Annotated in this window: 98 protein-coding genes (1 of these 98 running past the window's edge); 77 read left to right on the top strand and 21 right to left on the bottom strand. The window is 57.1% G+C overall.

The genetic code is table 11. The features are described from left to right. The 3 genes from B0G52_RS28040 to B0G52_RS28030 form a co-directional block, all read left to right on the top strand. A protein-coding gene (locus B0G52_RS28040; RefSeq protein ID WP_094049518.1) for a GTP-binding protein crosses the window boundary here: on the top strand, nucleotides 1–22 show its final stretch. Its footprint begins 1,190 nt before the window's first position; 22 of the gene's 1,212 nt are visible here — the last part of the coding sequence; the start codon falls outside the window, past its left edge; the stop codon is at nucleotides 20–22. A gap of 74 nt (nucleotides 23–96) precedes the next feature. Beyond that, the gene (locus B0G52_RS28035) at nucleotides 97–573 is read left to right on the top strand and encodes a hypothetical protein (RefSeq protein WP_233163137.1); all 477 of its coding nucleotides are present in this window, start codon (nucleotides 97–99) and stop codon (nucleotides 571–573) included. A 2-nt stretch (nucleotides 574–575) separates the two neighbouring features. Further along, a complete protein-coding gene (locus tag B0G52_RS28030; RefSeq protein ID WP_094049516.1) occupies nucleotides 576–1,769 on the top strand; it encodes a GTP-binding protein in 1,194 nt (397 codons plus the stop codon). 28 nt (nucleotides 1,770–1,797) lie between these two features. Here B0G52_RS28030 and B0G52_RS28025 read toward each other — a convergent pair whose 3' ends face one another. The 5 genes from B0G52_RS28025 to B0G52_RS28005 form a co-directional block, all read right to left on the bottom strand. Beyond that, a complete protein-coding gene (locus B0G52_RS28025; protein WP_094049514.1) occupies nucleotides 1,798–3,453 on the bottom strand; it encodes a response regulator in 1,656 nt (551 codons plus the stop codon). 13 nt (nucleotides 3,454–3,466) lie between these two features. Continuing rightward, entirely contained in the window at nucleotides 3,467–4,348 is an 882-nt protein-coding gene (locus B0G52_RS28020; RefSeq protein ID WP_094049512.1) for a carbohydrate ABC transporter permease, read from the bottom strand. An 18-nt stretch (nucleotides 4,349–4,366) separates the two neighbouring features. Further along, nucleotides 4,367–5,266, bottom strand: coding sequence for an ABC transporter permease (locus B0G52_RS28015; protein ID WP_094049510.1), 900 nt, complete (start codon nucleotides 5,264–5,266; stop codon nucleotides 4,367–4,369). Between the two features lie 100 nt (nucleotides 5,267–5,366). After that, nucleotides 5,367–7,073 carry an extracellular solute-binding protein gene (locus B0G52_RS28010; RefSeq protein WP_094049508.1) on the bottom strand — a complete coding sequence of 569 codons (1,707 nt, stop codon included), beginning with the start codon at nucleotides 7,071–7,073 and terminating at the stop codon, nucleotides 5,367–5,369. An 85-nt stretch (nucleotides 7,074–7,158) separates the two neighbouring features. Then, nucleotides 7,159–8,967, bottom strand: a complete 1,809-nt coding sequence (locus tag B0G52_RS28005; protein WP_094049506.1) for a sensor histidine kinase — start codon at nucleotides 8,965–8,967, stop codon at nucleotides 7,159–7,161. 107 nt (nucleotides 8,968–9,074) lie between these two features. On the opposite strand from B0G52_RS28005, the gene B0G52_RS28000 reads away from it, so the two are divergent. The 9 genes from B0G52_RS28000 to B0G52_RS27960 all read left to right on the top strand — a co-directional run bounded on the left by B0G52_RS28000 (nucleotide 9,075) and on the right by B0G52_RS27960 (nucleotide 21,805). Next, nucleotides 9,075–10,961, top strand: a complete 1,887-nt coding sequence (locus B0G52_RS28000) for a D-apionate lactonase family protein (protein ID WP_094049504.1) — start codon at nucleotides 9,075–9,077, stop codon at nucleotides 10,959–10,961. Between the two features lie 4 nt (nucleotides 10,962–10,965). Beyond that, the gene (locus B0G52_RS27995) at nucleotides 10,966–12,243 is read left to right on the top strand and encodes a ribulose-bisphosphate carboxylase large subunit family protein (RefSeq protein WP_094049502.1); all 1,278 of its coding nucleotides are present in this window, start codon (nucleotides 10,966–10,968) and stop codon (nucleotides 12,241–12,243) included. A gap of 1 nt (nucleotide 12,244) precedes the next feature. Next, on the top strand, nucleotides 12,245–13,633 hold the full coding sequence (locus B0G52_RS27990) for a four-carbon acid sugar kinase family protein (protein WP_094049500.1): 1,389 nt from the start codon (nucleotides 12,245–12,247) through the stop codon (nucleotides 13,631–13,633). A gap of 56 nt (nucleotides 13,634–13,689) precedes the next feature. After that, complete coding sequence (locus tag B0G52_RS27985; RefSeq protein WP_094049498.1) at nucleotides 13,690–14,544, top strand: phosphogluconate dehydrogenase C-terminal domain-containing protein; 855 nt, start codon at nucleotides 13,690–13,692, stop codon at nucleotides 14,542–14,544. Between the two features lie 12 nt (nucleotides 14,545–14,556). Then, the gene (locus B0G52_RS27980; protein ID WP_094049496.1) at nucleotides 14,557–15,627 is read left to right on the top strand and encodes a Gfo/Idh/MocA family protein; all 1,071 of its coding nucleotides are present in this window, start codon (nucleotides 14,557–14,559) and stop codon (nucleotides 15,625–15,627) included. Between the two features lie 60 nt (nucleotides 15,628–15,687). Next, complete coding sequence (locus B0G52_RS27975) at nucleotides 15,688–16,338, top strand: GntR family transcriptional regulator (protein WP_094049494.1); 651 nt, start codon at nucleotides 15,688–15,690, stop codon at nucleotides 16,336–16,338. Nucleotides 16,339–16,350: 12 nt separating this feature from the next. Then, nucleotides 16,351–17,679 carry a glycoside hydrolase family 140 protein gene (locus B0G52_RS27970; protein ID WP_094049492.1) on the top strand — a complete coding sequence of 443 codons (1,329 nt, stop codon included), beginning with the start codon at nucleotides 16,351–16,353 and terminating at the stop codon, nucleotides 17,677–17,679. A 151-nt stretch (nucleotides 17,680–17,830) separates the two neighbouring features. Beyond that, entirely contained in the window at nucleotides 17,831–19,822 is a 1,992-nt protein-coding gene (locus tag B0G52_RS27965) for an AraC family transcriptional regulator (RefSeq protein WP_143762666.1), read from the top strand. A 261-nt stretch (nucleotides 19,823–20,083) separates the two neighbouring features. Beyond that, nucleotides 20,084–21,805: an ABC transporter ATP-binding protein gene (locus B0G52_RS27960; RefSeq protein WP_094049488.1), complete on the top strand. Its 1,722-nt coding sequence runs from the start codon at nucleotides 20,084–20,086 to the stop codon at nucleotides 21,803–21,805. A 489-nt stretch (nucleotides 21,806–22,294) separates the two neighbouring features. Here the strand turns inward: B0G52_RS27960 and B0G52_RS27955 are convergent, their stop codons facing one another. Further along, nucleotides 22,295–22,999: a response regulator transcription factor gene (locus B0G52_RS27955; RefSeq protein WP_094049486.1), complete on the bottom strand. Its 705-nt coding sequence runs from the start codon at nucleotides 22,997–22,999 to the stop codon at nucleotides 22,295–22,297. Nucleotides 23,000–23,187: 188 nt separating this feature from the next. Between B0G52_RS27955 and B0G52_RS27950 the strand changes: the two genes are divergently transcribed. The 9 genes from B0G52_RS27950 to B0G52_RS27910 all read left to right on the top strand — a co-directional run bounded on the left by B0G52_RS27950 (nucleotide 23,188) and on the right by B0G52_RS27910 (nucleotide 35,416). Then, nucleotides 23,188–24,195, top strand: a complete 1,008-nt coding sequence (locus B0G52_RS27950) for a helix-turn-helix transcriptional regulator (RefSeq protein ID WP_094049484.1) — start codon at nucleotides 23,188–23,190, stop codon at nucleotides 24,193–24,195. Between the two features lie 123 nt (nucleotides 24,196–24,318). Further along, complete coding sequence (locus B0G52_RS27945) at nucleotides 24,319–25,362, top strand: ABC transporter substrate-binding protein (protein ID WP_094049482.1); 1,044 nt, start codon at nucleotides 24,319–24,321, stop codon at nucleotides 25,360–25,362. A 58-nt stretch (nucleotides 25,363–25,420) separates the two neighbouring features. Then, the gene (locus tag B0G52_RS27940) at nucleotides 25,421–27,256 is read left to right on the top strand and encodes an ABC transporter ATP-binding protein (protein WP_094049480.1); all 1,836 of its coding nucleotides are present in this window, start codon (nucleotides 25,421–25,423) and stop codon (nucleotides 27,254–27,256) included. Continuing rightward, on the top strand, nucleotides 27,225–28,961 hold the full coding sequence (locus B0G52_RS27935; RefSeq protein ID WP_094049478.1) for an ABC transporter ATP-binding protein: 1,737 nt from the start codon (nucleotides 27,225–27,227) through the stop codon (nucleotides 28,959–28,961). The genes B0G52_RS27940 and B0G52_RS27935 overlap by 32 nt, the downstream gene beginning before the upstream one ends. A gap of 152 nt (nucleotides 28,962–29,113) precedes the next feature. Further along, complete coding sequence (locus B0G52_RS27930; RefSeq protein ID WP_158223906.1) at nucleotides 29,114–29,464, top strand: helix-turn-helix domain-containing protein; 351 nt, start codon at nucleotides 29,114–29,116, stop codon at nucleotides 29,462–29,464. Nucleotides 29,465–29,725: 261 nt separating this feature from the next. After that, nucleotides 29,726–32,065: an AraC family transcriptional regulator gene (locus B0G52_RS27925; RefSeq protein ID WP_094049474.1), complete on the top strand. Its 2,340-nt coding sequence runs from the start codon at nucleotides 29,726–29,728 to the stop codon at nucleotides 32,063–32,065. Between the two features lie 21 nt (nucleotides 32,066–32,086). Then, a complete protein-coding gene (locus B0G52_RS27920) occupies nucleotides 32,087–32,989 on the top strand; it encodes an ABC transporter permease (RefSeq protein ID WP_094049471.1) in 903 nt (300 codons plus the stop codon). Beyond that, a complete protein-coding gene (locus B0G52_RS27915; RefSeq protein WP_094049469.1) occupies nucleotides 32,980–33,861 on the top strand; it encodes a carbohydrate ABC transporter permease in 882 nt (293 codons plus the stop codon). Before B0G52_RS27920 ends, B0G52_RS27915 begins: the two co-directional genes overlap by 10 nt. A gap of 31 nt (nucleotides 33,862–33,892) precedes the next feature. After that, nucleotides 33,893–35,416: an extracellular solute-binding protein gene (locus B0G52_RS27910; protein WP_233163135.1), complete on the top strand. Its 1,524-nt coding sequence runs from the start codon at nucleotides 33,893–33,895 to the stop codon at nucleotides 35,414–35,416. 218 nt (nucleotides 35,417–35,634) lie between these two features. On the opposite strand, the gene B0G52_RS27905 is transcribed toward B0G52_RS27910, so the two are convergent. Further along, nucleotides 35,635–36,906: a TolB family protein gene (locus B0G52_RS27905; protein ID WP_094049467.1), complete on the bottom strand. Its 1,272-nt coding sequence runs from the start codon at nucleotides 36,904–36,906 to the stop codon at nucleotides 35,635–35,637. 130 nt (nucleotides 36,907–37,036) lie between these two features. On the opposite strand from B0G52_RS27905, the gene B0G52_RS27900 reads away from it, so the two are divergent. Further along, nucleotides 37,037–37,891, top strand: coding sequence for a helix-turn-helix transcriptional regulator (locus B0G52_RS27900; RefSeq protein ID WP_158223905.1), 855 nt, complete (start codon nucleotides 37,037–37,039; stop codon nucleotides 37,889–37,891). A gap of 131 nt (nucleotides 37,892–38,022) precedes the next feature. Then, nucleotides 38,023–38,826, top strand: coding sequence for a nicotianamine synthase family protein (locus B0G52_RS27895; RefSeq protein ID WP_094049463.1), 804 nt, complete (start codon nucleotides 38,023–38,025; stop codon nucleotides 38,824–38,826). On the opposite strand, the gene B0G52_RS27890 is transcribed toward B0G52_RS27895, so the two are convergent. Genes B0G52_RS27890 through B0G52_RS27875 form a run of 4 tightly spaced genes read right to left on the bottom strand, consistent with a single transcriptional unit; the run spans nucleotide 38,784 to nucleotide 42,689 of the window. After that, complete coding sequence (locus B0G52_RS27890) at nucleotides 38,784–39,533, bottom strand: alpha/beta hydrolase (protein ID WP_094049461.1); 750 nt, start codon at nucleotides 39,531–39,533, stop codon at nucleotides 38,784–38,786. The two genes, B0G52_RS27895 and B0G52_RS27890, sit on opposite strands and share 43 nt — an antisense overlap. Before the next feature lie 14 nt (nucleotides 39,534–39,547). Next, a complete protein-coding gene (locus B0G52_RS27885) occupies nucleotides 39,548–41,554 on the bottom strand; it encodes a helix-turn-helix domain-containing protein (protein WP_094049459.1) in 2,007 nt (668 codons plus the stop codon). Nucleotides 41,555–41,567: 13 nt separating this feature from the next. Then, entirely contained in the window at nucleotides 41,568–42,086 is a 519-nt protein-coding gene (locus B0G52_RS27880) for a nitroreductase family protein (protein ID WP_094049457.1), read from the bottom strand. Between the two features lie 27 nt (nucleotides 42,087–42,113). Continuing rightward, nucleotides 42,114–42,689 (bottom strand): nitroreductase family protein, encoded by a 576-nt coding sequence (locus tag B0G52_RS27875; RefSeq protein WP_158223904.1) that lies wholly within the window; start codon nucleotides 42,687–42,689, stop codon nucleotides 42,114–42,116. A 202-nt stretch (nucleotides 42,690–42,891) separates the two neighbouring features. Between B0G52_RS27875 and B0G52_RS27870 the strand changes: the two genes are divergently transcribed. The 3 genes from B0G52_RS27870 to B0G52_RS27860 all read left to right on the top strand — a co-directional run bounded on the left by B0G52_RS27870 (nucleotide 42,892) and on the right by B0G52_RS27860 (nucleotide 45,195). After that, the gene (locus B0G52_RS27870; RefSeq protein ID WP_233163133.1) at nucleotides 42,892–43,779 is read left to right on the top strand and encodes an SMP-30/gluconolactonase/LRE family protein; all 888 of its coding nucleotides are present in this window, start codon (nucleotides 42,892–42,894) and stop codon (nucleotides 43,777–43,779) included. 115 nt (nucleotides 43,780–43,894) lie between these two features. Continuing rightward, the gene (locus B0G52_RS27865) at nucleotides 43,895–44,506 is read left to right on the top strand and encodes a Uma2 family endonuclease (RefSeq protein WP_158223903.1); all 612 of its coding nucleotides are present in this window, start codon (nucleotides 43,895–43,897) and stop codon (nucleotides 44,504–44,506) included. A 59-nt stretch (nucleotides 44,507–44,565) separates the two neighbouring features. Continuing rightward, a complete protein-coding gene (locus tag B0G52_RS27860) occupies nucleotides 44,566–45,195 on the top strand; it encodes a carbohydrate-binding family 9-like protein (protein ID WP_094049451.1) in 630 nt (209 codons plus the stop codon). Nucleotides 45,196–45,243: 48 nt separating this feature from the next. On the opposite strand, the gene B0G52_RS27855 is transcribed toward B0G52_RS27860, so the two are convergent. Continuing rightward, entirely contained in the window at nucleotides 45,244–46,188 is a 945-nt protein-coding gene (locus B0G52_RS27855; RefSeq protein WP_094049449.1) for a helix-turn-helix transcriptional regulator, read from the bottom strand. 138 nt (nucleotides 46,189–46,326) lie between these two features. Here B0G52_RS27855 and B0G52_RS27850 point away from each other — a divergent pair, with 138 nt between their 5' ends. Next, entirely contained in the window at nucleotides 46,327–48,804 is a 2,478-nt protein-coding gene (locus B0G52_RS27850) for a glycoside hydrolase family 38 N-terminal domain-containing protein (protein WP_094049447.1), read from the top strand. Between the two features lie 122 nt (nucleotides 48,805–48,926). Here the strand turns inward: B0G52_RS27850 and B0G52_RS27845 are convergent, their stop codons facing one another. After that, complete coding sequence (locus B0G52_RS27845) at nucleotides 48,927–49,787, bottom strand: AraC family transcriptional regulator (protein WP_158223902.1); 861 nt, start codon at nucleotides 49,785–49,787, stop codon at nucleotides 48,927–48,929. A gap of 120 nt (nucleotides 49,788–49,907) precedes the next feature. Here B0G52_RS27845 and B0G52_RS27840 point away from each other — a divergent pair, with 120 nt between their 5' ends. After that, nucleotides 49,908–52,184, top strand: coding sequence for an alpha-L-rhamnosidase (locus tag B0G52_RS27840; protein ID WP_094049443.1), 2,277 nt, complete (start codon nucleotides 49,908–49,910; stop codon nucleotides 52,182–52,184). A gap of 138 nt (nucleotides 52,185–52,322) precedes the next feature. Here B0G52_RS27840 and B0G52_RS27835 read toward each other — a convergent pair whose 3' ends face one another. The 3 genes from B0G52_RS27835 to B0G52_RS27825 form a co-directional block, all read right to left on the bottom strand. After that, nucleotides 52,323–53,357, bottom strand: coding sequence for an ABC transporter substrate-binding protein (locus B0G52_RS27835; RefSeq protein ID WP_094049441.1), 1,035 nt, complete (start codon nucleotides 53,355–53,357; stop codon nucleotides 52,323–52,325). A gap of 141 nt (nucleotides 53,358–53,498) precedes the next feature. Beyond that, nucleotides 53,499–55,217: an AraC family transcriptional regulator gene (locus B0G52_RS27830; protein WP_094049439.1), complete on the bottom strand. Its 1,719-nt coding sequence runs from the start codon at nucleotides 55,215–55,217 to the stop codon at nucleotides 53,499–53,501. A gap of 92 nt (nucleotides 55,218–55,309) precedes the next feature. Next, nucleotides 55,310–55,906, bottom strand: a complete 597-nt coding sequence (locus tag B0G52_RS27825) for a GbsR/MarR family transcriptional regulator (RefSeq protein WP_094049437.1) — start codon at nucleotides 55,904–55,906, stop codon at nucleotides 55,310–55,312. 207 nt (nucleotides 55,907–56,113) lie between these two features. On the opposite strand from B0G52_RS27825, the gene B0G52_RS27820 reads away from it, so the two are divergent. From B0G52_RS27820 to B0G52_RS27780, 9 genes are all read left to right on the top strand, one after another. Then, the gene (locus tag B0G52_RS27820) at nucleotides 56,114–56,995 is read left to right on the top strand and encodes a carbohydrate ABC transporter permease (RefSeq protein WP_094049435.1); all 882 of its coding nucleotides are present in this window, start codon (nucleotides 56,114–56,116) and stop codon (nucleotides 56,993–56,995) included. A 26-nt stretch (nucleotides 56,996–57,021) separates the two neighbouring features. Continuing rightward, nucleotides 57,022–57,864, top strand: coding sequence for a carbohydrate ABC transporter permease (locus tag B0G52_RS27815; protein WP_094049433.1), 843 nt, complete (start codon nucleotides 57,022–57,024; stop codon nucleotides 57,862–57,864). Between the two features lie 38 nt (nucleotides 57,865–57,902). Continuing rightward, nucleotides 57,903–59,279: an extracellular solute-binding protein gene (locus B0G52_RS27810; RefSeq protein WP_094049431.1), complete on the top strand. Its 1,377-nt coding sequence runs from the start codon at nucleotides 57,903–57,905 to the stop codon at nucleotides 59,277–59,279. A 10-nt stretch (nucleotides 59,280–59,289) separates the two neighbouring features. Continuing rightward, nucleotides 59,290–60,069, top strand: coding sequence for an HAD family hydrolase (locus tag B0G52_RS27805; protein WP_094049429.1), 780 nt, complete (start codon nucleotides 59,290–59,292; stop codon nucleotides 60,067–60,069). Between the two features lie 21 nt (nucleotides 60,070–60,090). Then, on the top strand, nucleotides 60,091–60,414 hold the full coding sequence (locus B0G52_RS27800) for a DMT family transporter (protein ID WP_094049427.1): 324 nt from the start codon (nucleotides 60,091–60,093) through the stop codon (nucleotides 60,412–60,414). 69 nt (nucleotides 60,415–60,483) lie between these two features. Then, the gene (locus B0G52_RS27795) at nucleotides 60,484–61,356 is read left to right on the top strand and encodes a metallophosphoesterase family protein (protein WP_094049425.1); all 873 of its coding nucleotides are present in this window, start codon (nucleotides 60,484–60,486) and stop codon (nucleotides 61,354–61,356) included. A 203-nt stretch (nucleotides 61,357–61,559) separates the two neighbouring features. Further along, nucleotides 61,560–62,705 carry a helix-turn-helix domain-containing protein gene (locus B0G52_RS27790; RefSeq protein ID WP_094049423.1) on the top strand — a complete coding sequence of 382 codons (1,146 nt, stop codon included), beginning with the start codon at nucleotides 61,560–61,562 and terminating at the stop codon, nucleotides 62,703–62,705. An 85-nt stretch (nucleotides 62,706–62,790) separates the two neighbouring features. Continuing rightward, nucleotides 62,791–63,837 carry an ABC transporter substrate-binding protein gene (locus B0G52_RS27785; RefSeq protein WP_094049421.1) on the top strand — a complete coding sequence of 349 codons (1,047 nt, stop codon included), beginning with the start codon at nucleotides 62,791–62,793 and terminating at the stop codon, nucleotides 63,835–63,837. After that, nucleotides 63,834–64,589 (top strand): nitroreductase family protein, encoded by a 756-nt coding sequence (locus B0G52_RS27780; RefSeq protein WP_233163131.1) that lies wholly within the window; start codon nucleotides 63,834–63,836, stop codon nucleotides 64,587–64,589. Before B0G52_RS27785 ends, B0G52_RS27780 begins: the two co-directional genes overlap by 4 nt. Nucleotides 64,590–65,695: 1,106 nt before the next feature. Here B0G52_RS27780 and B0G52_RS27775 read toward each other — a convergent pair. Together B0G52_RS27775 and B0G52_RS27770 are read right to left on the bottom strand one after the other, a co-directional pair. Then, nucleotides 65,696–65,890 (bottom strand): hypothetical protein, encoded by a 195-nt coding sequence (locus B0G52_RS27775; RefSeq protein WP_094049419.1) that lies wholly within the window; start codon nucleotides 65,888–65,890, stop codon nucleotides 65,696–65,698. Nucleotides 65,891–65,949: 59 nt separating this feature from the next. Next, the gene (locus tag B0G52_RS27770; RefSeq protein ID WP_094049417.1) at nucleotides 65,950–66,744 is read right to left on the bottom strand and encodes a hypothetical protein; all 795 of its coding nucleotides are present in this window, start codon (nucleotides 66,742–66,744) and stop codon (nucleotides 65,950–65,952) included. Nucleotides 66,745–68,373: 1,629 nt separating this feature from the next. Between B0G52_RS27770 and B0G52_RS27765 the strand changes: the two genes are divergently transcribed. The 7 genes from B0G52_RS27765 to B0G52_RS27735 all read left to right on the top strand — a co-directional run bounded on the left by B0G52_RS27765 (nucleotide 68,374) and on the right by B0G52_RS27735 (nucleotide 76,747). Continuing rightward, nucleotides 68,374–68,937 carry an MEKHLA domain-containing protein gene (locus B0G52_RS27765; protein WP_094049415.1) on the top strand — a complete coding sequence of 188 codons (564 nt, stop codon included), beginning with the start codon at nucleotides 68,374–68,376 and terminating at the stop codon, nucleotides 68,935–68,937. Nucleotides 68,938–68,961: 24 nt separating this feature from the next. After that, nucleotides 68,962–70,740, top strand: coding sequence for a sensor histidine kinase (locus B0G52_RS27760; protein ID WP_094049414.1), 1,779 nt, complete (start codon nucleotides 68,962–68,964; stop codon nucleotides 70,738–70,740). Next, the gene (locus B0G52_RS27755) at nucleotides 70,733–71,818 is read left to right on the top strand and encodes a response regulator transcription factor (protein ID WP_158223901.1); all 1,086 of its coding nucleotides are present in this window, start codon (nucleotides 70,733–70,735) and stop codon (nucleotides 71,816–71,818) included. The genes B0G52_RS27760 and B0G52_RS27755 overlap by 8 nt, the downstream gene beginning before the upstream one ends. A 91-nt stretch (nucleotides 71,819–71,909) precedes the next feature. Then, nucleotides 71,910–73,244, top strand: coding sequence for an ABC transporter substrate-binding protein (locus B0G52_RS27750; RefSeq protein ID WP_094049410.1), 1,335 nt, complete (start codon nucleotides 71,910–71,912; stop codon nucleotides 73,242–73,244). 17 nt (nucleotides 73,245–73,261) lie between these two features. Beyond that, on the top strand, nucleotides 73,262–74,149 hold the full coding sequence (locus B0G52_RS27745) for a carbohydrate ABC transporter permease (protein WP_094049408.1): 888 nt from the start codon (nucleotides 73,262–73,264) through the stop codon (nucleotides 74,147–74,149). Beyond that, nucleotides 74,146–74,988 carry a carbohydrate ABC transporter permease gene (locus B0G52_RS27740; protein WP_094049406.1) on the top strand — a complete coding sequence of 281 codons (843 nt, stop codon included), beginning with the start codon at nucleotides 74,146–74,148 and terminating at the stop codon, nucleotides 74,986–74,988. Before B0G52_RS27745 ends, B0G52_RS27740 begins: the two co-directional genes overlap by 4 nt. Nucleotides 74,989–75,028: 40 nt before the next feature. After that, nucleotides 75,029–76,747, top strand: a complete 1,719-nt coding sequence (locus B0G52_RS27735; protein WP_094049404.1) for a glycoside hydrolase family 5 protein — start codon at nucleotides 75,029–75,031, stop codon at nucleotides 76,745–76,747. A gap of 111 nt (nucleotides 76,748–76,858) precedes the next feature. Here the strand turns inward: B0G52_RS27735 and B0G52_RS27730 are convergent, their stop codons facing one another. After that, nucleotides 76,859–77,632 carry a C40 family peptidase gene (locus tag B0G52_RS27730; protein WP_094049402.1) on the bottom strand — a complete coding sequence of 258 codons (774 nt, stop codon included), beginning with the start codon at nucleotides 77,630–77,632 and terminating at the stop codon, nucleotides 76,859–76,861. Between the two features lie 422 nt (nucleotides 77,633–78,054). Here B0G52_RS27730 and B0G52_RS27725 point away from each other — a divergent pair, with 422 nt between their 5' ends. The 7 genes from B0G52_RS27725 to B0G52_RS27695 all read left to right on the top strand — a co-directional run bounded on the left by B0G52_RS27725 (nucleotide 78,055) and on the right by B0G52_RS27695 (nucleotide 82,905). Continuing rightward, on the top strand, nucleotides 78,055–78,354 hold the full coding sequence (locus B0G52_RS27725) for a LiaF transmembrane domain-containing protein (RefSeq protein WP_094049400.1): 300 nt from the start codon (nucleotides 78,055–78,057) through the stop codon (nucleotides 78,352–78,354). Between the two features lie 54 nt (nucleotides 78,355–78,408). Then, nucleotides 78,409–79,074: a PspA/IM30 family protein gene (locus B0G52_RS27720; RefSeq protein WP_094049398.1), complete on the top strand. Its 666-nt coding sequence runs from the start codon at nucleotides 78,409–78,411 to the stop codon at nucleotides 79,072–79,074. Between the two features lie 7 nt (nucleotides 79,075–79,081). Next, nucleotides 79,082–79,579 (top strand): PspC domain-containing protein, encoded by a 498-nt coding sequence (locus B0G52_RS27715; protein WP_094049396.1) that lies wholly within the window; start codon nucleotides 79,082–79,084, stop codon nucleotides 79,577–79,579. Nucleotides 79,580–79,583: 4 nt separating this feature from the next. After that, on the top strand, nucleotides 79,584–80,267 hold the full coding sequence (locus tag B0G52_RS27710) for a PspA/IM30 family protein (RefSeq protein WP_094049394.1): 684 nt from the start codon (nucleotides 79,584–79,586) through the stop codon (nucleotides 80,265–80,267). 143 nt (nucleotides 80,268–80,410) lie between these two features. Beyond that, nucleotides 80,411–81,049, top strand: a complete 639-nt coding sequence (gene liaF / locus B0G52_RS27705) for a cell wall-active antibiotics response protein LiaF (protein ID WP_094049392.1) — start codon at nucleotides 80,411–80,413, stop codon at nucleotides 81,047–81,049. Nucleotides 81,050–81,200: 151 nt separating this feature from the next. Then, nucleotides 81,201–82,244, top strand: coding sequence for a sensor histidine kinase (locus B0G52_RS27700; protein WP_094049390.1), 1,044 nt, complete (start codon nucleotides 81,201–81,203; stop codon nucleotides 82,242–82,244). Nucleotides 82,245–82,248: 4 nt separating this feature from the next. After that, complete coding sequence (locus B0G52_RS27695) at nucleotides 82,249–82,905, top strand: response regulator (RefSeq protein ID WP_094049388.1); 657 nt, start codon at nucleotides 82,249–82,251, stop codon at nucleotides 82,903–82,905. Here B0G52_RS27695 and B0G52_RS27690 read toward each other — a convergent pair. Next, nucleotides 82,902–83,237 (bottom strand): hypothetical protein, encoded by a 336-nt coding sequence (locus B0G52_RS27690; protein WP_094049386.1) that lies wholly within the window; start codon nucleotides 83,235–83,237, stop codon nucleotides 82,902–82,904. The two genes, B0G52_RS27695 and B0G52_RS27690, sit on opposite strands and share 4 nt — an antisense overlap. Before the next feature lie 193 nt (nucleotides 83,238–83,430). On the opposite strand from B0G52_RS27690, the gene zwf reads away from it, so the two are divergent. The 7 genes from zwf (at nucleotide 83,431) to B0G52_RS27655 (ending at nucleotide 94,051) form a co-directional block, all read left to right on the top strand. Continuing rightward, a complete protein-coding gene (gene zwf, locus B0G52_RS27685; RefSeq protein ID WP_094049384.1) occupies nucleotides 83,431–84,984 on the top strand; it encodes a glucose-6-phosphate dehydrogenase in 1,554 nt (517 codons plus the stop codon). Nucleotides 84,985–85,219: 235 nt separating this feature from the next. Then, nucleotides 85,220–88,882: an ABC transporter ATP-binding protein gene (locus tag B0G52_RS27680; RefSeq protein WP_094049382.1), complete on the top strand. Its 3,663-nt coding sequence runs from the start codon at nucleotides 85,220–85,222 to the stop codon at nucleotides 88,880–88,882. 89 nt (nucleotides 88,883–88,971) lie between these two features. Next, the gene (locus tag B0G52_RS27675; protein ID WP_094049380.1) at nucleotides 88,972–89,595 is read left to right on the top strand and encodes a YhbD family protein; all 624 of its coding nucleotides are present in this window, start codon (nucleotides 88,972–88,974) and stop codon (nucleotides 89,593–89,595) included. Between the two features lie 11 nt (nucleotides 89,596–89,606). After that, a complete protein-coding gene (locus B0G52_RS27670; RefSeq protein WP_094049378.1) occupies nucleotides 89,607–90,293 on the top strand; it encodes a hypothetical protein in 687 nt (228 codons plus the stop codon). Further along, the gene (locus B0G52_RS27665; RefSeq protein WP_094049376.1) at nucleotides 90,286–90,957 is read left to right on the top strand and encodes a hypothetical protein; all 672 of its coding nucleotides are present in this window, start codon (nucleotides 90,286–90,288) and stop codon (nucleotides 90,955–90,957) included. Before B0G52_RS27670 ends, B0G52_RS27665 begins: the two co-directional genes overlap by 8 nt. 269 nt (nucleotides 90,958–91,226) lie before the next feature. Beyond that, the gene (locus tag B0G52_RS27660) at nucleotides 91,227–92,813 is read left to right on the top strand and encodes a peptide chain release factor 3 (protein WP_094049374.1); all 1,587 of its coding nucleotides are present in this window, start codon (nucleotides 91,227–91,229) and stop codon (nucleotides 92,811–92,813) included. A gap of 80 nt (nucleotides 92,814–92,893) precedes the next feature. Continuing rightward, a complete protein-coding gene (locus B0G52_RS27655; protein ID WP_094049372.1) occupies nucleotides 92,894–94,051 on the top strand; it encodes an alpha-D-ribose 1-methylphosphonate 5-triphosphate diphosphatase in 1,158 nt (385 codons plus the stop codon). Here B0G52_RS27655 and sspI read toward each other — a convergent pair. Continuing rightward, nucleotides 94,048–94,263: a small acid-soluble spore protein SspI gene (gene sspI, locus B0G52_RS27650; protein WP_094049370.1), complete on the bottom strand. Its 216-nt coding sequence runs from the start codon at nucleotides 94,261–94,263 to the stop codon at nucleotides 94,048–94,050. The two genes, B0G52_RS27655 and sspI, sit on opposite strands and share 4 nt — an antisense overlap. Before the next feature lie 59 nt (nucleotides 94,264–94,322). On the opposite strand from sspI, the gene B0G52_RS27645 reads away from it, so the two are divergent. The 19 genes from B0G52_RS27645 (at nucleotide 94,323) to B0G52_RS27550 (ending at nucleotide 115,264) form a co-directional block, all read left to right on the top strand. Then, nucleotides 94,323–95,063, top strand: coding sequence for a potassium channel family protein (locus tag B0G52_RS27645; RefSeq protein WP_483296165.1), 741 nt, complete (start codon nucleotides 94,323–94,325; stop codon nucleotides 95,061–95,063). Next, nucleotides 95,050–95,919, top strand: coding sequence for a TrmH family RNA methyltransferase (locus B0G52_RS27640; RefSeq protein ID WP_094049368.1), 870 nt, complete (start codon nucleotides 95,050–95,052; stop codon nucleotides 95,917–95,919). The genes B0G52_RS27645 and B0G52_RS27640 overlap by 14 nt, the downstream gene beginning before the upstream one ends. An 896-nt stretch (nucleotides 95,920–96,815) precedes the next feature. Further along, a complete protein-coding gene (locus B0G52_RS27630; protein ID WP_094049364.1) occupies nucleotides 96,816–98,129 on the top strand; it encodes a hypothetical protein in 1,314 nt (437 codons plus the stop codon). Between the two features lie 194 nt (nucleotides 98,130–98,323). Beyond that, nucleotides 98,324–99,169, top strand: a complete 846-nt coding sequence (locus B0G52_RS27625) for a hypothetical protein (protein ID WP_094049362.1) — start codon at nucleotides 98,324–98,326, stop codon at nucleotides 99,167–99,169. 261 nt (nucleotides 99,170–99,430) lie between these two features. Beyond that, nucleotides 99,431–100,141, top strand: coding sequence for a restriction endonuclease (locus tag B0G52_RS27620; protein ID WP_233163127.1), 711 nt, complete (start codon nucleotides 99,431–99,433; stop codon nucleotides 100,139–100,141). A gap of 143 nt (nucleotides 100,142–100,284) precedes the next feature. Next, on the top strand, nucleotides 100,285–100,965 hold the full coding sequence (locus B0G52_RS27615; protein WP_094049585.1) for a response regulator transcription factor: 681 nt from the start codon (nucleotides 100,285–100,287) through the stop codon (nucleotides 100,963–100,965). Next, entirely contained in the window at nucleotides 100,962–102,404 is a 1,443-nt protein-coding gene (locus tag B0G52_RS27610; protein WP_233163125.1) for a HAMP domain-containing sensor histidine kinase, read from the top strand. Before B0G52_RS27615 ends, B0G52_RS27610 begins: the two co-directional genes overlap by 4 nt. Then, entirely contained in the window at nucleotides 102,401–103,462 is a 1,062-nt protein-coding gene (locus tag B0G52_RS27605) for an extracellular solute-binding protein (RefSeq protein WP_094049360.1), read from the top strand. Before B0G52_RS27610 ends, B0G52_RS27605 begins: the two co-directional genes overlap by 4 nt. Before the next feature lie 199 nt (nucleotides 103,463–103,661). Continuing rightward, a complete protein-coding gene (locus B0G52_RS27600) occupies nucleotides 103,662–104,798 on the top strand; it encodes a Fe(3+) ABC transporter substrate-binding protein (RefSeq protein WP_198960741.1) in 1,137 nt (378 codons plus the stop codon). Between the two features lie 3 nt (nucleotides 104,799–104,801). Continuing rightward, on the top strand, nucleotides 104,802–106,445 hold the full coding sequence (locus tag B0G52_RS27595; RefSeq protein WP_094049358.1) for an ABC transporter permease: 1,644 nt from the start codon (nucleotides 104,802–104,804) through the stop codon (nucleotides 106,443–106,445). 4 nt (nucleotides 106,446–106,449) lie between these two features. Then, nucleotides 106,450–107,130, top strand: a complete 681-nt coding sequence (locus B0G52_RS27590) for an ABC transporter ATP-binding protein (RefSeq protein ID WP_094049356.1) — start codon at nucleotides 106,450–106,452, stop codon at nucleotides 107,128–107,130. A gap of 257 nt (nucleotides 107,131–107,387) precedes the next feature. Beyond that, on the top strand, nucleotides 107,388–107,813 hold the full coding sequence (locus tag B0G52_RS27585; RefSeq protein ID WP_143762664.1) for a hypothetical protein: 426 nt from the start codon (nucleotides 107,388–107,390) through the stop codon (nucleotides 107,811–107,813). Between the two features lie 112 nt (nucleotides 107,814–107,925). Then, nucleotides 107,926–108,954, top strand: coding sequence for a LacI family DNA-binding transcriptional regulator (locus tag B0G52_RS27580; protein WP_094049352.1), 1,029 nt, complete (start codon nucleotides 107,926–107,928; stop codon nucleotides 108,952–108,954). A 46-nt stretch (nucleotides 108,955–109,000) separates the two neighbouring features. Then, nucleotides 109,001–109,546, top strand: a complete 546-nt coding sequence (locus B0G52_RS27575) for a GNAT family N-acetyltransferase (protein ID WP_094049350.1) — start codon at nucleotides 109,001–109,003, stop codon at nucleotides 109,544–109,546. A gap of 85 nt (nucleotides 109,547–109,631) precedes the next feature. Further along, nucleotides 109,632–110,207, top strand: coding sequence for a YdeI/OmpD-associated family protein (locus tag B0G52_RS27570; RefSeq protein ID WP_094049348.1), 576 nt, complete (start codon nucleotides 109,632–109,634; stop codon nucleotides 110,205–110,207). A 390-nt stretch (nucleotides 110,208–110,597) separates the two neighbouring features. Next, a complete protein-coding gene (locus B0G52_RS27565; RefSeq protein ID WP_094049346.1) occupies nucleotides 110,598–111,920 on the top strand; it encodes an ABC transporter substrate-binding protein in 1,323 nt (440 codons plus the stop codon). Nucleotides 111,921–111,998: 78 nt separating this feature from the next. Continuing rightward, nucleotides 111,999–112,868, top strand: a complete 870-nt coding sequence (locus tag B0G52_RS27560; RefSeq protein ID WP_198960740.1) for a carbohydrate ABC transporter permease — start codon at nucleotides 111,999–112,001, stop codon at nucleotides 112,866–112,868. A gap of 87 nt (nucleotides 112,869–112,955) precedes the next feature. Next, entirely contained in the window at nucleotides 112,956–113,717 is a 762-nt protein-coding gene (locus B0G52_RS27555; protein ID WP_369827148.1) for a carbohydrate ABC transporter permease, read from the top strand. Between the two features lie 32 nt (nucleotides 113,718–113,749). After that, complete coding sequence (locus B0G52_RS27550; RefSeq protein ID WP_094049342.1) at nucleotides 113,750–115,264, top strand: carbohydrate binding domain-containing protein; 1,515 nt, start codon at nucleotides 113,750–113,752, stop codon at nucleotides 115,262–115,264. The last annotated feature ends 79 nt before the right edge of the window (nucleotides 115,265–115,343 follow it).

The following is a 115,343-nucleotide window of genomic DNA, read 5'->3' as shown; positions in this document are numbered from 1 at the left end:
CCCGCTGCCGACATTTCAATAAAACGGAACAGGGACATGCGCCGCAGGCTGCCTTATCACCTGCGGCGCTCGTTTGCCCGGAGAGGGGGAGGCCTCGTGGCCTATGTCGCCGGCATCGACAACGATGCGGAAAAGGTGATCAGCGTTCATTCGGCGGAAAGCTGGAAGCGAAGGGAAGCGGAGTTGGAGAGCTGGCTGGAGCGAACCAAGCTCCGAAGAAGAGCCAAGCAAACGGCGCATTTGGGAAACATCGAAGTGGATGCCGAGCTTCTCGGCGCGTTAGCGCTGCTGAAGAGGATGAACGTCCAAACCGAGTTTTCCTGCGCCGGGGTCAGCGTTCTCGACGAGCCGGAGGATCATTCGCTGTATGCGTATATGACGCTGTTCGCATCGGAGCAGGCGGATCGATTCGTGCGCCTTGCGATGCGGGAAATGCGGCACCGCCTGCTGGTCACGTTCGAGGCCTCGCGCGGCCGATACGATTTGTCCTCCTTCTACATCGGTCATAACCGTTCGTTTTGCTTGCTGCTGCAGCGGGCCGCCGAACGGTTCTATCAAAGAAAAGGGTGGTAAAAATGACTCCAAACAAAATTCCGGTAACCGTATTGAGCGGGTATCTGGGCTCGGGCAAAACGACCGTGCTCAATCACGTGCTGAACCATCGGCACGGGCTGAAAATCGCCGTCATCGTCAACGATCTGAGCGAAGTCAACATCGACGCTTCGCTGATTAAAGAGGGGGGCGGATTGTCGCGAATCGACGAGAAGCTTGTGGAGATGTCCAACGGCTGCATCTGCTGCACGCTGCGCGAGGATTTGCTGGTCGAGGTGGAGAAGCTGGCCAAGGAAAATCGCTTCGATTATATTCTGATCGAATCGACGGGCGTAGGCGAGCCTGTGCCTGTAGCCCAGACGTTCGCCTACAGCGATGAAGCACAAGGGATCGATCTGTCGCAGCTGTGCCGACTCGATTGCATGGTTACCGTCGTCGACGCGTATCGTTTCTGGCATGACTTCTCTTCCGGGGAATCGCTGCTGGAACGCAATCAGGCCGTAGGGGAGGACGATACGCGGGACGTCGTCGATCTGCTTATCGATCAGATCGAATTTTGCGACGTGCTGCTGCTGAATAAATGCGACAAGCTTGCCGATGAAGAGCTGGACGAGCTGGAGGGCGTGCTTCGCAAGCTGCAGCCAAGGGCGAAGCTGGTTCGAACCGTCAACGGGAGCGTCGATCCTCGGGAAATCTTGAATACCGGCCTGTTCGATTACGAAGAGGCCAGCCGATCCGCGGGCTGGATCAAGGAAATGGAGAAGCCCGTCCACACGCCGGAAACCGAAGAATACGGCATCTCCTCTTTCGTGTACGAGCGGCAGAAGCCGTTTCATCCCGAACGGTTGGCGAGCTGGATGAAGGAATGGCCGCCCGAAGTCGTTCGCGCCAAAGGCATGATCTGGCTGGCCTCCCGCAACGACATCGGCCAAAGCCTCAGCCAGGCCGGCCCTTCCATCCAATTCGGGCCTTCGGGGTACTGGATCGCAGCGCTGCCGCAAGAGGAACGCGAAGCCCTTCTGAACGAGGAGCCGGAAGCGGCCGAGAACTGGGACGACCGGTACGGAGACCGCATCAATAAAGTGGTGTTTATCGGCATCGACCTGGAACGGGAACGGCTGATTGCGGAATTGGACGCTTGCCTGCTGACGGATGGGGAAATGCTTCAAGATTGGAGCCGGTTTCCCGACGGTTTGCCGGGAGTCGAGATAGTGTAGCCCTCACTTCATCCCGTTCGGGATTCATCTACTGATTGAATTCCCGATATTGCTGAGGGGTCATATGGGTCGCTCTCTTGAACATGCGAATGAAGTAGGCGGCCGATTCGAGACCGATCGCTTTCGTAATTTCCTGAACCTGCATATCGGTCTCCCGCAGCAGCCGCGTCGCTTCGTTCATGCGGACCTGCATAATGTATTCGGTCAGGTTCATGCCGGAATATTGCTTAAATATGCGCGACAAGTAACTGGCGTTGAAGAAGGCGATTTCTCCGAGACGGGTCAAGGAGAGATCATCCGAAATATGACTGTCGATGTAATCTTTCAGCTTGGCGACCAATTCGTCGTTATGCCGCTGCAGCCTTGTCCGATGATGCTCGAAGATCGCGTCGGCAAGCTTGGTCAAATAGTCGAGCCGGTCTTCCCAGGTATCGTGCGCGTCGTATTTGTAGAGTCGCGACAAGTCCATTCGTTCGCTTACGATTTGAAACAGATTGCCGCTGCTCAGATCGCTCATCAGAATGACGACCAATTGATAATAGGCGGCGATTCTGCCCGTCTCCGGTCCATTCACGAGGGCGGGATCGAGCATGTATTCGTGAAGCGTTCGTTCGAAGAGCTGCTGCTTCCCGCCTTCGAGCAGGGCGGCGAGCGCAGCCGATTTCAGGGACGAATCGCGGACGGAAAGTCCCTTCAAGATCTGCATATTCTGCTCGGGCTCCGCGCTTTCCCTCAGCAGCAAATCGTCTCCCATGCCGAAGCTGCGACGGAACGTTAGATTTAACGCTTCCATCTGCTCGGGAAGCTTCTCCCATGCCGTCTCTTTAGCCCCCATGACGAAGGAGACGGACAGACGAAGCAGCTCGCGGCAAGTCGCCTGAATCGATTCCAGGTTCCCGAAGGCGAAGCTCTGCAATCTCCGCCAGGCGGCTTCGTTGTCCCCGTTGTCGCCGGTCGCAGACGGCTTGATCTGCAGAAGCCACACCATACGCTCCTGCTCGATGCCCAGCGAGATCAATTCCGCGCCCGTCTCCCAATATTCGATAGCGATATTGCGAATCGCATACGTCATCAGCGTTCGGTCCGACGAATTCATCTGTTCGGGCCAATTCAGAATGCGGCCTTGCACCGCCAGCACCTCTGCGTCCGCGCTTAGAGGAATCTGCAGCCGCGTCAACTGGTCCGCAAGCGCCGTTCGCGACGTGGCAGGCGACCGCAGAAGTTCCTGCATATATTCCTTCTGCAGCAACGGCAAGGCGCTGCGCATCTGCGCTTGCGCGGATTCCAAGTAGGATTCGCGAACGGTTTCCTCCTTGACAGCCTCCATCGTTCTTTGAATCGTGTCGAGAATCGCATCGTCCCCGTCGGTCTTCAGGATGTAATCGGAAGCGCCGTATCGCAGCGCTTCCTTGGCGTATTCAAATTCGTTATGCCCGGTGAGGAAGACGACTTTGCAGCGAGGCCATTGCTGCAAGATCCGCTTCTGCAGCTCCAGACCGTTCATGCCCGGCATGTGAATGTCGGAAAGCACGATGTCCACCTTCGTCCGCGCCATCCATTCGAGCGCCTCTCCGGAGGAGATCGCCCCGCGAATTTCCGTCTCAGGCAGTTCCGCTTCCTCCAGCAAACCTACCATGCCTTCCACGATATAAGGCTCGTCATCGACGATCAGAATCCGAATCAAGCAAGTTCCCTCCTTATTCCTTCACGCTGCCTAGTACAATGCCCTTGACGAAGTAACGCTGCAGGAACGGATAGACGCATAGGATCGGCAAAGCTCCAAGGAAAATCTGGGCGGCTTTGGCCGTTCGGTCTGATACGGCCGCCAACTCCTTCGCTTGATCAGAGGTCAGCGAAGACATGTTGATTTTAGTCAGGATGGTCTGCAAATAAGTGGATAACGGATAATGATCCGGCGAATTCATCAGGATCAGACCGTCGAACCAGGCGTTCCAATGGCCGACGACGGTGAACAAAGCGACCGTTGCCAGCGAGGCTTTCGAGAGCGGAATATAAATCCGCCACAGCGCTCCCCAATAGCCGGATCCGTCGATAAAGGCGGATTCCTCCAATTCTTTCGGCAATCCGCGGAAGAAGTTCAGCATCAGAATAACATTGAATACCGGTACGGCGCCAGGAAGCACCAACGCCCATAGCGTATCCATAATTCCGGTTGCCTTGATCGTCATATACCACGGGATCAAGCCTCCGCTGAGCAAAATCGTAAACACGAAATACCAGGCGTAAACGGTGCGATAGCGGAAAACGCGGGCTTCTTTGGACAGCGGGTAGGCCACGAGCACGGTAAGCAGCATGTTAAGGACCGTCCCAAGCGCTACGCGCTGCAGCGCAACGCCGAATGAACGGATAAAGGCGGGTTCCTCCAAAATGTATTGATAAGATTTCGTCGTGAAGTCCACGGGCCAGAAGGTGACGAGGCCTGCGGTCGCCGCGCTGCTGGAACTGAATGAGATCGCAAGCACATGGATAAGCGGAAACAGACAAGTCAGCGACAGCAGGATCAGAAACGTGTAATTGGCGAACTGGAACGTTTTTCTGCCGACAGTATTGGCATACATCCACGCCGCCTCCTTTCTCTAGAAGATGCGATAATTGGCGAATCGGTAGGCTGCCCAATAAGAGAAGGAGATCAGGACCAGCGATATCGCGGATTTGAATACACCGACGATCGTTGCGACGCCGTATTGCATGTCGACGAGACCTGTCCGATAGACGAGCGTATCGATAATATCGCCGCTCTCGTAAACGGCCGGACTGTACAGATTGAATACTTGGTCGAAGCCGGCATTCAGCACGTTGCCCAGGCTGAGCGTGGCCAGCAGCACGATGATCGGCAGCATGCCGGGGAGCGTAACGTACCAGGTTTGTTTCCATCGACCTGCGCCGTCCATATAGGCCGCTTCGTAGAGAGCGGGATTGATGGACGTCAGCGCGGCCAAATACACGATGGTATTGAAGCCGAATTCTTTCCAAATATCGCTGGCGACGAGCGTAAACGGAAACCAGTCGTTGTTGCCGAGAAAATAGATCGGCTTGATGCCGAACAGGCCGAGGATCTGATTGACGATACCATGCCCCGGCGACAGGATGTCGACGAGAATGCCGCCCAGAATGATCCAGGACAGAAAGTGGGGGAGATAAATCAAAGTTTGAAACGTTTTTTTGATGCGATGAGCCGCGATTTCATTCAGCAGTAACGCTATGACAATCGGAACGAGCAGTCCGAACAGGATTTTCAAGCTGGAAATATAGAACGTGTTCCAGACGACCTGGCCGATTCCCGGCATGTTCAACATATAGTGGAGATTATCGAGTCCGGTCCACTTGGAGCCGAATAAGCCTTTCGAAGGCATAAATTTCTGAAATCCGATGGCGATCCCCGCAAGCGGAAGATAGCTGTAGATGAATACCAGGATAACTCCGGGCAGCAGCATCAGATGCAGCGGCATATCGCGAAATCGTCTTAATCTGAGCATGTTGTTCCTCCTGCGCTGCAGATGCAAACGCAAGAAGGGACAAGCAGGGTCGTTCACTTATCCCTTCGGTGCGTTCTCTGCCGTTATTCGCTACTCGGTACTACTGGAGAGCCTTCCATTCATTGACTTCTTTGGCGATATCGTCTCCGCCGAGTTTCTTGTAGTCGCTCACGTATTTGTCGAAAGCATCGAGGTTGGCGGCGCCCATAATGATTTTGGTGAACGTCTCCAGTTGCATTTTGCCGAGAGCTGCCGATTTCTCGCCCATCGCTTCGGTCGGCGCTCCGTAAAATTCGTTATCGTAAACTTGGCCGTTATTGACATAGTTGTTGATGACTTCGAACGAGCCGCGTTTGCCGAATACCCGGTCCCATCCCCATCCGCCGAGATCTCCGTTTTCCAAGTAATCCTTGATCATATTGTACTTGTCCGTCTCTTCCACGTTCAGCTTGGAGAGGTCGCCCGTCTCGAACGCTTCGACGACTTTCTGATGGATCGTCAGGTTGCGCCGGCTCGGCTCCGCCTCGGGATAGATCGAATATTTGCGGAATTCGATGGAGCCTTTGTCGGCGAAATATTTGTCCGGATCGTACATGGATCCCCAGTGACGCTCCAGATCCAGATTAAGCAGCTTGATCGCCGCTTCCGGATGCTCGTAGCCCTTCCTGACGGCAAAGTATTTGGTTACAGGGAACGCGGCGGATACTTTAGGCGCTTCGTTGCCCATGGCAGGGACGGGATAGGCTTGCCACTCCATATCCGGATTTTGGTTTTTGCCGTCTTGCAGAGGCCACAGCGGCGTCCACATAGCGCCGAAATACATGCCCAGCTTGCCGCTCGTAGCGGCTTCGGCGATTTTCCCTCCGTCCTTGGAGGCGAATTCCGGATCGATCTGTCCGTCCTTGTACAGTTCGGCAAGCTTGCCGAGCGCGTCCTTGACTTCAGGCTGAATGGAGCCGTAGGTCAGCGCTCCGTCGTCGCCTTTCACCCAGATGCTCGGAAAAGCGCCGTACATATTGAAGAAGCCTTCAAGTCCGGGCATACCGCCCCATAATTCCTTGCTTACGCCGAATCCGTAGGTGTCTTGTTTGCCGTTGTCGTCCGGATCCTGCTTGGAGAACGCTTCCGCCAGCTTGAGGAAATCGTCGAACGTTTTCGGCTCCGGCAGATTCAGCTTTTGGCGCCAATCTTCGCGGACCCACAAAATCGGTGTGGAATCGATGTTCGAACCCGTTTGCGGAATGGCCAGCAGCTTGCCTCCGAACGTCGCCGATTTCAGAGCGTTGCCGCCATCCTGAGTCATGACGTCTTTGGCGTAAGGGGAACCGTACTTTTCGAGCAAAGGTCCCAGATCCTGCACCAGATCGGCTTCCACCAATTGTTTCAACTGCTGCGCGTTCACGTACATCAGATCAGGCAGGTCGTTCGACGCGATGACCACGTTCATCTTCTGCTCGTACTGCTCTCCGGTGCCTTTTACGACCCAGGCGTTCTTGACATCGATATTCAGTATCTCTTTGTATTCACGGATAATGAGATTGTCGTCAACCGTGTCGTCGTTCAGAAATTTGACTTCCTGGCCTTGATAGCGGCTGAACGTCAGCTTGACCGTTTCCGGGTACGGAGCGAACGGATCGGTCGGGATGCCCGGGTCTTCGCTTGCGCTCGCGGAAGACGATGAACTGCTTCCAGGAGCCGGCGAAGCAGGTTGGCTCTCCCCGTTGTTGCCGCTGCTGCACGCGGCCAGCAGCATGGAGAGAGTGACGGCAATCGCGAGCGGTTTCATTGGTTTAGGTATAGCTCTCATGTGTGTTCCCCCTTATCAAGTGTTGAGGATCGTCCCTCAGCATTCATTATGGGACGGAGGGATACCGGCCTCAATAATCGAACGTTTACTTGGATTGACCGATTTTTACAACCTGTTCCTGAAGGGGAAGGGCGAGTTGGACGCGAAGACCCCCGAGCTTGCTCCGCGACAGAGTAATGCCGTAGGCGCTGCCGTAACGGAGCTGAACCCGCCGATGGACGTTAAGCAACCCGGTCGTTTCCTTGTCGTCGAACTTATCCGACAGCTTATCTTGCAAGGCGGCAAGCGCTTCATCGCTTAACTCGTCTCCGTTGTCCTCGACGGTGAACAGCAAAACCCCGTTTTCCGACAGATGGTTGTCTATACGGCTGCTGTGAGATTCGACCGCGCCAATGCGGATGAGTCCGCCCTCCAGCTTTTCCTTCAGTCCATGCTGGTAGGCATTCTCGACCATCGGCTGCAGCAGCAGCCGGGGTACGGGCACCGCCTTCAGAGATTCGGGAAGAGGCTCGACGGTTGGCGTGATCCGGTTGTGGAATCGGAGCGACTGCAGCTCGATATAGGCTGCGATGTGCCGGTATTCCATCTCCAGAGGAACGATCTCCTGAGCGTTGCGCGTAATATGCTGAAAGTAGACGCCTAAATATTCGGTTGCCCTGATGACTTGTTCTATCTTCATCGCCTTGGCCATGCGGTGTACAAGAAAATAAGTGTTATAGAGAAAATGCGGGTTGATTTGCGATTGCAGCTGCTTCAGTTCCGACCGCTGCAAGGCAATGCGATTTTCGTAAACTTCTTCGATCAGGTGTTTCAGTTGTTCCGCCGTCGTATTGAACTGTTTATACAGGTATTGGAATTCATCCTGTCTGCGCATGTCGATGCGCACGTTCATATCGCCGCGTTCCAGCTTGCGGAAAGCGGTCACCATGCTGCGAAGCGGCTTGTGAATGACGCGGTAGATGGAGGAAGAGAACAACAGCACGGTCAGCAAAGACAGGCCGGACAATACCCAGAACCATTCCCGGTAACGACTCAGCGGACCGATGACCTTATCCTCCCGCAAAGTCAACAGCAGGGAACACTGCAAGGCTTCGGAATAGGTGTGCGCGACGAGATAACGGTGTCCGTTGTACGTCATTCGAGTGTCCCCGGAATGCAGGCCGGCTTCGAGCCGCTCGTTCGCCAAAGCGACGGTCCGTGCGCTCAGCTCGGCGTCCGCCATGCTCGATATCGTCCAGCTCTGGGATCGGTTGATCAATACGGCGCCGCTCTCCGAATCGGCGGCCAATTGATCCAGCTCCTCCAGAATACGGGCGGCGGAAATATCCGTTTGCATAATGAAGGCGGTCTTCTCCGGCGCCACCTGAGGGTTGGGGGAAATATGCTGGATGACCATCCGTTCTCCCAGCTTGACGAGCGGCTTCGGCTGGCTCAGCGCGGCCCGTTTGGCCGCCTCGATCCGATCCGGGCTCATCTCTCCTTCGTCGGAGGCGGACAAAATCGTCTTGCCGATCATGGGCAAATAGATGCGGGATTCCAGCACGTAAGGACTTGAGATCGTCATCAGCATCATTTTGTCCTGGATGCGCCGCTCCGCCATCGCTCGCTCGAACAAGCTCATGGACGGCGCAATATTGGCGAGCTTCTGGATATCCTCGTCGATGACGTATTGACGCTGCAGACGGGTAATGCCGTCGACGGCGGTTTGCAAGGAATTCAAATAATAGGCGACGCGCGAGTTCATCGAATCCCGAACTTGCTGCATCACGCTGTCCGAGCCCATGCGATTCAGCTGCAGACTGACTAAGTACATAGGCGTCAGAGCCAGTAAGAAAGTGGCGATCATCTTGGCGGTGATGGATCTGAGCTTGTCTGGATCGAACAAGCGGAACATGTCCGTCTCTCCTCTGCGGGGATATATAGAGCTTGACGATATTATCGGCAGCAACTATTATCTAACTTAGATCTAAGATGTATTTCTTAAAAGGCGGGGGAAGAAAAATGAAATCGCCCGTAAAATTGAGCGCCGGACCGCTGCAAGCCTTTTTCGAGGAAGGCGGTTTGCGAACGATCGCATACGGGGGACAGGAGATCGTTCGCGGCATCTATGCGGCGGTGAGAGACCGCAATTGGGGAACGGTGGCGCCCAGGCTGGAAATCAAGCGCATTCAATCGCTTCACGACCAAGCGATCGTGGAATTCCATTGCCGTCACGCGCAGGATGAGATCGACTTCGAATGGAACGGTATGATCCGAATGACCCCCGACAGCATTCGATTCGATTTCGACGGCATTGCCCGCGCCTCGTTCCTGAAAAATCGGATCGGGTTCTGCGTGCTGCACCCGATGGGTTTTGCCGGGTTGCCGCTTGAGGTCGATACGGAAGAAGGGATAGCGCGAGGCGCATTTCCCGAACGAATCGCTCCTCATCAACCGTTCAAGGGCGTTCGCGCAATGACGTACGAGCCCGCGCCCGGCTGCCGCGTGCGAATGATTTTCTCGGGCGACTTGTTCGAAATGGAAGATCAGCGCAATTGGACCGACGCTTCCTACAAGACGTACTGTACCCCGTTGTCCGTGCCTTATCCGGCTTCGGTCCAAGCGGGGGAAAGAATTGCGCAGACGGTGTTGATCGAAATCGAAGGGGAGGCTGCGGAAGAGGCCGGCTTGGGACGGGGCGGCACCAACGACAGCGCCCAGCGAGAGGCGGTTCGAATCGCCGTACGGAGGGAATCCGGCTGCGCTTTGCCGGGCATCGGCATTGCGCTAGGACCGAACGGGATCGATTCCCGGGCGGCCGAGCGGCTGTCGCGCCTCAAGCCTTCGCATCTGCGCGGCACGCTTGACTTGTCTTGCGCCGAGTGGCCGATTCGTCTGGAGGAGGCCGTCGATGCGGCGGAGCGGATCGGCTGCGGGTTGGAACTCGAAGTGCTGCTGGATGAAGGAGGCCGCCGGGCGGCGGAGCTGGCCGAGAAACTGGCTGTGTCAGGGATCGGCCGCCGCGGCATATGGCTGATCCCCTATTCGGCGGGGGCGATCGTTACCGATGAAGCTGCGCTTCGCGGCATGCGCAGCGCCATCCGGGCCAGCGGCCTGGAGCTTCCGGTCGGAGGAGGAACCCGGGCCTATTATGCGGAGTTCAACCGTTCGGCGCTGCCGCTGGCGGAGATGGACTTCGCTGCGTATACGATCAATCCGCAGGTGCATGCCTTCGACGACCGGTCTCTGATGGAGACGTTGGCCGCCCAGAGGACGACGGCCGACGATGCCGCCTTCAAGTCCGGCAAGCCGCTTAGCATCGGGCCGATCACCTTTAAGCCGCGGCTGAATCCGAATGCGACTTCCGGAGACGGCAGCATTCCGATTGCCGATCAGACAGACGACCGGCAAGGAGAGAAATTCGGCACAGCTTGGACGTTGGGCAGCTTGGCTGCGCTATGTACGCCGGAAACCCGCCGGCTTACCTATTATGAAGCGTCCGGGCCGCTCGGAGTGGCGCCGGATGGCGCGCCGATTCCGTTGTACTTCCTGCTGCAAGATGTCATGGCCGAGCCCGATGCCCGCGTCCTTGCGGTGCAATGCTCTTCCGGCCGGGCAGCGGCATTGGCGCTTCGGCATCCCGAAGGCCGCTTGCGGCTGACGGTCGCCAACCTGGAGAACGAAGCGCAGGAGGTCGACATCGATCTCGGAGCGGATTCGATTTATTCTGTCGCAACGAATTTCTACGGGGAATCCGAGGAACGGGCGACGGAACAGCTGCCCGCTCAGGCCGGCCGCCGGGTCATGTTAACGCTTCAGCCTTATGGCTGCATTCGCTTGGATTGTCGCGACACCGATGCAGCGGACGCCGCCGAGTCAACCGAGAACGCGCATGAGAAAGGATTGTGAAACGATGGCGAAACCATCCGTAGTTCGCGCCGCTTATTGGATCGAAACCCCGTATGAGCCCGCCCGCGCCGCCGAGGCGATGGCCGGAGAGCAATCGACCGGAACGTTCATTGCCGTTCCCGGGGAGACGGACGAGGTCCGGGAGCGCAGCGCTGCCCGAATCGTCTCCGTCCGGCAGTCGGAAGTCGTCCGACAGCCGTCGCTGCCCGGCGCGGCGACGCCAATAGGCCATGACGGGAACTATCATCGCTGCGAAGTCGTGCTGGAATTTCCGTACGCGAATTTCGGGCCGTCCATTCCGAATCTGCTGGCGACGGTCGCCGGCAATTTATACGAGCTGCAGGAATTTTCCGGGATTCGTCTGATGGATCTGGATTTGCCTGATGAATTCGCCGCCGCGTACGCCGGACCGAAGTTCGGGGTGGCGGGCACGCGCAGGCTGGCCGGCGTCCAGGACCGCCCGATCATCGGCACGATCGTCAAGCCGAGCGTGGGTCTGACCATCGAAGAGCTGCGCGCGGTCGTAAGAGGATTGGCCGAGGCGGGACTGGACTTCATCAAGGATGACGAATTGAACGCGAGCCCCCTGTTTGCGCCGTTCGAGCATAAGGTCAAGGCCGTGATGGAAGAAATCGAGCGCGCCAGCGAACGGACCGGACGCAAGACGATGTACGCGTTTAACATTACGGGGGAGATCGATGAATTGAAGCGCCGCCACGATCTGGTCGCGGAGTCGGGCGGAACGTGCGTCATGGTCAGCGTGCAAAGCATCGGATTGGCGGGTCTGGCGCATCTGAACCGTTACAGCGAGCTTCCGATCCACGGTCATCGCAATCAGTGGGGAATGATGACGCGCTGTCCGATGCTCGGCATGTCGTTCACCGCGTATCAGAAGCTATGTCGGCTGGCCGGCGCCGATCATCTGCACGTCAATGCGCTCAACAGCAAGTTCTACGAGAGCAACGGATCGGTCATTCGCTCGGTGCAGGCCATTCGCGAGCCGTTGCTTGGCGGGTATGAGGCGATGCCGGTTCTGTCCAGCGGGCAATCGGCGGCTATGGTCGAGGATACGTACCGCGAGCTCGGCACCTGCGACTTGCTGCATGTGGCGGGCGGCGGCATTATGGCGCATCCGGACGGGCCGGGCGCCGGCGTTCTCAGCATGAAGCAGGCATGGGAAGCAGCGAAGCTCGGGGTGAGCGCGGCGGCGTATGCGGAGTCGCATCCGGAGCTGCGACGGGCGTTGGAGAAGTTCGGCGGCAGGCAGCAAGGAGGGAAATAGGATGGAACGCGATTCGAGGTTGCTGCTGTCGTTCTACGGCGACGATTTTACAGGGTCGACCGATGTGATGGAGGCGCTGGCGCTAAGCGGCGTGCCGACCGTGCTGTTTCTGCAGCCTCCGACCACTGAACTGCTCGCGGACAAGTTTGCGGACATTCGGGCCTTCGGAGTGGCGGGAGTGAGCAGATCCTTGGCAACTGACGAGCTGGAGCGGGAGCTGCGGCCGGTATTAGAGCGATTGCGGGACATCCCGACCCCAATCGTGCATTACAAGATCTGCTCCACCTTCGACTCTTCGCCCAAGATCGGAAGCATCGGCCAAGCCATCGATCTGGCGGCAAGCGTCTGGCCCGGGCAGCGGTACGTGCCGCTGCTTGTCGGCGTCCCGCAATTGCGGCGGTACACGGTGTTCGGCAACCATTATGCCTGCGCCGACGATGCGATACATCGACTCGATCGGCATCCGACGATGTCCCGCCACCCGGTTACCCCGATGGACGAAGCCGATTTGCGCGTCCATCTGTCCCGGCAGACGAACAAATCCGTCGGGTTGATGGATATTCTCGACCTGTCGGGCGATCTTCATCGCGTCAGGGAGCGGCTGGCCGCGAGAATGTCCGGCTCGCCGGACGTGCTGCTGTACGACGTGCTGGACGAGGAACGGCTGAAGCGGGCGGGCGAATTGATATGGGAAGCGGCCGATCGGGGAGAAGCCCGGTTTGTCGTCGGTTCTTCGGGTGTCGAGTACGCACTGGCCGCTCACTGGCGGGAGCTTGGGCTGACGGGGACGGCTCCGCAGAACGAGCTGGAGCCAAGAGGCCCCGTCGACCGGCTGCTCGCCGTGTCGGGCAGCTGTTCTCCGGTGACCGAATCGCAGATCAGGCATGCGATCGAGCATGGCTTCGTCGGCGTGCCTGTCCATGCGGAGAGACTGGTCGACCGAGCGGAAGCGGAACAAGAGCGCAGCAGGCTGGCGGAACGGGCGAACGAGATTTTGCGGCACAATCGCAGCCCGCTCTTGTATACGGCGCTGGGTTCGGAGGACATCGCGATTCGGGAGACCAGACAGCGGCTCGAATCGGGCGGAAGCGACGGTACTCCCGCGGCGAACGCGGGACAACTGATTGGCGAACAGCTTGGGCGGCTTGCGCGAGAGGTCGCGGCGGCGAACAAGCTGACTCGCGTGCTGGTGGCCGGAGGCGATACGTCGGGGTATGTGACGCGCGAGCTCGGCATCTATGCGCTGGAAACCGCGATGCCGCTGGCCCCGGGCGGCCCGCTGTGCCGAGGCTATTCCGAAGATCCGGCCTTCGACGGGATCGAGATTGCGCTTAAGGGCGGACAGGTCGGGCAGACGGATTATTTCACGCGCGTATTGGAAGGGCGATAACGAGCGAGGTCGGCGAACAGCTGCCCCGCACTCTACAAAATAAGGAGCGAATGACGATGGCAATCGTTGCACTAATCGGCGCCGGCGGCAAAATGGGCTGCAGAATTGCCGACAATTTGCAGAAAACGTCTTATGACATGAAATACGTGGAAGTCAGCGATCGGGGCTTGGAGCAGTTACGGCAGCGCGGCTTATCGGCAACTTCTCAGACGGAGGCGGTCCAATCCGCGGACGCGGTCATACTGGCCGTTCCGGACGTCGTGATCGGGCAAGTGTCGCATGAGATCGTTCCGATCATGAAGCCGGGAGCGATGCTGATCGTGCTCGATCCCGCCGCCGCGTATATGGGACACTTGCCGCCGCGCGGCGATGTCGTCTATTTCGTGGCGCATCCCTGCCACCCGCCGATCTTCAACGACGAGACGGAGCCGGCCGCGCGCCGGGACTACTTCGGCGGCATTCATGCGAAACAGGCCGTTGTATGCGCCTTGATGCAAGGACCGGAAGCGGACTATGAAGCGGGGGAAAGCATCGTTCGCGCCATGTACGCGCCGGTCATGCGCATCCATCGCATAACCGTGGAGCAGATGGCGATCCTGGAGCCAACGATGGCCGAGACGATCGGCGCGGCAGCCGCCATGTTCCTGAGGCAGGCGATGGAAGAAGCGGTTCGGCGCGGGGTTCCGTCCGAAGCGGCCAGAGATTTCATGCTGGGACATCTCCAGATCGAGCTGGCGATCGCTTTCGGCGAGGCGAGCAACCCGTTCTCGGACGCCTGCCTCGTCGCGATGGAATACGGCCGCCGTTATTGGCTGAAGGAAGGCTGGGAGCGATTGTTCGATCCGGACAGCGTCCGAGAGCAGATCGAGGTCATGCTGCATCCGGCAAAGCTGAATGCGGACAAGGGCTAACGAGAGGCGGCGATGACCATGTGGAAAGTCGGATTGATCGGCACCGGGTATTGGTCGGTTAACCATCTGAATGCTTGGAGAAGGATCCCGGGCGTAGAAATTGCCGCCTTATGCAACAGGAGCCGCGGCAAGCTGGAGCAGCGGGGGCTGGAATTCGGCATTCCCCCGGAACAGCTGTATACGGATGCGGAAGCCTTCTTCGCGAGAGACGACTTGCATATTATCGACATTGCCACCGGGCCGGAGACGCATCTGGAGCTTGTCACCCGGGCGGCGCGGGCGGGCAAGCATATTTTATGCCAGAAGCCGTTCGCCGTCTCGCCGGAAGAAGCCGAAGAAATGGTGAGAGTGGCCCGGGAATGCGGCGTCAGGCTGATGGTGACCGAAAACTGGCGATGGCTGCAGCCGAATCAGATGATCAAGCGAGTGCTGGACGAGGGGACGCTCGGCCGGATCAGGGTCGGCCGTTATATCCACACGGACTACTATACGCCGCGAATGGCGCCGGGGACATCGCTGCCGCAGCCGTTCTTCCGCGAGATGCCTCGCCTGCTTTTCTACGAGATGGGCGCGCACTGGTTCGATACGATGCGGTTTTTCTTCGGCGATCCGGAGCGTTTGTACGCGGAGACGCTGCGCGTCAGCCCGTACATTGCCGGCGAAGACTCCGGGATCGTCACGCTCGGATATGAGGACGCCTACGTCGTTATGGACATGAGTTGGGCGACTCGCCGCGAGCTGGACGGACCGCCCGACCGGCAAGTGCAGGCCGAGCATCGGGAGCAAATCGCGATCGAGGGAGATCGGGGCACGCTGAAATTATATGCCAGCGGCAGAATCTCGCTGATCGACGCCGGCGGCGTAGAGACGACGCTTGCCGAGCGAACCGAGCTCGATCATGCGGAGAGCCATTACCGGCTGCAGTCGCACTTCATCGACTGCTTGAACGCCGATAGGCCGTTTCAGACAAGCGGCGAAGACAATTTGAAGACGATGAATCTGATTTTCTCGGTGTACAGGAGCGCGGAGCGCCGGGAAGTCGTGCACGACCCTGTCGGCAGGCTTTCCGTAGATGCGCCTTGAAGTTGCTCCGACGATTCCCTAGAATGAAACATCATATCGCTGAAGAATGGATGATACCGAGTGCGTACTAAGACGTCGCAGCCGACCGAATTATTGAAAGAAAAAGCTTATCGTCTCATTCACGAGGCGATTCTGAACGAGACGTTCGAGCCGGGGCAATTTTTGTCGGAGAGCAAGCTGATCGATTTTCTGGGCATGAGCAAAACGCCGATCAAATCCGCGCTGGACCGGTTGGAGGCCGAGGGATTCGTTCAAGTGTCCCCCAAGCAAGGAATAATCGTCAAGGAGCTGTCGCACGACAAAGTAAGGGATATTTTCGAATTGCGCGTTGCGCTGGAATTGTACGTCTGCGATCAAGTTGCCGGCCGATTGAAGAAGAGCGATATTGACATGCTCGAACGCAATTTGGCAGAGCAGAAGCAAATGGCCGACGAAGGGAACGAGCCGGGGTTTACGAAAGCGGATTCCGATTTTCATCTGCTGCTGAGCCGATTTTCCGGAAATGCCGAGATTCATTCCGTCATGACGATGTACCAGGCGCACCTTTATCGATTCGCTCTCCGCGTCATACGCCGGGTGCCGAACCGGATGAGCGCCGCGTACGAGGATCATCGGGAGATCGCCCGCTCTCTGATCGAGGGAGACATCGAAACGTGCAAGAGGCTGATTCAGGAGCATTTGGCATTCGGCAAAGGCATTCTGACGACTTAAGGGGGAAACGGAATGAGCGATATCATGCCGCGGCTGCGGGTAAACGCCAATCGGCGGGGATTGGAGAAGGAGGATGGAACTCCGTTTTTCTGGCTCGGCGATACCGCATGGGAGTTGTTTCACAAGCTGAACCGCGAGGATGCCGAGCGGTACTTGCGGACGCGGGCGGAGCAGTCGTTCAATGTGGTGCAGGCCGTCGCCTTGGCTGAGTTCGAAGGCGCGACGACGGGCAACGCATACGGCCGCAAGCCGCTCGCGATTCATCCGGACGGTCGCATCGACCCGGCGTCGCCGGACACGGCCGGCGATTATTCCTATTGGGATCACGTCGATTACATCGTGCGGACGGCGGCGGAAGTCGGCATCTACATCGCGCTGCTGCCGACGTGGGGGGATAAGTTCAACCGGATGTGGGGCAAGGGACCGGAAATATTCACTCCGGACAACGCTTATGCCTACGGCAAGTGGCTCGGGTCGCGATACAGGAATGACGCCAACATCGTTTGGGTGCTGGGCGGGGACCGCCCCTTGCACAACCGGCTTCATTTTGAAATCACGAATGAACTGGCGCGCGGATTAAAAGAAGGGGATGAGGGAGGACATCTGATCACCTTCCATCCTAATGGCGGAGTGTCGTCTTCGCTGCACGTGCACCAGGAGCCGTGGCTGGACTTCAATATGATTCAATCCTCGCATAGCTTGGGGGAAAGGACGAACTACAAGCTGGTGCAGGAGGATTACGCCAGGCTGCCCGCCAAGCCGACGTTGGACGCCGAGCCTTGTTATGAGGATATTCCGCGGGGCTTCGACAGCAATAACGGCTACTTCGACGAAGCCGACGTGCGTAAAGCCGCCTATTATGCGGTGCTGGCCGGCGGGTTCGGCCACACGTACGGTCATCATTCGGTCTGGTCGATGTACGACGAGACGAACGGGACCGACGCATTCGCCGGATCGGGCGAATCCTTCATTATGAGCTGGAAAGATGCGCTGAGACGCCCCGGAGCCGAGCAAATGCGCCATCTGCGATCGCTGTTCGAATCCAGAGACATGAACGGGAGAGAGCCGGACCAGAGCTTAATCGCGAATAATTATTCCGGTTCCAATTATATGACGGCCGCAAGAGGTCCGGGCTACGGGATCATCTATTGCCCGAACGGACTACCGGTCCAAGCGGATGTATCGCGGATTGGCGAAGACCGCCTGCAAGCTGCCTGGTTCTGCCCGCGCACCGGCGCGTCGAGCCCGATCGGAGAGGTCGCCGGCAGCGGCATTCTGCGCTTCCGTCCGCCTTCGAGCGGCAGGGGGGGCGATTGGATTCTTTGTTTGGACCGGGCGTGAAGGCCGCGGATATGCAACACGCAGACGGAACCGTTTAATTTTTGACAATGAGAATCAATCTCAATTATAATCAGCTTACGTCGAAGCATGCCGATTCGTCTCCTCTCTTTATCGGAGGCAGCCATTCGGCCTTGCGAAGGAGCGAGCGGAATTGATTGAGAGAAACCCGGTTGACACAATGCAAGACAAGGAGGCACTGGCCAAGGCGGTTCAAGTGTGGCTGCAATCTTCCATTACGATAGCGGATATCCGCCACTGGGCGGTCGAGGCTGGAGAGCCGATTAACGAGTACCGGATGCCGAGCAGCATGTTCGTCTGTTCGTACGGCGGCCCGGCGGAAGTGAGGCTCAACGACTCGCTGTACAGCGTGGAGCGATTCGGCCTCTTCCACGGCGGCAAGGGGACGCGGCTGTCCATCCGGCCTACCGGCGAGAGCTGCGACTGCTACGCGCTCTATTACAAAGCGGAGGAGCCGCCGTTCTACAAGACGGAGCTGAGGCGCCTGCTCGGCATCGTGAATCCGTTTCGGGAGCTGTACGGCTTCGCGCCGCGGAATCCGATTTTTTTCGTGGAGCAGCTGCGGAAAATGCACGAGCGCTGGTCGGGTCCGGCCCCGTTGCAGCGCTTCTTCGGCAAGGCCGCTTTCTACCGGCTCGTCTACGAGATTTACGAGGAATTGGAGCAGGGAGACGTGCACGTGCTGCAGCCCGATATCGTGGCGCTCGTCAAGCATTATATCGACGGCCACTATCACGAGTCGGTATCGCTGCAGTCGATGGCCGAGATGTTCCACGTCAGCGCCGGCCATCTGAGTCGGCTGTTCAAGAAGCAGGAGCGGTTCAGCCCGCAGGAGTATTTGATCCGCAAGCGGGTGGAGGCCGCCCGAACGCATCTGCTGAGCACGGACGCTACGCTGCGGGAGATCGCCTGGAGCTGCGGCTTTTCCGACGAGTTCAATCTGATCAAAATGTTCAAAAGCCATTACAAGATGACACCGGGCGACTGCAGGAAAATAAGTTCAATCCGATTGCGCGATGCTGACATGGGCTATGGCGCGGAGTTCCCTTATTCTGATAGAGGACTAGCGAAGCTGGATCACTCGTCAAGAAAAGGGGAGTACTCGATGTACGGAACAAATAGAAGCAAGACCTTGGTGGCGGCCGCCGCGCTCAGCCTGATGCTGATGCTGTCGGCCTGTTCTTCCGCGCCGTCCGCGTCGCCGTCGCCGTCTTCGAGCGCCGCAGGCGCGAGCTCGGCTTCGAGTTCGCCGGAGAGCGCGCCGCCGAGCCAGGCCGCCGCAACGCAGCAGGCCGCTGCCAAAGAGTTCGAGCACGCCGCCGGCAAGACGGTCGTGCCGGCCGAGCCGCAGCGCATCGTGGCGGATTGGTATTACGGGGAGCTGCTGGCGCTTGGCGTAAGGCCCGTCGGTTATCCGGAGTATTTGCTCAGCGAGTATCCATACGTAGGAGCGGAGGGGACGGAAGGGTTCGCCGAATCGACGGAGCAGATTATCGAGATGGAGCCGGACCTGATTATCTCCACGTGGGACGACAGCTACAAGGAATATTCCAAGATCGCCCCTTCCGTGCTGCTGAAGCTGAACAACGGCTTGATCGACAAGATGCGCGTGCTCGGGGAACTGGTGAACAGGCAGGAGGAGGCGGAGAAGTGGATCTCCTCGTTCGAAGAGAAGCTGGCCAAGGCGCAGCAGCGTCTGGCGGACGAAGCCCCTGCGGACACGACCGTAACGATTTTGAGCATTTTCCAGAAGGACGTGAAAGTGTACGGTTACCGCAACATGGGCGGAGACGTTCTGTACAATCTGCTGCAGGTGAAGCCTCCCGAGAAAGTCAGGGAGATGTTCGAAGATAAGGATGCATGGAACTATGCGGTCTCTTTCGAAGAGCTGCCGGAAATTGCGGGCACTCATATTATTTTGACGGCGTACGATGCCGAGGGTACGGGGCGCGAGACGCTGGAGCAGCTGGAGCAGAGCCAGATCTGGCAAGGTCTCGACGCGGTCAAAAACAATCGGGTGCACAAGATCGCCTACTACGATCTGTTCTTCGACGATCCGATCGCCGTCGAGCATCAGATCGAGATGCTGACGAATAAGATTCTGGGAGAGCCGGCCGCCCAATAAGAGAGACGAAAAAGCCTTGGGATCTTCGCGGGTCCCGGGCTTTTTTTGAATGGAGCAGCATGTCCTTGGATTTCTCGATGCGACCTGTCTGTGCGTACTCCGTCATCGTTATGATTTGCGGCCCTTTTCGATTATTGTCCATGTTCTTTTGGGAAAAGCTCCATTTGCATTCTCTCTCTTTTCTGCTACAATCACTGTTATCGTTGAGAATGATTATCGATTGCAAGGCTGCCCGGTGCGGCTTGGAAGGAGAGAGGAAACTTGATTCGGCGTTTTTTTGCTTATTACCGTCCTTATAAAGGATTGTTCATGCTTGATTTCGGCTGCGCGATCATTGCCGGATTGCTGGAGCTGGCGTTTCCGATGGCCGTTAACGCGTTTATCGACGATCTGCTGCCGGGAGGCAAGTGGGATCTGATCATTTGGGCTTCTCTCGGGTTGGTGGCGTTGTACGCGGTGAACACGGTGCTGATGTACATCGTCAACTACTGGGGCCATATGCTCGGCATCAATATCGAGACGGATATGCGGCGCAAGCTGTTCTCGCATATTCAGAAGCTGTCGTTTCGCTTTTTCGACAATACGAAAACCGGCCATCTGGTCGGGCGTCTGAGCAACGATATGAACATGATCGGGGAGATGGCGCATCACGGGCCTGAGGATTTATTTATTGCGATCATGACGCTGGCCGGTTCCTTCGCGCTGATGCTGGCGATCAACTGGAAGCTGGCCGTGCTGACGTTTATCGTCGTGCCGGCGATTATCTGGGTCGTCGTGTACTTCAACGGCAAAATGACGAAGGCGATCCACCAGCTGTTCCGCGACATCGGCGATTTCAACGCCCGCATCGAGGACAACGTGGGCGGCATCCGCGTCGTCAAGGCGTTCTCCAACGAATCGTTCGAGGAGGAGAGATTCGGGGAAAACAACGGGCGCTTCCGGTTGACGAAGCTGATGTCCTACAAGCTGATCGCCAAAAACGGTTCGATCAGCTACATGATGATGCGGTTCGTCACGCTGTTCGTCATGGTATGCGGAACCTGGTTCGTCATCGACGGCCAGCTCACTTACGGCCAGTTCGTCGGGTTTCTGCTGCTGACCAACGTGTTTTTCCGCCCGATCGAGAAGATCAACGCCATTGTGGAAAATTATCCGCAGGGCTTCGCCGGGTTCAAGCGCTACACGGAATTAATGGATACCGCGCCGGACGTGGCCGACGCTCCGAACGCGGCCGAGCTCGCCGCTTTCGACAGCGACATCGAGTACGATCGGGTGAGCTTCGGTTACGAAGGCGAGAAGAAGGTGCTGCGGAACATAAGCCTGACGATCCGCAAGGGAGAGACGATCGCCTTCGTCGGTCCTTCGGGCGCGGGCAAAACGACGCTGTGCAGCCTGCTGCCTCGTTTCTATGAGGTAGAAGGCGGCGCGATCCGCATCGACGGCGTCGACATCCGCGACGTGACGCAGGAATCGCTGCGCCGGCAGATCGGCATCGTGCAGCAGGACGTCTTCCTGTTTAGCGGGTCGATTCGCGAGAACATTCTGTACGGCCAGCTGGACGCCAAGGAAGAGGAAATCTGGGAGGCGGCGCGTCGGGCTCGTCTGGACGAGTTCATCCAGGCTCAAGAGAACGGGCTGGACACCGTGATCGGCGAGCGGGGCGTGAAGCTGTCGGGCGGGCAGAAGCAGCGGCTGGCTATCGCGCGGATGTTCCTGAAAAATCCGCCGATTCTCATTTTGGACGAAGCGACCTCGGCGCTGGACACGGAGACGGAGCTGGCCATCCAGCAATCGCTCGCCGAGCTGTCCAAAGGGCGGACGACGCTTGTCATCGCCCACCGTCTGGCGACGATCAAGGACGCGGACCGCATCGTCGTCGTGACGGAGGAGGGCATCACCGAGCAGGGTCACCATCGCGAACTGGTCGCCGCGGGAGGCGTCTACAGCCGCCTGCACCAGGCGCAATTCGGGCAGCTGGCGTAACGGCGCTCGACGAAACCGCAAAAAAAGTGCAACTGACAAATTCTCATACACGAGCAAACGAAACGCCAGATGGAGAGGCTTTTGCAACGTGAACGGAGAGCGATGTTCTAAAGAATCGGTTATCGTCTCCCGAATCGCGTACAAATGCAGGACGATGTTCTAAAGAATCGGTTAACGACTCCCGAATGGCGCTCAAACGGAGGACGATGTTCTAAAGAATCGGTTAACGACTCCCGAATGGCGCTCAAACGGAGGACGATGTTCTAAAGAATCGGTTAACGACTCCCGAATGGCGCTCAAACGGAGGACGATGTTCCAAAGAATCGGTTAACGACTCCCGAATGGCGCTCAAATGAAGATTGTTGCTCGAAAGAATCGCACATTGGCACACGTGTGAGGGCGCGACGAAAGCCCGGCAAGCAGATGTGAGTCAGTTGGTCAGCGGTAGAAAAAAACGTCAGGACAAATCGCTGTCCTGACGTTTTTTTATTATCCGATCATACCGTAGCCGAAGCCTCGTACCGTCTGAATGAGATCGCCGGAACCGGACGAAGCGGCGTTCATTTTTTCCCGGAGGCGCTTGATGTGGGTGTCCACCGTTCGGGAGTCGTTCTGGAAGGCGTATTTCCACACCGCTCTGATCAGTTGATCGCGGGAGAAAGGTTTGCCGAAGTTGGCGGCCATGTAGTAGAGCAGCTCGAACTCCCTGACGGTCAGCTCCAGTCTGGCTCCATCCACAGCGACTCTTCGCGTGCTGGGGTCCATTCCGAGACGGGGGAGGGAGATCGGGCTGACAGGTCCCGCTTTGGGCGGGCGATGGCCCTGCGCCGACGTGCGGTACAAAATTCCGCTGATGCGATGGACGACCTCGCGCGGGCTGAACGGCTTGGCCACAAAATCGTCCGCTCCCGCCTGGAAACCGCCGATGACGTCCTGCTCGCTCTCCCTCCCGGATACGAAGACGACCGGCGTGTTGCTTCCGCTTTTGATAATATGGCACAGCTCCAGCCCGTTGATGCCGGGCAACCGGATGTCGAGCACGACCAGATCGAAGCTTCTGCTCGAGAGACGGCGCAGGGCGTTTAAGCCGTGCGACTCCTCCAGAACGCTGAAGCCTTCTTGTTTCAAGTAGCGGCCTAACGTACTTCTCGTATGTCTTTCCTCGTCGACGATCAATATTTGCGCGGTGGACATTCGACTTGCCTCCTTATCGTTCGCTTACGCGGACCGCCGGCCAGCAAGTCAAGTCGCACGATGAAGGCTTTTTTTGCCTGCGCGCTCGTTTGCGTCTTCTCGACAGCCCCAGTTCACTGTACAATAGATAATGATAATCATTATCAATTATAATCGAAAAAATCATTGAACTCAAGGAGGAGGCAAAGATGGTCCATATTGAACACCGCGATATGCATCAGCATTTTTACCAATATAAGCCCGCCTTGGAGATGATCGACGAACCCGATTGGACGATGGAGACGCTGCGGCTGCCGAAACATGCGGGCGAAGGCGAGGTCAGGCGGATGATTCTTCGCGGCGGACTGGAGCTGTGCATCGCCGAATACCGGATGTCGGCGGAGCGGACGACAACTTTTACGGGGACGGAGTCGCTGGTCGAATTGAACTATTGTCTGGAAGGGGGCGGCGTCTTCGAAGCGTCGGGCCGGCGGGTCGAGATCAAGCCGAACGAATGGCAGCTGCTGCTCATGAAAGACATTCATGCCGTCATGAAGCACGAACCGAACAAGGAGATGCGCTACTTGGGCATTCGGATGAAGGAGGCCGACTTCCGCGATTACGTCAGAGCCGGCATGGACGGAGAGGAGCTGCCCGTTCCGCGGCTGCGGCAAGATCAGACGTTCCATACGTCGAGCTGCCCGATTACACCCGAGATCGGCGAGGTGCTGCAGCAGTTGATGCGCCAGGCGAGGGACGAAGCGTTAAGAAGGCTTTACATGGAGAGCCGGACGATGGAGCTTCTGCTGCTCAGCCTTCGCCAGCTTTTCGCTTCCGGCGGCGGAGAGCAGGCGAAATCCGTGCTGCGCGGGGACGATCTCGATAAAATCCAATGCGCCCGCGCCGTGCTGTTCGAGAGGATGGACGATCCCCCGGCGCTGCTGGAGCTGGCCAGACTGGTCGGGCTGAACGACAACAAGCTTAAGCTCGGCTTCAAGGAGGTGTACGGCAATACCGTATTCGGCTTGCTGAGGGAGATGCGGCTGGAGAAGGCAAGGCATTGTTTGGAGACGGGCAGGATGAACGTCAGCGAAGCGGCATACGCGGTCGGTTATTCGAATCCGGGCCATTTCGCCGAAGCCTTCCGCGGCAAGTACGGCATCCAGCCGCATACGCTGCTCGCGCGCGGCAAAAGCTTCGAACAATCGCCGAAGTAATCTGCCCGAAGCCAAAAGCTCCGTATAACCGCCGAAATAATCCGCCCGCGGGAAGCGTGCTCCTCTTTGACAGTGATAATGTTTCTCAATGAGACATGAATATCCGTATAGGAGTGAGTGGAGATGGAGAAAAGGAGAGGCAAAAGCGTCGGCATCGCGGCGCTGATTCTGTTGACGGCGATCGGAGCGGCGGGGTGCGCGAACAAGGAGGACGGCGGAGAGGCGCGCACAGCGCCTTCGCAGTCGTCGGCGGCGGCCAGCGGGCAGGCGTCTCCGTCCGGGCCGCCAGCGTCGGCCGTGCAGTCGGACGGACAATCGTCCGGCCTGCGCAAAGTGAAGGATGCGAGGGGAGAGACGGAAATTCCGGCCGAGCCCCGAAGAATCGTCGATATTTCCGGCGCAACGGAGGAACTGCTGCTGCTCGGCTTTAAGCCGATCGGGACGGCCAACCAGGACAGCTTGAAGCCCGGCGAGACGCCGGCTTATTTGGAGGAATATCTGGCCGACGCGCAGATTGTTGGCAACTATGCGAGAGGAGAAGCGAATCTGGAGCAGATTGCGGCGCTTAAGCCGGACTTGATCGTCTCCAGCGCGATGTTCGATCAGACGTACGAGCAGCTGTCCAAAATCGCGCCCGTGTACGTGATCGAGGACGATCCGCTGTCTTTCGCCGGCTGGCGCAATCGGCTCATTCAGCTCGGCGGGGCGCTCGGCGAAGAAGCGAAAGCCGCGGAGTGGCAGAAGGGCTACGACGACAAGGCGAAGGCGGTCGGGGAGCGGATCAGGGCCGCGGCCGGCGAGGACGACTTCGCCGTCGTGGTGGCGTTCCCGAACAATCTGAGCGTCTTCAGCGGCACCGGATTGGGGGATATGCTGTACAGCGATCTGGGGCTGCCCCGTTCCCCGGGCATTCCTGCGGAAGGCTGGGGCGAGACGATCAGCTTGGATGGCTTGACGAAAATCGACGCGGACCGCATTTTCCTGCAATACGCGCAGGGGACGGAGGAAGAGCTGGCCGGCAGCGTCGTGTGGCAGAACTTGAAGGCTGTGAGCGGCGGTCATGTCTACAGGCTGCCGAACGAGGAGTATTACGGGATGTCCTTCAGTCCGATCGGCAAGGAGCGGCTGCTGGACGTCATCGCCGAGCTTGTCGCGCCCGTCCCGTAAGCTTGCATGCAGATGGGGGCCGGCGCTGTCAGTCGAAGAAGAAGAAGGAGGAGAACGCATGCGGAACAAAACGGGCGTTGCCCGATTGCTGGAGATCGCGGGAGAGAGGCGCGGCCTGCTGATCGTCTCCGGACTGCTCTCGGCGCTTAGCGCGATCGTGTCGCTGGTGCCTTACGCATCCGTCTATTTTATTTTGAGAGAGTTGCTGGAGCATGCGGCTGAGCCCGCCCAAGCGGACGGCGCTTGGATGACCCGCTGGGGGCTGATCGCCCTGCTCGGACTGCTCGGAAGCCTGGCGCTGACGTACGCGGGAGGCATGGCGTCGCACGTTGCGGCTTTTCGCATCCTGTACGGTTTGCGGATCAAGCTGTCCGCGCACATCGCCAGGCTCCCGCTCGGCTGGCTGAACGGAACGTCGACCGGCGCGGTCAAGAAGACGCTGGAGCAGAACGTCGAGAAGGTCGAGACGTTCGTGGCGCACCAACTGCCCGATCTCGTCCACGTCGCGGCGACGACGGTGCTGATGATCTCCGTCATGCTGACGCTGAACGTCTGGCTGGCGCTCGCCTGCATCTTGCCGATTCTGCTGGCGTTCGGCGTGCAGATGAGGCTGATGAGCGGTCCGGGAACGCAGGACAACGTGAAGAAATATTACGATTCGCTGGAGCGGCTAAGCGGCTCGGCGGTGCAATACGTGCGCGGGATGCCGGCGGTCAAAGTGTTCGGCCAGACGGTCCATTCCTTCCGCAAGTTCTATGCCGATATGATGCACTATCGGGATTATTGCGTGAAGTATACGGACCAGTTTCAGAACGGCTTCCTGATCTTCAAGGTCGTTCTCGTCTCGTTCGCCGCTTTTGTCCTGCCTGTCGGCGTATTTCTGCTGTCCAGCAATCCGGACAGCGTCGCTTTCGCTTCGGTGCTGCTGTTCTTCCTGATCATGGCGCCGGGCATTTCCGCTCCGATGTTCAAGATTATGTATTTGACTTCCACGCTGCGGGATATCCGCGAAGGCGTCGAGCGCATCGACCGCATCCTGGCGGAGAAGCCCGTTCCGGAGCCGGAGCATCCGCAGAAGCCCGCCTCCTTCGACATTGTGTTCGATCAGGTTGGCTTCTCCTATAGAGCGGATGCAACGTCGGGCGAAGCGCTTGCCGGCGTCTCGTTCGCCGCCCGGCAAGGCGAGGTTACCGCGCTGGTCGGACCGTCGGGCGCCGGCAAGTCGACGGTAGCCAATCTGGTGCCGCGCTTCTGGGACGTGTCGGCGGGAGCCATCCGCATCGGCGGCGTTGACGTGCGCGAGATGGCGGCCGCGGACTTGATGGACACGGTCGCGTTCGTCTTTCAGGAAACGTTCCTGTTCTACGACACGATCTACAACAATATAGCAGTCGGCCGTCCCGATGCCGCGCCGGAGGAAGTGTATGCGGCGGCCCGTTCCGCGCAGTGCCGCGACTTTATCGGCAAGCTGCCCAACGGGTACGATACGCGGATCGGAGACGGCGGCGTCTACTTGTCGGGCGGCGAAGAGCAGCGAATCGCGGTGGCGAGAGCGATTCTGAAGAATGCGCCGATTCTCGTGCTGGACGAGGCGACGGCGTTCGCCGATCCCGAGAACGAGTACGAGATGCAGCTGGCGCTGGGCGAACTGATGAAGCGCAAGACGGTCATCGTCATCGCCCATCGGCTGGCGACGATCCGCGATGCCAATCTCATTGTCGTGCTGGACGAGGGACGGATTGCCGAGCGGGGAACGCATGAGGAATTGATCGCTGCGCGCGGGCTGTACGAGCGGATGTGGCGAGCGTATACGGACGCCGGTCAATGGCGGCTCGGCGCGGACAGAGAGGAGGAGACGGCAAGTGGGCATGCTGCGCAACATTACGGCGGGTAATCCCCGTTCCCTGGTCAAGCCGGTCGCTTATACGACGCTGGCCAATCTGGCAGGCGTTCTTCCGTTCGCGCTGCTGATGGAGGCGGCAAGACTGATCTACGAGCCGTTCGCCCATCCCGGGACGGCGCTTGATACGGCGAGGCTGTGGTGGGTATGCGCCCTGATGGGCGTCTCGCTGCTGATTCTGTACGCGGCCGAGATTCCCGCGTACCGCTCGCAGTTCCGCAACGCGTACAGCGCGGCGGCGGAAGGGCGCTCCCGGCTGGCCGAGCATCTGCGCAAGCTTCCGCTCGGCTATCTGAACAAGCGCGATCCCGGCGATCTCGCCAACATGATGATGGGCGACTTTACGATGATCGAGCACGGCATCTCCCATCTCGTGCCGCAGATGATCGGTGCGCTCGTCATGCCCGTGCTGGCGCTGGCGGGATTGTCGCTGATCGATTGGCGGATGGCGCTGGCGTTGTTCGCCGCGCTGCCCGCAGCCGCCGCGCTCGTGCTGTTGACGACCGGTTTTCAGCGCAGGCTGGGGGCGGCCCATATGCGGGCGAAGATCGACGCGGGCAATCGGCTGCAGGAATATTTGAACGGCATTCGCGTTATCAAGGCGTACAATCTGACCGGAGAACGGTTTACGAAGCTGGAGCGGTCGTTCAAGGAATTGATGCGACACAGCATTCGCCTCGAAGGCAAGCTCGGACCGATCGTACTCAGCGCGATCGCGTTCGTCCGCGCCGGGCTTACGCTGATGATCATGGTCGGCGTGCACTTGCTGCTGGGCGGCAAGCTCGACGTCATCGTTTTCGTCTCGTTCCTGATCGTCGGCTCGCGCATTTTCGATCCGCTGACGGCGGCGCTTACCGGGTATGCGGAATTCCGCTACCATGAGCAAGCGGGAGAACGCATCGTCAAGCTGCTCGAAGAGCCCGTCATGACCGGGGAACGTCAGCCTCCGGACCGACATGAAATCCGGCTGAATCGCGTTACGTTCGGCTATCGCGAGAAGGCGGTGCTGAAGGACGTCAGCCTCGCGATCCCGGTTCGCTCCTTCACGGCGCTCGTCGGCCCGTCCGGCAGCGGGAAAAGCACCGTGCTGCGGCTGATCGCCCGCTTCTACGATCCCGACGCGGGCGAAGTGCTGCTGGGAGGCGAGAACGTGCGGAGCATGGAGCCGGAAGCGCTGCTGCGCAAAGTGTCGATGGTGTTCCAGGACGTCTACCTGTTCCAGGACACGATCGCCAACAATATCCGGTTCGGCCGGAGCGGCGCGACGATGGAGGAGATCGTGGAGGCCGCCCGCCAGGCCTGCTGTCATGAATTCATCATGAAGCTTCCGAACGGCTACGACACGCTGGTCGGAGAAGGCGGCAGCACGTTGTCGGGCGGCGAGAAGCAGCGGATTTCCATCGCGCGGGCGATGCTGAAGGACGCGCCGATCGTGCTGTTGGACGAAGCGACCGCATCGCTCGATCCGGAGAACGAGGCGTCGATTCAGATGGCGATCGACCGGCTCGTGCAGGGCAGAACGGTCATCGCCATCGCTCACAGGCTGAAGACGGTCCGGGGAGCGGACAACATCGCGGTGCTGTCCGAGGGCCGGATCGTCGAGCAAGGACGCCATGACGACCTGCTGGCCGCCGGAGGTCTGTACAAGCGGCTATGGGACTTGCAGCGGCAGGCGAGCGGCTGGAAAATTTCCTCGTAACGAGCCGCGCCTTGCGTCCGATCGATTGTCGTCGGGACGCAAGGCGCTAAGCTTTTGCAATAATCATTTGCAAATCTCTTCCGATTCCACTACAATGTTATTGAGAATGATTATCATTGATAATGGGTGGGATAAGGAGGCGATGCACCGCCATGAGAAAAGCCGTATCGCGTGACACGATCGAAGCCACTATCGTTTATATGAAAGGCCACCTGCAGGAGAAGATCACGAGGGACCAACTGGCCGCGCTTGCCGGTCTGACTCCGGAGCATTATTCGCGGGTATTCAAGAAGTATACGGGCCGTTCTCCGTTCGAATATATGATGGGATTGCGCGTCGAGCGCGCGCTGGAGCTGCTGCAGCGCTCTCCGATCAAGGTTAAGGAGGTTGCCCGGCGGGTAGGCATAGACGATCCTTATTATTTCAGCCGCATGTTCAAGCGGATGACGGGCGCGGCTCCGTCGGACCGCAAAGGCAAGCAGGCGATCGGACAGACTCCCTGACCTGACCGGATCGCGGGCCTGCAACGAATCATTCATAGAAGCGCTTAAGAAACGGAGCTTCCGTCCTTAAGCGCTTTTTGCCGTTTCCTTCACCGCTTATAATGAAGCAATAGCCGGACCGCCTGCCTCGGAGAAAGTCCAACGAACGCGAAGAAAAATGTGCAATCCGTAAACAGAACCTTAATAAAAATGTCCAATTGTCTGCAATAGCCCGCACTTCTATAGTGTGAGGTAAGCAGACGGAGGAAGGGATACGAAGCGATGAAGGTCGTCAAAACTCAAAGCAAGATCAGCTTCTTCCACAAAAGCTTAATCATTACGCTGCTCATCTCAAGCATTCCGTTAATTCTGCTGGCCATCCTTACTTATTACAATGGCACTCGCGAAATCGAACGAGAGGTTGGCAGAACGCAGAGGCTTCAGTATGAGCAAGTATCGGAAAGGGTGGATGCGGAGCTCACTCAATTGAAAATGACGGTGAACCAATGGGCGTACAATCCGCTCATGATGGAGCTGCAAAATCACTCCATCGGCCAGGACGTCCGGTATACGCTGGACTTGTTTAATCAACTGGTCGTCATGAAGCAATCCGATCCGTTAATCCAGCAAGTCTCGCTGCTGCTCAGAGAAGGCGGCGGGCTCCTGATCGACGGGGAGAACGGCAGCCGTTCGCTTGCCGCGGAGCTTTACAGGGAGCGCTATCTTCCGCTGCTGGAACAGCAGCAGATCATCTTCTGGACGGACCGTCTTGCGTTGTCGGAAGCGAGCGGGGACAGCTTGAGCGTATCGCTCGTGCAGAAGGTGCCCGTACTGAGCGATCCTTCGTACGGAGCCATTCTCGTGGAACTGAACAAGCGCGAGATCGCTTCGCTGCTCGAACAGCTCAGCCCGCCCGGTCAAGGAGTCGCGTTCCTTCACGAGGAGAGTCAAGGTTATCTGGTCGCCAACGCCGCGGAACGGACTGCCGGGAGAATGGAGCTGGAGGGTTCGATTCTCAAGGCGGTTCGCGATCGCAACGACGATACCGGTTCCTTCTCCTACGCTTCCGATCAAGAGGTTTACGTAGTGACGTACGGGCATCTGAAGAGCACGGGGTGGCTGTACGTATGCGCCACGCCGCTGTCCCATCTGATCAAGCCGGTGGAGCGGGTGTTCAAGCTGCCGCTTATCGCGGGACTGCTCGGGCTTGCGATCGCTTTCGTCCTGTCGTGGTTCGCTTCCAAGCAGCTGTACCGGCCGCTTCTCCACTTAACGAAGCTGTTCGGTCACGACCAGCCTGCGGCGGAGTCTTCCAGAAGGAACGAAGTGCATTTCATCGAGTCCAGGTGGAACTATCTGCTGCGGGAGAGGACGGATATGAAATTCAAGCTGGAGAAGGCGTTGCCCGCCCTGCGGGACGGGTTTGTGCTGCAACTGGTGCAGGGGCACCTCAATGCGCTGCCGGATTATCGAATCCGCGAGCAGTTCGAGCAATTCGGTCTGCTGTTCGGCAACGCTCGTTATTCGATGCTGCTGATCGAGCTGTATGGATTTGCCGATCGCTACAGCAATCCTGCGAGAGGCGACGATCGGCTGATCACGTTCGCGGCGGCCAATATCGTGGAGGAGATGCTGCGGCAGCGGCAGCCCGACGATGCGACGTCCGCATCGGTGATCAACTTTCAGGATTTGACCATCGGCGTGCTGTTCTCCTATGCGCACGACTGCGCGAACGAACGGATCAAAGCCGCGATGTCCGAATTCGGGCACGCTTTGATCGAACCTTTGCAAACCTATTTGAAGCTGCAAGGAATCGCGGGAATCAGCCGGGTGACCGCGTCGGTCAAGCATCTGTCCATTATTTTGGAGGATACTCGTCAGGCAATGAGACACCGGAATCTCGAAGCCGACGATTCCATTATCGACGCGGAGCAAACGATGCCGCTCGGAGAAGGCGAACCGGGTCAGGTCTATCCTTTCCTGGAAGGGAACATGCTCGTCCAGGCGCTGCAATCGGGAGCGGAGGAGCAAGCATTTCAACATGTGCATGCGTTCGTGGAAGCGCTGCGGGCGAAGTCGTCCAACGAATTCGCCATCCAGCAGGGCATGCTGCAGCTGCTTGGCAATGTCCAGTTTACGATGACCCAGATGGGCTGCAATCCGCAGCAACTGTATCAAGGCGTCAATCTGTACGAGCAATTGTTGCAAATTCGCGAGCCTTCGGCGATGCTGGCGTGGTTTAACGCGGCGGTGCTGACGCCGTTCATGGTCGAGATGCAGTCGCTCCGGGATTTGAAGATCAAACAGGTCGTGGAGAAAGTCGTCGCGTTGATGCAAGAGAGCTACATGCAGGACTTGTCGCTGGAGTACTGCGCGGACCGGTTCGGCACCTACCCGCAGAAGCTGAGCGCAAGCTTTCGGCAGATCGTCGGCATCAATTTCATCGATTATTTGACCCGCTTGCGGCTGAACAAATCCAAGGAGCTGCTGATCGGCACACAGTTGAAAATAAGCGACATTGCCGCCCAAGTCGGTTACCAGCCCGCTTATTACAACCGGACGTTCAAGAAGCATGAAGGAATGACGCCTGGCCAGTACCGAGAGCTTCATACACCGGAGTAACGGCTTAGGAGGAAAGAGGCAATGAAGGTTGTGACCGGCATACGCAAGGATTTATTTCTGTATGCGCTTATTTTACCGGGATTTCTGTACTTTCTGTTATTCAAATACGTGCCGATGTGGGGAATCGTCATTTCCTTCCAGGAGTATTCACCGTATTTGGGGTTTTGGCAGAGCCCATGGGTCGGGTTCGAGCATTTCGCCACCTTGTTCAACAACCCGGATTTCCTGATCATCTTCCGCAATACGATGGTGATCAGCATGATGAACATCGTGTTTTATTTTCCGATGCCGATCCTTGTCGCCCTTATGCTTAACGAATTGCGCCTGAAGAGGTTCCAGCGGGTGATCCAGTCGGTGATCTATTTGCCCCATTTTCTGTCGTGGGTCATTATTTCCGGCATCACCTTCCTGCTGCTGTCCCAGAGCGGGGGCATCGTCAACAAGCTGCTCGTCGAATTCGGACGGGAGCCGTACAATTTTCTGACCAATCCGGGCATCTTCTGGCAGCTGCTTACCGCGCAGAGCATCTGGAAGGAGACCGGCTGGGGAACGATTATCTTCCTGGCCGCGATGGCGGGCATCGATCCCCAGCTTCACGAGGCGGCGAGAATCGACGGAGCCGGACGAATCCGGCAGATCTGGCACGTCACGCTTCCCGGCATCCGTAACGTGATCGTCACGCTCCTGATCCTGCGCCTCGGCAACATTATGGACGTCGGCTTCGAGCAGGTGTTTCTGATGATGAACAGCGCGGTCACCGACGTCGCGGACGTATTCGAAACCTATGTGTACCGCAATGGGATTCAGCAAGGACAATTCAGCTACAGCACGGCGGTCGGCCTGTTCAAGTCCGTGATCGGCCTGCTGATGGTGATCGGGGCCAACAAGCTGGCCAAGCGGTACGGGGAGGAGGGATTGTACTAGTGAAAGAAAGCAAACTGTTTGACGTCGTCAACGTTACTCTGCTCGCTCTGATCGGGCTGGCGACGCTGTTTCCGCTGTATTACGTATTCGTCGTTTCTTTTACCGATCCCTCCGAATATATCGCGAAGCAAGGGTTCGTGCTGTTTCCGGAGAAGTGGTCCATCCTGTCTTATAAGTATATTCTGTCCACGGATTCCTACCTCCGCGCAACCGGGGTCAGCGCGTTCCTGGCGACCATAGGCACCGTTCTTAGCTTGATGGTAACGGCTTCGCTGGCTTACGGACTGTCGCGCAAAAGGTTGAAAATCCGCAAGCCGCTTATGCTGATGGTGCTGTTCACGATGCTGTTCAGTCCCGGCATCATTCCGCATTACATTCTTGTCCGGGATCTGCATTTGATCAACAACCTGTGGTCGCTGATCCTGCCCGCGCTCAGCAGCGGATGGTACGTTTTCCTGATGAAAAGCTTCTTCGACAGCATTCCGCCCGCGCTGGAGGAAGCCGCGATGGTGGACGGGTACAACGATGTCGGCATTTTCTTCCGCATTATACTGCCTCTGTCTTTGCCCGCCATGGCGGCGTTCGGACTTTTCTACGCCGTGGGCTACTGGAACACCTATTTTAACGCGGTTCTGTACATCAACGATCCGACGAAATGGCCGCTGCAAATTTTGCTGCAAAACATTCTGATCGAATCTTCCACCTCATCGCAGGGATCGGGGGCCGCGGAGCTGATGAACGAACGGCAATTGCCGGCGCAGACGCTGAAAATGGCGGCGGTCGTCGTCGCGACGACGCCCATTCTGCTGGTCTACCCGATGCTTCAGAAGCATTTTGCCAAAGGCGTTATGCTTGGCTCGATCAAAGGTTAGTACGGATAACAAACAGGGAGGGTTTATTTTCATGAACAAGCGCACGATTCGACGATTGAGAACGATGCTGGCAGGGGGGCTGGCCCTGACTTTGCTTGCCGGCTGCGGCTCCAACTCCGCTTCCCCGACCGGATCGGCCGGTCAGACTTCCGCGGGAGCGGACGAGAAGCCGGTGGAGATCAGCATCATTACGGAATTCAATACGCCGGAGGCTCCGGGACCGGACAATCCGGTGCTGCTGGAGTTCGAGAAGAAAACCGGCACGAAGCTGAGTATTTTGTGGACGTCCCCCAACAGCTATGGAGACAAGATCAATCTTGTGCTCGCTTCCGGGGACATGCCCGATCTGGTTAAAGTGCTGGACTTCAACAACTCGCTGATGCGTCAGATGATCAAGCAGGGCGCTTTCTGGGATCTGACTCCTTATCTGAAAGATTACCCCCATCTGATGGAATATCCCGAATCCACTTGGGAGAAAACGAAGATCGACGGCAAAAACTACGTGATCCCGTCCGTTCGTCCGTCTCATGGCGGGCCATGGCTTCCGATCGTGCGCCAGGACTGGCTGGAGAAGCTGAACTTGGAGGTGCCGCGCACGCTGGACGACCTGTTCGAGGTCATGAAGGCTTTCGCGGAGCAGGACCCCGACGGCAACGGCGCGGCCGATACGATTCCGCTGCTGCCCCGCAACGACCTGGGCTGGGCGGAAGGCGTGCTGAACCGCAGCAACGGGAAGTGGAAGGAAGCCGACGGCAAGCTGATCGATACGACGTTCGAACCCGGAACGCGCGAGGGGATCGAGTGGCTTCGCAAAGTATACGCAGCCGGTTACATGCCGGCCGATTACCCGATCATGAAGGAAACGCAGTCCGAGGATCTGGCGAAAACCGGCAAAGTCGGCATTTATCCGAATACGATCGAAGCGATCTGGCGGGTGCAGGCGGAATTGATCAAGACCGATCCGGAAGCCAACTTCCTGCCGCTCAGCTATCTGGAATCCGCGGCAGGCACCTATGCGCCTTCCTCTCCCGGCTTCAGCGGCGTGTTCCTCGTTCCGAAGTCCGTGCCGGAAGACAAGCTCAAGAAGATTCTGGAGCTGATGGATTACGGGGCGTCGGAGGAAGGCTTCGCGCTGGCTTGCTTCGGGATCGAGGGCGTCCATTACACGGTCGGCGAGGACGGCTTCAAGAACGCGACCGAGCAGGCGTTCAAGGACAGCGTCTCGCAGAGCTCCTTCGGCAAAATTTTCGAGCGCTCCGATCCTTATTTGTGGGCTTATCGCACGGGCATGCCGAAGGAAGTGTTCGAGCGCAACAAGACGATCGTGGACGAGAGAACGCAGCATTCGGTCGACGATCCGAGCGTGGGCCTGATCTCCGAAACGTGGCTTAAGATCGGACCGGACTATACGAAAAAAATGAACGATCTCAAAACGAAAATCATTATGGGCCAAGAGCCGATCGAGGCGTGGGACCGTTACGTGGACAGTCTGAAGGCCGATGCCGACTATCAGAAGGTGATTGAGGAGATAAACGCCGCTTACTCGGCTAAATAAGGTTAAATGGTGGCCGTCTCCTAAGTCAGATCAGCTGAGATTATCGATATATCTCCTGGAGAGCGAAGCGCCTGCCTCATACGATCCTGAAATCACCCCTTTACGGGTTTTCAATTCCTATTTCAGGATCGTATAAGCAGCGTAAGGAGATATATGCCCCGGTTTCTATATCAACGATAATCACAACGGTTTGAAAGACTTAAGAGACGGCCTTCCGCTTATTGCAGCAGAGGTCCGAAGTCGGCCAGGAAGACGCGGCGCGTGCCGTCGACGTAGCCGTTGAACACGACGTGGCGACCGTCGGGCGCCCACGCGGGATGCGGATCGACCCGCAGCGCCGGGGATACGAGCGTGCCCGGATTGGCGACCGGGATGCGCACCGCGATTTGCTCCGTTCGGCGTTCCAGGTCGATCCACCGGAGCGGCACGGTGCCGTCCTCGTAAGCGACCTTTTCTTTCTCGTAGGCATCGGTCAGAATATGCCTGCCGTTCGGATGAACGGTAGGGTGGCCTGAGCCGGGGAAGACGTCCGTAATTTTAGCCAGCCCGCTTCCGTCCTCGTTCACCTGCGTCAGGTACAACCGCTTGTCCCCGTCCAGGCACAGGTTCATGGAGAGTCTGCGTCCGTCGGGAAACCAGTTGATATGGTGCCCGCCCTTATCCCATTGTTCCGGTCCTACGGCGACGGAAATATCGCTGCCGTCCGACTTCATCGTGACGACCCAAAATTTCAGCGCATGCTTGTGCAGCATGTTCCACGGCTGATCTTCATCGGTACGGAACCAGCGCATCGTAAAAATAATCCGGTCCCCCTGCGGATTGAATTTGCAATGGAATCCGTAGCACTCCCCGTCCGCGTACCGTTCCCAATCAATAGCCGGTTTGGCCCGCTCGACGATCTGCCGCAGCGATACGAGCAAGGTGCGAGCTCCCGTCGCGACGTCCGTCGCGTAGAGGCCGTCATCATCCGGGAATCCGGAATTGCGCGGGACGAATTCGTCCGGCACGACGACGCCGTAGCCGAATTGCGTGCGGCGCATTCGTTTCATACAGGCGGAAATAACGGTTCGGCCGTCCGGCGATATTTTGTAAATGCCGCCTTCCAGCCGCCGGGTTCGCCCGGTCTGCGGGTCGAGCTCGATGCATACCGGCTCCCAGGTTTCCGTATCCACATCGTTATAATACAACGCCGAATCGGTCAGCCCCCAATTAAGGTTGGCGCCAAGCTGCGATTCCCAGCCGCGCGTATGCGCCGCGACGCGTTCTTCGCCCTCATGCAGGTCGATCAGGACGACCTCCGCGGTCTCCCCCGGCTCCGGAAGTTTATCCTCCCGCGGCATCCGCAGGACGGCGACATAGCGGCCGGAAGGACTGACAGCCGACGTGTCGAAGAAACGATGGAAGCTGCCCTTGCCGTCGGGGGTCAGGCACCATACGGGAACAAGCGGATCGAAAGCGGTATAGCGCGGAAAACGGCTGCTGATGATCAAGGGATATCTCCTCCTTAGTCGTTGTGCTGCCCTCTATTGTAGTTCGGCGCGCGAATGCCGGTTTATCGGAAAAAGTCTTGTATTTGTCGCGTCGATACTTAAAAATGCGATTAGGAGGAGGAGGCATGGCATGAGACGTCACGGGGTGCATATTCATTGGGCCGCCCGCTTCGATTACAAGCCGGGCGCTCGTCTGGAGCTTCATCGACACAACTTCTATCAGATCATCTATTTCGTCGACGGAGCGGGAAGCTTCTTGCTGGGCGATCGAAGCTATGCGATCGCTCCCGGACTGCTCTTCCTGATCGCGCCCGGCGTCATGCACGGCTTGACGCCAGGAGGCGTCCGGGCGATCAAGACGCTCGATCTGAAATTCCGGCTCTACGACAACGATCTGGAGCAGGCAGCGGGGGCATGCCCCTCGCCGTGCCGGGACGAGGAGGGGGAATCCAGGTCGCTGCTGGAGCGTATACGCGCGGAAGGGGCCCGCAAGGAAAAGCATTACGACTCGATAGCCGCGCTGATGCTCGGGCAGCTTCTGTACGGGTTGGCAAGGCAGCGAACGGCTGCCCAACAGCCGTCGGCAGGGCAGACGGAGCGTCCGATCAAGCAGCCGGCGGCACCGACATACGAACCCCTCGACGCGGCGCAGAGATTGGAGCAATACTTGCGAAGCCATTATGCGGAAGAAATCACTCTGGGCGATGCCGCCGCGGCGATCGGCTATAACAAGAGCTATGCGGGACGGGCGTTTCGGAGCGGTTACGGCGTTACGTTCACGCAATATTTGCGCAGGGTGCGCATAGAGAAAGCGCGGGAAATGATCGCCGGCACTTCGGCGAGCTTGAAGACGATCGCCTGGCAGGTAGGGTTCAAAACGATCTATCACTTCACCCGCGTATTCAAGGAACTGGAACGGATGACGCCCGCCGAGTGGAGAGAAAGGGAGCGCTCGGAAATCCGCAAGGACATTTATTTCGACTGAAGACGCGGGTAAACCGGAATTCCGCAAGATCAGACATGATCCGCTTGTCCCCGTTCATATACTTCCTGTGTTTGGCATTGCCGGAGACGGAGGGATAGGCGATTAAGAGCGATGGGAGCTTTGCCCGGATCTTGGGCGCCTTGGCGGACGAGCTGGACGGGTTGATGGAGGCCGTGCTCGAGCGGAATGAGCGTTGGCCGCGGCTTGGCGGGCAGCTGGATCGGCTGTGCGAGTTCATCCTGGACGAGGGCAACGGGAGATGCTGGAGGCGCTGTGCGAACGACGCGGTGACGAGAATGGCGGCGGAGAGGCTGAGGGAGGCTTCGGCCCGTTCTCTGGGCTTGGTGGAGAAGATGAGGGCCAGGCAAGTCTATGCGCGCGAACGGGACGCCGACCTGTATACCGCGCTGCTGTCCGCGTCGGCGCGGGAGGAGTGGGAGCGGGTTCGGGGACGGCGGGGCGCCAAGGTGATGTTTATCGGCGCAGGGGCTTTTCCGGTATCGGCGATTACGATCGCAAGAGAAACGTCGGCGGAAGTGCTGTGCGTCGATATCGACGAGGAGGCCGTTCGTCATGGAACGGAGCTTGCGCGGTACTTGGGCATGAAGCAAACGTTCCGTTATACGGACGGCCATCTGAGCGAGCCCGAATTCGCAAGCGCGGCTACGCATGTGTTCATCGCTTCCTTGGTGCCGGAGAAGCTGGACATTTTGCGGGAGCTGCGCCCCCGCGTTCGATCCGATTGCCGGATCGTCGTCCGGTACGGCAACGGTCTCAAGTCGCTGTTTAACTACCCGCTCGATCCCGGAGCGCTGACGGACTGGCGGACGGCGGTTCCGGGCAGAACGGGGGGGATCTACGACACGTTGGTGCTGGAGCCGAGGGCGACAGCCTACGAGTGGCAGAACAGCCACTTCATCGCATCGGGTACATAGAGAACGCCTTTGGAGAAAGAATGCGCATCGCTCTCGTAGACGGTCATCGAGGCGGTGCTCCTGGTGAAGCCGGTCTGCAGCAGACGCTCGTAGATCGTTCCGTGGTTCGGCACCATCCACTGCTGCCCGGTCGTCCGGCCGGCCCCTTCGGCGTGGCCGACATTCATGTAGAGCCGCTGACCGGCATTGCGGATCTCCAGCTCCCGCACCCATTCCGTAAAGCCGGGATACCAGAACGAGCCCGAGAAGCTGCCGATTCGTCCGAACACGCTCGGATAGAGCAGCGCCGTATAGACGGAGATCAAGCCTCCGAGCGAAAAGCCCATGATGCCCGTATGCGGGGCATCGGTCAGCGTGCGGTATCGGCCGTCCACGTAAGGCTTGAGCGTATGGGCGAGATACGACGCGTACTGCGCCGCCTTGGCGCCGAACAGCTTACCCGGTTCGAAGATGTTGGGAGTCGCGAAGGGCGTATATTCGTCGTTCCGGTCGAAGGGAACGATCCCGACGAAGATGATGCCGGGAAGCTCGCCCCGGGCGGTCAATTGCTTAATCGCCCGGAGCGTGCCGCTCTGCCCGGGATCGATCAAGTCCCCGCCGTCCTGCGCGTAGACGACCGGGTAACGCTTCTCGCCATCGTCGTAATCGTCCGGCAAATACACGATCAGCTCGCGGTCCAGCAGCTTGTCCGTGATGATTGATTGCATCCGCGATAAGCCCCCTATCGAATAAGAGCTTGCGAGATTCGATCGACTGCATATCTCACCGCAAGCGGTCCTCCCGCGTTCGCGGAAATGTCCATCGTGAACACTTGGCCCTTCTTCACGGCGCTCAGCGAATTCCACACCTTGCTCTTGCTCAGCTCCGCCAGCCGCTCTTCGACTCCGTCCAAATAATCGACGACAAAAATAATGTCCGGATCGAGCATCGTTACCCCTTCCATGGACACGGCGTCGTCCTCCAGCTTGAAGGCGCCGGGCGACTTCATGCCGAGCCCTTCCGGATCGTACACGTATTCGATCGAGCTGTCGTCCAGCACGTAGAACGTATCGCCGTTGCCGGTCGGCCACAGGAATGTGACGGACTGATCCTTGTAAGGAGCCAGCTTGGCCCGGGTTTCGTTCATGAGCCCGGTCAGCTCGGCGATATAGTCCTCCGCTTCCTGCTCCTTGCCGAGCAGCTTGGCGTATTCCCGCAGTCTTTCCTTCCAGTTCAAATCCTCGATGCTGAACATGACGACGGGCGCGATCTTGTTCAGATCCGCGTACACGTCGTTATGCGTGCCGGCAAAAGCCAGAATGAGGTCGGGCTCCAGCTCCGTCATCATCTCCAAGTTCGGCGTCACGACTTGTCCGATGTCCGCCACTTGGGCGGTTTGCGCATACGGCTTCAGCGTCTCGAACGCGTTCAAGATCCGGTCGGCCAGCGCGGAGGCGATCGGCGGCATGTCGAGCGCGAACAGGTATTCCATCATGCTGAAATGAGAGACGATAATCCGCTTCGGCTGCGCTTCGAGCTTCACGTTGTTGCCGGCGGCGTCGGTATACGTTCTAGGCCATGACGGCTGCTGCGTCTGCGAAGCCGTCTCGGAGGAAGCCGCCGTGCCGGTCGCCGCCTCAGTCTGCAAGGAGGCAGGCGAGGGGGCGGGTCCGCCGTGGTTGCCGGCCGTTCCGGAGCATGCGCTCAGCAGCAGGGCGATTCCCAGTACGAGCATAGCCAGCTTGTTTTTTTTCTCGAAATGAAACATGTTGTAGTCCTCTCCCTTGTTCGAACGATCAAAATGAAAATGATTTTCATTATCATCAGCATTGTATCGTCCGGAAACTTCCGGAACAAGGGAGGATATGATCCGTTTCGTATGACGATCTGAGCCCGCATGCCCGGCGGAGCGGCCGGCTCTGTATTGCCCTGGCGTCATGCCGGTATATTTCTTGAACGTTTTGTTGAAATAGGAGATGTCGTTGTACCCTACGCCTTCCGCAATGTCCTGCAGGGCGGCGTCGGTGCGCAGCAGCAGCTCCTTGGCCTTGTCCATGCGCACCTCGATGAGATAGCCGATCGGGCTGATGCCCATTCTCAGCTTGAACTGCTTGATCAAGTACGGCACGCTGTAATTGAGCGCCGCGGCCATACGCTCCAGCGTGATGGGCTCGGCGTAATGCAGGCGGATGTAGCGGACGGCCTGTCCGACCAGATCGGAAGGCAGCGGCGACGGGGAGCGGGGCTGCTCGTCCATCTGCTCGAGAAGATCGCATACCCAGCGGTAAAACAGCGTTTTGGCGCGCAGCGGTTTTAAGCCGTCGGCGCCCCTGCCTGTCCAGATCTCGTACAATCGATCCAACTGATCCAGCAAGGAGACGGGGCGGGAAGGAACGAAGGAATAAGGAGCCAGCAGCCACGGATTGCGATCCGTCAGCAGCGTCATCTCCGGACGGTGCTGACGGGGATATTGGATCGCGTAATGAACGGCGTAGTACTCGAATCCCTCTTCCCGAACCGCGATATGGAGAGTAAAGCCCTTGCTCCCGTGAAGCGCGGCGCATCCGTCGACGCTGAAGAACGCGTCGTTAAGCCGGATCTGCGCGCTTCCGCGAAAGCTGTACAGAAACAGATGGGAGGGCAGGGTGTAGGGAGGCGGGCTCTCTCCCGGCCGGAGTCTGTGAAGACGGACGTCGAGCACCTTGACGAAAGCTTGATTCCATAGGGCAAGCAGCTCATCCAGTATCATCGCTCGGCCTCGCTTACCAGATTTCGAGCCTGTCGTCCAGGCCGGCGACGGCCGGTTTCTCGGGAAGCGAATCGAAGAAGCCGAGCCCGAGGATGCCGGCAATCCGCTCGTCGCTCCGAACGCCGGAGAGCGCCAGCAGCTCCTCGCAGGCGGAATAATCGGCCAGCTCCCAAGCCATTCCGAGCCCTTGGGCCCAGCCGAGCAATTGAATGTTCTGAATCAGGCAGCAGACGGCTCCGAAGTCGTCGCTGTCGATGCGCTCGTCCGGATTGACCGGAGACGTGACGATCAAGACGACCGGCGCTTGCGTCAGTGTGTCGACGAGGCGGGGGTGCTTGCTGGCGTCGACGGAATCGGTCAGCTTGATTTTCGCCGCGCCTTCCGCATAAATAAACCGCCATGGTTCCCGCAGCTTGTGATTGGGCGCCCAGACGGCGTCTTCCAGAATGGACAGAATAACCTCCCGGGAGACGGGACGGTCGGAGAACCGACGCACCTCCCGCGCTTCCCGGAAGAGAGAAAGAATACTCATATCAGACAGCCTCCGTTCATCATGAAATTACAAATAAGTCAGCTTCTTCTCCGCGGGCGTGCGCGGCTTCGTCTTCGGGACTTTCTCGCAGTACCCCAAATACAGGATGGTGACTATGCGCTCGTCTTCCTGCACGCCGACGCCGAGCTTAAAGGAAGGTTTATGCATGAAAGATTCCGTATTCCACACCGCTCCGATGCCGCGTTCCCAAGCGAGCAGAGTCAGGCTCTGCAGCACGGCGCTGACCGTCGCGCGCTCCCGCTCCTTCTCCCCCCGGTCCTTCGCGATCGCGATCAGAAAGGCGGGGATTTGCGCGATGCGATCGGCCATCAACTGGTTGAGCTTGTTCGGCAGCCACTTGTACAGCCCTTGTTCGGAGTAGGCGTCCATGACGATGGAAGCCGCTTTGGCTTTGCCATCCGGACTGGCAAGCAGAAGAAAGCGATGGGAAGGCTCTTGATCCGTCGATAGAACCGAGGCCTCCGCCGCTTGCAGCAGCTCGACGATCAGTTCAGGGGACAAGTCCCGCTTGGCGAAACTGCGAATCGATCTTCTCTTCCGAATCAGCTGGGACAGGGCCGACTTCTGTTGGGTGGCAGACATGGATAGGATCCATCCTTTCGGTTTTCTGTTTTTATCATATCGCAAATGATAATCATTATCAATTAGTATCGAGATTGAACAAAAGATTGGATTCGAGGCTGTGAACGAGGCCGGCATCAAGGAACGGGCGTCAAGGGTTGCGCTTTCATCGGAGCGCGCTGTACGATGGTACGTAGATTGGAAGATTGGGAGGATGAGTCGAATGACGAAACGGGCGGAAGCGATCAACGCGGAAAAGTCGGTGCTCGGAGAAGGGCCGTTGTGGCTCCCGGAGAGCGGACGGCTCGTATGGGTGGACATCGAGGGCATGAAAATACGGATGTGGAATCCGAAGACGGGCGAGGAAGAGTCTGTATCGGTAGGACAGCGGATCGGCGCGGTCGTGCGGGCGACGGACGGACGAATGGTATGCGCTTTGCAGAACGGATTTCATTTCCTGGACGCGGAGACAGGCGAATTGGAGCCGATCGCCGACCCCGAGGCGCATTTGCCGGGCAACCGCTTTAACGACGGCAAGTGCGATCCGGCCGGCCGGTTCTGGGCGGGCACGATGCCGATAGCTGACGGGGCTCCGACCGGCGCGCTGTACCGGCTGGACGGCGACGGAAGCGCGCATAAGATGGCGGAGGAGATCGGCTGCTCCAACGGCCTCGGCTGGAGTCTCGACGGCAGCACGATGTACTACATCGATACGAGCACGAGACGGATCGACAAGTTCGACTTCGACGCCGGGAGCGGCGGCATCTCCAATCGCCGGACCGTTGCCGTTATCCCCGCCGATCAGGGATACCCCGACGGCATGACCGTTGATGCCGAAGGCAAGCTGTGGGTCGCGCATTGGGACGGACATGCCGTCAGCCGCTTCGATCCCGATACCGGCGAATGCCTGGAGCGCGTCGAGCTGCCCGTATCCCGGGTCACCTCCTGCTGCTTCGGCGGCGACGATCTGGACGAACTGTACATTACTTCCGCGAGCGTTGGGCTGAGCGAGGAACAGCTCCGCAGAGAGCCGCTGGCAGGAAGCCTGTTCGTGTATAAGCCGGGCGTGAAGGGGCTGCCCGCCGCCGAGTTCAAAGTGCAAGGGACATAGGCTCGCAGAGGATGACGTCGTTCGACAGAAGAGCGTGCGATCGGCTGCAATTTCGTTGCTTAAAAATTCCATTAATAGTAAAATGAGAATAAAAAGCAGAGGAGGCGTCGATAAAATGTCGGACAAGCGCAAGGATGACGAGTCCAAGAAACGGGAACCTGTTGTGAAAGAACAGACAGAGAATTACGCGTATGACGGGGACGACCTGGACTTTTTCGGAATGGAGGAGGAGCGCTACGAGATTATCGAAGGCGTCCGCTACGATATGCAGGCGGCGCCGACGATTCATCATCAGCAAATTTCCGGAGCGCTCCATATTATGCTCCATCAAACCTGTCACCCGAACGGGACCATTCTCTATTCCCCTGTTGACGTCTATTTGGACGAGGACAATCAGTTTCAGCCCGATCTGGTGTACATTTTGCATGAAAATGCTGCTATTATCAAGGAGAAACGGATCGAAGGCGTTCCGGATCTGGCCGTTGAAATTTTGTCGCCCTCGACGAGTCATAACGACAAGGTGAGGAAAAAACGCCAATTCGAACGCTTCGGACTGAAGGAATACTGGATCGTCGATCCGGTTCACCTGACTCTGGATCAGTTTATTCTAAACGGGGACGGCAAGCTGAATTTAGTAGAAACGTACGTTGCCCCGAACAGGGTAACTTCCCCTTTGTTTTCTTGCATCGATATCGATATGAAGCGCGTGTTCGCAGGCCTGCATTGAGGCAAAGCGCCGAGAGAATGGAGCGGGCGCAATAGAATAGGAAAACAACGGAGGCCATTATGTCGAAGCTTGGAGAAATTCCGACTTATCAATGCCAATATGTGAATGACGCGGACGGAGTATGGGACGGCATCCCCTCGGTCGGTCTGGTGGACGTCGTCACCGGCGGCGACGTTCGCGAGGAGACGCGGGTTAAAGCTTGCTGGGACGACCGTTTCCTGTACATGAGGTTCGAGTGCGTGGACACGTACGTCGTCTCGCAGTATACGAACCGCAAAGATCCGCTGTGGGAGCAGGACGTCGTGGAGATGTTCATCGACGAAGAAGGCAAGTGCAGGCGGTATATGGAACTGGTCGTCAGTCCGAACGGCGTGCTCTGCGATCTGATGATCGATCATGACAACGAGAACGAACCCGATCGCTTTAAGATCGGCTCGGAATGGGAAGTGCAAGGCTTCGAGCGGACGATCGAGGCCGACGGGGACCGGCGCACGTACACGTTTAAGCTGCCTTTCTCCAATTTCTCGCAAGCCCCCGAAGCCGGGACGCAGTGGAGAATCAACTTTTTCCGCATCGACGACGAGCCGGACGGCACCCGCCATTTTCAGGCATGGTCGCCTACGGGAGCGATCAACTACCATATCTCAGAGAGATTCGGCAAGCTGGTGTTCTCCGGGCGCTGCCGTTAACGAAGGTACGGCTTCAGTCGGCCGGGAAACCTGCCGGACAAGGTCCGGCTAGCCGTCCGCAGAGCCTGCCCCGGCCAGCCGGTTTGGCGAATCTCCAAGTCCGTGCTGCTTCCGGTAGGAGGCAGGGCTGACGCCGAACCTTTTTTTGAACGCTTTGCTAAAGTAATAGAGATCGGGGAAGCCGGCAATTTCGGCGACCTCCTTAATCAGCGGAGGAGAAGGCTCGCGCAGCAGCGCAGCTGCCTTCTCCAGACGGAGCCGGTTCATCCTCTCGATCAGGGTGATGCCGGTTCTTTGCCTGTATACCCTGCACAGATGGCCGTAGCTCATATGCAGCGAAGCGGCCAGATCGGCGACGTTAAATCGCTTGCCTCGAAAATCCTCCAAATACACCTCGATTTTTTTGATCAGCTGATCCTTCGGTCCTTCCGGCTCCTCCTGTCCGTGCCGTTCCGATTGAGCGATCGAGGCGATCGTCTCCAGCAGCCTCAGCAAAATGAGCTGAAGGGATAAAGGAGATCTGCCGGTTAACGCTTCTTCGATAAAATGCAGCAAAATTTCCCTAACCCCGTAACGGTCCGTGTATCCGCCCGGCTTCCAATGGCTTAAACGATTCAATTCGTCGTACCATGACTCCCCGGCTCCGCCTCCGTTTTCGGGACCATCCGCGCGTCGGATTCGCCAGCGAAGGCAGATGCCCTCGTGCGGATTGCCCTTCGTATAGGTGTGAGAATGGACGAGTCCCGGCGGAATGAGGAAGAAGTCCCCTTCGTTGATCGTGACGAGCCGATCGCGGAAGCGGGTCTGCATCCGTCCGCTCAGTACATAGTTGAATTCGAACCAGGTATGGGAGTGGGGCGGGCATTTGCTGGCGTTGCCGATTTGTTCGAAAATGATATCGATCCAGTCGATAACCGTATCATTAACCTGGATTTCCCGGCATAGCTTCGTGAAAATCGCAGGAAGATCCTGCTTCCAGCGCTGAATGTCCATGTCCGCCCCTCCCGGTTTCAACTGCTCTTCTGCTATCTTATCACAATAGAACAACTATTGATGCGAATAGTCAATTTACCGCACGGCGCCGCCGAGGGACAATGGGGAGGAAGGACGACAAGAACCGGAGGGATCATTTTGAAAAAACTTCACCTGATCAGCAACGCGCATTTGGACCCGGTATGGCAGTGGGAGTGGGAGGAAGGCGCGTCGGCAGCCGTATCGACCTTCCGCGCGGCGGCGGATTTCTGCGAGGAGTTCGACGGGTATGTGTTCAATCATAACGAAGTGATTCTCTACCAATGGGTGGAAGAGTACGAGCCGGCGCTGTTCGCGAGAATCCAGAGGCTGGTTCGGGAAGGAAAATGGCACATCATGGGCGGCTGGTATTTGCAGCCGGACTGCAACATGCCCTCGGGGGAGTCGTTCGTGCGCCAGATGCTGCTCGGCAAAACGTACTTCCGCGACAAGTTCGGCGTCGAGCCGACGACGGCGATCAACTTCGATTCGTTCGGCCATACGCGGGGACTTGTGCAGATTATGCGGCAGGCGGGGTACGACTCTTATATTTTCATGCGCCCCGACGGCTTCGACAAGGCTCCCGCCCAGGAGTTCGCCTGGAAGGGTTTTAACGGCAGCGAAATTATCGCGCACCGCATCTCGGGCGGCTACAATACGCTGCTTGGGGAGGCGCATCTCAAGATAGACAAGCTTCGCGGGGAAATTCCGGACGGCTCGATGACGATGGTGCTGTGGGGCGTCGGCAATCACGGAGGCGGCCCCTCCCGCGCCGATCTGAGGAAAATCCGCGAGATGATGGACGAAGCTTCCGGATCGGGCTGCGAGATCGTGCATTCCACTCCTGAAGCGTACTTCCGGGAAGTCCGGGGTACGAAGGAATTTCCGGCCTACGAAGGGGACCTGAATCCCCGGTTCGTCGGCTGCTATACGTCGATGATCCGTATCAAGCAGAAGCACCGGCAGTTGGAGAACGAGCTGTATATGACGGAGAAAATGCTGTCCGCCGCCGCGCAGCAGACCGGGCTGGCTTATCCGGCGGACGATCTGCGCGAGGCGGCGAAAGATCTGATGACGGCGCAGTTCCACGACATCCTGCCGGGCACTTCCATACAGCCCGCCGAGGAGGCCGCACTGCGTCTGCTCGACCATGGGCTGGAGATCGTCGCACGGTTGAAGGCGAGGGCGTTTTTCGCGCTGGCCGCCGGGCAGCCCAAGGCCGAATCGAAGGAATATCCGGTGCTCGTCTACAATCCGCATCCTTTCCCGGTTCGGGGCGTCTTCGAATGCGAGTTCATGCTGGAGGACCAGAACTGGAAGGACGAGTTCTCGATGCCGGTCGCTTACCAGGGCGGCGCGCGCATCCCGAGCCAGCCGGAGAAAGAGCTCAGCAACCTGACGCTTGACTGGCGCAAGCGGGTCGTCTTCGAAGCCGAGCTCGCGCCCTCCTCGATGAACCGCTTCGATTGCCGGATCGAGATGCTGGAGCGCAAGCCGGAACCGGAGCTTCAAGCGACGGACGGAGTCTATCGCTTCTCGAACGGAGAGCTGTCCGTTGTCGTCAACGCGGAGACGGGCCTGATCGACGAATATGCCGTCGGCGGCGAGTCGTTCCTGCTGCCCGGAGCTTTCCGGCCGGTCGTCGTGCAGGATAACGAGGATCCCTGGCGGATGGATACGAATGCGTTCTCCCCGGACATCGGCGCCTTCTCGCTTATGTCGCCGGGAGCGGGAACCGACTTTTCGGGCGTGAAGGGGCGGCTGGTTCCTTCCGTGAGGGTCGTCGAGGACGGAGAAGTCCGTACAGTCATCGAAGCGGTGCTCTCCTACGGAGCGTCCGCGATCGTTCTGACCTACAGGCTGCCCAAGCGGGGGACGGAGATCGAAGTGCGCGTGCGTGCGTTCTGGAATGAAAAGGACAAAATGCTGAAGCTGTCGATCCCGACCGCGCTGCGGGACGGCTCGTTCGTCGGGCAGACGGCGTTCGGGGCGCAGGAGCTGCCAAGCAACGGCGACGAGGCGGTCGCGCAGAAATGGGTGGCCGTACATTCGGAGAAGGACGGGTTAGCGGTGACGTGCATCAACGACGGCATCTACGGCTCGGATTGCCGCGAAGGCGAAATTCGCCTGTCGCTGCTCAGAAGCCCGGGTTACTGCGCCCATCCGATCGGCGATCGCCCGCTGATGCCGCAAGACCGCTTCTCCCCGCGCATCGATCAGGGAGAACGCCAATACGTTTTCTGGCTGAACGCGGGACCGCTCGCGGAGAGACGCGCCATAGTCGACCGCGAGGCGGACGTCCGCAACGAAAGGCCGTACGCGCTGTCCTTCTTCCCTTCCGGGGACGGGGAGAAGCCAGGCTCCTTCGTCCGGCTGGAGGAAGGGACGGTGCAGCTCAGCGCATTTAAGAAAGAGGAGCGGGGAGAAGGGTACATCCTGCGCCTGTTCGAGCCGACCGGTTCCCCGCAGTCGACGTACGTCTCGATTCCGTCGCTTGGCCTCCGCCATGAGGTCCGGCTGAACGGTTTCGAGATCCGCACGCTGCGGCTGGAAGCCGGGACGGGGACGCTGGAGGACGCGAAGCTGTGCGAGCTTTGAGCCGAAGCGGCCGAACGGCGGCCAACGCCGCACGGCGCTGCTGAACCGTCCGCCTCGTCTCGGAGCCCCTTGCTCGTCCGAACCGGGGGAGCCGCCGAGAACCGCCTGACCGGGCAGCCGCGTCAGCCGCCGTCCTCTTGGTTCCGATACTCGAGGGGCGTTCTTCCCGTCTTTTTGCGGAACAGCTCGTGGAAGAACTTCAGATCGCGATACCCCGACCGGGCGGCTATCTCCTTGACGGGGAGCGCCGTCCGGCGCAGCAGCTCGCAGCTTTTGCGGATTCGCAGGTTCTGCATGTACTCCGTGAACGACTGCCCCGTCGTCCGCTTCAGCATGCGCTGCATGTAGCTTGGACTTACCGGGAGCAGGGCGGCGGCCTCCGGCAGCGTAAGCGGACGCTCGCAGTTGCGTTCGAGATATTCGAGCGCGGCGGCCAGCCGCGAGCTTGCCGGAGCGGAGGGGCGCCCGGCCGGCTCCAGACGGTGCAGGCACACAAGAAGCTCGGTCAAGCGTGCATAGAGAACGGCCTCGTAGCCGGGCAATTGCGATTGATACTCCCGGTACAGAGCTTCCATGCACGCTTTCCCCTCGTTATAAGAATCCTTGAACCGGCGGTAAGGGCGGTCGTCTCCGGACAGCAGCTCCAGCGCCGGACCCGGCAGCGGGTATGCCAGCGCCAGCTTCCGCGGAACGGACGGATCGAACAGGCAGTTGTACACGATCAGCTCGTCCTTCGGCGCTTCCGATGCGGGGCGGTAGACGTGGCGCGTGCCGATCGGAATGATGAAGAAGTCCCCTTTTTCCACGTAAAGCCGCTCGTCCCCGATGTAATGAAATCCTTTTCCCTCCGCAACGTACTGAACTTCCACGAAATCGTGAATATGGATCGGCAGAGAAAATCGTTCCCGCTCCCTTGTGACGGCGATCGGAAAGTCCGGCGTCCAATACAGCTTGCCTTCCAGCGTGAACGGCGATGAGGCCATGTCCCCTGCTCCCTTGCGAATAGGATGTATTTGCCCTATTGATATCATATTAACCCCCCTATAGGCAACGAAAAAAAGCATGGTATGCTGGAAAAAAAGCCAGCGGGGAGGACGGTTGGGATGACGGGACACGAGAGGGAGAGGCGCAAGCATCGGCAGGAGCTTAAGACGGCATGGGAAGCGGATTGGATCTGGCGGTCGCGGCGCGTCCGCGTCAACGATTTCGCTTATTTCCGCAAGGAGTTCCGCGTGCGCGGCCCGCTGAAGCAGGCCATCCTGTTCTATTCGGCGCACAATGCGGCCAAGGTGTACGTGAACGGGGCGAGGCTCGGCGGGTACGTGTCCCCGGCACCGACGAATCCGGAGAAGCGCAAAGCGTACTTGGCCTACGACGTTGCGGAGCTGCTGAAGGACGGTCCGAACTGCTTGACGGCGGACGCTCACTACCTGGGCGGCGGAGGGCAAAATTATTACGACGGACTGCCGGGGTTCAGGCTTCAGCTCCATCTCGTCTACGCGGACGGCGCGGAGCAGATCGTGAGGACGAACTCGTCCTGGCAGGCGCTGGCGAGCATGCCCCACGAGGCGGGCACGCCCTATCAGCAAAACCGCAGGGTATCGGCGATCGAGGCCTACGACGCGCGGAAGCTGGACCCGCAGTGGCGCTATCCGGGGTGGCGGAAGGAAGGCGCGGTGAGGGCGAAGCCGGCGCGGATCGGGCGCGACGATTGGCCGATGGAGGCGCAGCGCATACCCGAGGGCGCGATCGCGGAAGAGATCGCGTGCGTCAAGCTGCCGCGGCCGGCGGGAGGCGAGGCCGAGTTCGCGCAGGTGTTCGACGCGGGCGCCGTCGTGTCGGGCTGGCCGAAGCTTGCGCTGAAGGGAATTGCAGGCGCGACCGTCCGGCTGCGCTATTCGGAGAAGCTGGACGAGAACGGACGGGTTAACCATAACGTCGCGAACGAGCATTCCGACAACTATTATGACGAATATACGATGCGCGGGGACGAACTGGAGACGTGGCAGCCGGATTTCTCGTACAAGGCGTTCCGCTACGTGGAAGTGACCGGGTATCCGCGCGAGATCGCCGAAGGGGAGATCGCCGTCTGCTGGGCGTATACGGAGATGGCGCAGATCGGCGAATTCTCATGCTCGGCCGCGCATCTGAACGAGCTGTACGCCGCCTGCATCCGCACGCAGAAGAACAATACGCTCGGCCAGACCGTCGACTGCCCGCACCGGGAGCAGGCGCAGTATACGGCGGACACCGACTTGCAGGCGGAGGCGCTGCTGTACAATTTCGTGGGCGTCGACGTGTTGGAGAAGACGTTGGCCGATTTCGCCGACGCGCAGCTTCCCGACGGCACGTTCCCGTTCGTGGCGCCGATCAATTACGGGCATCCGGACTTCCATCTGCAAATCCCGGAGTGGGATCTGCACTACGCCACGCTGATGTGGAAAGTGTACGAAGCGTCGGGAGACGTCGGCGTACTGGAGAGATTTTACGGGACGGCCCGACGCATGGTCGATTACTTCGTCGGCATCCGGGATGCCGACACCGGGCTCGTGCCGCTGGACAAAGGCTGGCATATCAGCGATTGGCCGTACCCTTCGGTCGAGCATAAAGGACAGTTCCTGACGGTGCAGCAGATCAAGCTTGTTCTTGCGCTCAGGGCGGTCAGCCGGGCGGCCGGTTTGATCGGACGCGGGGAGGAGAGCGAGGCGTATGCGGCTCATGCTGACTTGCTGCGCGAGCGGATCGTCTCGCAGCTGTACGACGCGGAGAAGAAGCGTTTCCGCGACAGCTCGGAATTGTCCGCGACCCACCAGGGCGTGACCGCACTCGCATTGGCCGCGGGACTCGTGCCGGAGGAAGACCGGGAACGGGCAATCGCCTCCGTGGCGGAGCAGCGGTGGGAATGCCGGACGGTGCTGACGCTGCCGTTGCTGCGCATGCTGTTCGACAACGGCCGGGAGGCCGATGCGTTCGCGCTGCTCGACCGCAGGGAATACCCGGGCTGGGGATATATGATCGCCCAAGGATGGAATACGATGTGGGAAGGCTGGGAAGATCTCGAAAGCCACTCCCACGCCTGGAACGGCTATCCGGCGAGACTGCTGCAGGAATACGTCGTCGGCATCCAGTCGGAGGCGCCGGGCTTCGCCCGGACGATTATCCGCCCCTACTTGCCGGACAGCCTGACGTTCGCCGAAGGGAAGGTCTGGACGCCGCTCGGCCCGGTCTATGCGCGCTGGGAGCGCGAGGACGGCGGGGTGCGCGTACGAGCCGTCATCCCTTCGGGCATGGAAGCGCGGCTGACGCTGCGGCTGGCGGATGGACGGATCGCCGAGCGGGTTCTGAGCGAAGGGGATAACGACGTGCTGCTGAGAGGCTAACCTGTTGGAGGAGCTATCCTGATATAATGGAGCCGGCTATAGCAAAATTCCTGTCATGATGCCTTGAATGTACAAAGAACCTCTAAGAAGAGCTGTCTCTCCGGTCGTTTCCGACCTTGCGAGACAGCTCTTTGCGAATTATTGGACCGCTGCGATCATGGCGTCGACGATATAGTCGATCTGCTTGTTCAGCGAGTAGAAGTCGCTGTAGTAGCAGAAGCCGAACGGAATTTCGACCAGCCGTCCTTCCTTGACGGCGGGAATGCCGGTCCACAGCGGATTGCCGCTCAGATCGGCCATTCCTTCGTAGGAGGAACGGAACACGTAATCGCCGACGTAGTCCCCAAGCACCTCGAAGGAAAGCGATAGCGAGCCGGCTTCGTCGGGATTGGCCGAGTTTTTGTCGATCTGCTGCTGCACGAGCTCAGGCGCTTTCAAGCCGAGGTGACGGTAGATCGCCTGTGAACCTCTTCCGTAATCCAGACTGGACACGGCGTACATCACGTTTTTGTCTCCGCCCTCGACGATGGTGACGGTTTTGTCCAGCAGACCGGCGTCGGCCAGCTTCTGACGGCCGCTCTCCATCTTGCCCTTGAAATCCGCGAGCATCTGCGCGGCCTGCTCCTGCTTGCCCAGCACTTCGCCGAGCTCTGCGATCGTCGCCTCGGGAGATTGCCCGAACGTATCGATGAGGACGGTAGGCGCGATTTTGCGCAGCGCCTCGTAGGTTTCTTCGCTGGGCACCAAAATCAGGTCGGGATTAAGCGAGAGGATGACCTCCTGATTCGGTTTGAACCATTCTCCGAGCGTCGTTATCCCGTCGACCTGGTCCCAGAAGGCCGCGCCTTCGTACACGTCCGAGATCCCGACGGGGGAGATGCCGAAGGACAGCACGTCCCCGATCATATACAGCGCGACGATGCGTTCGGGACGGTTCGGCACCTCGACGTCTCCTTTGATCGTAGAGACAATGCGAGTGGCCGGTTCCTCCTGCGCGGGCTCCTCGGAGGGCTGTTCCGAGCTTGGAGGTTGTTCGGCTTGCTGTGCCGAAGCTGTCGGCTGAGCCGCAGCGGCGGGGGAGCTGGCGCCTTCGTTGTTGGCCCCGCACGCGCTTGCCAGCAGCAGAACAAGCAGCATGAGCGCGAGAGAAGCAAAATGTTTCCGGTGTGTCATCAATCGTTCCTGACTCCTTTCGTCCTTGTGCGAGTAGAGGTGCCGGAATCGGCCGGCCCCCTTTTCTGATAGTGATAATCATTATCATCACGTAATGTAGCACGAGGCGAGGAGATGGAACAATGTCGGATTCGGACGCGGCTACTGTCCGATTCGGCCAAAGCCGCGTTTCGCGCAGTCCAGCAGCCGCTCGGTCATGCGGATGATCTGCCGCTCCATCGACAGCGCATCGGGATAATAGAGCAGACCGAAATCCAGCTCGATCAGACGGCCGCCGCTTACGGCGGGCAGGCTGCGCCAGACTTCATGGACGGACAGGTCGTCCATACCCGGATAAGAGGAGCGGATCAGGAAGTCTCCGGCTACCGCGGGCAGATTTTCAAGAGCAACGACCATGTTGCTGCCCTTTCCGGTATAGTCGATCCGGCTCTGAATGAAGGCCGGAGCCTTCAGGCCAAGAAAATGATAGAGAGCTTGCGAGCCGCGTCCGCTCCATTTGCTGCACACGACAGCCATTCCCTTGAGGCCGCCTTCGACGATCGTGACGGTGCAGTCCAGCAGTCCGGCCTGCCGCAGTTGCTCCTTGCAGCGCGCGGCCAGCTTCGACAGGCGATCCGTCTTGGACCAGACGTCGAGGCTGCGGCCCAGGCTCGCGTTCACCATCGCCAGCTGTTCGGCCGGATCGTGGAACGCGTCGATGCAGACGGTTGGCGCGATGTGCTTGACCAGCTTCCACGTTTGTTCGGAGGGAACGATGATCAGATCGGGTTCAAGCGCCTCTATCGCCTCCAGATCGGGGGCGTACCAAGGGCCGACTTGGGGGATGCCGGCCGCGTCCGCCTCGAAGCTGGCCCCCGAATACAGATCCGAGATGCCGACCGGCACGACTCCGCAAGCCAGCACGTCCCCGATCAGGTAGAGAACGACGACGCGCTCCGCGCGCAACGGCACCCGGACGCTGCCCGTCGACGTTTGCACGCTTCTTGCGGCCGCGGCGAGCGCGCGTCCGCCCTGTGAGAGAGCCTCGGGGGACGCATTCCGGAGGCGGTGCAGGTCGCGGTAGCCGATGGGCGGCGTTCCGGTCTGCTTCTTGAACATTTTGGCGAAGGCGTAGCTGTCGGTGTAGCCGACGCTTTCGGCGATTTCCTGCAGGCTTGCGTCGGTGGCGGCCAGCAGCCGTTTGGCCTTCTTCATGCGCAGATGAATGACGTAATCGATCGGGCTGACGCCCATCCGCTCCTTGAACTGGCGGCTCAGGTGCCGCGGGCTGCCGTCGACCAATCCGGCTAACTGCTCGAGCGTAATTTCTTCTTCATAGTGGAGATGGATATACTGAAGCGCCTCCGACACGCCGTCTCCGCCGGGCTCGGCGAGCGCGCTGCCGTCGAGCTGGCCGAGCACCAGTTCTACGAATTGATAAAAGTAACCTTTGACGATAGACTGCTGCATCAAAGTGTCTGTCTGCCGATCCGACTGGAGCAGCTTGTCCATCAGGTCCGACATGGCGAGCGGCCGCTCCGGAATGAAGCCGTACGAATCCAGGTAGGCGGCCGGAAGCTCATCGCCGGAAGCGTCGGGACCAAGCCCGTATTCGACGACGCAGCACTTGCATTCCCGGCGCTCGGGGTAGAGGGCCAGCCGGGCGCCCGCTCCCGCGTGCAGCGCGAAGAAGCGCTCCGCCGTGAGACGGTCGCTTCCCAGCTCGATGCCTGCCCGGCCTTGGCAGAGGAAGAGAAAGACGCTGGCAGGCAGCTTGTCGTAAAGCAGCGGCTGATGAGGCTGAACGTAATGCAGCCGGACGCTGCGGATGGTGATGAAGGTATTTTCCCAGAACAATCGATGGTCCCCGCTGCCGAGCACAAGGAAGCCTCCTCATCGTGAGAATTTACGCCTCGACTATAGTGGCTCGCGCGGGGTTTGTCAACTTGCAGCCGCGCGCCCCTCCCGGGATCTCAGTTGGAGGAATCGTCGCGCGAGGCCGACTCCGCGGCCGCTTCAGCGAGTCGCCCGTCGAACAATACTCCCTCCTGAAGCCCATGGACGAAGCGCTGCAGCCATTCGTAGTAACCGGCGGCGTGCTTCAGCTTGTGCAGGTCGTCCAGGCTCAGATTCCGTTCCTCCTCCGGCGTATCCCGCGCCAGAATGCTCTCCGTCAGCTCGGGAAGCGACTCGTCGATCGCCTTGCGCATGACGTCGATCTCCCGCTGCAGCTTCGCGGCGAAGAACGCCTGGAACGCTTTGAAGAAGTCCGTCTCGGCGGCGTACAGATCCTTCCGTTCGTCCTTCTCGTTCAGCTTCGTCACCATTTTCGATTCGATCAGCGAACGAACCGCGTAGCTCATATTGCTTTTGCTCATGTTCATGCGGGTGCGCATTTCCTCGAGCGTCATCGGACGATCCTCGAAAAACATAATGCCGTACAGCTGTCCGAACGAATAATTCACTCCGTACAAGTCCATCGTTTGCGCAATGGCGTCGATCATCTTCAACCGGACTTCTTCCCGCGTCGTCGTCGGTTCCTTCATTTTCCCCGAGGTGGCCTTCTTCATGCCGCAGCTCCCTTCGCCGTTTTCGCCTATCAATCTTCCGGACGGCCGCAAATTTTACATAAACTTTATTTTCGCTTCACGCGGCAATAACCCTTTTCTCTCTGGATGAACGTACAATAATTATTGAACACACGAAGGGATGTTTGTTTTACAGCTCAATTATACCAAATATTCAATCGTTATTGAACGGTAGAAAAGGAGGGAAAGATGAATCGATTTCGTCTTGGCGGAGAGCTCAAAGCGCTGCTGTTCACGCTTCCCGCGATGGTCCCGCTCACGCTGTTCTGGTTTGTTCCGCTCGGTTACGTCGTGTATTTGAGCTTTACGGAGTGGGACTTCATGAGCCCGGACAAGCTGTTCGTCGGCTTGGACAATTACCGCAATCTGCTCGTCGATCCGGCTTTCTATCAAGCTCTGCGCGTAACGGCGCTGTTCTGCCTCGGCAGCGTCGTTCCCGTCATCGTCATCGGGCTGTCGCTCGCCCTGCTGTTCAACGGCCGGATGAGAGCGGGCGCCTTTTACCGCCTGCTGATGTTCTCGCCTTGGGTTACGCCGACCGTCGCCGTATCGATCGTCTGGTCCTGGATCTACGAGCCGGAGGTCGGCCTCGCCAACAGCGTTCTGAGAGGAGTCGGCCTGGAGGGAATTCGCTGGCTGCAAGATCCGCAATGGGCGCTCGTCGGCGTACTGATCGTCACAGTCTGGAAGTCGGCGGGCTGGTGCATGATTTTCTACCTCGTCGCCCTTCGCAACATTCCGTCGGATCTGCTGGAGGCGGCTGAGCTTGACGGCGCCGGCGGCTGGAGGAAGCTTGTCAGCGTGACGCTTCCGCTGATCTCGCCGACGACGTTCTTCCTCGTCATCGTCCAGTTCATTCAGGCGATGCAGGCCTACGACCAGATCAACGTGCTGACGCAGGGAGGACCCGCCGGATCGACGCGAACGCTGCTGTATTTGTACTACCAATCGGCCTTCGACGCCTTCCGGATCGGGGAAGCTTCCTCGGTGGCGATCGCGCTTATCGTCGGCTGCGTTCTGTTGTCCCTCGTCTCGTTCTTCGTCGGACGCCGAACCGTTCATTATTCCTGATTCCGCCTCGAAAGGAGAGAAGCTTTATGCGAGCCGCCAACCGGTTTGCCGCGGTGTTGCGCAATTTGCTGCTCGCGGCGGCCGCGATCGCGATGGCGTTCCCGTTCTATTGGATGGCGACGAGCGCGCTGAAGACGAACGACGAAATCTGGCGGTTTCCGCCGACGCTGTGGCCGCAGGAGGCGTTGTGGAGCAATTTTGCCGATGCCTGGCAGGCCGCGCCGTTCGCGCGGTACATGTTCAACAGCGTATTCGTGGCCGGAACGATCGTCGTGCTGCAAATCCTCAATTCCGGCATGATGGCTTACGCCCTGACCCATATGAGGTTTCGGCTCAAAGGTTTTTTCACGGCGCTTGTGCTCGTCGGCTATATGGTGCCGGCCACGGCCGTCTATTTGCCCGGCTACGTCATTCTCGGCAAGCTGCATCTGCTGAACACGTACGCGGGCCTGATCGTGTCGAACAGCGTGAGCGTATTTTCGATTTTTCTGATCCGGCAAGCGTTCCTGCAGGTTTCCCACGAGCTGGTGGAGGCCGGCAAAGTCGACGGGGCTTCGCATTTGCGGATTTTGTGGACGATTATCGCGCCGCTGACGCGTTCCTCCTTCGCCGTGCTGGCGCTCATCGCTTTTATCGAGCAGTACAACAACTATTTCTGGCCGATGCTGATCACCAAAGATCCGGATCTGCAGCTCGTGTCGGCCGGGCTGAGGAGCTTTTTCGTGGAAGGGGGTGCTTACGGGCTGAAATGGCCGCTCATCATGGCCGCCAGCGCGTTCACGATCGCGCCGCTGCTGGCGCTCTTCCTGGTCGGGCAACGAACGATCATGCGGAGCGTCGATCTGGCCGCGGGCGCAAGCAAGGGGTAGGAGTTATCCATCTATATAAAAAAACGGAGGGAACACACATGTTGATTGGGAAAAAGGGATTTGCCGGTTTGCTGCTGGGCTCGCTGCTGCTGACGACGGCTTGCGGTTCGAACGGAGGAAACGGAGGAAGCGAAGGGGCCGCGACAGGTTCGGAAGGGCAATCTCCTTCGGCAAGCGAGTCGCCCGTCGCCTCTCCGTCGGAGACGCCGGCGCCGCAAGCGCCCGTGACGATCGAGTTCTGGTACGGCCTGGGCGGCAAGCTCGGCGAGAATATGCAAACGCTGATCGACAAGTTCAACGCTTCGCAGCAGGAAGTGATCGTCAAGCCGGTCGTTCAGGCCGATTATTCGGAGACCGGCAAGAAGCTGCAGGCGGCCATCGCATCCGGCGACGTGCCCGCTGCGGTGCTGTCGTCGAACGTGGACTGGGCGCGCAAAGGCTATTACGCTTCGATAGACGATCTGATTGCCGCAAATTCCGATTTTAACGCGGCCGACGTCATTCCGACCTTCCTCGAGCAGGGGAAAGTGGACGGCAAGCAATATTTCCTGCCGATGTACGGAACGACGCAGGTGATGTATTACAGCAAGGAAGCGCTGGAGAAAAACGGCATCAAAGCCGAGAACCTGACCACCTGGGAGGCGCTGGGCGAGGCCGCGGCCAAGATGACCGTCAAATCCGGCGGCAAAACGACGTTCTACGGCTGGGAGCCGATGTGGGGCGCCGACAATATGATCGACGCCACGCTGAGCAAGGGCGGGAGCATTCTAAGCGAGGACGGCAAGACGGTGACGATCGATTCGGCGGAATGGATCGACACGTGGGAGCAGTTCCGCAAGTGGATCCACGAGGACCAAATCATGCGCATCCATTACGGCGGTCAAGGCTGGGAGTATTGGTACAAGACGATTGACGATGTCATGAAGGGCAATGCGGCCGGCTACACCGGATCGAGCGGCGACCAGGGCGATCTTGATTTCACGAAGCTGGCCGCGATGGAGCAGCCCGGCTGGGAAGGCGTCGGCGAGGGCAAGCCGGTCGCCAGCGCGATCCAGGCCGGCATCCCGGCGAAAGCGAGCCCCGAGCAGCAGCAGGCCGCCTTCAAATGGTTCAGCTTCTTCATGAGCCCGGAGAACACCGCCTTCTGGTCGATGAACACCGGCTATATCGCGGTTCGGCAGTCCGCGCTCGACGATCCGGCGTTCGTCGAGTACAGCGCCGCCAATCCGCAAAGCACGATTCCGCTCAAGCAGGCGGCGCACGCTTCGGAGCCGTTCCAGGACCCGACCGGCGGCAAAATCAACGACGCGCTCAAGATCGCCGCGGACAAAGTGCAGATCAGCAACGTGCCGGCGGCCGAGGCGCTGAAGGAAGCGAAGGCGACGGCGCAGCGCGAGCTCGACAAGCTGAAGTAGGAGGACGGACATGGCGGATCTGATTGCGGGCGGCGTTCGCTACCCGATACGGGCGATCCTGTTCGACAAGGACGGAACGCTGCTCGATTTCATATACACTTGGGGGCGCTGGAGCGAGTGGATGCTCGCCCGGTTTTCCTTCGGGCTTCGGGAGCGGGGACTGCCTCCGCTTCCGGAGGAAGCCTGCTCCTGGTTGGGCGCGCTGGCCGGCGCGGACGGACGGATCGCCGATTACGACCGGAGCGGTCCGCTCGCCATGGGGACGGTCGGCGACCTGCAGACGATATTGACCTGGCACGGATACCGTCTGGGACTGAGCTGGGCGGAGGCGAAGGTGCTGGCCGACGAATGCCGCCGCGACGCCGACGCCGATCTGGAGCGGACCCGTCCGGTAACGGCGCTGCCGCACGCGCTCGATTTCGTGCGGCGCTGCCGCGAGGCGGGGCTGTCCTTGGCCGTCGTGACGGCGGACGAGACGGCTTCCGCCGTCCGGCAGCTGGAATGGCTCGGCATTCTCGACTGCTTCGCCGCCTGCGTCGGAACCGATCGGGTGGAACGGGGCAAGCCGTATGCCGATATGGTGGAGCTGGCTTGCCGCGAGCTCGGCGTGTCGTGTGCGGAAGTGGCCGTGATCGGAGACACGAACGGGGATATGCGAATGGCCAAGACGGCGGGCGCCGCCGTCGCGATCGGAATCGCCGAGCCGGGAAGCTCTGCCTCGGCGCGGCTTGCCGACGCGGATGCGGTCGTCTTCTCCTATCGGGAGCTGGCCGTAGAGGAAGAGGAGTAGGAGTAGGGAGGGAGAATAAAGATGGGATGGCTGTTTCTTGGATTGGCGATCGTCATGGAGCTGTTGGGCACCGTATCCATGAAGCTGTCGGAGAGCTTTACCCGAACCGTCCCTTCCGTGATGCTGTTCGTCTTCTACGGCGTCAGCTTCACGGCTCTCAACTTCGCGCTCGGCTACATGGAGGTCAGCGTCGTCTACGCGATTTGGTCGGGAGTCGGGATCGTGCTGATCGCGCTGGCGGGCTTCGTCGTTTTCGGAGAGCGGCTGTCTCCCGCCTCGATCGGATGGATCGCTGTCATCGTCATCGGGGTCGTCGGTTTGAGCACGAGTCACAGAGGGCATTAGGGAGCAGCGGGCATTACGGAGGAATAGAAGTGTTAATTGAAATATTTTCGACAGGAGGCTCGGAGGATAATGGAAGCAATCGGGCATGAAGGGAACGGCGAACGGCCGCTGCTGTCTTTCCAGGTGATCACGGATACGCACGTAACCGCCGATCCGCAGCATGTGCACAACCGGAATCTGGAACGCGCGCTTCGGGACATCGCCGAGAACGCGGCGGACAGCTGCGGGATTATGCACGTCGGCGACGTAACCGACCACGGTTTTCCGGAAGAGTACGAGGAGCTGAAGCGGATTTGGCGGCAGTACGGAGACCGGCTGCCGGACGCGAGGTTCGCGACGGGGAATCACGATATCGCGCTGGGGAAGTGGGATGCGCGACTGGGACGTTTTCTGGAAGCTACCCGCATGGCGGGGCCGTATCACGATCACCGGATAGAGGGGCATCTGTTTCTTTTTCTGGGCACGGAGAAGGGGCTTGAACTGTATTGCTCGCTGTCGGAGGAACAGCTTAAGTGGCTGGACGCCAAGCTGGGCGAGGAGACCGGCACGGGACGGCCGGCGTTTGTCTTCCTGCATCAGCCGCTGAAAGATACGGTCGCCGGCTCCCGGGAATCGCAAGGCTGGCACGGCGTGGAGCAGGACGAGGAGCTGCGGGGAGTGCTGGCGAGGCACCCTCATGCGATCTTATTCACGGGCCACACCCATTGGGAATTGGGAACTCCCTACGCTTTCTACAACGGCGAAAGTCGGCTCCCAGCGATGTTCAACGCTGCTTCGGTCGGTTACTTGTGGACGGACGACGACGAGCATAAGGACGGCAGCCAAGGCTATTACGTGGAAGTCTATCCGGATCGCGTGCAGGTGCGGGGCAGGGATTTCGAACAGGGGACGTGGATCGAAGGAGTCCTCTTCGAGGTCCGTCCGGGCAAAAGGAGAGGCTGAGCAGACGCAGGATGCAAGATGCAGGATGGAGGACGCAGGATGTGCAGGATGCAAGGTGCAGGTTCCAGGACGCAGGATGTGCAGGATGGAGCGTTGGAGCAATAGCCGGTTGAAAAGCGGGTCCTATTCCCCTACAATAGGTATTGAGAATTATTCTCAATTACTGGAGGGCGAGAAAGACCCCTCGGGGAGGACTCGGCGGAGTGGGAAAGGAAACGCCGCGGGACAGAATCGATACCGTTATTGCTTATATGAAACGTCATTTGGGAGAGAAGATGACGAGAGATCAGCTGGCCGAGATGGCCGGGCTGACTCCGGAGCATTTTTCTCGTATTTTCAAGAAGCACACCGGGCAATCTCCCGTCGATTATTTAATTAGAATCCGCGTGGAACGCGCAGAGGAACTGCTTCGAAGCACGCCGCTGGCGATCAAGGAAGTCGCCAAGCAGGTCGGCATAGAAGATCCCTATTATTTCAGCCGCGTGTTCAAGAGAGTGACCGGGGCAGCGCCGTCGGACAGTCCGAGAAGGAGCGTGCCGCGCGTGGTGGCCCTGGATTATTACGGCCATCTGCGCGCCTTGGGCGTAGAGCCGGTTGCGATCGACGCGCATGTAGTCGGCATGCAGGGAGAGCTGGCCGACTGGGGGGCCTATACGCAGGATATCGGTCCATCGGTGGAAAAGGGACCGGACCCGGAGCGGCTCAGATCCCATCGGCCCGAGCTGATCGTCTCCCACAGCCACGAGCATGAGTCGGCTTTGGCGGAGCACGGGCGCGTCTATGTCGTAAAGGAAAACGAAGATCCGATATACGGGCAGTTGACGTCGCTTGGGGACGTATTGGGCAGGGAGACGGAAGCCCGGCAGTGGCTGGAAGCTTACGAGCGAAAGCTGGAAGGGCTGCGCGCGGCCGCCAGAGCTTATTTCCGCGAGGAGACTGTCGCGCTGTTGAGGGTTCGCGCGGAGGTGCTCCAAGTGTATGGAAACATGATTATGGGCTATCCGCTGTACAAGTCGCTGCAACTGGCTCCCTCGCGCAAGCTGAGCAAGCAGTTCGTCATCAACGCCAGCTACCATTCCTCCGTGATCGAGCTGGAGGAGCTGCCCCATTACGGCGCGGACCATCTGTTCGTCGTCGTGCAGCCGGACGAAGCGACCCGCTCGCTATGGGAGCGGATTCGAAGCTCCCGCATCTGGGCGGATTATCCCGCCGTTCGGCGGGGGAATGTCTACGAGCTCGACGTTCGGCGCTGGCTGGCGTACGATCCGGTATCCATTCTCAGACAAGCGGAGGAAGTGGCGGAATTGGCGCTTGGCCGGATGGGCGCGACGCACAAAAATCCATCTTGAACGTCATATGACTGCATGGCAGAGGACGGGGAAAGAGGCTATACTTCTTGATGATAATAAGAATCACTATCATTTGGAGGTCAACATGCCCAGTCAACCCAACTTTGCTCGCATCCGCTCTGCAGGAGCGTTCGCGCTTGCCGTTCTGCTGCTCTTCGCGTCGGTGACCGGCTGCAGCCAGTCGCCGTCTGCATCATCTTCCTCGCCGTCCGAGACGGCAAGTCCGTCCGCGTCTTCGTCTCCATCTCCGTCTGCCGCCGAATCCGCTCCTTCAGCGGCAGAAACTCGTCTGTTCACGGACGGTCTTGGCCGCGAGGTGGAAATTCCGGTTCAACCCCAGCGGGTTGTCGTATCGGAGTTTTCCTCCGAGGCGCTCACCGTCGGCGTGAAGCCGATCGGTCTCGGTCCCAACGACCTGAAGAACGCCTTTACCCAAAATCAGTTGACGGGAATCGACGATGTGGGAGATCCGCCGAATGCGGAGAAAATATTGGATCTTAAGCCCGATTTGATCATTTTCTCACAGTATATGCCCGAGATTTACCCGGATGCGATGGCCCAAATCGAGAAGATTGCTCCGGTCGTCTATATTAACTTCGAAGATCCTATCTACGACGTGCTGCCGACCGTGGCGGACGTGTTGGGCAAGGCGGATGCGGCGCAGGAATGGATTCAAGCCTACGAGGCCGAGCGCGCGGCGGCACGGGAGCAGGTAAAGGAGGCGATCGGCGACAAGACGGTGTCGATCTTCCGTATTCAGAAAGGCCGATTGCGTATTTACCTGAGCACCAATTTCGGAGGTTACGCGCTGCGCTCCGCTCTGGAGGCGAAGGCACCTGCAGCGGTGCAGGAGGAGATCGCGAAGGCGAAGTGGGCCAATGCGGTGGAAATCTCGCTGGAGAAGCTGCCGGAATACGCGGGCGACATCATGCTGCTCATCGTGTCGGAGGATAGCGGGGATCAGGAGGAGTACAAGGCGATCCGCGATTCCGCGCTGTGGCAGTCGCTGCCGGCGGTGAAGAACGGCGACGTTCATTTGCTCGATACGCTCAAATATTACAATAGCGACATTGTTACCGTGCGTGAGACGATGAAGGAAATGGCTAACATGCTGGCGGGCAGCACGCCGTGACCGAGACGGGAGCGGCTGACACCGGGGACGATACCGTAACCGGGGGAGGATCGGCGGCAGTCGAGCGTGAAGCCTCGGGCGGCGCAGAAACGGCGGACGGAAGAGACGATGTCGCAACCGAGACGGGACCGGAGGAAGTCGAACGTGAAGCCTCGGGGGTCGAGCGTGATGCCGCGATCGGCGACGGCGCGGTGGGGATCGGCCCACTGGAAGCGACCGTCCGCGGCCGGCGCACCGTTCGCAAGTTCAACGGCAAACCGCTGGACAAGCGGCTGGTGATCGAGCTGTTGGAGGCGGCCTCGTGGGCCCCGTTCCATTCTCGCCAGGAGCCTTGGCGCTTCATTCTGTTCTGCGGGGATGGCCGGAAAAAGTTCGCCGAGGCGATGATGTCCACATTGAACAAGGAAACGAAGGCGGAATGGGGAGAATGGTTCGAGGACCAGTTCTGTCGGCTGATTCCCGCGCATCTGCTCGTCGTCATTCCTGCGGATCCCCGGCAGAAAGCATGGGAGGACGCCTTCTCCGCCGCCTCCGCGCTGATTCAAAATTTTCAACTGCTCGCCTGGGAGAGGCGGATAGGCGTCGTCTGGAAAACGAACGAATACAACTGGGACCCCCGGTTTCATCGCGCCGTAGGTGTGAAGCCGGGGGAGAGAATCGTCGGCACGCTGCATATCGGCTATTTCGATCGCGTTCCCCGAGCGGGGAAGCGTCTACCGATCGACCAGTTGCTGACGTGCTTTGAAGAGTAGGCGAATATTGAAACCATCTCCTCGCACAACGATCTGTTCAGAGATCGGAATCGGGCGTTCCTTACGCCCGGCCGTCATTTCGGCGCCCGTCTTCCCGACGGCGCCCGATAGCAGCGGACGAAGCATTCAGGACGGGAATCCTCCGACCTGGATGCTTTTTTTGAATATCAGTATACAATCACGCCCCTTTTCGGAGAATTCCAAGAGAACTGGCCAGAGCGATTTGGCATGCCCAATGTGAAATGCGGATAGAGATGATCCGGCGGCGGGGCGGGGTTTATCGTTCTCTGCCTCTTTTGTCGCTATCCCGTCCACTCAGCTTTTCTGTGTCGCATTTTGAATAGGAACGTCGTGCCTTTTCCGTTCTTTTGCCGCTAGCCCATCTACTCAGTTTTTTGTGCCAAATTTTGAATAGGTGTGTAGTGCCGTTTCCGTTCTTTTACCGGTATCCCGTCCAGTCAGGTTGGTTGTACGCCTCCTGTCGAATCGGCCGTGACATCTCCTCCATTTGTCTCTATCCCGACAGTTCAGAAATCTGGTTATAGCGTTTAGCGATAAGCTATCCCATTTAATCAGTTGATCATCCTCGCAGCGATGAATTAGCATTCAGCAGCTTGCTGGGTATTCCCATGATTCAGTTTGAGACTATTTTTTGAAAAAGAACGAGATTCTTGAGGATGAGGGGTTGGCTTGGGCCCGTTCGAAAAGAAGCAAATTAGTTTGTTTAAGGGATTGTTGCCGTGAGGCTCGAGTCAGTCTGCCAGACCGGGAACGGCTGCTAGGCTTCATCAAATCAGGATAGATGATGGTGGAAGAATAGATGCAATTCGCGAGCAACTGGACGTGACTCTCAACTGACTCAAAGGGATAGCGGCAAAAGGGGGAAACGGAAGAGGCGGCGGAATGGATCAAAGCTTACGAGGCCGAGCGAGCGGCGGCACGGGAGCAGGTAAAGGAGGCGATCGGCGACAAGACGGTGTCGATCTTCCGTATTCAGAAGACAAGTCGAGGGCGATGTCGTGATCGATACCGGATCGGAGGGGATAAGGCCACAATATAAAAACAAATAACCCTCAAAAAAGGGGCATCCCCTCATTCGACCTTTATTATCTTTTATTACCTCGAGCGAATAATACACCAGTAAGGAAGGAAAGTTGAAGGGAAATTACAATTGCAATCACCATTATGTTGTCTTCGTCAGTAGACGCACCAATTATGTTACCAATTAACACGAATAATAAAATTGTAGAAACTAAAGATCCAACAGTAATGCCCAGCATCTTTGTTAATACATCTTTCATAATTAACCTCCGTCAATTTTAGTTAAGAATAGGGGGAGGATCCCCCTATTCTCTATTATTTAATCCCAATCGAAGTCAATTACATAATCTAAAGTCTCAGTAGTTGTGCTTGGTGTAACAGCAAGACCCACAGGATAAATACTAACCGCAGGAGTTCCAGATATAATTTTATGTCCGTAACGGAATAAAACATTAGAACGCCCAGACGATTTCTCGCTGTATACGTATTGTTGCACCCATCCTTTCATGGCAGCAGCTGTACCGGAAAGATCAAATTTCGCAGCGACACCAACACCTAAATCATGATTGGCTGGAGTTGTTGATGCATCACAATCCCAATATACTTCGAAATTGCACATTTCGCTTGAATGACCTAAAATTGATCCCCCAGATGTCCTTAAGTACCATTCATTAGTAACTGGGTACCCGATAGACATTTTGTCTGTGAGGTTCCAAAAAGGTTCGACGTTCCAATAAAATGTTCCGACGAGTATAAACTTTTTACTTCCGGGGACATCACTAGTTGTTTCAAATGCTGCTCCATTCAGCGTTATATCGTCAGTTGTTAAGGCATAGGGAGAAATTCCTCCACTATTCGTCGGCCCTTCACTTACTAAATTATAACTCTGAGGCTTATTATTACTCAATTTCTTCGCATTCCCGGCTATCAATTCTCTCGAGAATTGGATTGGATACAACTCTACTTCTTCCTCTGTAAGGCCGACCTCGTTGATTACAATCGAGATTTCAGCAGTCGATAACGCTGAGGTCTCTGTGTTCTCTTGTGCTAAAGCCGACGTGCTTACAGCAAAGAGCAGACCAATAACTAAGAACAGTGAAAGTAGTTTTTTCATTAACTATTCCTCCTCGAGAACTTAGTTTTTATGATGAAGCTGGCCAGCTTATCAACATGAGAAAAACCATACTTTATATTCTTTTATTTTGCTTTAATACCATTAAAAGTATTTTATATTAGGAGTCTACCAAATGAAATTCTCTATGTACATAGTGAAATGTATCAAATAGGAAAATTAAACCATAAGTCCCATTCATCATTTGGTGAAACTGCTTTTTTTCACTTATATAACCTAAACAAATCTTAACTTAAAAAGTTGCCATGCATTTTTTCTATCACTTTTTATAATTTGATTAGTTTTATTTGTCGAAAAAAGATTGTTAAATCTTATCTTCCGAACGGACTTCTCGTACAAAACCGGAAATAATTAAGAGTGAATTGGCGAGAATGTTTGCAAGGTAACCAGTCGTTACAATTCTCATCCGTTTCTTCAATTGTTTAAACGTAGGAATAAGCGGACATGCTGACGCAGCTTCTTACGTGTTTGAAGCCAACTCTGTGCAGATGCTCGCATCCCAGTCAAAGAAGAAAAGTACCCGGCTCCGCTCAGGATACGTACGCGACGTGATGCCACGGTGCAATTGCCCACCGATTTCAAGCGCGGAAGTTAATACCGTTTCAAACATGTCCATGTCCGAACCGTCGACCCTCTTCCGGCTTTTTCGGTCTCCCGGTAACAGGAGGGATTCTTCTCGTGCTTCATCTCGGAATGTATCACATGTTCGAACGTACTGTAGAGCAGAAGGACCAACTGCATTACGTAAGCGAATGCTTCGACGCTATGCGGAGAACAAAGGACCAACGAAGTACGGACTTTTCAGAAAGCGGAACCGTCTCTCCGCCTCATGCTGCTCTTTGTATAGCCGCAGTACTTTTGGCATGGGGAAGTTTCTCCCTTATAGGTCGACGGCAGAAGGGAGATGAACAGTAGACGAAACTCGGCAAAGGTCTGCAAGTTGTCTTTGTCTACGACTGCTGCATCTGCGATGTAAATCGGCTTGTGTTGCGGTACTGCTTGAGAGAGCGCCTCCCGAAGCTTGGGAATCGTCTGGCCGTACGATCTAGGATCGGCTAGGATCCGTTTTCTACGGAGCCATAAAACTGTACCTCTTTGACCGTCGCGAGTCCGGACAGAAATTGCTTGAGATCCGGCCGTTGCTCTTTCGAGTAGCCGCGCTTCAGATGCAATACGTCGTCATCTTCAGTGTTGTGGTCATATTGACCCGTCACGGAAGTCGAGATTGTATCCGCACGAACACCCAGCCGCACACCTGTAGCCGGCCCAAGAGCCGGAATCAGTTCTTCTGGTGAAACAAACAATACAAGGCGGAATAAATAGGCGTGACAAATCGCACTTTGATTGAGTGATACTTGCTGGTCTACCGTAGAGAATATATTTCTTCTGTAGGGTAGCGAGTGCTTGTCACCTTCACTTACCAAACGAAGCGGTGTTTTTCTGTTTTCGTCAAGCCAATCATCTATTTTTTGCCTCGACTAGACGTAATTTTAGTTTATGCGGAACCGGACGTAAGGCTTCTTCCGATTTGATCCTAGCTTTCTACCGCGCAAAAGTTGCTATAATAGATAGAGACTAACGCAAAAGAAAGAACGGAGCTGACCGAACGCCATGACTGAACCGATAAATGAACCGACGAATAAAGCGGCGAACAAGCTCACGAATGAGCCGGCGAATAAAGCGGCGAACGGGCTCCTGAATGAGCTCAAGAACGGGCAGGCGAACGAAGTCCCCGCATCCGAAACCCATTCCCGTCTGCTGCTGGACAGCTACCGCCGAGCGACGGGGCGCGATTTGCTTGCGCCCGTGCCTGCCACGGGCGAGGCGGCCGCGGCGCTGTTTCGCGCGCCGTTCGTGCTGCTCTCTCATGGGACGGAGGTCGATCCGGTGCTGAACTATGGCAATGCTGCGGCGCTTAAGCTGTGGGAGATGACGTGGGAGCAGTTCACGCGGACGCCTTCGCGTCTGACCGCCGAGCCGATGGAGAGATCCCAGCGGGAGAAGCTGCTGGCGGACGCCAAGGAAAAAGGCTATTCCGACGGCTACTACGGCATCCGGATTTCCAGCGGCGGCAGCAGGTTCGAAATTCGCAACGTGCTGCTGTGGAGCGTGACGGACGAGCAGGGAAGCTATAGAGGACAAGCCGCCGTTTTCTCGGAGTGGGCCTACGTCTAACGGATACGCGGGAGGGGCGGGAAGATGAGACGAACGAGCTTGCGGCTGCGGCTGATGCTGCTCATGATCGCGCTGACGACGCTGCCGGTCGTGACGGTGACGTGGATCGCGACGAACAATACCCGGGCCTCGGTGGAAAAGGAAATTATCGCCGCCAACAGCTCGCGGATGCTGTGGGCGGACCAGTACTTAGACGAGCTGATCCAGCAGATCGACGTGCTGTTCTATACGCTGCAGATCAACAAAACGCTGATGGACGGCATGAACGAGGTTGACAGCGCCGACGTCGGCGTGCAGTACCGGACGCAGAACTTTATTCAGAACACGCTGACGTCCGCCTATTTCGCCAACTCCCGCAAAATCGACCTGCTGACGCTCTACGTTCACGCCAATAAGAAAGCGTTTTCGGCGAATTATGCCAGCAGCGGCATGGTGTCCGCGGTCGACATCGGCAGCGGCGAATGGAGCCGACTGCTGCGGGAGCCGGTCAATATGTATTTCAAGCAGACGGACAGCGGGATCTCCGCCTATCACGGCATTTATCGGTTCGAGGACCGCAAGCTGCTGGGCGGACTGTCCGTGCGGCTGAACCGGGACGTGTGGGAGGAGGTCGGGCGCATTCTGAAGTCGGAGCCGGAAAGCTCGGTCTTCCTGCTCAACGACGAGGGCGAGCTGCTGTCCGGTTCTACGCAATCCGACATTTCCGGGGAAATATCGGCGCATCTTCGACAGCTTGCGCTATCCGATTCCGAGCTGAGAACGGAGAGCGCCGGCAGCTACTATTACTTCATGAAAAAGGTGGACGACGGCGAGCTGACCGTCGTGAAAGCCGTGCCGCTGGCGACCGTCGCCCGCAGCGCCAACGCGACGATCCGCGCCGGTATCGTGACCGGCGCCTTGTTCGCCGCCGCTTCGATCGCGCTGTCGATTCTCGTCTCGCTGCGGATCAGCCGGCCGATCGTCAGCCTGGCGCGCACGATGAGAAGCGCGCACATCCACAGCTTCGAGCTCAAAGCGCCGCAAAGCCGCGACGAGATCGGTCTGCTGGAGCGCGGCTACAATTCGATGATGCAGCGCATCCGGCAGCTCATCGAAGACGAGTACGAGCGGGAGATCGACTTGAAGAACGCGCAGCTTCAGGCGCTGCAAGCGCAGATCAATCCCCATTTTCTGAACAATACCTTACACCTGATCGGAGGCATGGCGCTGACGAAGGGAGCGCCGGAAATCTACAAGGTAACTCAGGTGATCGGAGAGCTGCTGCGCTACGCGATCGGAACCGAGGGAGACCGCGTGCCGCTGGAAGACGAGCTCAAGCATATGCGCAACTATTTGTTTATTCAGGAGAACCGGTTCAAGGGCCGGTGCACCGTTGAGCTGACCGTCGACGAGGAGGCGCTCGGAACGCCGATACCGAAGTTCACGCTGCAGCCGCTGCTTGAAAACGCGTTCGAGCACGGCCTTCAACGCAAGGAGGGCGCTTGGCGCATCGAGGTGCGAATCGAGCGACGCGCGCGGAGCATCGCCGTGCTGATCCGGGACGAAGGCGTCGGCATGGAGCGCGAGCGGCTGCTGGAGCTGCGCGCCGGGCTGGCGAGCGGAACGAGGAGACGGGCGACGGAGGATCGAACGGCGGACCGCCCGAAGAAGCGCAAGGGAATCGGGCTGCAAAACGTCGACGCGCGGCTGAAGCTGCAGTTCGGAGCAGGCAGCGGGCTCCGGCTGTTCAGCGATGCGGCGAGAGGGACGCTGGTCGCCTTTAAGCTGCCGGTTCGGACGAAGGGGGAGGAGAACGTTGTTTAACGTAGCGATTATAGACGACGAGCCGTGGTCGAGAGAGGTCGTCAAGGCGCTGGCGGAATGGGACGAGCTGGGCTTGCGCGTAGACGGAGAAGCGGAGGACGGCACGGAAGGGCTGAGGCTCATCGAGGAGCGCCGGCCGCACATCGTCATCACGGATATGCGGATGCCCGGTCTGGACGGCGTCGGACTGCTGAAACGGATGAACGAGCAGTTCCCGAAGATGAAGATCATCGTTATGAGCGGATACGACGATTTCGTGTACTTAAAGCAGGCGATTCGCTCGCGGGCGGTGGAATATTTGCTGAAGCCGCTCGATCGCGACGAGCTGAACGCGGCGCTGGCGCTGTGCGCCGAGGAGTTGAGGCGGGCGGAGGGCGCGCCCCCGCGCGAGCCGTTCGCGCTGCCCGATCCGGCGGCGCAGGAGAAGTACGCGGCGATCAGGGAGCGGATGAAAGGCTGCCTGCTGGAGCTGGACAAGGCCGCCGCGCTGGAGACGCTGGAGAAGCTGGGCGAATGGATCGGGAGCTTGAGCGAGTCGCGGCAGGCTTACGTCAAGGCCAGCCATGATTTTCTGTCGCTGCTGGAGGAATTCGCCGCGGAGAACGAATTGGACGTCGCCGGCTTGCGGCCGCGCGCGTCGTCCGGAGAGTCGGCGAGTCCGGACCAGGCGATCGGGGAGCTGCAAGCGATGTACGGGGAGGCGATCGACGAGGTCGAGTCGATCCTGCGCAGGCGCCAGCGTCTGGACGTCACGATGATCCGGGAACATATCGACCGCCACTACAGCGAGCCGGTTTCGTTGGAGACGCTCGCGCAGCGTTTTCACGTCAGTAAGGAGCATTTGAGCAGGGCATTCAAGTCGCAGACGGGAGAAAATTTGTCGGACTACATCGTGCGCAAGCGGATGGAAAAGGCGGGAGAGCTGATCCTCGAAGGGAAGCTGGCGATCAAGCACGCGGCCAGGCTGGCGGGGTACGAGGACCTGGCGTATTTCTACCGGGTGTTCAAAAAGCATTACGGAGTAACGCCCGGCGACTACGCCAAGAAGGATGACGAAGCGAAGCCGCAACATCAATAAAGTGCAATGACGGATGCTAACAGGCTCGAATGATCGGCGTTGGCCGCTCCCCTATACTGAAGGTGATTTCAACTCAAGGGGGTACTCATCCATGAAGAAAGCGCTTTATTTCGGTCTCGTGCTCGTGTTGGTCGCATCGTTCCTGTCGGCGTGCGGCTCGGGCGGCAACAAGGAGACAAGCCCGTCCGCATCGGCGGCGAATTCGCCAAGTTCTTCTGCTTCTCCGTCCGAATCGGCGAAAGCGGATACGCCTCCGCAGAAGGTCGAGCTTAAGGTGTTCATGAGCTTTCCGCGGTTCAAGGATCAGTTCGAGGCGTATTTCGCGCAGTTCAAGGCCAAGGAGCTGGCGGAGAAAAACATCGACGTGACGATCAAGCTGGAGATGCCGAATCCCGATCAGGCGAAGCAGATTTTGCAGACGCGGCTGGCGTCCAACGACGCTCCGGACCTGTTTACGCTGCATGCGATCGCGGATATTCCGACCTACTACAAGGCGGGCTACCTGAGCGATCTGTCCGATCAGCCGTTCGTGCCGAAGGTGTACGAGAGCGTGCGCAACACGGTGACCTACGACGGCAAGGTCGTGGCGCTGCCGCTGGAGAGCTTGAGCTGGGGATATCTGTACAATAAAAAGATTTTCGCCGAGCAGGGCATCGCGCCTCCGCTGACGCTGGACGAGATGCAGGCGGCGATCGACAAGCTGAACGCGGCCAATGTCAAACCGTTCGTACTGGCGTTCCAGGAATCTTGGATTCCGCAGCTGATGATGGCGCTCTCGCTCGGCGGTACGGTGTCGTCGGCCCATCCGGACTGGATCGAGCGGATGAACAAGGGCGAGGCCTCTTACAAGGACGTTGCCAGCGTATTCGATATTATCGACCTGATTATGGCCAACGGAACGAGCAAGCCGTTCGAGGTCGGCGGCGAGGCCGGCTCCGCGGATTTCGCAAGCGGCAAGGGCGCGATGTGGGTGCAGGGGCCGTGGCAGGCGGAGACGATTCTCAAGGTCAACCCGGACATGGAGTTCGGCGTCGCGCCGCTGCCGGTCAGCAACGATCCGGCCGGGGCGATGATCAACCTGGCGACCTCGACGTCGCTGGCGGTATCCCCGACGAGCAAAAACAAGGAAGTCGCGCTCGACCTGCTCAACTACATTCTCGACGACCAGGCCTCCGCTCCGCTGTTCGAGGAACTCAAGTTCAACCCGGTCGCGACGATGCATACGTACGAGACGTTCCCGTGGATTTCCGAAGCGAGCTCCTACGTGGCGCAAGGCAAAGCGTATCTCGACCTGTCGCTGCCGGGCGGCGTGACGGACGAAACCGCGAAGCTGCTGCAAAGCTACTACGCGAAGGACGTCACCAAGGACGAAATAATCGCAACGCTGGATAAAGCATGGGCCAAAGGCGTCCAGGCGCAGCAGTAGCCGGGAGCGACGGGCATATGCGCTTGACGAAAAATGGCAAACAGACGGCCGCGCTGCTGGGCTTCGTTTTTCCCGCGCTGGCTTTCTATGCGGCGTTCATGCTGGCCCCCGCTTTCGGAGGCGCAGCTTACAGCCTGACGAATTGGAACGGGCTGAATCCCGCCTACGGCTGGGTAGGGTTCGCCAACTACGCGGAGGCGCTGACGGACGATCCGGCGTTCTTGCGGTCGCTGGCGTTTACGGCGAAGTTCGTGGCGTTCATGGTCGTGCTGCAAAACGCGATCGCGATCGTGCTCGCCGTCTTCGTGGAGGCGATGGGGCGGAGCAAAGCTTGGTTTCGCACGATCTTTTTTATGCCGAACATGCTGAGCATGATTATCGGCGGGTTTATGTGGCTGTTTATTTTCACGAAGGTGTCGTCCTATCTGGTGGAAAAGGCCGGGATGGCCTTCCTGGACCGGTCCTGGATCGGCGACCCGAGCTATTCGTTCTATGCGATCGTCATCGTGTCTCTGTGGGGCGGCGTCGGGTATTTGATGGTCATCTATATCGCGGCTCTGCAGGGCGTACCGCGATCGCTGAAGGAGGCGGCCGCAATCGACGGGGCGGGGGCTTGGCAGACGTTCCGCCGGATTACGCTGCCGATGATTTATCCCGCGCTGACGATCGGGGTATTCCTGACGCTGAACTCGTCGTTTAAGGCGTTCGACGCCGTGTACGCGTTGACGGGCGGCGGACCGGGACGGGCGACTCAGGTTGTCGCGCTGAATATTTTCGAGGAGGCGTTCGGTTTTACGAACCGGTACGGCTATGCCAGCGCCAAGGCGATGATTCTGTTTCTCATCATCTTCGTCATCACGATCGTGCAGCTTCGGTTTATGAAGACGAGGGAGGTGGAGGCATGAGCCGCCGTTACGGGCTGGCCGGCCGGGCGGGGGCGTCGCTGATCTTCGCGTCGCTGGTCGTCGCCGCCTTGTTCACTTTGTTTCCGATCTATATGGGCGTGCTGAATTCGCTTAAGACGGAAGGCGAGATGCTTACCGACATTTTGGCTTTTCCGTCTAAGCTGCAGTTCGGCAACTTCGCCGACGCGTTCGAGAAAACCGACTATTTGCGCAGTCTGGGCAATACGGTCGTCGTCGCGGCCGTCGGGCTGACGGGCATCATCCTGTTCGCCGCGATGGCCGGCTACAAAATGTCCCGGACGCCGGGCAAGCTGAGCGGATTTCTGTTCGGACTGTTCGTGCTGTCGATGCTCATTCCTTTTCACTCGATCATGATTACGCTCGTGCGGATTTCCAAGGATTTGGCCGTGCAGGGCTCGACGGTGGGGCTCGGCTTTATCTATATCGGCCTGGGCGTGTCGATGGCGATTTTCCTGTATCACGGGTTCGTGAAGTCGATTCCGCGCGAGCTGGACGAGGCGGCCGTCGTGGACGGGTGCGGGGAGCTTCGGCTGTTTTTCGTCGTCGTGTTTCCGCTGCTGCTGCCGGTGACGGCGACGATCGCGATTTTGAATCTGCTGTGGATGTGGAACGACTTCCTGCTTCCTCTGCTGATGCTGACGGACTCGAAGGATTACACGCTGCTGCTGTCAACCAATATGCTGTTCGGCGAGTACAATAACGATTGGGCCGCGATTCTCGCTTCCCTCGTGCTGGCGATGCTGCCGGTCATTGTGCTGTATTTGCTGCTTCAGAAGTATATTTTGAACGGCATTGCGGACGGGGCGATCAAGAGTTAGCTTGGGGTGGTTTCGGGCAGGAGAAGGGAGAGAGACATCGATGTCGGAAAATCAAGCGTCGGCTGCCGGAGAGGTCAGCGGGTTTCTGCGGGCCGACGGACAGCGGTTGGTGAACGGAAACGGACGGGAGGTGCTGCTGCGGGGCGTCGGCTTCGGCAGCTGGCTGCTGCCGGAAGGCTATATGTGGTCGTTCCCGGATCGGGGGGATCGTCCTCGGCGCATCGAGCGGATGATCTCCGAGCTGGTCGGCGAGAAGAAGGCGGCGGAGTTTTGGGCGCTGTATTACGACCGGTATATTGGAGAGGACGACATTCGCCGGATTGCGGAGGAAGGGTTCAACTCCGTTCGGGTGCCGATCAACGCCCGTTTCCTGATGGACGGGGACGGCATGAGCTGGAGAGAGGACCGGCTGGCGCTGCTCGACCGGGTAATCGGCTGGTGCCGCGAATATCGGCTGTACATCATCCTCGACCTGCACGGCGCGCCCGGCGGGCAGACGGGGACGAACATCGACGATTCGGAGTTCGACCGTCCCGACCTGTTTCTGGAGGAGCGGAACGCCGAGCTGACCGTGGAACTGTGGGCGTTGCTGGCGGCGCGTTACAAGGACGAATGGATCGTGGCGGGCTATGATCTGCTGAACGAGCCGCTGCCGGATTGGTTCGCGCAGTACAACGACCGGATCATGCCGCTGTACAAGCGGATCGTTCGCGCGATTCGCGAGGTGGACGAACGTCACATGATCATTCTCGAAGGCGCGCATTGGGCGACCGACTGGTCGATCTTCGACGAGAAGATCGACGACAACGTCATGCTCCAGTTTCATAAGTATTGGAACAACCCGGACACCGAGAGCATTCGCACGTATTTGGAGTACCGGGACAGGTGGAACGCTCCGATCTTCATGGGCGAGGGCGGCGAGAATAACAAGTTGTGGTACGCTGGTGCGTTCCGCTTGTTCGAGGACCATGGCATCTCGTGGAACTTCTGGACGTGGAAGAAGCTGGAGCGGGACAATTCCCCTTGCGAGGTAAAGCGGCCGGAAGGCTGGGACCGGCTCGTAGGATATTTGGAGGGCGGAGAGAAGCCGTCAGCGGAGGAAGCCGAGAAGACGTTGTGGACGTATTTGGACAGCTTGTCGCTCGATCGCTGCGTCTATCATCGCGATGTCGTGGACGCGCTGCTGCGCAGGCCGCCCGTCCGCATCCCGGCGATATTCTACGGCTACGGGGGCGAGGGCGTCGGATACGGCGTGGCGGAGAAGCGGAGCGGGGCGCTCGGCTTTCGCTCCGGCGACGGCACGGATATCCGGTTCGTCGAGAGCGGCGAACGCTCCGCGCCGAACTTCCAGCACGGACGGGGCGAGGACTGGCAGCCGGACGAGTGGCTGTGCGTGCAGCTGATGCCGGGCGACTGGCTGACTTACAACTTCCGAGCGGTTTCGGGGGCCGGGAGTTTGCAAGCGGATCACGGGGCGCTGACGGATAGCCAGGGGACGCCGACTGATGGAAGCAGCGCAGGGTATTCCTTGAAGCTGCGTATGTGCGCAGTCGGAGAGGAAGGGATGCGCGGCCGCGTCGAGGTAGAGGCGGAAGGAGCTGCTGTCGGCTGGATGGAGGCGGGGACGGAATGGGAGGCCGTCGGACTGACGGGGACGATCCAGGTTTCTCCCGGCGACCGTCGTCTCGTACTGAAGGCTGCGGGAGACCGTCCGGTCCGCGTCATGTGGCTGGAGATTAACGGCCTGCCGGACCGTTAACGGAGGAGGACGCACGAACGCAAATAGGGGGCATGTCCGTATCCTCAGTGGATGGGACAAGCCCCCTATTTTTCATAAGCTGATGTTATCATGCAGTTCGCGCGAAAAGGTCTACTGCTTCGCCGCTTTCTCGGTCAGGACGCTGCCGCCGAACAGGAAGCGATGTTCCCACTGGGAACCCGCGAATGATTGAACGTGCACGCCGCCGCTGGCGTTGGAGTAAGTATGCAGAATTTTGCCGTTGCCGAGGTAGAGGGCCACGTGCGTGATCCGCTCGGTCGTCTTGTTGATTCCTTTGTAGGCGGCGGCAGTCGAACCTTTGTAGGTCATGAAGAACATCAGGTCCCCGCGTTTCAGACTGCGCCAATCCGACTTGTCGGTTCCCAGCTTCTTCACGAACGCGCCTTGCTGGCGGGAATCTGGAGGAAGCACGAGATCCGTCTTCTCCTTATAGATCCAACGCACGAAGTCGGAGCAATCGAACGTCTCCGTCGTGCTCCGGTTGGAGCCGAACAAGTACGGGGTTCCGAGATACTTCATGCCTTCTGTGATCACTTTTTCGATCAACGCCGCATTCGAATCCTCGACTTCTCCTTTACCGCCGGTTGATCCGTTATTGTCGTTGCCTCCATTACTGCCGCTGCCGCCGTTTCCGGTTTGGCCGCCTCCATCGACAGCATTCCCCGAATTGCCGCCCGTCGAGCTTCCGCCGTTGCCGCCGCTTCCGCTGCCCGGGTTGGTTCCCGAATTCGTATCTTCATTAGATAGAGTCGGTTTCTTCGTTGGCGACGACGAGCTCGGGGCCGCCGAAGACGTTCCCGGAACGGCGCCGATGCCGCTCGCCAGCAGCGCCGCTGCACACAATGCTGCTACATGCTTCTTCATGAGTCTATCCCCTCCGTAACCAGATAGAAGTAGTTCAAAAAGCCCGCTTTTGATCACGGAGCATCCCGGGGGAGCATAATCGACGTCGAATCTTGAATTCAGCCGGAACTTCCGGTACTCATGTAGGTTCTCCTACACTCCGTTCCTCACATCCTAGCTTCATCCAACCTTCTCGGTGCTGAAAACCGGGCTTTTTGAACATGCTCTGATTTTTAAACGCTACCATAGGTAGAATGGGAGGGGAAACCCACAATTGTTGCCATCAGCGCGACCGCAAGTCCGATAAGGCAAGGTCGCGGGACCGTAACGACCCTCGACCACAGTCTAGGATCAAAAACATACGCGGGTCCGTTATGCATAAACGCGGAGAGGTTTACAATAAGGTCATGAGGTAAACGAGTTACAGAAAAGAGGTGAAGCAAATGAGAAGAGGGAATGGATTGGCTCTCCTGTTGATCGCTCTCGGAGGATTGATCATCCTCAGCAAACTGGGCTTCGGATTGGGATGGTTGTTCGGACTTCTGGTTCCGATTCTGCTGATTCTGCTCGGAGTCGCGGTGTGGAACAACGGAAGCAAGCTGTTGGGCGGAGGTATCGCCGTCGTCGGAGGATTCGTGCTGCTGGGCAAGATGAGCTTCCTGTTCGTCTGGATCGCGGCAATCGGATTGATCGTATTCGGAGTATCGATGCTGGGCCGCAACAATCGAGCAACGAGATTTTAATCTTCCATATAGACGCAGCAACTGCCGCGATCAAGAACGAGGAGGGAAAAGGGAATGACCGTCATGAAAAGGGTGCGCGACATTACGGTGGCCACGTTAAACGATCGACTGGAAAAAGCGGAAGATCCGGTACGCGTCATCGATCAATTTCTCTGGTCGACGCATCAAGAGATTACCCAAAGCGAAGGGCTGCAGCGTCAGTATGCCGCGCATACGGACAGCTTGTATCGGCAGTGGAAAGACGCCGAGCAATGGGCCGACAAGCGCGAGCAGCAAGCCGTTACCGCCTTGAAGGCGGGCGAAGAGAACGTCGCGAAGCTGGCGCTTCAAGATAAAGTCATTCACGAGGAGAGCGCCCAGCGCTACCGTCAGCTCTACGAGCAAAGCCGGAGCGAGCTCAACGATCTGGAGCTGCTGCTTCAGGAGCTGCGCAGCGAATACCGCGCGGTGTACGACCGCCGCCAATTCTACGTAGCGAGAATGGAATCCATTCGCCTTCAGCAAAGACTTAACGCGAGATTTACTCCCGGCGGCGCGGACACGTCCCAGATGTTCCGCAAGATCGACGACCGCCTGACCGATATCGAGCTCGAAACCCGCAGCCTGCGCGATCTGCGCCGGATGGGCCAGGAAACGCTGCTCCACGCGGGAGAGGTCGTGAAAACCACGATCGAGAGAGAACTCGAGGAACTGAAACGCAAACTGCAACAAGGAGGTTAAACCGAACATGCGCAAACTTTACCGTTCCACCCGGGACCGCAAGTTATTCGGGGTGTGCGGAGGATTGGCGGACTTCCTCGGCGTCGACGCGACGCTGCTGCGGATCCTGCTGATCGTCGTAGCCGTCTTCTCCGCGGGTTCCGTCGTCCTTGTCTACATCATCGCAGGATTCGTCATTCCGAGAGAGCCTTACTACGGCGGATTCGGACCGGGTCCTTACGATCCGGGCTATCGGGGGCAGGACCAGCACTACGGTTATAACCACGCCCAAGGCGGCCCGAGCCACAATCCGAACTGGAACCCGAACGCTTCCGGTTACGCCGGTTACTCCGCTTCCGGTACCGCCCGTCCGGGACCGGCCCCGTCGGCTCAGCCGACGTCAAGCCGCCCGTCGCAAGGGCTGGACGCGATGATGGAAGATATCGAGAAGAAGTCTTTGCAAAGAGAGATCGAAGAACTGAAAGCCAGAATATCAAAATTCGAGAAACAATCGAAAGGAGAATAACACAATGGGTGTATTCCAAAGAATTAAAGACTTGACGAAGGCGTCGGTGCATGATCTGCTTGATAAACTTGAGGATCCTATCGTAATGCTGAATCAATATTTGCGCGACATGGAAATCGAAATCCATGACGCCGAGGTAACTGTGGCCAAACAAATGGCCTCCGAGCGCCGCATGAAGCAGCGCCTGGAAGAACTGGTCAGACTCGGCGTCGACCGCGAAGGTCAAGCGGAGCATGCTCTGCGCTCCGGCAACGAGACGCTTGCTCGCAAGCTCCTCGAAGAGAAGGTGCAGTACAGCCAGCAAGCGAACAGCCTGGCCGAGCTTCACGCTCAAGCCAGCGGGCAAGTGTCCGAATTGACGGCGCAGCTTCACGAAATGAAGGAAGAATACTACAAGCTCCGCAACAAGCGCAACGAGCTCGTAGCTCGCTCCCAGATGGCGAAAGCCCGCAAGCAAATGGCTCAAGTCAGCTCGCTGCACACGATCGAGAGCGGAGCGGCTTCCCGCGGCTTCCACCGGATGGAGGAGAAAATCCTGCAGATGGAAGCGGAGGCCGAAGTGGCCAGATTGCCGGGAGTTTCCTTCGGCACTACGCCGAGCCGCATCGATCCGGAGAAGGAATTCCGCGTAGAGCAAGAGCTGGAGGCGCTCAGAAGCCGCGTTCAGCCGAATTTGAACAAAGAGTAAGCGACAAGCATTCTCCCCCGGCGCAAGATGTGCTATGATGTCGGATAGTGATGTCGCGGATACGGCAAGCCATAACGGACAAAGAGCCGTTATGGCTTTCCCTGCGACAAGGAGACGAATACAGGCAGGAGGTGTGACCCGACATGAGAAGATCCAGCAACGCGATTGTGTTCATAGCAGCCGGAATTTACCTCGCGCTTGGCGCCGTGGCGGGTTACACGACGGTTAACGCGGTCCTGCTATTGCTGCTCGGCATTCATCGATACCGGTCCGATCGCTCCAGAGTATCGGTCGTCGTTATCGCGGTCAGCACGCTTGTGCTGATCGTGACCCAGTTCGCGCTTTTCGCCGTCGTGGTTCTAGTCTCGCTCGGCATTTATTATTTCCGGGCCAGACCTCCGGAATTCGGCACGCACGTCGGCAAGCATCGCTTGTTCGTGAACATGCGGCTCGACGAACAATCCTGGGTGCTGAACTCGATGAGCTATTGGCACGCGCTCGGGGAAATCCACATGGACATGTCGCTGGCCGTTCCCGAAGAGAAGGAGACGACGATCGTCCTGCAGGGCGTCGTAGGCAACGTGGACTTGATCGTTCCGGAGGACTACGGCTTGCAGGTGGACGCGTCCGTGCTGATCGGGCAAGCGACGTTCCGGCAAATTCAGGAGGGCGGCATGATGCAGCGTCTCTCGTGGAAATCGCCGAACTACGAGGAGTGCGAGCAGAAGCTGAAACTTCAGTTGTTTTATCTCGTAGGAGATATCAAAATACGTACAGTATAATGAACGTGCAGATGAAGGTTTAAGTAAAGCTTTAATTAAAGGTTCAAAAAGTCCGGTTTTCAGCACCGAGGCTGGTCGTTCGCCTTACGGCGAACTGCTCGCCCATGCATCCGGGAAGGTTGGATGAAGCTAGGAAGTGAGGAGGAGTCGCATGGAGTCTCGTAAAGTCACCAATATGGTTTGGCGCCACATGGGCGAGGCCGTGTTGTACTCCTTGGGCGTGGGCGCTCTTGTCGTTTATTTGCTGATCCGCTACGGTGTGGACGGCTCGTTCCATTCGCTGAACAAGGCGATTTCGTTCTCGCTGACGGCGATCGGAGTGTTGTCCGTTGCCGGGGCGGCTTTCGGTTTCTGGAGAAGCTTTCCGATACGCAATCGTCTGGAGATGCTCAGGGAGTCCATGGTGACGCTTGAGAAAGGGACCCCGTCCTTGCCGTTGCCGGATCTCGGCAAAGACGAGATCGGACGGCTCGGGGAGCAGCTCGGCAAGCTGGGCCGCAAGTGGGAGGACCAGGTCTCGTCGCTTCAACGCTTGTCCACCAACAACGCGGAGCTTGCCGCGCAAGCCCGGATGAGCGCGGTCGTCGAGGAGCGCCAGCGCTTGGCGCGGGAGCTGCACGACGCGGTCAGCCAGCAGCTGTTCGCGATCTCGATGACGGCGACGGCGGTCGGACGGACGATGGATCACGACTTCGAGCGGGCGCGCCGGCAGGTGGAGCTGATCGAAGAGATGGCTTCCGCGGCGCAATCCGAGATGAGGGCGCTGCTGCTGCATTTGCGTCCCGTGCATCTGGAAGGCAAGCGTCTGGCGCAAGCGATTCCCGAGCTCGTGGAAGAGATGAAGGCGAAGGTGCCGGTCGATATCGCCATCGATATCGAACAGGATTTGCCGCTGAACAAAGGCGTGGAAAACCATCTGTTCCGCATCGTGCAGGAGGCGCTGTCGAATACGCTCCGGCATTCGAAAGCGACGAAGATGGACATCGTGCTCCAGCGTCGCGGAGAAGCGGTGCGCCTGGGCATTCGGGACAACGGAATCGGCTTCGATACGCAGGTGAAGAAGCAGGCTTCCTACGGCATGACCAATATGGAAGAACGTGTGAACGAGCTTGGCGGGTCGCTGAACGTCGCGAGCGCGCCGGGCAAAGGAACGAGAATCGAAATCAGAGTGCCGTTGATGGCGGAAGGCGGTTGAGCGGATGGCGGCGGAACAGTCGTTGGTGCGGGTATTATTGGTGGACGATCACGAGATGGTGAGAATCGGTCTGGCGGCCGTGCTCGGCACGGAGGAGGGCATCGAAGTCGTCGGGGAAGCCGGCAACGGAATGGACGGGCTTCGCCTTGCGCGGGAATATTCTCCCGACGTCGTGCTGATGGATCTTGTGATGGAAGGAATGGACGGCATCGAGACGACGCGGCGGATCATGGAAGAGATGCCGGAATGCCGGGTCATCGTGCTGACCAGCTTCCTCGACGACGAGAAGATGTATCCCGTCATCGAGGCGGGCGCGTTCAGCTATCTGCTCAAAACTTCGCGAGCCTCCGAGATCGCCGACGCGATTCGAGCGGCGGCGCGCGGCCAATCGGTGCTCGAATCCCAGGTGGCTTCCAAAATGATGAACCGCTTCCGCCGCCCTCAGCAGACGGCGGCTCAGCCTCACGAGGATTTGACCGAGCGGGAGATGGAAGTGCTCAAGCTGATCGCCCTGGGCAAGTCGAACCAGGAGATCGCGGACGATCTGTTCATCGGCATCAAGACGGTCAAATACCACCTGACGAACCTGTTCGGCAAGCTCGGCGTGGAGGATCGCACGCAGGCGGCCATCTACGCGCACCGGAACGGGCTGGCGGATTAGATCGGCCAGACCGCCTTCACGCGAGCCAGGGAGATGACCGACTTGGACGAATTGATCTCCATCGGCGGCTCCAGCCCCATTTTCCCCCAGTAGGCAGGTTCGGAATCGATCGGTTCCTCGTACTCCGAAGCGCTGATCTCGACATGCTGCTTGGATTTGCGTCCCCGCTTGACGGGCCGGGCCGTTCGCTCTCCGTTAAGTACGAGCGTCGAAGTCCCGCACGAGGTCAATACCCCCGTATGGCGGGCATCGTCGTAAGTGACGACGCACACCGCGCGGCCGTAGAGCGGCCGAAGCGAGTACTCGTCTACGGAATAATCATCGTCGAACATGGTAGGCCAACCTCCTGGGTGATCGATTTGATGCATTGTATTCCCGGCGTGACATACGTGTACGGGCGTTTACCCATCCAAGTGGAAAAGACAGTTAAAAACATAGCGTTGTCCCTCTAATTGTGCTACACTACAATTCATGAGATTTGACAAAATCGGCTCATCCAATCCTGCCTAAGAAAGATGAGGATTCATGACGGACAACAAAATCGATACAGTCTCCGCTCCTGCAGCGGTCTATTTCATTTTCGGAGCCACGGGCGACCTTGCCCGCCGCAAACTGTTCCCGGCCTTATACAGCTTATACCGCGAAGGCAAGCTCGGAGAGCGGTTCGCCGTCGTCGGACTGGCGCGCAGGCCGCGCACGAACGAGCAATTCCGCGACGACGTGTTCTCGTCCATCGGCGAATTTTGCCGCTACAAGCCCGAGGAGAACGAAGTGTGGAGCGCTTTTTCCGATCATTTTACATACTTATCGCTGGATACCGGCAACGTCGACGCGTTTAAGCAATTGAAGGAGCATACGGAGCAGGTGGAAGCCGCCTATGGCATTCCCGGCAACCGTCTGTTCTATTTGGCGCTTGCGCCGGAGCTGTTCGGCAGCGTGTCGCGCAATCTGCGCGACGGCGGCATGCTGGAGAGCGCGGGCTGGCACAGGCTCGTCATCGAGAAGCCGTTCGGCTACGATTATCCTTCCGCCGAGAAGCTCAATGAGGAGATCCGCCAAGTGTTCCGAGAGGACGAAGTGTTCCGCATCGACCATTACCTGGGTAAGGAAATGGTGCAGAACATCGAGGTCATTCGGTTCGCGAACGCCTTCTTCGAGCCGTTGTGGAACAAAAACCATATCGCCAACGTGCAGATCACGCTGTCGGAGACGGTCGGCGTAGAGGATCGCGGGGCGTACTACAATAAATCCGGAGCGCTCAGGGATATGGTGCAGAACCATATGCTCCAGATGCTGACGATGATCGCGATGGAGCCGCCGGGCCGTCTGGACCCGGAGAGCATTCGCGACGAGAAAGTGAAAGTGCTGCGCTCCGTCAGAAGATACGCTTCGGAGGAAGAAGTTCGCGAACACATCGTGCGCGGCCAGTATTCCAGCGGATCGCTTAAAGGCAAAGAGCTTAAGGGCTATCGCGAGGAGGATAACGTCGATCCGGCATCGGTGACGGAGACGTTCTTCGCGGCCAAGCTGTTCGTCGAGAACTTCCGCTGGGCGGGCGTTCCGTTCTATGTGCGCACGGGCAAGCGGCTTCCGGTCAAGTCGACGGAGATCGTCGTCGAATTCAAAAACGTGCCGGGCAACGTCCTGTTCGCCAGGAAGCAAGATCTGCAGCCGAACCTGCTCGTCATCCGCGTCAATCCGATGGAAGGCATCTACTTCCGGATCAACGCCAAGACGCCGGGCAACGATCTGAATATCCAGCCGGTCGCGATGGAGTTCTGCCAGAGCTGTCTGGTCGGCATCAATACGCCGGAAGCGTACGAGCGTCTTCTGTTCGACGCGGCCCGCGGCGAAGGCACGTACTTCACCCGCTGGGACGAATTGGCGGCCGCATGGAAGATCGTCGATCCGATCGCCGCGGCGTGGAGAGACTATGCGGTCTCGCCCGATTTGTATCCGGCGGGCTCTTGGGGGCCGGAGCGCGCGCAGCAGCTGCTCCACGACGAGGGGCATCACTGGTGGCCGGTGAACGGTCAGGACGAAGACAACGTCATATGGGTGTCCAACACGGACAAGTGAAGGGCAGCAACCGCGTCTAAAATATACGATATCAGTTAGAGAGACGATTCATTGGGAACGAGCCGGTCTTTGTAGGCCGGTGTCCCAACGGAATCGTCTCTTTTTTTGCGTGCAAGCGGAATTCGGCATTTTTATAATTGATAATGATTATCATTATTTGTATACTTCAATCATAAAAGAATGCGTTCCCATTGCTTCCGGCATTCTCATATCATTCATTGGTGGAGGAAGAGTCATGTCCAATAAGCCGAAAAAACCGGCCAAAAGCAAGCGCCCGTCCCCCGTTAAGAAGCTGATGCCTTATCTTCGGCGCAGAAAAGCCCCGTTAATCGGTTCGATGCTGCTGTCCGTGCTGGCTTCGGCGCTGGGCCTTGTGCCTTATGCGGTCGTTTATTTGCTGTGCGTTCATCTTCTGGACGGGACGGAAGATTCGGCCGTCTACGCGCAGCTCGCCGGCGCGGCGCTGATTGCGGTCGTCCTGAAGGGCGTCTTCATGATGCTGTCGGCCAACCTCGCGCACAAGGCCGCTTACGACATCATCTACGAGGTTCGGCTCGATCTGGCGGATAAGCTGACCAAGCTTCCGCTCGGCTATTTCGACCGCAATGACATCGGCAGCATCAAGCATACGATGAACGAGGACGCCGAGCAGTTGGAAGAGGGCGTAGCCCACCTCATTCCCGACTTGACGATCGCCATCGCCATTCCCGTGCTGACCTTTGCTCTGATGCTGACGCTCGATTGGAGGCTGGCGCTCGCTTCCTTCGCTTTCATTCCGATTTTGAGCGCCGCGTTCTCCTACGCGAACAGCAAGATCAAGCCGCTCGCCCCGCTGTTCGCGGAGTTCAACGCCTTGGTCAGCTCGGCTCTGCTGCGGTACGTGTACGGGATGAAGGTGATCCGCGCGTTCGCCCGGTCTGAATCGGCCTATGCGGAATACAGCCGCATCATCCGGCAGTCGGCCGAGCTGGGCGAGCGCACCGAAGCGCAGAGCGTCGCCGGCAAGTCACTGGCGGCCGGCCTGTCGCAGATGCCGCTGCTCGTCGTCGTACCGGTCGGCATCGGCCTCCATGCGGCCGGACAGATTACGCTGCCGCTGTTTATTTTGTTTATCCTGCTGACGATCGGGATCGGCAATACGCTGCTGAAGGCGTTCCGCACGAGCGGCCAGATTTCGTTCCGTCTGGCGGGCGTCACCCGCAAGGTGACGGGACTGCTGGAGCAGCCCGAACTGCCTCAGCCGGAGCGGGCGCTGGAACCCGAGGGAACGGCAATCGTCTTCGACCGCGTAAGCTTCGCCTACGACGACAAGCGGGAAGCGCTCAAGGACGTTTCTTTTACGGTGCGGGAAGGGACGTTTACCGCCTTGGTCGGCTCTTCCGGAGCGGGCAAGACGACGATCGCCCGGCTGCTGCCCCGTTTCTGGGACGTAACGGAAGGCTCGGTCTCGATCGGCGGCGTCGACGTTCGCCAGATGGACGGCGAGGCGCTGATGCGGATGATTTCGTACGTGTTCCAGGACGTGTATTTGTTCCAAGGGACGATTATGGACAACATTCGCATGGGAAGGCCGGACGCGACCGACGAGGAAGTGATCGAGGCGGCGCGGAGAGCCCGCTGCCACGACTTTATCGCCGCTCTTCCCGACGGTTACCGCACCGTAGTCGGAGAAGGCGGCGGCAAGCTGAGCGGCGGTCAGCGGCAGCGCATCAGCATCGTGAGGGCGTTCCTTAAGCAGGCTCCGATTCTGATCCTGGACGAAGCGACGGCGCTGATCGATCCGGAGAACGAGGCCCGCATCCAGGACGCGATCAACGAATTGATAAATCCGGCCGAAGGAAAGCCGAAAACGGTATTGATGATCGCCCACCGTCTGCATACCGTCGTGCATGCCGACCAGATCGTCGTCGTGGAAGATGGCCGGGCAGCCGCCTGCGGCACGCATGAGCAGCTTCTCGCTTCCAACGAAGGCTATCGCAAGCAGTGGGAAGCCTACACGCAGCTTCCGGAGGAAGGCTCCGTCTTCGCGGAAGATATTGCGGCCGCACGCGAAGCGTCGGCGGCACCTTCGTCCGCCGAAGGTCTGCCGCCGACGGCAGCGCAGGCGACGGGCCGGAAGGACGACGAACCGGGCGAGGATTTGTATCCGCAGCTTGGCAGCCTGCCGCTGATGCAGAAGTCGTTCGTCCTCGCCGAGGACGAACAGGATCGCAAACGGCTGAAGAAGGCCTACTGGCGCACGCTGGTGGAAAGCCCGTTCATCAGTCTTGCGCCGATCTTCGTCGCGCTGGCGGTCGCCGGCATGTCCGCAGGCGAAGCCGACAAGGCCTGGCTGTACGCGGCAGCGATGGGCGTCGGCTTTCTGATCCAGGGCTTGCTGTACTATCGGACGAATACGGTGCTGTTCCCGTTCTATTCGAAGCTGTCCTCCAACGTCCGGCTTTATTTGGGCAGACGGCTGAAAAGCCTGCCCCTCGGCTTCTTCGCCGGCCGCGAGACGGCGACCTTGGAGACGCGGATCAAGCAGGACGCCATGATGACGGGCTTCCTGCCGGCGCTCGTCACGATGGTCATCAAGGGGACGATCGCGCCGATCGTGACGTTGATCGCGCTGCTGTGGATCGATTGGCCGCTCGCGCTGATCGCGGCGGCGGGCATCCCGCTCAGCCTGCTCGTCACGATGCTGGCCGACCGCCGCTTCCAGCAGGTCATGACCCGTCTCCAGGAGGCGCGGGACAGAGCCAACGCCCGCATTGTCGATTTCATTCGGGGCATCTCGGTCGTTCGGGCTTTCGGTCTGGCCCGGAGCTCGCTGATCGGGTACAAGGACACGATGGACGAATACCGGCGCAGCAGCATCGCGATCAACAACGGCGTGTCGCCTTACTCTGCGCTTAACGGCATCGTGTTCGAACTCGGATTCGTCGCCGTTATCGTTGCAGGCGGCTTCCGCTACGCGAACGGCTCGCTGGACGGCCTGAGCTTCATCTGCTTCATGATGCTGGCTTCCGTGCTGTACGAACCGCTGCCGATGATCGACTATATGGCGGGCAGGCGCATGATGCATGCGACCGTTCACAATTTGAACGAAATTGTGCTGGAGGACGATCTGTCCCAGCCGAAGGCGGGAGAGGAGCGGCTGCCGCAGGGGCATGAAATCGAGCTGCGCGGCGTGAGCTTCGGTTACGACAGCGGCAAGCCGGTGCTTAAGGGCGTCGATCTGACAATACCGGCCAAAGGTGTGACGGCGCTGGTCGGACCGTCCGGAGGCGGCAAGACGACGACGCTGAATCTGATCGCGAGGTTCTGGGACGCGGCGGAAGGAAGCGTGTCCGTCGGTGGAGTCGACGTGCGCGAGATGAGGCACGATACGTTGATGACCCAAGTCTCGTTCGTATTCCAGGACGTGTATCTGTTCCCGGACAGCATTCTCGCCAACATCAAGTACGGCAATCCCGAAGCGACGACGGAGCAGGTCGTTGCGGCGGCCAAGGCGGCTCGCTGCCACGAGTTCATCATGGAGCTGCCGGACGGCTACGATACGCGGATCAGCGAAGGCGGAGGCACGCTGTCCGGGGGACAGAGGCAGCGGATCAGCATCGCGAGGGCGATTCTGAAGGACGCCCCGATCGTACTGCTGGACGAGGCGACGGCCAGCGTAGATCCGGAGAACGAGCGGCACATTCGCGAGGCGCTGCAAGCTCTGGCCGCCGACAAGACCGTCGTGATGGTCGCGCACCGCCTGCACACGATCCGACAAGCCGATCTGATCGCGGTCATGCAGGACGGGCAAGTGGTGCAGATCGGGAAGCACGAGGAACTGCTCGCCCAGGAAGGGGTGTACCGCACGTTCTGGGAGGAACGCAGCCGAGCGGAGCGTTGGCAGGTGCAGCATTAAGAAGGAATGAGCCCGATGTTGACGTCGGGTTCATTTTTTTGTTGTATAACGTAACAGTGTTATGTTACGATGTTGTCGGAGGGATGAAGATGGAGCGAGATTTAATATCCAAGAAGGAGCTGTTGGACGAGAAAGGCATCTCCTACGGGCAGTTGTACCGATGGAAACGCAAGCAGCTCATTCCCGAAGACTGGTTTATCCGCAAATCCACATTTACAGGGCAGGAAACGTTTTTTCCGCGCGATCTCGTCTTGGCCCGCATCGATAAAATCATGAATATGAAAGACGATTTGTCGCTGGATGAGCTGGCCGACAAGCTGTCTCCGGCGCTGCCGGATTACGAGATGCGCAAGTCGGACTTAGTGAAACGAAACATTGTTTCGTCCATTGTGCTGCAGCGTTTCGCGTCGGAAGACGACGACTCGCTGGTGTACGCGTTCGACAAACTGCTGTATTTCTACGTTGTCGACAAGCTGCTGCAGGCGGGGGAGATGAGCATGGAGGAAGGGGAGCGGTTGCTGGAGGCGCTTCGGGAGCATTTTCCGAAGTTCGCGGGCAAAGCCTGCGATCTGGTGTTCACGCGCAAGATGGGGGTCTCGTCGTTCGCGTTGCTGTCCGCCCCGTCCGAATTGTACTTCGAGAGCGGCGTTAAGGTCGTCGCGCGGATTTCCATGACGGAATGCATCGAGCAGTTAAAAGGAAAATGGGTGTAGGAGGAGATCGTATGAATCAACCGGCGCAAGGGGATTTGGTCATTAACGGAGTGAGCACGGCGAGCGGCGGACAATACGGCAGAGTGAAAATAGACGGGGTAGGCACGGTCGAGGGCGATATCGTCTGCGCCGATTTCGATTGCAACGGGATGACGAAGATTCGGGGCAGCTTGGCCGCGGATACGATGGATGCGGACGGCATGTTCACGATTGATGGGCACTTGTCTGCGGCGAGGTCGTTCGTTGACGGGCATATGAAGGTGAGAGGCTCGTTAAAGGGAGACAGCTTCTCGGTGAACGGCCTGATTCGCGTCGACGGAAACTGCGAGATCGAGAGCTTTCGCGCGGAAGGCGCGTTCGAGGTGGGCGGTCTGCTCAACGTCGGGACGATGGACGTTCTTCTCCAAGGCCGGGGCAAGGCGGGGGAAATCGGCGGCGAATCGATTCGGGTCGTACGGAAGTCGAGCGGTCCACTGAACAAGCTGCTCTCGTGGTTCGTGCCGCGCTTGGCGACTGAGCTGCATGTGGAGTCGATCGAAGGAGACGTGATTGACCTGGAGTATACCCAGGCGGAAGTCGTGCGCGGCAACCGGGTCCGTATCGGCAAAGGCTGCACGATCGGGTTGGTCGAATACAGAACGGAATTTAGCGCGCACCCGGGCGCGAAAATCGGCAAGGAGGCGAAGGTCGGTGACTGAACAAGCGAGACGCGATGTGAAAATGGTTGGAGAGACGAGTTCGGCGGGCGGGTATTTTCGGAAAGTCAGGTTGACGGGTGAAAGCACGTTTTCCGGAGATGTGGATTGCATCAAGCTGACGCAGATCGGCGAGCTTGAGATCGCCGGCGGCTTGACGGTCGGGGAGATGAAAATGACCGGGGAATGCCAGGTTCGCGGCAGGCTGAACGGAGGCAAGGTGAGCGGACGAGGGGAACTGGAGGTCAAGACGCACCTGCGAGGGGAAGCGGTCAAGTTCACAGGTAACATCGTAACCGGCGGGGACTGCGGAGCGGGCATGTTCAAGATGGACGGGGCTTTCTCCGTTGCGGGACTGCTCAGCGCGGATACGCTGGACGTCCGGATGTACGGTCCTTGCGTGGCGAAGGAGATCGGCGGGTCCAAAATCTTCGTGCGCAGAAGTCGGGCCAAGAAGCTGCTCAGCCTGGTTAACGGGGGAGGCGATTGCAAGCTGAACGCGGAGCAGATCGAAGGGGACGTCGTCGCGCTGGAGCATACGGAAGCCGACGTTGTTCGCGGCAATCGCGTCGAGATCGGTCCGGGATGCCGGATCGGGCGGGTCGAGTATCGCAGCGAGGTGGATATTCACAAGAGCGCGGACGTGCAAGAGGTTGTACAGGTATAGTCAAGGAAACAAACCGAATGTCCGGGCGGACCGCCGCGGCTTCGGATTGCTGACCGGGAAGGGATGGAATAGGCCCGTGTTCACCTTCGGGCGGAGGGACTGTCCCATAAGTCAGGGCAACCCAAATGATCAATAAAAGAATGGGGATATATCCCCATGTTCATGAGTCGATCATTTGAAGTTATTGTCTTCCAGTGACTTATGGGACAGTTCTTTTTGTTGTGCTATAATGGAAGCTGTTATTTTATCGTGAAGGGAACTATCCGAGGATGAGCCAAAAGACAAGCGAGGAATTGCGGCGGGAAGTGGAGAAGCGCCGTACTTTCGCGATTATTTCCCACCCCGATGCGGGGAAAACGACTTTGACGGAGAAGCTGCTCCTGTACGGGGGAGCGATTCACGTCGCCGGCTCGGTCAAAGCGCGCAAAGCGGCGCGCCACGCGACGAGCGACTGGATGGAGATCGAGAAGCAGCGGGGAATTTCCGTTACGTCCTCCGTCATGCAATTTCAATATGAAGGCAAGCAAGTGAACATTCTGGATACGCCGGGTCACCAAGACTTCAGCGAAGACACGTACCGGACGCTGACGGCCGCGGACAGCGCGGTTATGCTCATCGACGTTGCCAAAGGCGTGGAAGCCCAGACAATCAAGCTGTTCCAGGTGTGCAGCAAGCGGGGCATTCCGATTTTCACGTTCATCAATAAGCTGGACCGCGAAGGTCAAGATCCGTTCGAGCTGCTCGAAGAGATCGAGCGCGTGCTCGGCATCCGTTCGGTGCCGATGAACTGGCCGATCGGCATGGGCCGGGAGCTGTGCGGCGTGTACGACCGGATGAAAAATCAGGTAGAGCTGTTCCAGGGCAAGGACCACTCCGCGATCGAAGTCCGCAAAACGTCCGACTATCGCGATCCGCTCATTAAGGAGATGGCCGGCGACTATTTGGCGGAGAAGCTGGCGCAGGAGCTGGAACTGCTCGACGTCGCGGGCGACTCGTTCGACTACGAGAAGGTGAGCACGGGGCAGCTGACTCCGGTGTTTTTCGGCAGCGCCGTCAACAACTTCGGGGTACAGACGTTCCTGGAGAACTTCCTGGAGCTGGCTCCGCAGCCGACCGAGCGCAAGACGACCGACGGCACGGTCGCTCCGGAGGAAGAGAAGTTCTCCGGCTACATCTTCAAGATTCAGGCGAATATGAACCCGGCGCACCGCGACCGGATCGCGTTCCTGCGCATCTGCTCGGGGAAATTCCAGCGCGGAATGAGCGTCCGCCACGTCCGGGCCGGCAAGGAGATCAAGCTGTCTCAGCCGCAGCAATTTCTGGCGCAGGACCGCGATATCGTCGAGACGGCGTATCCGGGCGATATTATCGGCTTGTTCGATCCGGGCGTTTTCCGCATCGGGGACAGCTTGAGCGAAGGACGCGACGTCGTGTTCAACGAGCTGCCGACGTTTTCTCCGGAAATTTTCTCCAAAGTATCGATCAAAAACGCTCTGAAGCAGAAGCAATATCTGAAAGGGCTGGATCAACTGACTGAGGAAGGCATGGTGCAGGTATTCCGTTCGGTGGGCGCGTTCGAGGATACGTATCTCGGCGTCGTCGGGCAGCTTCAGTTCGAGGTGTTCGAATACCGGATGAAGAACGAATACGGCGTCGACATTCAACTGTTCCGCACGCCGTTCCAATTCGCTCGCTGGGTCGTAGGCGGCAAGGTCGATCCGACGAAATTCCGCATCAATTCGATTCTCGTCAAGGACAAGAACGACGTGGACGTCGCTCTGTTCGAGAACGAGTACGCGATGCGCACGGCGATGGAACGGATGCCTGAACTGCAATTCCTGGAAGTCGCTCCTTAACGGAACATTCGACGGGAGCCTGTCGCCTTGAGGGGCGGCGGGCTCTTTTATAACCAGTAGAGGAAGAAGGCGGAAGCGCGATGGGCAAACGGTTGGCGATCAGGGGCGGTCTCGTCGTCCGTCCGGACGGCGTAAGCCAAGGGGATTTGACGATTGAGGACGGAATCATCGCGGCGATAGACGGAGCCGGGAGCGCAGGCGATTCAGCGGACATCGATGCGGAAGGCTGCTGGGTGCTGCCCGGTCTCATCGATCTGCATTGCGATGCGATCGAGAAGGAGGTCGAGCCGCGGCCCAATACGCTGTTTCCGATGGAGATGGCGTTCCTGCAGTTCGAGCGCAAGCTGGCCGGACACGGCATCACGACGATGCTTCATTCGCTGTCGCTTGGCGTAGGCTTAAGTCTGCGGGGCGAGCATCTTGTCGGGGAGATGATCGAACTGATCGCCGCCATGCGCAAGGAGAGGGCGATGATTCGCCATGGCGTGCATTTGCGGTACGAGGTGTCCCATCTGACCGGCTTCGAGCTGGCGCGGCGGCTGTTGTCCGAAGGGCTGCTCGATTACTTGTCCTTGATGGACCATGCGCCGGGTCAAGGTCAATATCACCGGCCGGGCGCGTTCGAACGATACGTGATGAAAAATCAGGGAGTCGGAGTCGACGAAGTCGCGGCGATCGTGGAGGAATTGCAGGAGAGAAGAAGCCGGGTCGATTGGAGCAAGCTTAAGGCGCTCACGGCACAGGCGCGCACGGCCGGCATCGCTGTCGCCTCTCACGACGACGACACGGCGGAGGCGGTGGAACGTTCGCTCGGTTTCGGGGCGACGGTGTCGGAGTTTCCGCTGAACCTGGATACCGCCCGATTCGCTTCCGCCCGAGGGATGGGCGTATGCGTCGGAGCTCCCAACATCGTTCGCGGCGGCTCGCACGACGGGAACTTGAAGGCGAGCGAAGCCGTCCGCGAAGGCGTTGCGGATATTTTGTGCTCGGACTATCATCCGGCGTCGCTGCTTCATGCGATCTTCTGTCTGGAGTCCGAAGGCGTGCCGCTGCACCATGCGGTCAATATGGCGACCCTGAATCCGGCGGCGGCTTTGGGGCGCGACGATACGCTCGGTTCGCTGAAGATCGGCAAACGCGCGGACGTCATCGTCGTGGGGAAAATACGCGGCATCCCGGTCGTCCGCTGCACGATCGTCGATGGAACGGTCGTGCATGAGACGCGGGATATCGGTTAGGCGTGGCCGGCCGGCAGCTGCTTCTGCAGCACGGTCACCATTTTCTTCCGGGCGGCTTCGGTGCTGTTCTTCCAGATGATCTCGAACAGGACGCCGAGACCCGGCAGCGCCATCTCTTCGGAGTCGATCGAGCCTTCGATGATGTCGGTCAATTCGGTGTCTTCCTTGCCTTGCACTCGCTGAACAATCGCTTGTCTGAGGTCCAATTCCACGGACTAGCCCTCCTGTAGGAAAAGATTCCCGAATAGATTTCCCCGACGGCTCGATGCTTATGCCCGCGAACGATTATGATATAATGAGCGCATGGATGAGAAGGCGAGGAGGAACGGAGTTGGCCAAGAAACCGCACGGGAAAAAACAGTTCGCCATCATTGGCCTGGGCCGGTTTGGCTCGAGCGTGGCGAAGTACTTGGCGGAGATGGGGTACGAGGTGCTGGCCGTGGACGACAACGCGCAGCGCGTGCAGGACGTGGCGCACGCGGTCACGCATGCGGTGGCTGCCGATTCGACGGACGAGGAAGCGATGAGTTCGCTCGGAATCCGCAACTTCGACGTCGTCGTCGTGGCGATCGGGCAGGACATTCAATCAAGCATATTGACGACCTTGATCCTGAAGGATCTCGGCGTTCCCTATATTATCGTAAAGGCGCAGAACGAGCTGCACGGCAAGGTGCTCAACAAGATCGGCGCGGACAAAGTCGTGTTCCCCGAGCGGGATATGGGGCTGCGCGTCGCGCATCATCTGATCTCTCCGAACATTCTGGAGCATATCGAGCTGTCTCCGGATTACAGCATCGTGGAGATGAGATTGCCTTCGGCCATGATCGGGAAAAACCTGAAGCAGCTCGACATCCGGCAGAAGTACAACTGCAACGTGCTGGCGGTGAAGCGCAGCGGCGAGATGAACATTACTCCGAGCGCGGACGAGCCGCTTATTCGCGACGACGTCCTCGTCATCGTGGGCAAGAACGAACAATTAACGAAGCTGGAGCAGGCGCATGCGGAACTTTGAACCTTATTTGAGCTCGGCGTCCAATCCGCGCGTCAAGGAATGGGCCAAGCTGTCGGAACGGAAATATCGGGAGCGGGAAGGCAAATTTCTGCTGGAGGGCATCCACCTCGTGAAGGAGGCGCTGGAGGCCGGCTGGCCTCTTGAAGTCGTCGCTTTCGACGAGGGCTCGGGCGTATTGGCGCAATTCGAAACGTACATAGGGGAAGACTGGGGCATCGGGACGGCAGGGACGGGGCCGGAGACGAAGTGGATTCCCGTGTCGCCCGACATTATCGCCAAGTGCAGCGAGACGGGGACGCCTCAGCCGATCTTCGCCGTGGCGCTTAAGCGTCCTCCCGATGCGGAGTCGCTGTACAAGGAAGAGCGCGCATTGGTCGCGGTGCTGGACGGCGTGCAGGACCCTGGCAACGTAGGCACGATCATCCGCAGCGCCGCCGCAAGCGGAGCGACGGCCGTCGTGCTGGGCAAAGGGACGGCTGACCTGTACAATCCGAAGACGATCCGGGCGACGATGGGGGCGCTGTTCCACGTTCCCGTGCTGGAGGCGGATTTGGCAGAGGCGCTGCCTCGGGCGGCCGAACATGGCGCCTCCATCGTTGGCACCAGCTTGCAAGCCGCCCGCTCGTGCTACGAGTACGATTTCTCGGCGGGCAGCGTCTGGCTCGTCTTCGGCAACGAAGGCGCCGGTTTATCTTCGGAGACAAGCGCATTCGTGCATACGAATGTAATTATTCCGATGACCGGGCGGGCGGAGTCACTCAACGTCGCCATGGCGGCTACGGTGCTGCTGTTCGAGGCTCAGCGTCGGCGGACGTGTAACAAACAAACAAACAATTTCTGTCCATTCCCCAAATAACTGTCCCTCAATAAAAATAACTGTCTACAAACGTACTGAAGAGGGGGTACTGGCTGGCTGGTGATTCACCCAACCAATCCCCCAGTCTTTTCCCTTTCTTCCCTCCTTCAAATTCGCTCCATCTCACCTCACAATAACCCCGCCCAACCGCCCCCAATTCATCCCGTATTTCACTCGCCCAACACATCCAACACCCTCCACCTGAATCACCTCAAGCCTATCAAACTCTCTCGGGCATTTAATCTCACCAAGAATCGTTGAATCAGGCAGGATTCAGCAGGGTTTTCTCCAATCATTCCTCACAATAAAATCGCAATAAACTCAGATGTTTCTTTGCTGGGATCCGGTGTTAATCGAGCATTTATTCATGTTGCTTTTCAATGCTATTCTCCGATTAGAATCGGGCTAACTCTGGTGAAGAATCCTGCGAATCCACCTGCAAATTGGACACTAATTATTATCTCGTTTCGTTCACAATTGAACTAGTTTTCTTCCAGTTTTGAGTCGGTTAAACCTCACATGAGTGGACAGCAATTATTATTCAGATTTTGAGGGGGAAAGGCTGGGAGGACAAGTGGGAGAGGGGGAGTGGGGATTTGGGGGAGGGGGTTGGGATTGGACAGTAATTTTTATGGTTTTACAAAGTAGAGCTATTTTTGGGGTGATACCAGTTGATCAGTGGGAATGTGCTCTTCCAAAAGGGGAGATTACTAAAATCATTAGATAAATTTCAAAGAATATCTACAGGAGTGGCCAGGAATTTGTTGAGAAGGCTAAGGGAACTGAAATTGCATGCGGGAGTGTATCACAAGGGGAAGACTTTGTTGAATACTTCACAAATTGATCAAACTATAAATTTTTATGGAAGTTCGTTAAAATAATGTTATAGGAAATCAGTGAAACAAATATTGAAAGCTTTCAATGATCAAATCTACATCCCAGAGGTGATTAAACTGCTAGGGGAACACTATTTTAAGCAAAGATACATTGATACTTATGATTACTCATTAATGAAGTATAAATGTGGTTCAGGGAAACTTTCTGTTGGAATGAAAGATATTCTAGTAAGGTGGGAGTGTGTGATATCCATAACTGGTGAATTGATTTTTAATATTTCAACCGATGATACATTTGGTTTTTATTTGCAAACATTGAGGGATGAACGAGGTGAACTTAGTGGGAGGACGGATGATAACGAATGGATTATAACTGCAAAAGAGATTTTCTTTACACGTATTAGCTCCAAATCAGATAAACCAAGTACTACTATTGCTTGTTTAGTGGAATATTTTAATTGTAAAAAAGAAATTCGGGAATTAAATAGCAAACGAGTATTGGCTTATATTTCTAATTTTGATTTTGTTGGCGTTGAATTCACAGAAAGCGAAAGAAAATTCATTAAGGACAAATTTACTGTGAAGTTACATGGGCGTGAGTTCGTGTTTCAGCAATTAGAGCACAGAAAATTAATATTAGAGATAGTTAAATCAAAAAAGATTGACAGGGCAATTTTTTCCAAAATAAATTTTTCTATTCTTAATGATGAAACTAAAGAAGAAGTAGATCGATACCTCGAACTTGTTTCATGGTTCCTTAGCCTTGTTGGTGTAAAAGCTACAATGATTCCGTTAGTTGAGTACTATAATGACCGAGATGAGCTCATTGAAATAGAGTTTCGGGACTTAATTTCCTCCCCCTTCCATTCAAACATTGTTATAGATAATCTACAGTGTAGGAGGGGGCTTGTTCAATATTTTAATGAGTGTTATGACAACTTTGTGAAATTATACACCGATCATAGTTTAAATGTTTTTGTAGCTTCAATTGTGGGTATGTACGAAGGAAAATTTTTAGAACACAAAATTGCGGGATTAATCTTATCATATGAGTTTTTACTAACGAAATACCTTGTGAATTTAGGGAATGATCTTGAGTCAATCAAGAGACTTAGCATCCAAGATAAGTTACGGACTCTAAACAAATACATGAAGTTTATTCCTGCCCGACTCCTAACGGATACGATTCGCCAGGATGTCCGTAACGCATTATTTCATACAGGTGAAATTCCTGCCTTAACTGACGATGAAAAATATGAACTGTATAAGGATTATTATGATTTATTAATTCAAATAATCCTTAGAATTCTTGGTTACAGAGGAAACTATATTACACCAAAAGACTATAGCTCTGTAAGTCTCTATAGAGAATAATCATAAATGTTATCCAATGAAGCCACTGACTTCCTATAACACCATATTCACGCATCGGGTCGCCTCCGTCGCCCCTCGGTCCGGGAGAGGTTGAAGTGGATTCGACTGGAGTGAACTCAGATGTGGGGAAGCGAACTCAGCCGTACACGTCCAACGTTTTGACCACATCCCATAAAATCATAGGAGGATATTTTATGGATATTTTCGAAAGTCTACGGACTTTTTCTATGATAATTCCAAAAAATACATCTGCCTTCATGGATGCTTTTCCTAAGGAAAGTCAGGCTGCGGAAGCTGTACATCAAGGAATAGCGACTCTAATTTACAAACATGCTCAAGTTGATCTTGAAGATACAGGATATAGTACTGCTGTGACGTTGGCTTTTGGAGCTCATTCTGCTTGGATTAGCTCATTTAATATGACGGTTGCTGGTTACATTGATACAGGATGGTCGGAAATTAGAAGAGCAGTGGAGTTTACTTGCTACGCATCAAAAGTAGTTAATTCAGAAAAGAGAGCGATTAATTGGATAAAACAAAGAACTGACCCTGATGCCAGAAGATCTTTCTCAGGTGAATGTCAAATACCCACTGCATATACAAGCGATAAATACAAATTTTTGAGGGAATTGCTTGTGACATATGATATGGCTAATTATTATGGTGCTCATGGGAACTTGGAAACTATGGCCGGAAAATATCGTCATGTTAAAGATAATGAATTAATATTTAGCTATCAGGCAGATAAAGATATTATTTTTGTAGCGGCTGCTATGATGATTTTGAACGGTTATAGAATTCTGCAATCATTTCGATTAATACTAGAAAAGAAATTAGCCGAACCTAAAAAAATGGATGAACTCTTGAAATATATTGATAGAACTATTATTGATTTGAGAATGGAACTGGCTAAAGAAAACTATAGTAACTCCGTACCCCAGCATATAGTTCGCCATATTTATACTGATGATAAAGAAGAAACCAATAGAATGTTTTATGAATTACTTGAGAGAGAAAAGAAAAGGAAGCAAAGGGACTAATAGTATTATTGATGATGCTCACAACTTCGCCTAGCACATATTCAAGCATCGAACATGCAACCCTCGGTCTGAATTGGATGATTCGACCGGAGTAACTCAGAGAAGAGATGCGAAGTCAGCCAGAGACATTCATTCCTCCTACAGGAGTTACTTAGGGGGAGACGTTGAGAACACACTAAAAAAAGCGTCTGCGTTGTATAGTGGATGATTGATAAGTCAGAATTATATTGAAATAATCAAATGATAGAAATGGGAGTACATATGGATATTAGAACGATCTATATCTCATTTGCGGTTACATTAATTATTTTCTTGGTTTTAAAGTATCAACAATTTGTGAAAGAGCAGAAACTACTGATAGATCGATTAAAAAAGTCACATGCAATACTGAAACAAATTGAAGTGACATCTTATTTTAAGGGTCAAGGGGCTATTTCATATGATGATGTCAGAGAGGTAGAAATCAATAGAATAATGAGAGAGCTCGGAAGTGAAATTTATTTTCGCAAAATTGGAATATCGCATGTTAGGAAGGCGATCTATGAATTAATAGATGAGTTTAATGGGACATTAATTAAAAATCGAAATTACATTGAAAAGACAGAACTTATTGATATTGATAAATTAGAAGGTCTTCAGTTTGAGCAATTTCTCAGAAAGTTTTTTGAAAAGCAAGGATTCAAAGTTACATTGACGCCTGGTACTGGTGATCAGGGGGTTGACTTGGTTTTAATGAATGGGAATCGCAAAATAGCCGTACAAGCAAAACGATATAGTCAACATATCAAAGTTGGAAACTCAGCAATTCAAGAAGTTTATACGGGAAAACAATTTTATAGTTGTAACGAAGCCTGCGTAATCACTACTTCTACCTTTACAAATCAAGCTGTAACATTAGCAAATAAGGTTGGAGTTAAGTTAGTAAATAGGAAGGAACTGAAGCGGCTTTTAGATGGAGATCTGAAGATATGATTAAGTCTCTTCAAAAGGTGAATGGAATTAGACATTAAAGGCCTCCACATACATGATAATGATTCTCACTTATGACTCCGTATGCTATACTAATGTTCATGGCTAAGAGATTCGGATGCTTGTACGGAGAGGGATCGGACGAAATGAAGCGGATTTTATTCATAGAAGACGAGCAGCATCTTTCGCGGTTCGTCGAAATGGAGCTGCGCCGCGAAGGAAACGAAGTGGTTTTGGCATATGACGGGTTAACGGGGCTTCATCTTGCGCTTGGCGAGGAATGGGACTTTATTTTGCTGGATCTGATGCTCCCGAAGCTGGACGGACTGGAGATATGCCGGAAAATTCGTGCTCTCAAGAAAACGCCTGTTATTATGCTGACGGCCAGAGACAGTATAACGGACCGCGTAGCGGGCTTGGATTGCGGCGCTGACGACTATATGCCCAAGCCGTTTGCCATCGAAGAGCTGAAAGCCCGGATGAGAGTGATTTCAAGAAGACAGGAGGACAATCTTGAATCTTCTTCGCAAGCGCTCCTTACATTTCGGGACTTGTCCGTCAACGTCGATTTGAGGGTTGCCAAGCGGGGGGAAGTTGAAATCGGGTTAACCAAGCGAGAGTTCGATTTGCTGGTCGCACTGATGGAAAACGCCAATCGCGCAATGAGCAGGGAGGCGCTTCTCAATAAAGTATGGGGCTTCGAAGCGGTGGTGGATACGAATGTCGTTGACGTGTACATCCGATATTTGCGCAACAAAATCAACGACCCGGAACAGCCCAGCTATATTCAAACGTTGCGCGGCATCGGCTACGCGATGAAGCCATGAACCTTCCGTCCTTGAAGCGAACGCTGTCGCGCATGCCGTTCAAGTGGATGTTGACCTTATGGTCGGCGGTTCTCATTTTCGTGCTGTTCGTTGCCTACAATACCGTTCAGTACGTGTATGTCGAGAAATGGATGATGGCCCAGGAGAAGAAGCAGGCGCGGCAAAAAATGAACGAGGTTCTAAACGGGCTGCTGGAAAGGGAAGCCGGCTTCGCCGAAGACGAGCTGCTGCGCAATCGGAGCTATCTGGACAAGAAGAACCAGAGCGATCAAATGATTCGGATCATCGACCAGCATGGCGACAAGGTGATCGCGGTGTCCGACGGGATCCCGGAAGAGTGGATCGCTCCCGAGGTCAAGCCGGAGACCGAAATTGTCGTTACCGACCATGCCGGACACTCCTTGCTCGTAATCAGGAGTCCGATTACGATTCATTCGTTTCATGGAACGGTCGAGATCGTGAGAAATATAGATCAGTTCCAAAGGCTGACGGAAGCGATTTTGCGGGTGTTCCTGTTTTCCGGCCTGGGGGCCGTCGTGTTGAGCGGTCTGGGAGGCGGCCTGCTCGCCCGGCAATTGCTGAAGCCGCTTCAGCTGATGGCCAGGACGATGAGGGACGTTGAACGCAAAGGGGTACAAGAACGGATCGCCGTTCCTGACAAAGAGGACGAGATGACTACCCTGATGAAAATTTTTAACGAGATGATGGATCAAGTCGAGCGTTCTTTTTCCCAGCAAAGCCAGTTCGTCGAGGACGCCTCGCATGAGCTGCGCACGCCGATTGCCATTATGGACGGTCATTTGTCCTTGCTGCTGAGCTGGGGCAAGCATGATCCTGAAACTTTGGAGGAGTCTTTGAACATTTCCTATCACGAGCTCACCCGGATTAAAGCGCTCGTGCAGGATCTGCTTACGCTCACCAGAACGGAGAAGGACGGGCTTGCAGCCGATGAAGTCACGCTGCGGGCCGATCGGACGATTCTCAACATTGTCGGACAATGGGAGCAGCTGCATCCGCAGTATACGTTCGAAACGAAGCTGACGGGCTTCGCGGATCGGGATGTCGTCGTTGCGGAGAGGCATCTGGAGCAAATAATGATGATTCTGCTGGACAATGCGGTGAAATATTCGGAAGTCGGCTCCCCTGTCCGGGTTACGGGCTCCGTACGCAACGAAGCGGCGGTGTTCGAAATTGCAGACAGCGGAGTAGGCATTCCGGAGAAGGATCTGCCGTATGTGACGGACCGTTTCTACCGAGTGGATAAAGCGCGAAGCCGGAAGCAGGGAGGAACGGGGCTCGGGTTGGCGATTGCCAAGCGGTTGATTGAGCGCTACAACGGCCAAATGACGATTCAAAGCAAGGAGTCCGCAGGAACGACTGTGACGATCTCGTTTCCCTGTCGGGCCCATGCGGATGGGCGGGAGGTGAAGGTTCAATGAAACAAGGGGGTAATCGCGGAATTCTGCTGGCGGCTGCATTAATCCTTCTGCTTACGGTGTGCTCGTCCTGTACGACCAAGCGGCAGGAAGCGGCTGCCGGCAAACGGCAGGTCATCAATCTTTTCACGGCAAGGCATTACCAGGTGGACAATACCATCTATCAGGAGTTCGCGCGGCGGACAGGCATCCAGATCAATGAAGTCAAGGGAACGGCCGAGGAGCTTGTAGAACTGATGAAGCAGGAAGGACAAGCCTCGTCCGCGGACCTGTTCGTCACCGTCGACGGCGGAATCCTTAATTACGCGAAGCAGAGCGGAGTGCTTCAACCGATATCGTCGGAAGCCGTATTGCGGAATGTGCCTGCGGAGTGGCGCGACCCGGGCAACTATTGGGTAGGCATTTCCACCCGTTCCAGGGTGCTCGTGTATGCCAAGGACCGCATAAACCCCGAGGAGCTGAGCAGCTATGAGGAGCTGGCAAGCGACCGCTGGGAAGGAAGGGTGCTCGTTCGGTCGGCGTCCAGCTTGTACAATCAGTCTTTGCTGGCATCGTTCATCGGTCTGCATGGCGAACGGGAAGCCGCAAGGTGGGCGGAAGGAATCGTCCGGAATCTTGCCCGCGAGCCCGAGGGCGGGGACAAAGCCCAAGCCGTGGCGCTTGCAGCAGGCGTCGGGGACGTAGCGATCATGAATACGTACTACATCGGCCAAATGCTGAACTCTAACGATCTGACGGAACTGGAAGCAGCGAAGAAGCTGGGAATTGTTTTTCCGAATCAGCAAACGACGGGAACCCATGTCAACATTAGCGGAATCGCATTGGCCAGACACGCTCCGAATAAGGAGAACGCGCTTAAGTTTATCGAGTTTGTGACGGGCAAGGAAGGGCAAACGATGCTTACGCAGGGCAGCTACGAGTTTCCGGTAAACGCGGAGGCCGATATGCCCGAGCTGCTGAGAAGTTGGCAAGGCTTTAAACGGCAACCGGTGGAGATTGCGAATCTCGGCCAGTATCATGAGCAGGCGAAGGAAATCTTCCAGAGCGTCGGCTGGAAGTAAGGAAGCGTGGCTTTGCATTTGCGAGAACGAAGTTTTCCTTTCACAGCACTTTCTCATTTTTCGTTGTTAAAATGAGAAATAGGCGGTCCAATTAATAATGATATTCATTATCAGATTACCAGGATAGGCTTTAGTTTGGCGAATCGATGAGAATGAGTATCGTTATCGATCGGGGACTTAAATGAGGAGGAAAAGAAAGATGTTCAGCAAACGCAATTCGATTTTACTCGTTGTTTTTATTATGGTCGCGACGCTTCTGGCGGGATGCGGCGCCAACAATTCGAAACCGAGCAGTTCCGGCGAAGCTTCCCCTAGTCCGACGCAGACACAGGCGCAGACGGAGACGCCGGCTAATTCAGCAAGTCCGGAGCCGTCCCAAACGGGCGGCGAAGTTAATATTTATACAGCTCGCCACTATGATGTGGATCAGGAATTATACGATATGTTTACGAAGCAAACGGGCATTAAAGTCAACGTGGTAGAAGGCAAAGCGCCGGAGTTGATCGAGCGCATCAAGCGCGAAGGCGCGAGCACGCCTGCCGACCTGTTCATTACGGTAGACGGAGGCATTCTGAATACGGCCAAGGGGGAGGACGTTCTGCAGCCGATCGTATCCGGCGTTGTCGACGAACAAGTGCCGGCCGAGCTGCGCGACACGGAAAGCCATTGGATCGGCTTATCCACGCGCGCACGCGTTATCGTATACGCCAAGGATCGTGTCGATCCGGCTCAGCTGTCCACTTATGAGGATCTTGCCGGAGACAAATGGAAGGGCAAGGTTGTCGTAAGATCGGCGACGAACCTGTACAATCAGTCGATGTTGGCTGCCTTCATCGCCATCATGGGCGAGAAAGAAGCGGAAGACTGGGCGGCGGGCATTGCCGCGAACCTGGCGCGGGAGCCGGAGGGCGGCGACCGGGATCAGGCGAAGGCGATCGTTGCCGGAGTCGGCGATGTCGGAATCATGAATACTTACTACGTTGGACAGCTGGCGACTTCCCAAGATGCCGAAGAAGTGAAGGTTGCAGAGCAAATCGGGGTATTCTTCCCGAATCAGCAGACGACGGGAACCCACATCAACATCAGCGGCGCGGGACTTATCAAGCACAGCAAAAATAAAGACAACGCCGTCAAGCTGTTGGAGTTTCTGACCGGGATGGAAGCGCAAACGAAAATTTCGCAGGCCAATTTCGAGTTCCCGGTAAACGGCCAAGCGGAGGTTCCTGAGCTGCTGAAGAGCTGGGGAGAGTTCAAGACCCAGAACGTCGATTTTGCCAAATACGGCGAACTGAATCCGAAAGCCGTGGAAATCGCCAATAAGGTCGGTTGGAAATAAGGGATGAAGATAACGCTGCTTCCGAGATTGGCAGGGAGGCACGTCAACGGATGGACGATGACTAGCGTGATCGGGGCGGCAGTCGTACTGCTGCCCATCCTTTACGTGCTGGCCTGCTTGTTCCGGCCGCCCAACGACAATTGGAGCAAGGTTAAGCAATTTTTGCTTACCGATTATGTTTTGGGTTCGGCCAAGCTGGTGTTTTTTACCGGCTTTTTTGCCGCTTTTATCGGAGTTGCGCTGGCTTGGCTTATTGCGGGTTATACGTTTCCGCTCAGAAACTTCTTCAAGTGGGCGCTCGTGCTGCCGCTCGCCGTTCCGCCCTATATAGCGGCCTATACATACAGCTCGATGACCGGTTACACGGGCATTATTCAAGCGACGCTTCGCAATCGCTTCGACGTCGCGCTGCCGCCGGGAACGATTGAGATCATGTCGGATCGCGGAGCCGTGTTCGTATTAACCCTGTTTCTGTTTCCGTACATTTTCCTGATGACCCGGGTTTTCCTGGAGCGCCAGAGTGCTTCATTTATTGAAAATGCGAGACTGCTGGGGCATAAGCCGCTTTCCGTCTTTTTCAGGGTAGTGCTGCCGTTGTCCAGACCTGCCGTTATAGGGGGCGTCATGTTGGTCGTCTTCGAGGTGCTCAGCGATTACGGGGTGGCCAATTATTTCGGTGTGCAGACGGTGTCGACGGCTATTTTTCAAACCTGGTTCGGGATGTACGATGTCGATTCGGCTATGAAATTGGCGGCGTGGCTTATGGTCGGCGTCATTGGTCTCTTCATGATCGAACGCTGGCTGCGGCGAAGCAAGCGTTACGCGAGCACGACAAGCCGAAGTCATCCCCTTAGACCGCAGCGATTGAAAGGGGTGGCGGCATGGGGGGCCGCTGCGTTTTGTACGGTTATTTTTTTGTTGGCCTTCGCGATCCCGATCGCTCAATTGGCGGCATGGTCGATTCAGTATGGCGGTAAAATATGGCGTTCCGACTTCGCCGATCTGATCGCGAACACGATCAAGGGCGCCGGGGTCGCAACGGCAATCATTCTGCTGATCGCAATTGTCTCCTCCCGAGCGGCGAGAATGTTCGATTCTCCCTTCATGCAGGCTCTGTCTCGGCTGATGTCGGCGGGATACTCTGTTCCCGGCGCCATCGTGGCCATTGGCGTATTGGCCGTTTTTATCGAGCTGGATGGACGGCTTGCTCCACTCTACAGAGCGATGGGCAAAGACGACGGGGCGCTCGTGCTCAGCTTGTCGCTGGCCATGCTCTTGACCGGCTATGTCATTCGCTTTATGGCAACGGGATACGGCGCTTTGGAAGCAGGGTACGAGAAAATGCCGAGGGTCTATTCGGAGGCCTCGCGGACGCTCGGCAGAAGCAGTCTATTCACGTTCCTCCGGGTGGAGCTTCCGCTGATCAAAGGGTCGCTGCTTAGCGGCTTCGTGCTGACCTTCGTGGAGATCATCAAGGAGCTGCCGCTTACGCTGCTGCTCAGACCGTTTAATTACGACACGTTATCGACCCGCGCCTATCAGTATGCTACGGACGAACGCGTATTCGACGCCGCTCTGCCGTCGTTGCTGCTTGTGATGATCGGACTGGTGTCCGTACTGATCCTGTTAAGACCGGAAAGGAGATGAGTCTATGGCTTATGTTGCGCTTGAACAGATTACGTTCCGCTTTTCCGGCAGGCAGCCGGCAGTGATCGACAAGCTGTCGTTCACCGTGTCCCGCGGCGAAATCGTAGGCGTTCTGGGAGCCAGCGGCAGCGGGAAGAGCACGCTTCTCAGACTGATAGCGGGGCTTGAAATGCCGGAAAGCGGCAGCATTTCCGTTGACGGCCGCTTGCTGACGAACGAGCGCGTCTTCCTTGAGCCCGAACAACGCGGCGTCGGCATGGTGTTTCAAGATTATGCCTTGTTCCCGAATATGACTGTCGCCGATAATATCGTCTTCGGGCTGCACAAGCTCAAGAGATCGATGCGTCTCCTGCGGTTGGAACAGATGCTGGAGCTTGTGCAGATGAAGGAATACGCGAAGCGTTATCCGCACGAGCTTAGCGGCGGACAGCAGCAGCGGGTCGCACTGGCCCGGGCGTTAGCCCCGCAGCCTTCGGTACTTCTGATGGATGAGCCTTTCAGCAGCCTGGACGCCCATTTGAAGGCTTCTATTCGCAGCGAGCTCAGGCAAATTCTGCGGAAGGCGAACATCACCTGTCTGCTCGTCTCTCACGATCAGGCGGATATCGAGGCAATATGCGATCGCGTCCTGAGAATTCAGGAAGGCGGGCGGGAGAACGAATTCGAAGAAACTGCGGTCGGGTAACGGAAAACTCTCATGCTATTCATTCAAGCCTTCGGGCAGAATGGTTTACCTGTTTTGCCAAACGATTATCGAGCATTTTCAAGTCGATTTCGATATAATAGACGCAAGCCAGTTGGTTTCCCGGAAATGCCTGTCAGAATCCGCAGCTTCGAGATCGGCACAATCTATTCAATATCAGAAAGAGGTTGCTCGCATTGGGAATTTTCGATAACATGCTCGGAAGAAATTCCGCCGGTCATATTAAGGGAAGGGCCAAGATGGAGCTGGCGATAGATAACCTGGCGAATCCGGGGATGCTGAGCGATCTGATCGAAGAGATTCGGAGAGGGCATGAACAGGCGGTTTCCAGGATTGTTTACGTATTGGGCAACGCTCTGCGCCATCATGCCGGATTGAGCCAGGCCGAAGGCAGGGCGTATCTCGAAAATCCGTTCCTGCAAAGGTTCGTAGAGGTTCATTCGCTGGAGTTTTATAAACTCGGGTGCAGCTTGGGCAGTCAGATCAAAGCCGGGCAGGCGGACGAGCGGTATCAGAAGGAAATCGGCATTCTGTGCCAGGATCAAGGCGATGCGGCGATGGCCGAAGCGAGAAAGACGATCCGAAACGAGAAGGTCGTCGAATGTTTCGTAATCGCGGGGAGAGAAGCTTTCGAAAGAGGCGTCTCGGACTCGGTTGCGTCGTAAAAATGAGACCCCATTCCTCCGCTCGGAGGCATATGGGGTCTTTTGATGAACAATTGACCGGAAACGACAGGAAACGCTATACTTTCCTTGTTGTGCAAAAAGTTGCGCAGTATTGGGGGGAGCGGCCATCAAACTCAAAGAAATCGCAAAAAAGGCAAACGTTTCGATCAGTACGGTGTCCAGAATTATGAACAACCAGGGCAATTTCAGCGAGGAGACCCGCCGAAAAGTATTGGAAATCGCGAACGAGCACCTGAAGCCGGGTGTCGCTCCCTCCAAGCTGGCCGGCGTTTCCTATAATATCGTCGTCATCGTTCCGGGCAGCAGCGACTTCGTCGATAACGATCCGTCTACTTCCGCCGACTTGAATCACTTGAAGGAAGAGTTCGAAGCGTACGGCCATCGGATTCATATCGCGAAGCACAGCCCGGATTTGCATTCCTCACCGGCCTATAAGCTGCTGAGCGAGGAAAAAGCGGACGCGGCCGTCGTATTCGATCCGTTCGTCAACGACAAGATGTTCGAAGAGCTGGAGAGGCTCGGAATTCCGTATTTGCTTACGAACGGAAGAACCTATAAGACCGGCCAAAACTATATCGATTACGATAATCGCAAAGGCGCCTACGAGGTCATTCGCTATTTGCACGGATTGGGGCATCGGAAAATCGGGATCATCGCGGGGCCGAAAAGTCATCTGGTGAGCTTGAACCGGCTGGATGGGTGCAAAGACGCGTTTCGCGATTTTAAGCTGCCGTGGTCCGACACCCAAGTCGTCATGGGGCCGTTCGATCCTTCGCACGGATATGAGGCGGTGAAGCAATTGATGAGGGCGGAGCCGTCCGTGACCGCGATTTTTACGTTTAACGACATCATGGCTTTCGGGGCGATGAAGGGCTTGGCGGAGATGAACTTCCGCATTCCGCAGGACGTCTCCTTGGTCGGCTTCGACGATTTGAAGCTGTCGGAGTTCATGGTTCCGCCGTTAACGACCGTCCGAAGATTCAGGTACGACATTAGCTCCGTTATCGCCAAAGTACTGACCGAACTAATCACGAACAAAAATATCGCAGAAGTCCACATTAGTCTTAAGACCGAGCTGATTGAGCGGGAATCGTGCTCTCCGCCGGCGGATAAGGCGTAGTGGGCTTTGTGCGAATCGATCCGCAATAGAGAGAGGAGGGGGACGAATGTCCGAGCAGCAAATCTACGTTCGATTCCCCGAGGAGTCGGACGCGGCCGAATTGGCGGCGATGTACAAGCGCAACAAGGAGTTCTTCGAGAAGTTCTCACCCGGCCATCCGGAACAGTACGATACGGAGGAGTATCAGCTTCAAGCGATCGCCAAGAGTGTATCCGACAGGGAAGCGGATCGGAAATATTCATTCGTCATATGCCTCAAGGAGAACGACGACCGAATTATCGGCAACGTTGATCTGAACTTCGTGGCGCGAGGACCGCTGCAAAGCTGCATGATCGGCTACAGTCTGGACCAGGCGTACAACGGCAAAGGCTATATGACGGAAGCCGTGAAGCAGGTCGTGCGTTATGCCTTCGAGGAGCTGAAGTTTCACCGGATAGTCGGGGAGGCCTCTCCTCGCAATCCCGGATCGATCCGGGTACTGGAAAATGCCGGCTTCCGCAAGGAAGGGATTTCGCGCAGCAACGTCAAGATCAACGGGGTGTGGGAGGATCATCAGGTGCTCGCCATGATCAATCCGGCAGACGAAAGCTAACAATAGGAATGTTGACAGACAGTTGTCAACATTCCTATTTTATAATTGTCTCAACGCCGCTGACAAAAGGAGAATGTATATAGCGATGAAAATTGAAAACCTGCTTGACGTAAGCTCGAGAGAGGGTTTGAGGGATTGGCTGCAGGCAAATAGTCGAACCGAGAAATGCTGCTGGGTGGTCGTCGGCATGAAGCCTGCCCCGGGAACGCTGCTGTACTTGGATGCGGTCGAAGAAGCGTTATGCGTGGGATGGATCGACGGGATCAAGAAGAAAGTGTCCGAAACCGAGATGGGGCAGAGGCTGTCTCCGAGAAGCAAAACAAGCTCTTGGACGGAATTGAATAAGGAGCGCGTACGCCGGCTTGAAAGGCTGGGATTAATGCGGGAAGAGGGGAGAAAGGTGCTTCCCGATATGGCGTACGATTCGTTTAAGATAGATCCAGAGATCGAACAAAGGCTTACAGAGGACAGCGAGACCTACAAAAACTTTCTAGGGTTTCCGGCGCTGTATCAGCGAGTCCGCATCGACACGATCCAGAGCGTTGCCAATCAGCCGGAGCTGTATAAGAGCAGATTGGACAAATTAATAATCCATACCAGAGAAAATAAAATGTACGGCCAGTGGAACGATAACGGACGTCTGCTTCAGCCGGACGTCTAGGGCGTGTATGCAAACCCGCTCAGAGGCATTTATCACCGCCTTTTGGCCGGAAACCGAATGCCATGCAGAAAGAAGAAGATAGGTTACGACGAGAAAAGCGCCTCGCGATGGGCTAAGGACAATGATCCATTCATGTCCCTACCCTACGAGGCGCTTAATTGCGTTTCCGGCTTTATTTGCACAAATTTGCGCAAAGATCCATCGCTATTATGGATGGATCTATTTCGTATGCAAATCTTTTTATCTTAACAATCAGGCATGCAATCTTAAAAATGAGGCATATCGAACCGTTGCGGCGTTCCATTAGAATGAAAGTGTAACAGGGCAAGCGGATTTTCAAAATTATTTATGCAAAAATTTGCCTAAATTAATCAACTAGGGGGATGTAAGATGGTAAAAAGAAACAAATTTTCATTCGTTCTTGCAGTTGTTTTCCTCGTATTGGCTTTGGTCGCGTCCGCATGCGGCAACAACTCGAAAGGCGCATCTGACAGCAGTCCGAGCAGCAGTGCCGGGGGAACGGCGAACGAGTCCAAAAAGAACGTCACGATTACCTATTCCATCTGGGATAAAATCCAGCAGCCGGCAATGGAAGCCATTGCGGAGGAGTTCACGGCGCAGAATCCGCATATCAAGGTCAAGGTCGAAGTTATCCCGTGGGGCGATTACTGGACCAAAATGTCCGCAGCCGCTCCTGCCGGAACGCTGCCGGACGTGTTCTGGATGCACGGAGGCCAATTCGTCAAATACGCGACAGGCAATTTCCTGGAGCCGATCACGAGCAAAGTACAGGCCGGAGAAATCGATCTGAACAATTACGCGGCCGACCTGGCTTCCATCTATACGCTGAACGGCGAGAACTACGGCGTGCCGAAGGATTTCGATACGATCGGCTTGGCTTACAACAAAGAGCTGTTCGATCAAGCGAACATCCCTTATCCGGACGATACGTGGGACTATGCGAAGCTTGCGGAAGTAGCCAAGCAATTGAGCCAACCGGACAAAGGCATCTACGGCTTCGGAGCAAAATTGGACACCCAGACCGGCTATTGGAACGACATGCTGGCTAACGGCGGGTACATTTTGTCCGACGACATGAGCAAATCGGGCTACGACGACCCGGCTTCGATCGAAGCGCTGCAAGCCCGTTATCAAATGACGCTCGACGGCGCATCTCCAACCCATCAGCAAATGACGGACACGGAAGCGACCGAAATGTTCAAGTCCGGAAGATTGGCGATGATCTTCGACGGGTCCTGGCGGATCAGCGACATCGACGGCAGCGACATTATTCAGGGGAAATGGGATTGGGCGAAGCTGCCTAAAGGCAAGGTCAAGAGAGGCAACATCATTAACGGCCTGGGCAACGTCATGTCTGCAAGCGGCAAGCACAAGGATGAAGCGTGGCAGTTCCTCAAGTTCCTTGGTTCGCAGAGAGCGGCGGAAATTACGGCGGAGATGGGCGCGGCCATCCCGGCATTCAACGGCACGCAAGAAGCGTGGTTGACGTCGAGACCTCACTTGAATCTGCAGATCTTCATCGATCAAGTGGCCGATGCGATTCCGTATCCGAGCGGCTCCAAGTCGTATCCGGTATGGTTCGCCAAAGAGCCCGAGATGATGTCGCAAGCGTGGGGCGGAGCCGCCTCGGTAGAGGAAACGGCGAAGAAGGTCGCCGAGATGATGAATCAGGCGATCGAGGAAACGAAGTAAGTTAGCGTCCAAAATACAGCGATTCGGGAGACGTTCTTCAAGACCGGGAACGTCTCCCCTGAATAGGGAGTGGTCAGAGTGAATTCCAGAAGCAGATATGCGTGGGCTTATTTCATGATCGCGCCGACTCTCCTGGGCACATTGGTTTTCTGGGGTTGGCCGGTTCTCCATTCGATTATGCTCGGATTCCAGCGGTCCGAGAATTTCGGGCTCGTCAATCATTGGGTCGGATTCGACAACTATGTGAAGCTGTTCCAAGATCGGGAGTTTTGGCAAAATCTGCGCAACACCCTGTACTATGTCGTTCTGTTCGTGCCGCTTACGCTGGTGCTGTCCACCTTTTTCGCAGTGCTGCTGAACGCGAAGATCAAAGCGCTGTCCGTGTATCGCGTCGTGTTTTTCCTGCCTCAAGTCACGATGCCGGCAGCGGCGGCGATGGTGTGGGTCGTCCTGTTCGCCAAGGACTTCGGACTCGTCAATCATCTTCTTGGCACCCGCGTAGCCTGGTTGTCCGACCCGAATTATGCCATGTTCGTGCTGGTCATCGTCGGCGTGTGGGGAGCCATCGGCTTGAACATGTTGCTCATTCTCGCAGGCTTGCAAGGAATACCCAAAACGCTCTACGAAGCCGCGGAAATCGACGGAGCCAAGAGATTCAATAAGTTTCGCTATATTACGGTGCCGCTGCTGACGCCGACGCTCTTCTTTACGAGCATTATCCTGCTGATCGGAGCGACGCAGATTTTCGACTCTATCTACTTGATTATCGGGAAGACGAATGTCGCGCTTCCGTCGGTACGGTCGCTCGTATATGCCTATTATCAGAACAGCTTCGTTTATTTTAATCCCAATTACGGCGCGGCGATCGTCAATATTTTGCTGCTGATCAATCTTTTGCTTACGGGAATTCAATTTGCGTTTCAGAAAAAATGGGTCGTCTACGACTAAGGAAAGGGGGGAACGGAGGTGCCCATCTCATCGACGAGGAAGATCAACCTCATCGTTCATATCATTCTTATCGTCAGCTCCGTGGCCATGCTCGTTCCATTCGTATGGATGGTGCTGACTTCGCTGAAAACGACGACGGAAGCGACGCAAATTCCGATCCGTTATTTTCCCGAGGCCCCCAGCTTAAGAGGATACATCGAGGCGATCAAGCAATCCGCGTTTCCTTATTATTACTTGAATACGGTGATCACGGCGGCCATGAAGACCGCATTCCCGGTCATATTCAGCTCGATGGCGGCCTATGCTTTCGCCCGGATCAAGTTTCCGGGAAGCTCGATTCTTTTTATTCTGCTTATCTCGGTCATGATGGTGCCTAATCCGGTATTTTATACGCCGCAATATATGATGATGAGCGACCTGGGATTGGTCAATACGGTTACCGCGCTGTGGATTGCCTCGTTGGTCAGCCCTTTCGCCACGTTTCTGCTCAGGCAGTTTTTTCTGACCATATCCAAGGAATTGGAAGAAGCGGCGGTGCTCGACGGCTGCAATCCGTTTCAGATTTATTGGCACATCATGCTCCCGTTGGTCAAGTCGGCATTGGTCGCGATTGTCATCATTCAACTGCAGTGGGCGTGGAACGAGCTGCAATGGCCGCTTATCATTAACAGCTCGCCCGAGAAGATGACCTTGTCGTCGGGGATCGCGACGCTGGTGTCCATGTTCGGGACGGACTATCCGGTGCTGATGGCAGGCGCCTTCATGGCGGTCGTTCCGATGATCGTCCTCTTCTTCATCTTCCAGAAGCAATTCATCGAAGGGATCGCATTCAGCGCGCACAAAGGCTAACCGGCCGCCGCGCGATAATAAGGAGGATTTCGATGGGTCCGTTATCCGTACGCGATAGGGGGAAGGCATCGTTCAGAGTATTCCTCGTCATCTGTTTGCTGTCGAGCATGTTCTGGATGAATTACGTAAACCGGGCACACGCCGAGCCGGCTTCGGGCAAACCGGGACTGATCGAGGATTTCGAGTCTTATGCGGACGATGAGGCGCTTAGGCAGGCGTGGACCGAAGCGTGGTCGGACAAACCCGGCTCGGTGGCAAGGGCGCTCGGCCAAGCAAGCGGAAGCCAGGGACTGGAGCTTTCGGCGGCCATCGCCGATTCGGAGTGGGCGAATATCGCCTATTCGATCCCTTCGGACAAGAGGGACTGGTCTCTGTTCGACGGGCTGAGCTTCTGGGTGGACAATACGACGAACGACAACAAAGCTTTCAGCTTAAACGTCGCGCTTCAAACGCCTGCGGCGAAAGGCGAGTTCGGGTTAAAGGAAGGCGGGACAGCCTTGACGATCGCCGCAGACGGAAGCTGGCAGACCGCGGCGTTCGGCGGAAGCTCGCTTCTTATTCCCGCGGGATTCCAGGGAGTCGTGAGCATTTCCTGGGATCAATTCGTTCAATCCGCCTGGCAGTGCGACGGCGTTCAAGCCGACTGCGCGGCCGAGCTGGATGCCGGCGAAGTCACCGGTCTTCAGTTCGGATACCCGCCGGCGGGTTACGTTCATAACGTGATCACGATTGACGACATCGCGGTCTATCGCGCCGACAAAGTATTGGAAGATTTCGAAGCTTACGCCGACGATGCCGCCTTGCAGAACGTCTGGAGGGTGGATTGGGAGTCAGGTCAGCCGTCCGCGCTGCGAACGATTGACCGGACGAACTACTCGGACGGCGGGCAAGCGATGAAATTGTCGGTGACCCCTCCTGCGGTCGGGACTGCATCCGATTGGGCCAACATTAAGCGCACGGCGTTTGCCGGGGCGGATACGGACTGGTCCGCGTTCGACGGACTCGTCTTCTGGGTCAACCATGCGTCTCCGAGCAACAAGGGGATGGATCTGAACCTTTCTCTGGTTACGGATGCGCCGAAAGGCGAGTTTTCCTTAAAAGCAGGGGGCTCCGTGGAATTCTACGATGCAGCCGAAGGCTGGCGGACAACTCTTCTCGAAGGAGGCTCCCTCTCCATCGCCGCGGGGTACAGAGGAATGGTCAGAATTCCGTGGAGCGCCCTCGCTCAATCCGATTGGCAAGGCTGCGACGCTTGCGACGCGCCATTCGATGCGAGCAAGGTGCTGCAGATTCAGTTCGGTTTTGCTCCAATCCAGCAGCTCGACAACGTCCTGAGCCTGGACCGAATCGGATTGTATGCGTTGTCGGGCCGGACGGGCGAATCCGGAGGCGGCTCGACGACGGAGCCTGTCGATCATCCTAGCCCGCCGGCTTGGGCAACTTCGGCCGGAACGTATGCGCTAGAGTATCGGAATTCGCCGGTAGACAATCCGTTGAAGGGGTTCCTTCCTTTCTATGACGCGTCCGAGGACACTAGCGTTGCATAAAACTTCACGCGAAAATAACTACAATTAGCTATATATGTAATAATATAAGTGTTTTTCATGGCGATTATATAAAAAATCC

It is taken from the genome of Cohnella sp. SGD-V74 (assembly GCF_003001675.1).
Lineage (GTDB): Bacteria > Bacillota > Bacilli > Paenibacillales > Paenibacillaceae > Cohnella.
Note: the sequence above shows the minus strand (reverse complement) of the source record. Positions and strands in the feature narration are given on the sequence as shown.

Bases quoted from the DNA above. Each gene is read 5' to 3' on its own strand.
- B0G52_RS28010 (WP_094049508.1), bottom strand. From the start codon at position 7,073: ATGAGAGCTATACCTAAACCAATGAAACCGCTCGCGATTGCCGTCACT.
- B0G52_RS27840 (WP_094049443.1), top strand. From the start codon at position 49,908: ATGACGGGACACGAGAGGGAGAGGCGCAAGCATCGGCAGGAGCTTAAG.
- B0G52_RS28000 (WP_094049504.1), top strand. From the start codon at position 9,075: ATGAAATCGCCCGTAAAATTGAGCGCCGGACCGCTGCAAGCCTTTTTC.
- B0G52_RS27910 (WP_233163135.1), top strand. From the start codon at position 33,893: ATGAACAAGCGCACGATTCGACGATTGAGAACGATGCTGGCAGGGGGG.
- B0G52_RS27715 (WP_094049396.1), top strand. From the start codon at position 79,082: ATGCGCAAACTTTACCGTTCCACCCGGGACCGCAAGTTATTCGGGGTG.
- B0G52_RS27575 (WP_094049350.1), top strand. From the start codon at position 109,001: ATGTCCGAGCAGCAAATCTACGTTCGATTCCCCGAGGAGTCGGACGCG.
- B0G52_RS28020 (WP_094049512.1), bottom strand. From the start codon at position 4,348: ATGTATGCCAATACTGTCGGCAGAAAAACGTTCCAGTTCGCCAATTAC.
- B0G52_RS27670 (WP_094049378.1), top strand. From the start codon at position 89,607: ATGAATCAACCGGCGCAAGGGGATTTGGTCATTAACGGAGTGAGCACG.
- B0G52_RS27855 (WP_094049449.1), bottom strand. From the start codon at position 46,188: ATGGACATTCAGCGCTGGAAGCAGGATCTTCCTGCGATTTTCACGAAG.
- B0G52_RS27700 (WP_094049390.1), top strand. From the start codon at position 81,201: ATGGAGTCTCGTAAAGTCACCAATATGGTTTGGCGCCACATGGGCGAG.
- liaF (WP_094049392.1), top strand. From the start codon at position 80,411: ATGAGAAGATCCAGCAACGCGATTGTGTTCATAGCAGCCGGAATTTAC.
- B0G52_RS27655 (WP_094049372.1), top strand. From the start codon at position 92,894: ATGGGCAAACGGTTGGCGATCAGGGGCGGTCTCGTCGTCCGTCCGGAC.
- B0G52_RS27760 (WP_094049414.1), top strand. From the start codon at position 68,962: ATGAGACGAACGAGCTTGCGGCTGCGGCTGATGCTGCTCATGATCGCG.
- B0G52_RS27785 (WP_094049421.1), top strand. From the start codon at position 62,791: ATGCCCAGTCAACCCAACTTTGCTCGCATCCGCTCTGCAGGAGCGTTC.
- B0G52_RS27880 (WP_094049457.1), bottom strand. From the start codon at position 42,086: ATGAGTATTCTTTCTCTCTTCCGGGAAGCGCGGGAGGTGCGTCGGTTC.
- B0G52_RS27945 (WP_094049482.1), top strand. From the start codon at position 24,319: ATGGAGAAAAGGAGAGGCAAAAGCGTCGGCATCGCGGCGCTGATTCTG.
- B0G52_RS27920 (WP_094049471.1), top strand. From the start codon at position 32,087: ATGAAGGTTGTGACCGGCATACGCAAGGATTTATTTCTGTATGCGCTT.
- B0G52_RS27995 (WP_094049502.1), top strand. From the start codon at position 10,966: ATGGCGAAACCATCCGTAGTTCGCGCCGCTTATTGGATCGAAACCCCG.
- B0G52_RS27620 (WP_233163127.1), top strand. From the start codon at position 99,431: ATGGATATTAGAACGATCTATATCTCATTTGCGGTTACATTAATTATT.
- B0G52_RS27590 (WP_094049356.1), top strand. From the start codon at position 106,450: ATGGCTTATGTTGCGCTTGAACAGATTACGTTCCGCTTTTCCGGCAGG.
- B0G52_RS27925 (WP_094049474.1), top strand. From the start codon at position 29,726: ATGAAGGTCGTCAAAACTCAAAGCAAGATCAGCTTCTTCCACAAAAGC.
- B0G52_RS27885 (WP_094049459.1), bottom strand. From the start codon at position 41,554: ATGATACTGGATGAGCTGCTTGCCCTATGGAATCAAGCTTTCGTCAAG.
- B0G52_RS27900 (WP_158223905.1), top strand. From the start codon at position 37,037: ATGAGACGTCACGGGGTGCATATTCATTGGGCCGCCCGCTTCGATTAC.
- B0G52_RS28030 (WP_094049516.1), top strand. From the start codon at position 576: ATGACTCCAAACAAAATTCCGGTAACCGTATTGAGCGGGTATCTGGGC.
- B0G52_RS27810 (WP_094049431.1), top strand. From the start codon at position 57,903: ATGTTGATTGGGAAAAAGGGATTTGCCGGTTTGCTGCTGGGCTCGCTG.
- B0G52_RS27640 (WP_094049368.1), top strand. From the start codon at position 95,050: ATGCGGAACTTTGAACCTTATTTGAGCTCGGCGTCCAATCCGCGCGTC.
- B0G52_RS27825 (WP_094049437.1), bottom strand. From the start codon at position 55,906: ATGAAGAAGGCCACCTCGGGGAAAATGAAGGAACCGACGACGACGCGG.
- B0G52_RS27570 (WP_094049348.1), top strand. From the start codon at position 109,632: ATGAAAATTGAAAACCTGCTTGACGTAAGCTCGAGAGAGGGTTTGAGG.
- B0G52_RS27865 (WP_158223903.1), top strand. From the start codon at position 43,895: ATGTCGGACAAGCGCAAGGATGACGAGTCCAAGAAACGGGAACCTGTT.
- zwf (WP_094049384.1), top strand. From the start codon at position 83,431: ATGACGGACAACAAAATCGATACAGTCTCCGCTCCTGCAGCGGTCTAT.
- B0G52_RS27730 (WP_094049402.1), bottom strand. From the start codon at position 77,632: ATGAAGAAGCATGTAGCAGCATTGTGTGCAGCGGCGCTGCTGGCGAGC.
- B0G52_RS27625 (WP_094049362.1), top strand. From the start codon at position 98,324: ATGGATATTTTCGAAAGTCTACGGACTTTTTCTATGATAATTCCAAAA.
- B0G52_RS27595 (WP_094049358.1), top strand. From the start codon at position 104,802: ATGAAGATAACGCTGCTTCCGAGATTGGCAGGGAGGCACGTCAACGGA.
- B0G52_RS27605 (WP_094049360.1), top strand. From the start codon at position 102,401: ATGAAACAAGGGGGTAATCGCGGAATTCTGCTGGCGGCTGCATTAATC.
- B0G52_RS27775 (WP_094049419.1), bottom strand. From the start codon at position 65,890: ATGAAAGATGTATTAACAAAGATGCTGGGCATTACTGTTGGATCTTTA.
- B0G52_RS27660 (WP_094049374.1), top strand. From the start codon at position 91,227: ATGAGCCAAAAGACAAGCGAGGAATTGCGGCGGGAAGTGGAGAAGCGC.
- B0G52_RS28015 (WP_094049510.1), bottom strand. From the start codon at position 5,266: ATGCTCAGATTAAGACGATTTCGCGATATGCCGCTGCATCTGATGCTG.
- B0G52_RS27990 (WP_094049500.1), top strand. From the start codon at position 12,245: ATGGAACGCGATTCGAGGTTGCTGCTGTCGTTCTACGGCGACGATTTT.
- B0G52_RS27770 (WP_094049417.1), bottom strand. From the start codon at position 66,744: ATGAAAAAACTACTTTCACTGTTCTTAGTTATTGGTCTGCTCTTTGCT.
- B0G52_RS27725 (WP_094049400.1), top strand. From the start codon at position 78,055: ATGAGAAGAGGGAATGGATTGGCTCTCCTGTTGATCGCTCTCGGAGGA.
- B0G52_RS28005 (WP_094049506.1), bottom strand. From the start codon at position 8,967: ATGTTCCGCTTGTTCGATCCAGACAAGCTCAGATCCATCACCGCCAAG.
- B0G52_RS27565 (WP_094049346.1), top strand. From the start codon at position 110,598: ATGGTAAAAAGAAACAAATTTTCATTCGTTCTTGCAGTTGTTTTCCTC.
- B0G52_RS27940 (WP_094049480.1), top strand. From the start codon at position 25,421: ATGCGGAACAAAACGGGCGTTGCCCGATTGCTGGAGATCGCGGGAGAG.
- B0G52_RS27585 (WP_143762664.1), top strand. From the start codon at position 107,388: ATGGAGCTGGCGATAGATAACCTGGCGAATCCGGGGATGCTGAGCGAT.
- B0G52_RS27720 (WP_094049398.1), top strand. From the start codon at position 78,409: ATGACCGTCATGAAAAGGGTGCGCGACATTACGGTGGCCACGTTAAAC.
- B0G52_RS27955 (WP_094049486.1), bottom strand. From the start codon at position 22,999: ATGTCCACCGCGCAAATATTGATCGTCGACGAGGAAAGACATACGAGA.
- B0G52_RS27860 (WP_094049451.1), top strand. From the start codon at position 44,566: ATGTCGAAGCTTGGAGAAATTCCGACTTATCAATGCCAATATGTGAAT.
- B0G52_RS27745 (WP_094049408.1), top strand. From the start codon at position 73,262: ATGCGCTTGACGAAAAATGGCAAACAGACGGCCGCGCTGCTGGGCTTC.
- B0G52_RS27930 (WP_158223906.1), top strand. From the start codon at position 29,114: ATGAGAAAAGCCGTATCGCGTGACACGATCGAAGCCACTATCGTTTAT.
- B0G52_RS27600 (WP_198960741.1), top strand. From the start codon at position 103,662: ATGTTCAGCAAACGCAATTCGATTTTACTCGTTGTTTTTATTATGGTC.
- B0G52_RS27800 (WP_094049427.1), top strand. From the start codon at position 60,091: ATGGGATGGCTGTTTCTTGGATTGGCGATCGTCATGGAGCTGTTGGGC.
- B0G52_RS27890 (WP_094049461.1), bottom strand. From the start codon at position 39,533: ATGCAATCAATCATCACGGACAAGCTGCTGGACCGCGAGCTGATCGTG.
- B0G52_RS27950 (WP_094049484.1), top strand. From the start codon at position 23,188: ATGGTCCATATTGAACACCGCGATATGCATCAGCATTTTTACCAATAT.
- B0G52_RS27845 (WP_158223902.1), bottom strand. From the start codon at position 49,787: ATGGCCTCATCGCCGTTCACGCTGGAAGGCAAGCTGTATTGGACGCCG.
- B0G52_RS27740 (WP_094049406.1), top strand. From the start codon at position 74,146: ATGAGCCGCCGTTACGGGCTGGCCGGCCGGGCGGGGGCGTCGCTGATC.
- B0G52_RS27555 (WP_369827148.1), top strand. From the start codon at position 112,956: ATGCTCGTTCCATTCGTATGGATGGTGCTGACTTCGCTGAAAACGACG.
- B0G52_RS27550 (WP_094049342.1), top strand. From the start codon at position 113,750: ATGGGTCCGTTATCCGTACGCGATAGGGGGAAGGCATCGTTCAGAGTA.
- B0G52_RS27695 (WP_094049388.1), top strand. From the start codon at position 82,249: ATGGCGGCGGAACAGTCGTTGGTGCGGGTATTATTGGTGGACGATCAC.
- B0G52_RS27615 (WP_094049585.1), top strand. From the start codon at position 100,285: ATGAAGCGGATTTTATTCATAGAAGACGAGCAGCATCTTTCGCGGTTC.
- B0G52_RS27875 (WP_158223904.1), bottom strand. From the start codon at position 42,689: ATGTCTGCCACCCAACAGAAGTCGGCCCTGTCCCAGCTGATTCGGAAG.
- B0G52_RS27795 (WP_094049425.1), top strand. From the start codon at position 60,484: ATGGAAGCAATCGGGCATGAAGGGAACGGCGAACGGCCGCTGCTGTCT.
- B0G52_RS27610 (WP_233163125.1), top strand. From the start codon at position 100,962: ATGAACCTTCCGTCCTTGAAGCGAACGCTGTCGCGCATGCCGTTCAAG.
- B0G52_RS27835 (WP_094049441.1), bottom strand. From the start codon at position 53,357: ATGACACACCGGAAACATTTTGCTTCTCTCGCGCTCATGCTGCTTGTT.
- B0G52_RS27690 (WP_094049386.1), bottom strand. From the start codon at position 83,237: ATGTTCGACGATGATTATTCCGTAGACGAGTACTCGCTTCGGCCGCTC.
- B0G52_RS27750 (WP_094049410.1), top strand. From the start codon at position 71,910: ATGAAGAAAGCGCTTTATTTCGGTCTCGTGCTCGTGTTGGTCGCATCG.
- B0G52_RS27815 (WP_094049433.1), top strand. From the start codon at position 57,022: ATGCGAGCCGCCAACCGGTTTGCCGCGGTGTTGCGCAATTTGCTGCTC.
- B0G52_RS27870 (WP_233163133.1), top strand. From the start codon at position 42,892: ATGACGAAACGGGCGGAAGCGATCAACGCGGAAAAGTCGGTGCTCGGA.
- B0G52_RS27710 (WP_094049394.1), top strand. From the start codon at position 79,584: ATGGGTGTATTCCAAAGAATTAAAGACTTGACGAAGGCGTCGGTGCAT.
- B0G52_RS27985 (WP_094049498.1), top strand. From the start codon at position 13,690: ATGGCAATCGTTGCACTAATCGGCGCCGGCGGCAAAATGGGCTGCAGA.
- B0G52_RS27970 (WP_094049492.1), top strand. From the start codon at position 16,351: ATGAGCGATATCATGCCGCGGCTGCGGGTAAACGCCAATCGGCGGGGA.
- B0G52_RS27980 (WP_094049496.1), top strand. From the start codon at position 14,557: ATGACCATGTGGAAAGTCGGATTGATCGGCACCGGGTATTGGTCGGTT.
- B0G52_RS27820 (WP_094049435.1), top strand. From the start codon at position 56,114: ATGAATCGATTTCGTCTTGGCGGAGAGCTCAAAGCGCTGCTGTTCACG.
- B0G52_RS27805 (WP_094049429.1), top strand. From the start codon at position 59,290: ATGGCGGATCTGATTGCGGGCGGCGTTCGCTACCCGATACGGGCGATC.
- B0G52_RS27675 (WP_094049380.1), top strand. From the start codon at position 88,972: ATGGAGCGAGATTTAATATCCAAGAAGGAGCTGTTGGACGAGAAAGGC.
- B0G52_RS27735 (WP_094049404.1), top strand. From the start codon at position 75,029: ATGTCGGAAAATCAAGCGTCGGCTGCCGGAGAGGTCAGCGGGTTTCTG.
- B0G52_RS27680 (WP_094049382.1), top strand. From the start codon at position 85,220: ATGTCCAATAAGCCGAAAAAACCGGCCAAAAGCAAGCGCCCGTCCCCC.
- B0G52_RS27765 (WP_094049415.1), top strand. From the start codon at position 68,374: ATGACTGAACCGATAAATGAACCGACGAATAAAGCGGCGAACAAGCTC.
- B0G52_RS27645 (WP_483296165.1), top strand. From the start codon at position 94,323: ATGCCCGCGAACGATTATGATATAATGAGCGCATGGATGAGAAGGCGA.